Below are 113,908 nucleotides of genomic sequence, written 5' to 3'. Positions count from 1 at the left end.
GCCCTCGTGATCTTCTCCGCGCACGGTGTGTCGCCCGCCGTCGTCCAGTCCGCCGAGGACCGCGGCCTGCGCACTATCGACGCCACCTGCCCCCTGGTGACGAAAGTCCACAAGGAAGCCGTCAGGTTCGCCAAGGACGACTTCGATATCCTCCTGATCGGCCATGATGGTCACGAGGAAGTTGAAGGTACTGCCGGCGAAGCCCCGGAACACATCCAGATCATCAACGGCCCGCACGAAGTGGACAAGGTCACTGTCCGGGATCCCGAAAAGGTCATCTGGCTTTCCCAGACCACCCTGAGCGTCGACGAGACGATGGAGACCGTCCGGCTGCTCAAGGATCGGTTCCCCACCCTGCAGGATCCGCCCAGCGATGACATCTGCTACGCCACCACCAACCGTCAGGTGGCCATTAAGAAGATCTCGCCGCAGGCCGACCTGGTCATTGTGGTGGGCTCAGCCAATTCCTCGAACTCGGTCCGGCTCGTCGAAGTTGCCCTGGAGTATGGTGCCAAGGCTTCCTACCGTGTGGACTTCGCCAATGAAGTTGACGAGGCCTGGTTTGAAGGCGTCGCCACAGTGGGCGTCACTTCGGGTGCGTCCGTTCCCGAAGTTTTGGTCACCGATGTCCTGCGCCTGCTCGCGGACTACGGCTACGGCTCGGTGGAGGAAGTTGTCACCGCAGAAGAGGACCTGCTCTTCTCCCTGCCCAAGGAACTCCGGGCCACCCTGAAGGAAGCCGGCGACGTCAGCCGCGCCCTCGGCGGGCGCCGGTCCCGCAACTGACGGCCGCGGCGGCCTCCCGGGGGAGGCCGCCGCTGTCAGGCTGACTCTGTCGGGCCCGCGGCCATCAGGCTGCCTCGTCATCCTGCTGAAGCTCCGGGGCAGCCAACGAACGCGGCGTGACCTCCAGCGCTGCAGGGGTCAGCAGTCCTGACGCGTCCATGGCGTTGAGTTTCCGGGCGGTGGGCAGGATCCGCGCCTCGAGGGTGCCGACCAAGGAGTTGTAACGGTCCACGGACGATTTCAGGGACGACCCCAGCTTCCCCACGTTCTCGCCCAGGGTTCCCATGCGTTCGTAAAGCTGGCGGGCGAGATCGAACAGTTCGCGCGCATTGTCCGTCAGCACATCCTGGCGCCATGTGAAGGCCACCGATTTGAGCACGGCCAACAGCGTGCTCGGCGAGGCAAGGACCACGTTCCGGGACAACGCATGGTCCAGGAGCGTCGCGTCCGCCATGAGTGCTGCCGCCAGAATGGATTCTGCCGGCAGGAAGCAGATCACCAGCTCGGGGGAGTTACCGGGGATGTCCCAGTATTTCTTGCTGCTGAGCGCGTCGACGTGGGCGCGCAGGGCTTTTGCGTGGGCGGCGAGCAGCGCCTGCTGGGATGCCTGGCCCTTCGCGCCGAGACTGGTGACGGTGGCGGGGTCCGGACCTGGTCCGGAGCCCAGCTCCTGGGCTTCAAGATACGAGGACAGCGGCACCTTCGCATCCACCACGAGCTGCTTCTGACCGGGAAGCTGCACCACCAGGTCCGGCCTGATTGTCGAGTCGCCGCCAGCGCTGTGGACCTGTTCCAGGAAGTCCACGTGCTTCAACATTCCCGACGCTTCCACCACCCGGCGCAGCTGCACCTCGCCCCACTGGCCGCGGGCGCTGTTGGACCGGAGTGCGGATTCGAGGGCATGCGTGGACCGGATCAGCTGGGCATCGGACAGCCGGGCCTCCTGAAGCTGCTGCGCGAGCTGGCCGTACTGCTCGAGGCGGTCCCGCTCAAGCAGTGCTACCTGCTGCTGTACTGCGGTCAGTTTTTCCGCCACCGGGGCGAGGGCGCGGAGGACGTTGCCGTCCTGGCTGCGGGACTCCCCAAGCTCCCGGTTCTGCACGCCCAGGAGCCGGCGCTCGGCGTCGGCCGCTGCGAACTGGGCGTTGACCTCCGAAAGGCGCGCGGAGACGGCGTCGAAATCTTCTTCCAGTGCGTTGGTGCGCCGGCGAAGGAACAGGTAAGTGGCGGCGGCGCCCGCGAGGGCGCCGAGCAACAGCATCAACAGGGCAAGAATCAGGGCTAAAGCATCCATAGCCTCACTGTGGCATGGCCCTCTGACATTTTACGGAAGCGACATATTCCACCGGGTGTTCCGGCAAACCTCGGCACCGGTCCGCGTCGCCGTCGGACCCGCTGGGACCGGCGCGTGCCGCAACCGGTAGAATCAATGCTCGTGGCTCTTACTATTGGCATCGTCGGACTGCCCAACGTCGGCAAATCAACCCTTTTCAACGCACTGACCCGCAACCAGGTGCTGGCGGCGAACTATCCGTTCGCCACCATCGAACCGAATGTGGGCGTCGTTAACCTGCCGGATCCCCGGCTCAAGCAGCTCGCGGAGATCTTCGGCTCCCAGCGCCTGCTGCCCGCGCCGGTGTCCTTTGTGGACATCGCCGGCATCGTCAAGGGCGCGTCCGAAGGCGAAGGCCTGGGCAACAAGTTCCTGGCCAACATCCGCGAAGCCGAAGCCATCGCCCAAGTGGTCCGCGTGTTTGATGATCCCGATGTCATCCACGTTGACGGCAAGGTGGATCCCCGCTCGGACATGGAGACCATCAACACCGAGCTGATCTTGGCCGACCTTCAGACCATCGAAAACGCCATTCCGCGGATCGAAAAAGAAGTCAAGATCAAGAAGCGGGACGCAGCGGAGCTGGCAGCCATCAAGGCAGCCCAGACGGTCCTGGAACGCGGCGACACCATCTTCTCCTCGATCAAGAGCGACAAGCTGGAGATGGAGCACCTTAAGGAGCTCAGCCTCCTGACCGCGAAGCCGTTCATCTACGTCTTCAATGCTGACGAAGGCATCCTGGGCAGCCCGGAGAAGCAGGACGAGCTGCGGGCCATGGTGGCCCCGGCGGACGCCATCTTCCTCGATGCCAAGCTCGAGTCCGACCTCGTTGAGCTGGACGAGGAAGAGGCCCGCGAAATGCTGGAGATGAACGGCCAGGACGAGTCCGGCCTTGACCAGCTGGCCCGCGTCGGCTTCCACACACTGGGCCTCCAGACCTACCTCACGGCCGGTCCCAAGGAAACCCGTGCCTGGACCATCCACCAGGGCGACACCGCACCGCAGGCAGCCGGTGTGATCCACTCGGACTTCCAGCGCGGTTTCATCAAAGCTGAAGTGGTTTCCTTCAACGACCTGGTCGAGGCCGGCTCGATGGCGGAAGCCAAGTCCCGCGGGAAGGTCCGGATCGAAGGCAAAGAGTACGTGATGGCCGACGGCGACGTGGTGGAGTTCCGCTTCAACGTCTAGCTACAGCCCTGGCAGCAGCATCTCGGCCCCCCTCCGGTTCTTCCGCAGCGGGGCTTCGCTGTATTTGCAGGTGCCGGCCTGCCCTAGCTACTGCATCCAGTGCGGTTATCATCGTCATGGCCAGGGATAACTTTAGAACGATGGGGATGACGTGCACTGTGAGCGATGAGAACGATAAGGGCATAGAACCGATTTCCGTGGAGGAACTTCGGGTCATCCTCGAGGTAGACAATGAAGGTCCTAACGTGGACGAAGGAACCAACCCGAGCCTCATGGCCATGATGGATGAACAAGATGGGGAAGCACAGGAATTCGCCATCGCATTCCTGAAAAGGATCATACGTCTGCGTGGGGTGCGCATCGACAGGGCGCAGTTCCTCAACGCAGAACTTCACAAAAGAGGTGTCGGCGCTACAGAGATCGACAGGGCTATCCGAGAGAACCCGGCGGTAGCAGGAATTTCACTGGTCATGCTTGATGAAATCGCCGCAAGCGCTATTGACTTCGAGACTGGAAAATCCACGGCTCTGTCATTTGCCGCTGGCCTACCGGGCGGTTTCGCAATGATCGGAACAGTGCCTGCCGACATCACTCAGTTCTACGTTCACGCCTTCAGGGTTATGCAAAAAGTCGCCTACATCTATGGGTGGCAATCGTTCCTGAACGATATTGAGGACATCGATGATGAAACGTTGGGCATGCTTGCAGCGTTCCTCGGCGTCATGATGGGGGTCGGCGGCGCGTCGACCTCGGTCAGTCTCTTTGCCGTTCAGGTTGCCCGTCCTGCCGTCCAAAAAAAGATTGCGAGCGTGGCTCTGACTAAAACTGCGTGGTATCTGCCAATGAAGCAGACACTACGGATTATCGGAGTGCAGGTAACCAAGCAGAGTTTCGCCAAGACTGTGAGCAAGGTGGTTCCGGTGGTGGGGGGAGTGGTGTCGGGAGGCCTCACGTTCGTCACTCTCAAGGCTCAGTCGAAACGGCTCATGATGCATCTCAGGGAACTTCCGCCTCCGAATGTAGATGCGGAGGCCTATCTCGCGGCAGTGAAACGTGCCGACGAAATGGCGCCTAATAGGACACAAGCTGTTGTGGATACGTTCGTGGACGTTAGCTCAACGATTAAGGGAACCGCTTCTAGAGCGGCGGACAAATTCCGCTCAGCCTCTACCCTGGACGAGAGCCTTCTTGACACGTCACAGGCACTATCGAAGGCCAAAAGCGTGGGTGGCGCAATTGCCGGAACAGCGGGCACCGTCGGGTCTAACGTCACGGCATTGTTTAAGTCAAAAAAGAAAAAACAAGCAGACGGGAACAGCTCGCAAAGCGAAGGCCTCTCCGATGAAAGTCACCCTGAGATCCTTGCTGAGGAGTAGTCGCCAGCACACTTCCTAAGGAGAATGCCGACTCTTGTTTCTGCGGAAACCGCGTCCTGGTACAGCCGGGCGCGGTTCCGTGTTGTCGGAACTACCTAAAGCGGTACTACTCAACCGTTGCCGGACTCCATCCCAGTGCCGGGCCCAATTTGGTGGCGATGTCGGTGAGGATCTGGACATAGTCCTCATGGTCGAAGCTGAAGGGGAGCGCGAACGCCACCTCGTCGACTTCCTGGAACCCCGCGTGGGCATACAGCTGTTCGGCAATCTGATCACTGGTGCCAATGAGATCGGCGGCGAACAGCATGCCTCGTGGCCCCTGCGGCGTCCGGGTCCGGGGTGTGCGTTCGTCGACGTATCGCTGGTACTTTTCCCGCTGTTTCGCCGAAGCCGAGTCGGTCGGGATCACTACCAGCCCTTGCGAGACCCGGCCTGATCCGTGCGGTTGGGCTGATTTTGCGGCAGCTTCACGGTAGGCCCGGATCTGTGATTGCTGGATTTCGGCAAACACTGGTTCCTCATGCGCTTCGGGAAAGATCACACTGCTGGAGAGCAGATTGAATCCGTTTTCCCCGGCCCACACCGCGGACTTCTTGCTTGCCGCCCCATACCAAAGCCGGTCACGCAGCCCGGCAGAGTGCGGCTCAACGCGGTTGGAGAATTCCTCAACGACACCCTGCTTGCCGGAAAACTCCCGGACCGGTTCCCCTGCAATCAAACGGGCGAGCCGGTCCACGCGTCCGTAGCTGAAGTCCTCCAGTTCGCCGGAATCCGGGTACAACTCGTGCTTCACCGTGTCATAGTGCATTGGTTCACCCACGCTCAGGCCCGGATTGATTCGTCCACCGGCGAGAAGATCCACGGTGGCCAGGTCCTCGGCCAGGCGCAGCGGGTTTTCCCAGCCCATCGGGGTCACCGCTGTTCCAAGCTCGATCCGGGAGGTGCGCTGGCTGGCCGCGGCCATGATCGCAATGGGGGAGGAGATGCCGAACTGCAGATGGCGGTGGCGCAGCCAGGCGCTGTCGAACCCAAGCCGCTCACCCAGTTCGATGACCTGCAACGTCGATTCGTGCCCCACAGCCGGATCCGCCGGATCGAACAGGCCGATGGTGAGGAATCCAAGCTTGCGTAACGGCTGTGAAGACTGGGGCATGGGCTTCCTTCAGGGATCGGTTGACGGCTGATCCTCATGATATGCGGGAGGCAGACCTTGCTCCGGGGCCCACTCCTGGAACCGTTAGAATTCAATGAAAACAAAGAGACTCAACGGCGTGTGGGTAGAAAAATCACGTTCCGCGTCAACGTCTGATTCCGGAACTGGCAAAGGAGACGGAATGCCGCTGAGGCGTCTGATTCAGGTCACTACCGGGGCCGTGGCTGTGGCACTGGTCATTTCAGGATGCTCCGGCTCCGGGGGAGCCGCGCCCGTGGTGGTGGGTGAGACAAAACGTGGCGGCAGCGTCACTGTGGCCGAGGTGAACGCCTTTACCTCCTTCAACCCGTTCAGTGCGGCAGGCAACACGGACATCAACACCAAGATCGGCCACATCACCCATTCGGGTTTCTACTACGTGGACAACACCGAAAAGGTGGTCCGCAACGAGAAGTTCGGCCGGTATGAAAAGGTGTCGGACAGGCCGTTGAAGGTAAAATACACCGTCAACGAGGGTGTCAAATGGTCCGACGGCGACGCAGTGGACGCCGGGGACCTCCTCCTGGCGTGGGCGGCGGGTTCAGGCTATTTCAACGACGCTGACGCCAAGGCAAAAACCGGCACTACCTACTTTTCTGCAGCTTCCGATAGGACCGGCCTGGCGGCCACCGCGCCGCCGGAGATCGGGAGTGACGGCCGTTCGATAACCCTCGAGTACCTTTCGCCGTACGCGGACTGGGAAGTGGCGTTCGACGTCGGCCTTCCGGCCCACGTTGTCGCCGCCAAAAGCGGCCTGAACGACGAAGGCGACCTCATCGATTTGCTCAAGGACTCGCCCCGCGGCGACGTAGACCGCCCCGCGGTGAATGCCCCGCTGAAGCGCGTCAGCGATTTCTGGAACACCGGCTTCGACACCAGGACACTGCCGCAGGACCCTGCGATGTATCTGTCCAGCGGCCCGTACATTGTCCGGGACATGGTTCCGGACGCCTCCATCACACTTGTCCGGAACAAGGATTACGTCTGGGGTGCCGAGCCCTATCTGGATGAGATCACCGTGCGCTTCACCGGGGCCGCCGGTGCCGCCGCGGCGGCCCTCCGCACGGGGCAGGCAGACGTCATCGCCCCGCAGCCCTCTGCCGGCACCGAAGGCCTTTTCGATGGGCTGGCTGCGCAGGGGAACACTGTGGAGCGGTACAACCAGTCAGGCTATGACCACCTTGACCTGAAGTTCACCGGCCCCTTCGCCGAAAGGGATGTCCGCGAGGCGTTCCTCAAGACCGTTCCGCGGCAGGAGATCGTCAAGGACGTGGTGGGCGGCCTGGTGGGTGACGCGAAACCGCTGGACTCGCACGTTTTCCTTCCGTCCCATCCCAAGTACGCGGAGACCGTCAAGAACAACGGATCCGCTGTGTATTCAAAAATGGACATCCAAGGCGCTACCTCGCAGCTCCGCGGTACTGCCCCGACAGTCCGGATCCTTTACAACAAAGACAATCCCAACCGCGCACGGGCCTTTTCCCTCATCCGGGAGTCAGCCCGGGCCGCCGGCTTCACCGTTGAAGACGGGGGCCTCGGCAGTTCCGACTGGGTAGCAGCGCTCAGTACCGGTACCTACGACGCTGCCATCCTGGGCTGGATCGGTCCCGGTGTAGGTGTCAGCCGCGTCCCCCAGATCTTCAAGACCGGCGGGGGCAGCAACTTCAACGGGTTCTCCGACTCCGAAGCAGACAAAGCCATGGAAGAACTGGCGGGCACCACGGACCTGGGAAAACAGGACGAACTGATGGCCAACGTCGACAAGCGGGTGTGGCAAAACGACTACGGCTTGCCGCTCTACCAGACCATCGGAACAGTCGCATACAGCAACCGTGTGACCGGTATTGCGCCCAGTTCCGGCCCGCTGGGCGTGTGGTGGAACGTGTGGGAGTGGCGCCTGAAGTAGGCCTGGGAGCGGGCTTTCCGAACGCCGAGTGAGCGCAGCCAGAGCCGATTTCGTCCTCAGTCCTACCAACGAGTAGCATGTGACTTGCGCAACTTTCGGGTACAGGCTAGTTATCGGCGGTTAACTGATTACGGTTTGGCAACGGTGTACCAGTATTTGGACTTTGTGCGGTTAGGCTACTCGTACATGGGCAGCGTCACAGTGTAATTCTGCGACGAGCCTGCCGGGGAGCAAAAGATTCCCTGAACATCTCCCACAACTCATAGGAGGCGGAATGCGTTTCACGCGCACTTCCAAAGCACTCGGCATGGTGGCGATCGCTGCCTTAGCCCTGACCGGCTGCGGCGCTGGAGGCGGCAGCAATGACGGTGCCAGCCAATCTGCCGGTGACCCCAACAAGGTCATCACCGCATACAGCAACGAACCTCAGAACCCCCTGCTGCCGGCCAACACGAACGAAGTTTACGGCGGCCGCGTTGTCGAACTGCTCTTCGAAGGCCTCCGCAGCTACGATGCCGACGGCAAGCCGGTCAACGCGCTGGCAGAGTCCATTGAGTCGAGTGACGCCCAGAACTGGACCATCAAGGTCAAGCAGGGCCACAAGTTCACCAACGGTGAAGCCATCACGGCCAAGACATTCGTGGATTCCTGGAACTTCGCAGCGAACTCCAAGAACCTGCAGAACAACGGATTCTTTTTCGAATCCATCGCAGGCTATGAGGATGTTTCGGCTGTAACCACAGCGAAGGCGGCGGACGGCAAGACCACCACCACGCCGGCTCCTACCGCCGAGACCATGTCCGGCCTGAAGGCCACCGACGACTCCACCATCACGGTGAAGCTGGCCCAGCCTGAAGCTGACTGGTCGCTGCGCCTGGGCTACTCCGCCTTCTACCCGCTGCCTTCAGCAGCTCTTACAGACCCGAAGACCTACGGTGAGAACCCGGTGGGCAACGGTCCCTACAAGCTGGAAAAAGCTGGCGCGTGGGTTCACGACCAGTCCATCTCGCTCGTCAAGAACGCTGACTACGAAGGTCCCCGCGGTTCCAAGAACGGCGGCGTGACCTTCAAGTTCTACACCGATCCGGGCCCCGCGTACACGGACCTGCAGTCGGACAACCTCGACGTCACCGACGTCCTTCCGTCCAACGCGCTGAAGACTTACACCACGGACTTCCCGGACCGTAACTCCACCAAGGCCGTCGCCACCGACTCCACGCTGAACATCCCGGGCTACAACCCGAACTTCCAGGGTGAAGCCGGCAAGCTGCGCCGCCAGGCACTGTCCTACGCCATCAACCGCGAGGAAATCGCCAAGGTGGTCTTCAACGGAACCCGCACCCCGGCCAAGGCCTTCGCGCCCCCGGTCATCGACGGTTTCAAAGCCGACCTCAAGGGCAGCGAAGTACTGAAGTTTGACGCCGCCAAGGCCAAGGACCTGTGGGCCCAGGCTGACAAGATCCAGCCGTACGACGGCTCGAAGCCGCTCCAGATTGCCTCCAACACTGACGGCGGCAACAAGGAATGGATCGATGCTGTAGCCAACGGCTTCAAGAACAACCTTGGCATCCAGGCTGAAATCCAGCCGTTCGCCAAGTTTGCCGAGGTCCTGAACCTTCGCAAGTCCCAGCAGCTCCCCGGCCTGAGCCGCGCGGGCTGGCAGGGCGACTACCCGTCGCTGTACAACTTCCTCGGACCTGTCTGGGCCACGGGCGCATCCTCGAACTACGAGAAGTACTCGAACCCTGAGTTCGACAAGCTGCTCAAGGACGGCCTCGCCGCCAAGACCACCGAAGAGGCGAACGCGAAGTTCAACCAGGCACAGGAAGTCCTGTTCCAGGACCTTCCGGGCCTGCCGCTCTGGGACCAGGCGCGGCCGATCGTGTGGAGCAACAACGTTATGAAGGCCGAGACCGGCTGGAATGGCGGCATTCTCTACTACAACATCACCGCCAAGTAGTCTCTAGGATCTAAACTTGCCGTCAGGCAGATTGGGGGTCCGGCGTCAGCCGGGCCCCCATTGTCCTGTAAGGCAGGAAGGCACTCATGAACCCCCCCTCCTCGTTCCCGGAAGGCTGGTGATCCGGTGGTCCGCTTTATTCTGCGTCGACTCCTCCAGGTGATCCCTGTCTTCATCGGCACCACGCTTTTGGTTTATTACATGGTCTTCGCCCTTCCCGGCGACCCCATTGCCGCCCTCTTCGGTGACCGCCAGCCCCCGCAGGCCGTCATTGACACCCTCCGCAGCCAGTACCACCTCGACCAGCCGTTCTGGGTCCAGTACGGACTGTTCCTGCAGAACCTCTTCACCTTCAACCTGGGTAATGACTTCACCGGCCAGCCCATCGCAGCCAGCCTGGCGCGGGTCTTTCCGGTTACGGCCATGCTCGCGGTTGAAGCACTGGCCATCCAGGCCATCTTCGGCGTCGCCTTTGGCGTTTTCGCCGGTCTCCGCCGCGGCGGCTGGTTTGATTCCACGGTCCTGGTGGCCTCGCTGGTTGTCATCGCCGTCCCGACCTTCGTCCTCGGCTTTGTCTTCCAGTTGGTTTTCGGTGTCCAACTCGGGTGGGCGAAGCCCACGGTCGGCGCCAACGCGGACTGGGGCAGCCTGCTGCTTCCCGCCGTGGTCCTGGGCTTGGTGTCATTTGCCTATGTGCTTCGCCTGACCCGTGCTTCGGTGAGTGAAAACATGAACGCCGACTATGTACGGACCGCCACCGCAAAGGGCTTGTCCCGGCCGCGGGTAGTGATCGCACATATTCTGCGCAACTCCTTGATACCGGTGGTGACTTACCTCGGCGCCAACCTCGGCGGGCTGATGGGTGGTGCCATCGTGACTGAGGGCATCTTCAACGTTCCCGGTGTAGGCAACAAGCTCTATCAAGCGGTCCTCCGCAGCGAAGGGCCAACCATCGTCTCCATCGTCAGCGTCCTGGTGCTGGTCTTTGTGGTGGCGAACCTGCTCGTTGATCTCCTGTATGCCTGGCTAGACCCGAGGATCCGTTATGACCAGTAATAACAGCCACTTCGTGGCGCCCATCGACGAGACGCCGCTGCTTGCAACGGATGCCGTCAAGACTGACCAGGCACCCCTGAGCCTGTGGTCGGACGCATGGCGCAAGCTCCGCCGTCGGCCGCTGTTCATCATTTCCTCGCTCCTGATCGTGGCGCTGGTGGTCGTTGCGCTCTTCCCCGGCCTCTTTTCGTCGGTTGCACCGAATGACGGTTGCGAACTGTCCAACTCCGAAGGCGGTCCCACCGCGGGCCACCCGTTCGGTTTCACGTTCCAGGGCTGTGACATCTACTCCCGCGTCATCCATGGCACGCAGGCCTCCCTTTCGGTGGGCGTGCTTTCCGTCCTGTGCGTGCTCGTTATCGGTGTAACCATCGGCGCCATCGCCGGCTACTACGGCGGCTGGGTTGACGCTGTGCTCGCCCGCCTGGGTGACATCTTCTTCGCGCTGCCCCTGATCCTCGGTGCCTTGGTCATCACCCAGCTTCCGCTGTTCAGGGAAAACAGGAGCGTCTGGACAGTGGTGTTTGTCATCTCCCTGCTGGCCTGGCCTCAAATGGCGCGCATCACCCGCGGAGCCGTGATCGAGGTGCGCAATGCGGACTTCGTGACGGCAGCCCGCTCGTTGGGCGTTTCGAAGTTCGGCGCGCTGGTCCGTCACGTCCTGCCGAACGCGCTGGCACCGATCATTGTCCTGGCCACCTTGGAACTGGGTGTCTTCATCGTGGCGGAAGCCACCTTGTCCTTCCTGGGCATTGGCCTGCCGCAGGGCATCATGTCCTGGGGCAATGACATAGCGGGCGCCCAGGCATCCATCCGCACACATCCACAGATCATGCTCTACCCGGCAGCGGCGCTGTCCATCACCGTGCTGAGCTTCATCATGCTCGGTGATGCTGTCCGGGACGCGCTTGATCCGAAGAGCCGTCAGCGATGAGAGACAAAGAGATGATTACTCCAGAAATCAACATCGAAGAGGCTGGCCGCACAGGCGTGAGGCCTCTGCTTGAAATCCGCGACCTGGCCATTACGTTCAAGACCGGCAGCGGTGAAGTCCGGGCAGTCCGCAACGCGCACCTGACCATCATGCCCGGTGAGACCGTGGCAATTGTGGGCGAATCAGGCTCCGGCAAATCCACCACGGCGCTGGCCGCCATCGGGCTCCTGCCCGCCAACGGTGCGGTGTCCGGCGGGCAGATCCTCCTCGACGGGGAGGATATCGCCCATGCCTCCGAAAAGCGGATGATCGAGCTGCGCGGCAATACCATCGGTATGGTCCCGCAGGACCCCATGTCCAATCTGAACCCGGTCTGGAAGATCGGCTACCAGGTCAAGGAGACCTTGAGGGCCAATGGGCGGCCCAGCGGCCCGGAGGACATCGCCAAGGTGCTATCCCAGGCGGGCCTCCCGGACGCCCACCGTCGCGCCAACCAGTACCCGCACGAGTTTTCCGGCGGCATGCGGCAACGTGCGCTGATTGCCATCGGCCTGTCCTGCCAGCCGCGGCTGCTCATAGCGGATGAGCCGACGTCGGCCCTGGACGTTACGGTCCAGCGGCAGATCCTGGATCACCTGGAGACCATGACCACTGAGCTCGGTACGGCCGTACTGCTCATCACCCATGATCTGGGTCTGGCCGCCGAGCGGGCAGACAAGGTGGTGGTGATGTACCGGGGGCAGGTTGTGGAGGCTGGCCCCTCACTGGAGTTGCTCCGGAACCCGCAGCACCCGTACACCAAGCGCCTGGTTGAGTCCGCACCTTCGCTGGCAAGCCGACGCATTCAGGTCGCCAAGGAACAGGGCGTGGAAGCGTCGGACCTGCTGGCGCCCGCCCCCGAGGCAGTTGCCGCGGACAACGTCCTGCAGATCCAGGACCTGCGCAGGGTCTACAAGCTGCGCAGCGGTTTTGGGAAATCGACTGACTTTGCGGCCGTCGACGGCGTGAGCTTTGACGTCAAGCGGGGGACCACCACCGCGATTGTGGGGGAGTCCGGCTCGGGCAAGTCCACTGTTGCCAGAATGGTCCTGCAACTCGAAAAGCCTACCGACGGCAGGATTCTTTTCGACGGCGTGGACACGTCGCTGCTCAAACCCAAGGAACTCTTCAAGTTCCGCCGCCGGGTGCAGCCGATCTTCCAGGACCCCTACGGTTCGCTGGACCCTATGTACAACATCTTCCGGACCATCGAGGAGCCGTTGCGGGTCCACAAAATTGGTGATGCCGCAAGCCGCGAAAAGAAGGTCCGCGAACTCCTGGACCAGGTCGCTCTGCCCCAGTCGACCATGCAGCGGTACCCGAATGAGCTTTCGGGCGGACAGCGTCAGCGCATTGCCATTGCCCGGGCCCTTGCACTGGACCCGGAAGTGATCATTTGTGATGAGGCCGTCTCCGCCCTGGACGTACTGGTCCAGGCCCAGGTCCTGAATCTGCTGGCCGACCTGCAGGCCAACCTTGGACTGACCTACCTCTTCATTACCCATGACCTTGCAGTGGTCCGGCAGATAGCTGACCACGTGTGTGTGATGGAAAAGGGGAAGTTGGTGGAAACGGGATCCACGGACGACGTTTTCGAATCGCCCCAGCAGGACTACACCAAGGCACTGCTCAACGCCATTCCCGGGGCGAAGCTTATGCTTCCGCCGGAAGTGGCCTAAACGGCAGGACCCGTCAGGGAAAGCAGGAGCCGGTGTCCGGAAGGGCGCCGGCTCCTGCGTTTAACGTCTACAACTGAAGACTAAGTTTCCGAAGGTTGTCTCCGAGCAGCCCGCCCAGTGTCTTGCGGCCCGCGGCGTTCATGTGGACGGCGTCCGCCAGATTCTTCGCGAGGTTGTACTTGGTCAGCCAATCACCCACGGCAACAAACGGTATGCCGTGCCTGGCTGCCAGGGTCCCCAGCAGTGCATCCACCTGCGCCCTCCGCCCGCCCCCATAGTTTGTTCCGCGGGCCAGCGTTCCGATCATCGCGAGCCGGGTGCTCGGGTAGCGGTCCTTGAGGGCTCCGATCAGACGGTCGGCGTTGGCCGCTATCTGCGCGTCCGTTGCGCCGTGGGCTGCATCGTTGCCGCCGCCTTGGATGACAATCAGGGCAGGGGTTCCATAGGGGAGTTTCCAGTCGCCCCGCTCCAGGGCGTCGACGTAGTTGCCTGTTTTTCCGTTGGCCGCCACAAAGCCAGTTCCGCCCAGACCGCAGAAGTGGACCTTGTAGCCAACGGCGGCCAGGCCAAGGCGCGGCCAGCCGTCGGCGGGTTCGGACTGTGAGTCACCGATGAGAAGGGCGGTGTGCCTCATGTCCGGGACCACCACTTCGTCCCGGCCGCTGGCAGGATTACGGACAACCGAACCGGCCGGCTGGCTTTCGGGATCAGCCCCGCGTGCAATGTAGCCGCCGGCAGCACCACCCGCGGCTCCCGGACCGGCCACAGCGGGCGCGCCCGGGGCGGCAGGCACGACGGCGGCTGCCGCGGGCGCCTGTGTGGCGGACGAGGCAGGGGGTTCAGTGGGCTGCCCGCAGCTGCAGAGGAGGACGCCGGCAGCGATTCCCGATGCGACTAAGCGGGACAGAGCCGAGGCTTTTGGCATCAGTGGTTCTCCGGGCTTGAAGTATCACAGCAATAATGGTGCATCAAGTCACGAAAATCCAGTGACTTTGCTCACGGTGCAGCACCGCCTGCAAAAGAGTTGCCGGGCCCGCCGGTCGTAGGCCCTTGGTCGATTTTTAGGCGCCTTAGGCCGCAGCGTTTAGAATAATGGAAGGCGCCCTGTGTTAATGGGCCAATCCGTCGTGGACTCCGGTTGGAAATGCGGCGAAACAACAGCTGACTCACACTGAATCGAGCAATAACGCATGTCTGAAACCACCACCAACACTGCGGTAGCCACTGCATCGCGCAGTGACCTGCGTAACGTCGCGATCGTGGCCCACGTTGACCACGGCAAGACCACACTGGTCGATGCCATGCTCAAGCAGACCAACTCTTTTGCCGAACACAACCACCTCGAAGACCGTGTGATGGACTCCGGTGACCTTGAGCGCGAAAAGGGCATCACCATCCTGGCCAAGAACACCACGGTGGCCTACAACGGACCGTCCTCCAACGGTGAAGCCATCACCATCAACGTGATTGACACCCCCGGCCACGCCGACTTCGGCGGCGAGGTGGAGCGCGGACTTTCCATGGTTGACGGCGTTGTTCTGCTCGTCGACGCTTCCGAGGGCCCGCTGCCCCAGACCCGCTTTGTGCTCCGTAAGGCACTCGCCGCACACCTGCCGGTCATCCTCCTGGTCAACAAGACCGACCGCCCTGACGCGCGCATCGACGAAGTTGTCCACGAATCCATGGACCTGCTCCTGGGCCTGGCCTCGGACCTCGCCGATGAAGTTCCGGACCTGGACCTGGACAAGATCCTCAACGTACCGGTGGTCTACGCCGCCGCCAAGGTCGGGCGCGCCTCACTCGAGCAGCCCGCCAATGGTTCCGCTCCCGACAACGAGGACCTTGAACCGCTGTTCAAGACCATCATCGAGCACATCCCGGCCCCCACCTACAACCCGAACGGTGTCCTGCAGGCACACGTGACCAACCTGGACGCCTCGCCGTTCCTGGGCCGTCTCGCTCTGCTCCGTATCTACAACGGCACCCTCCGCAAGGGCCAGACCGTTGCCTGGGCACGCGCCAACGGCGAGCTCAAGAACGTCAAGATCACCGAGCTGCTGGCCACGAAGGCACTGGACCGTGTTCCCGCGGAATCCGCAGGCCCCGGCGAAATCGTTGCCGTCGCAGGCATCGAGGAGATCACCATTGGTGAGACCCTGACGGACGTCGACAACCCCCAGCCGCTGCCGCTGATCACCGTGGATGACCCCGCGATCTCCATGACGATCGGCATCAACACGTCCCCGCTGGCCGGCAAGGTCAAGGGCGCCAAGGTCACCGCGCGCCAGGTGAAGGACCGCCTGGACAAGGAACTGATCGGTAACGTTTCGCTCAAGGTGCTCCCCACGGAGCGCCCGGATGCCTGGGAAGTCCAGGGACGTGGCGAGCTCGCGCTGGCCATCCTCGTTGAGCAGATGCGCCGCGAAGGATTCGAACTGACCGTCGGCAAGCCGCAGGTAGTTACCAAGACCATCGACGGCAAGATCAACGAGCCGATGGAGCACATGACCATCGACGTGCCCGAAGAGTACCTCGGATCCGTCACGCAGCTGATGGCCGCCCGCAAGGGCCGGATGGTCAACATGGCCAACCACGGCACCGGCTGGTGCCGCATGGAATTCATCGTCCCGGCCCGCGGCCTGATCGGTTTCCGCACCAAGTTCCTCACGGACACCCGGGGCGCCGGCATCGCAGCGTCCATCGCCGAGGGCTACGAGCCCTGGGCCGGCCCGATCGAATACCGAACCAACGGTTCGATGATCGCAGACCGTGCAGGTGTTGTGACGCCGTTCGCCATGATCAACCTGCAGGAGCGTGGCTCCTTCTTCGTCCGGCCCACCTCTGAGGTCTACGAGGGCATGATCGTCGGCGAGAACTCCCGCGCAGACGACATGGACGTCAACATCACCAAGGAAAAGAAGCTCACCAACATGCGTGCAGCTTCCTCCGACACCTTCGAGAACCTGACGCCGCCGCGCGACCTGACCCTCGAAGAGTCGCTCGAATTTGCCCGTGAAGACGAGTGCGTCGAGGTGACCCCGGAGTCCATTCGCATCCGCAAGCTCATCCTGGACACCAACGAGCGTGCCAAGGCCAACCGCGCCCGCGCCAAGGTCTAAGCCTGAATTAGCGCATCACTGAAGCTGCCGGTACGGCAGGCGGGACACCGCCGTCGTACCGGCAGTTTTTGTTTAACCAAGTTCTTGTTCGGCAGAAGTCCCGGGGTTCAGTCGGGGACGCGGCGTGCGCGCCGCTCAGGCGCGGGCGGGACTGCCTTCGCGGCGACCACGAGCTCCAAAGGAATCACGACGTCGGCCTTCCGCGTCCGGACGGTACAGTCGCCGTCGTCCGTGGCCACCAGGCGGCCCAGCGCGTCGGTGAGGCCGCCGTCGATCCGGTACCGGACCACAACCCTGGTTCCGGGCGTGGCAGCGGCCAAAAATTCCTGGGGCGTAGGCTGGGTGGGACTCACCAGTTCATACTAGGTGGCCAGCTAGGTTCGCAGGAAAGGGCTGGGAGATAATAGGCTCGGAAGTCAACAGTCCGGATTATTGCGCCGGATTCAAGTACCGGCGATCGCCGGAAACAAAGTGGAGAGGCAAGGGACGTGACGTACGTAATCGCGCAGCCGTGTGTAGATGTCAAGGACAAGGCATGTATTGAGGAGTGCCCGGTCGACTGCATCTATGAGGGTGAGCGTTCGCTGTACATCCATCCCGATGAGTGCGTCGACTGTGGTGCCTGCGAGCCTGTGTGCCCGGTCGAGGCCATCTACTACGAGGATGACACTCCGGAGGAATGGGCCGACTACTACAAGGCCAACGTCGAGTTCTTCGATGACCTGGGCTCACCCGGCGGTGCCGCGAAGATCGGCAACACGGGCAAGGACCACCCGATGATTGCCGCCCTGCCGCCGCAGAACCAAGACGCCTGAGCCGGCCGCCCCGGTGACCTCAGCAGTGAACACTTTTGGCCTGAGCCTGCCCGATTACCCGTGGGAGGCCATGGCGCCGTATCTTGCCAAGGCGTCGGAGCACCCCGGCGGTGCCGTCAACCTCTCCATCGGCACGCCTGTGGACCCCACGCCGGTCCTGATCCAGGAGGCCCTCAAAGCTGCCGCTGACGCCCCGGGGTACCCCACCGTGCACGGCACGGCAGGGCTGCGCGAAGCGATCGCGGCGTGGTTCGACCGCCGCCGCGGTGTTGCGGGACTGGATCCGAAAAACGTGATGCCCACAGTGGGATCGAAGGAACTGGTGGCGTGGCTGCCCCTTTTGCTCGGGCTGAAACCGGGCGACGTCGTCGTCCGCCCCAAGGTGGCGTACCCCACCTACGACATCGGTGCCACCCTGGCCGGGGTCACCTCGGTTGCGACGGACCACCTGGACGAGCTCGACGACGCCACGCGCGCCCGGGTGCGCCTCATCTGGGTCAACTCGCCGGGAAATCCCACCGGGAGCGTGCGGGACGTCGAGTCGCTGAAGGCGCTGGTGGCGCAGGCACGGGAACTGGGCGCCGTGGTGGCCTCGGATGAGTGCTACGCGGAGCTCGGCTGGGGCTCCTGGGACGCCCAGCGCGGGGGCGAGCAGGTTCCCAGCGTCCTGGATCCCCGTGTTGCCGGCGGGTCCCACGAGGGTCTCCTGGCGGTGTATTCGCTGAGCAAGCAGTCCAACGTGGCCGGTTACCGCGCCGCGTTCGTGGCGGGCGACGCGGATATCATGGCGAGCCTCGTCAACAGCCGCAAACATGCCGGCATGATCGTGCCGTACCCGGTGCAGGAAGCCATGCGGGTGGCGCTGGGCGACGACTCCCACGTCCTCGCCCAAAAGGATCTTTACCGCGGGCGGCGTGAACGCCTGGTGCCCGCACTGCAGCGCTTCGGGCTGGAGATCAAAGATTCCGACGCCGGACTCTACCTCTGGTCAACCGCGGGGGAGGGCACCTGGGAAACCGTGGCGCGCCTTGCTGGCTTGGGCATTGTGGTGGGGCCGGGCGTGTTCTATGGCGACGCCGGCAACGGTTTTGTGCGGGTGGCGCTCACCGGCACCGATGAGCGCATCGACGCAGCAGTGGCCCGGCTGACCGCGAGTCCGTAACAATCATGTGACTCGCGCCACAAAGGTGGCGTTTTGGGGGGATTTCGACGGCCGCCGATTAGTGCCACCAGTCCATCGGGCGGTACTTTTTAAGTGACTATCAATGGTGGCTTTCTACAAGAAGGCAGCCCGGGTGTTGGATTTCCTGGATGAACAGGGACAGTGCCACGGCTCACCGGTTGGATCAAGCTTTCGACAGAGGCCCAAGCGCCTCATGAAGGGGACTCCATGACTGAGACCAACAGCGCAACCCTGCACCATGCAGGAGGCGAGCTCAAGCTCCCGCGCATCAAGGTTGTTGAAGGAAACGAAGGCTACGACGTTTCCAAGCTGCTCAAGCAGACGGGCGCAGTCACCTTTGACCCCGGCTTCATGAACACCGCAGCAACCACGTCCGCCATCACCTACATCGACGGCGATGCGGGCATCCTGCGTTACCGCGGGTACCCCATCGAGCAGCTGGCGCAGCACTCCAGCTTCCTTGAGGTTTCCTACCTGCTGATCTATGGCAACCTGCCCAGCCCCACCGAGCTGGAAACATTTGACCAGAAGATCCGGCGCCACACCCTGCTGCACGAGGAGCTCAAGGGCTTCTTCAGCGGCTTCCCGCGCGACGCCCACCCGATGCCCGTGCTGTCATCTGCCGTCTCCGCGCTGTCCACGTTCTACCAGGACTCCCTGGACCCGTTCAACGCAGAGCAGGTGGAGCTCTCCACCATCCGCCTCATGGCCAAGATGCCGGTCATCGCCGCCTATGCGCACAAGAAGTCCATCGGCCAGCCGATGCTGTACCCGGACAACTCCCACAACCTCGTGGAGAACTTCATGCGCCTGAGCTTCGGCCTGCCGGCCGAACAGTATGAGGTGGACCCGGTCATCGCCAAGGCGCTTGACCTGCTGCTGATCCTGCACGCAGACCACGAACAGAACTGCTCCACCTCCACCGTGCGCCTGGTTGGCTCCTCAAACGCCAACCTCTTCGCGTCCGTGTCGGCCGGCATCAACGCCCTCTTCGGCCCCGCACACGGCGGCGCCAACGAAGCAGTGCTCAAGATGCTCCGGCAGATCCAGGCCGACGGCACCAAGCCCGAGGACTACATGGAGAAGGTCAAGAACAAGGAAGACGGAGTCCGCCTCATGGGCTTCGGACACCGCGTCTACAAGAACTACGATCCGCGGGCCAGGATCGTCAAGGACACGGCACACGAGATCCTGACCAAGCTCGGCGGGAACGACGAACTGCTGGAGATCGCCCTCCGCCTGGAAGAGAAGGCGCTGAGCGATGACTACTTCATCCAGCGCAAGCTCTACCCCAACGTGGACTTCTACACCGGCCTGATCTACAAGGCCATGGGCTTCCCGGAGAAGATGTTCACCGTGCTGTTCGCCATCGGCCGGCTGCCGGGCTGGATCGCCCAGTGGCGTGAAATGATCACGGACCCGAACACCAAGATCGGCCGCCCGCGCCAGCTGTACATCGGCGAGCCGGAGCGTGACTACCCGGTCCGCTAATCCCCACCCCCGGTTTCAAGTACGACGGCGGCCGGTCACCTTCTCCAGGAAGGTGACCGGCCGCCGTCGTTCTTCATCCGGTGGGAGGCTAGTCCGAGTAGCCCTGCGGGTTGTTCTTCTGCCAGCGCCAGTGGTCCTCGCACATCTCGTCCACGGTCTTGGTGGTGGACCAGCTGAGGTCGGCCAGGGCGGAGGTGGCATCCGCCCAGAACGCGGGGAGGTCACCTGCGCGGCGTTCGGTGATCTCGTAGGGAATGGGCTGGCCCACGGCCTTCTCGAAGGACCGCAGGACCTCCAGTACGGAGGAGCCCTTGCCGGAGCCAAGGTTCCAGCGGAACACGCCTTCGCGGGCCGCCACGTGGTTCAGGGCGGCAACGTGGCCTTCGGCGAGGTCCACCACATGGATGTAATCCCGAAGGCACGTGCCGTCAGGGGTGTCGTAGTCGCCGCCGAAGACCATCAGTTTCTCGCGACGGCCCACAGCCACCTGGGCGATGAACGGCACCAGGTTGTTGGGGATGCCCTGGGGATCCTCGCCGATGCGGCCGGACGGGTGGGCGCCCACCGGGTTGAAGTAGCGCAGCAGGGCGATGTGCCAGCGGCTGTCCGCGGCACCGAGGTCCGCCAGGATGTCCTCGATCTGCTCCTTGGTTCGGCCGTAAGGGTTGTTGGCGCCGATCTCCATCTTCTCCACGTAGGGAATGGGATTGTGCTCGCCATAGACGGTGGCCGAGGAGCTGAAGACGATGGAGCGGACGTCATGGCGGTCCATGACCCGGATTAGGTTCAGGGTGCCAACGAGGTTGTTGTAGTAGTACTTGAGCGGTTCGCGGACGGACTCGCCTACGGCCTTCAGGCCGGCGAAGTGGATGACGGCCTCGATCCCGTTGCCCGCGAAGACACGGTCCACCGCTGCCTCGTCCACAAGGTCAACGTTGTGGAAGTCTGCGGCCTTGCCGCTGAGCTCAGCCACACGCCGCAGCGATTCCTCGCTGGAGTTCACCAGGTTATCGATCACCACCACATCGTGGCCGGCTTCCTGCAATGACAAAACAGTGTGCGAGCCGATGTACCCGGTGCCACCTGTGACCAGAATTTTCATGCCCCCACGCTATCCCAATTCTGCCGATGGACGGATTTCAGCACGGGTGTGCTAAATAATAGGGGTGCCCAAAATTGTTGATGCCGAAGCCCGGCGCGCGGAAATTGTCGAAGCGGTCTTCAGGATCATCGCCGTGGACGGCCTGGAGCGGGCGTCCTTGCGCGAGGTGGCCGACGAAGCGGGCCTGGCCGTGGGTTCCGTTCGGCACTACTTCGCCGGCAGCGATGAACTGCTCCGGTTTTCGTTCGCCACCGTCGTGGACCGGATCCTGGCAAGGCTCACGGCAGCCCTGCCGGCCATCGCAGCCAGTGAGCCGGGATCGGACGCGCATCATGAAGCCGTATTAACCCTGCTGGGTGAATTCCTGCCCTTAGACGAGGAGCGGGCAGTGGACGCCTGCGTCTGGATGGCCTTCAAGAACGCCGCCAGGATCCGTCCCCACCTCGCGGCGGAAGGCGACCGCAGCCACCGGGAGGTGGCCGCCGTCGTCGGGCAGGTGATCACTGCGCTGGTCCGTGACGACGGCGGCGGGCACCACTCGCTGACAGTCGAGGCGGAGAGGCTGCTGGCGACCCTCGACGGGCTCTGTATGCATGCCCTCCTCCAGCCCGTCTGGATGACTGCGCAGATGTGCCATGACGTCCTGGACCGGCACGTGAGGAGCTTGGCCGGCTGACATTACCGTCCGCTGGCATCGGGAATAGACTGGGAGCCGGGGGAGCGGAGCGGCCGGAAGTCGGTAACGGCAGGTCAGAGGAGGAATTGGGATGCATCAAACAGGTGGTTCCGGTTGGCAGATCACGACGGATACGTCCGGACCCCTGATGATCGCGCTGTTTGTCCGTGATGCGGCAGGCCTGGACGGCGCGGGCCATCCGGCAGTCTCACACGCCGCGCCGAAAGTCCGCCATGCCGACCATCGACATCTCACCGCCGATGTTGGCGGTGTGAGCGCGCTTAAAACCGAGTGGGAGGCCTGGTGGGAGCAGCTGCTCAAGGCCCATCCGCAGACCGCGCCGGAACTCTCGCCACCGGACTTTGAGGCCTTCGGCAACTCCCCTGCGCTCCAGCGTGTCCTGCAGGCGCATTTCGGGGCAGCCCTCACGTGGGTGCGGGAACGCCGCAGCGAATATGCCCGGTTGGAGGCGGAACGGGTAGCCAGCGGATCCGACCAGCTCCTGGGCGACATGGTGGATGACCGGCTGATGGAGGTGGGCCGGGAGGCGCGGGACTTCACGCTGACCATCATCGAATTGCCGCTGAACGAACAGCGCGCCTGGTACTTGGAGCCGGACAAGATCATTATGAGCCACAACCTCATGTCACAGCCGGAACTCTTCCGCAGCTACGTCCAGCCGGTCGTGGAAATCCTCGCCTGAGGGCGTCAGTGAACAGGGAGGGTGGCCCGACACGGTTCGGCGGAAACGACGCTCGCCGGAAACGGCTCGGCTGAAAGGGCTCGGCTGGACGGCGACCTTAGAGGGTAGCCAGGAGTCCGGCCGTCGCTTCCAAGGCGCCGGGAACCAGTGAGTAGTAGGCCCACGTGCCACGCTTTTCGCGGTGCAGCAGCCCGGCCTCCACCAGGATCTTCAGGTGATGGGAGACGGTGGGCTGGCCCAGGTCCAGCGGCCCGGTCAAGTCGCACACGCAGGACTCACCGGCAGCCTCGGCCTTGACGATGGAGAGCAGGCGAAGCCGGTTCGGATCAGCCAGTGCTTTGAAGACCAGGGCTTTTTGTTTCGCTTCCTCAGCGCCCAGGACAGGCGCTCCTGCCGGGGCGCAGCTCAGGCCATCCGTCGCGGGCTCGAGTACGGGGAGCAGGTTCATGTACCCATTATGCCGCAATATTGATCGTCATCAATGTATGAACGGCGGCCGCGCGGACTTGAAAGTTGTAGCTGAGGAGCGGGCGAGGGCTAGGAGCTGCTTGAGGTGGACGTGTGCGGCACCACCACGTCGTCCGCGGCTCGCGCCGCGGACGGGAAGAGCGCCAGAAGCAGCCCCAGCCCGGCGGCTGCACCTAGCAGTTGCGCAATCACGAAGCCGGGAACGGATGCCGGGGCGATGCCGGCGAAGGTGTCACTGAAGATTCGGCCAACTGTCACCGCGGGGTTCGCGAACGACGTCGAGGATGTGAACCAGTACGCGGCGCCGATGTAGGCGCCCACGGCGGGCGCCGCGAGGGCGCCCCGCTTGGTGGCGGCCAGGGCGAAGATCAGCAGGACGAGCCCTGCGGTGGCGACGACCTCGCCGAGGAGGTGCCCGGTGGTGGCCCGCTCCTTGACCGAGATGGAGGTGCCCACCGCGAACATGGCGTTCGCGATGATACTGCCGCTGATCCCACCGACGGTCTGGGCAATGACATAGATGCCAAGCTCCGGCAGGGTCAGCCCTGTTCCGCTGCGCCGGCCGAGGATCCAGTCCACAAGGGATACTGCAGGATTGAGGTGCGCGCCACTGACGGGCCCCAACACGAGGATCAGCACGGTCAAGCCCAGGACAGTGGCGGTGCTGTTCTGGAGCAACTGCAGGCCCACGTCACCGGGGGAGAGTTGCTGGGCGGCGATCCCGGAGCCGACGACGATCATCACCAGGAGGCTGGTGCCAAGCAGTTCGGCGACCGCGCGGCGCCACAGCGCGGGTTGTTGAGAAGTCATGCAAACAGCTTGACGGAAAGAATTAGCTCAGTCAAAATTGAATCAATGAATACTGACCCAGTTGACGTCTTTCGTGCGCGGGTGGAGAAGCATGCGGCCCTCGCCGATCCCGCGCGGCTGCGCATCGTGGACCTGCTGACCCTGGGAGACCTTTCCCCCACGGAGCTGCAGGCCGAGCTGGGAATGGCGTCAAACCTGCTGTCCCATCATCTGCGCACGCTGGAAGGCGCGGGCCTCGCGACACGTCACCGCTCGGAAGCGGACAAGCGCCGCAGCTACATCCGGCTCGCCGCAGGCGCGCTGGAAGGGCTGGTGCCCGGCCGTGAGCATGCGGCCCGCCGCGTCCTCTTCGTTTGCACACGCAACAGCGCCAGGTCGCAACTGGCCACTGCCCTCTGGCAGCAGGCAAGTGAAATTCCTGCAACGTCGGCGGGAACGCATCCGGCGGACCGTATCGCCCCGGGTGCCATCAGCGTTGCAAGCCGCCATGGTGTCGCTCTCGCCGACCTTCCCCCGCGCAGCCTCGATGACGTGGCCCGTGTTGAGGATTTCGTGGTGACCGTGTGCGATAACGCCCACGAAGAAATCCCCAACGTGGGCGGGATTCACTGGTCCGTTCCCGACCCGCTCCGGCTGAACACTGATGCTGCCTTCGAAAGCACCTACGCCGACATCGCCCGCCGCGTCAGTGACCTCGCACCGCGCCTGCATGCTGCCTAAATCCCCCCATCCACCAATATTGACAAACATCGATCTACCGTTCGATACTTCATGCATCGACAAACATCGATGTACCTACCAGGAGAAATCACGTGAGCACCGAGACCGCCAAGAAGCCCTCCGTTCTGTTCGTCTGCGTCCACAACGCCGGACGTTCCCAGATGGCAGCAGCCTTCCTCACCACCCTGGCCAAGGGCAATATCGAGGTCCGTTCCGCCGGGTCCCAGCCCGCCGATAAGGTGAACCCTGCCGCCGTCGAGGCCATGGCAGAGCTCGGCATTGACATGTCTGCTGAGATCCCCAAGATCCTGACCACCGAAGCCGTGAAGGAATCGGATGTGGTGATCACCATGGGCTGCGGCGATGAATGCCCGTACTTCCCCGGCAAGCGCTACGAGGACTGGGTTCTTGAAGATCCGGCCGGCCAGGGCGTTGACGCTGTCCGCCCCATCCGCGACGAGATCAAGGCCCGCATCGAAGGACTCATCGAGTCCCTCGTGAGCTGACTGCACACCGGATGCCTGCGGCGACGGCTGCTGCGACGACGATCTGGACTGCTGCTAGCCACCCCACGCCTTCACCAACGGATGAAACAGAGGACAGCATGGATTCAGTGAAGACCCTTCCCGTCGCCGTCATCGGCGCCGGACCGATCGGTCTCGCCGCCGCGGCCCACCTCCTGGAGCGCGGCCTCGAGCCCGTGATCTTCGAGGCAGGGACGGCTGCGGGTGCTGCCATTGAACAATGGCGCCACATCCGGCTGTTCTCACCGTGGCGGTTCAACCTCGACGCCGCCGCCGTCCGCCTGCTCGAAGCCACCGGCTGGGTTTCGCCCCGACCCACGTCCCTTCCCTACGGTGGGGAACTCATCGACAACTACCTCGCCCCGCTGGCAGCCCTCCCGGCCATCAGCTCGCGGCTGCAGACGGGCGCCCGGGTTACCGCGGTCACCCGGGCCGGGAGGGATAAAACCTACACCCGCAACCGCGACGCCACTCCCTTCGTCGTCCGGGTCGAGCACGCCGGCGGGGAAGTCCGCGACCACACGGTCGCCGCCGTCATCGATGCATCCGGCACCTGGTCAACCCGCAACCCGCTCGGAACCTCCGGCCTGCCCGCCATCGGCGAGAACACCGCTGCTGACCGGATCTCCACGCCGTTGCCCGACGTCACTGGCCGTGACCGTGCGTCGTTCGCCGGCCGTCGTGTCCTGGTCGTCGGCGCCGGACACTCGGCCGCCAACACCCTGATCAACCTCGCCGACCTGGCCAAGGAAGAACCGGACACCCGGATCCTGTGGGCCGTGCGCGGGCCTTCTGCAGAGAAGGTCTACGGCGGTGGTGATGCTGACGGCCTGCCCGCCCGCGGCCAGCTCGGCTCCCGGCTCCGCCGGCTCGTTGAGGCGGGAAGGATCGAGTCGCATACCGGGTTCGGCATCTCCGCACTGAAGACTTTGGACTCGCACGTGAGCGTCGAAGCGGTCGACGGCCGCACCTTGGACGCTGACGTCATCATCCCCTGCACCGGCTTCCGCCCGGACCTGGACATCCTGCGTGAGTTGCGCCTGAACCTGGACCCAGCCGTCGAAGCACCCACCGGGCTGGGCCCGCTGATCGACCCCGAATTTCATTCCTGCGGCACCGTCCAGCCGCACGGCGCGAAGCTGCTGGCCCATCCGGAGAAGGACTTCTACATCGTGGGCATGAAGTCCTACGGCCGGGCCCCGACGTTCCTGCTGGCCACTGGCTACGAGCAGGTCCGGTCCGTCGCCGCAGCCCTCGCCGGCGACCAGGCGGCAGCTGACACCGTCCACCTGGAACTCCCGGAAACGGGGGTCTGCTCCTCCGACGGCGGTACCAGTTGCGACGTCCCGGCCTCGACAGCCTCGACAGCAGAAGTTTCCGCCCCCGCGGATTCCGGCTGTTGCTCAGCCCCGGAACCGGTGCTGGTCGGCTTCCCCACAGGCCTGTCCCATGGCCGGTCCGGCAGCAACTGAGTATCGTCGGTTAGTAAGCCCACCATTGGAGCGCCGTCATGACCGAACACCGTGAAACCAGACTCGGGCTGCAGGACAACACCGAACTCCTGCACCGCATCAGCGCGCGCCTCGCGGACAAATTCGCCGGGATCTTTGCCGCCGAAACCGTCGAACGCTACGTCTTTGAGTCCTATGCGGCACTGGCCCGGACCGCGAAGGTCACGGCCTACCTGCCGGCCACCACGGAGCACTTCGCCAACGACAGGCTGAACGCACTGGCAAAGTCCAAGGGAGCGGTCGCCGCCGAGGTTCCTGAGGTCTTGTTCGTATGCGTGCAGAACGCCGGACGGTCCCAGATGGCCGCCGCGCTGCTCACCGTCGAGGCCCAAGGCAGGATTCATGTCCGGTCCGCGGGCTCCCTTCCGTCGACAGAGCTGGACCCCGCTGTTGTGGAAGTGATGTCCGAGCTGGGGCTGGACCTTTCCCGGAATTACCCCAAGCCGCTCACCGACGACGTGGTGCGCGCCTCGGACGTGGTGATCACCATGGGATGCGGCGACTCCTGCCCTATCTATCCCGGCAAACGCTACGAAGACTGGGAACTGCCTGACCCGGCCGATCAGCCGCTCGAAGCGGTCCGGGAGATCCGCGACCAGATCCACGACCGGGTCAAAATCCTGGTCGACTCACTCACAAAGGAAACAAAGCTCCCATGACCCTGGAACCAACCGTCCTGCAGAGGACCCCTGCCGTGCTGTTCGTCTGCAGCAAGAACGGCGGAAAAAGCCAGCTCGCTGCCGGACTGATGAAGCAGCTCGCCGGCGGGGCCGTCACTGTCTATTCCGCCGGCACCAAGCCGGGCAAGTCCCTCAACCCACAGGCCGTGGAGTCCCTGACCGAACTGGGGATCGACATCACCGGCGAGCTCCCCAAACCAGTCACCGACGAGGTCCTGGACGCGGTGGACGCCGTGATCATCCTTGGCACCGAAGCAAAGCTCAACCCGCCTGAAGGCACCCGCTTCGAGGTGTGGGAAACGGACGAACCGTCAGAGCGGGGCATCGAAGGCATGGAACGCATGCGTCTGCTCCGGGACGACATCAACGGCCGGGTCCGGAAGCTTTACGAGGAGCTCACCGGGAACTAGCCGGCGCCACGGTGATCCTGACCTGACCGTCCGGCGCATCGGATACCTCCCAGCCGGCCTGGTCCTTGCGGAGCCAGCTGTGGCCGGCAACATCCACCTGTGTCACGGCCAGGCCCTTGGCGTTGGCCACGGCCCACTGCGCCACGGACCACGCCTCGCTGCTGCTGGCTTCAACAACCAGCGACTCACCCTCGACCGCTGTCCCCAGCGCTCCATAGGCCCGGGCCAGCTCCGAGTCCACTGTTTCCGGCTGGCCCGCCTCCTGCGGTGCGCGCAGTGTGCACTGAATCGCTTCGGGCGTCTGGCCGGACAAAGCAGACGCGAAGGACCGGCCCATCACCTCGTGCTGGGCATAGGCAGTGGGAAAGGCCGAGCGCTGGACGCGTTGGGCGGCGTCGGTGATCTCCAGGGACTCGTAGCCGGGTATCTTAACCAAGGCGTCGTAGAAGGCGTTGGCGGCATAGTACGGATCCATGATCTGCTCCTGGGTTCCCCACCCCTGCGACGGGCGCTGCTGGAAGAGCCCGCGGGAGTCAGGGCCGGCCAGGTCGCCATGGTCAATGTTGCGCAACTTCGATTCCTGCATCGCAGTTGCCAGGGCGATGCTGGCTGCGCGTGGCGGAAGTCCGCGCTGAACGGCCACGGCGGTAATCAACGAGGCGTTCGCCGTCTGGTCGATTGCGAGTTCCGCTGACTGTGCTTCGATGTCGGCCGTGCAGCGCTCCGTAACCAGTGTTTCGGAACGCTGCACGAAGGCAACCACGGTATAGATGCCGCCGGCCAGGAGTGCAAGGGCGAGCAGGAGCACTGTGGCGCGCCGGAAGCCACGTCCCCTTGCTACCACCGAGTTAGTTGGCGTGGAGGGCGTCGTTCAGTTCGACCGTCTGCCCCTTGCGCGGCAGGGCTTCGACGGCGCCCGTGGTGGAGTTGCGCCGGAAGAGCAGATTAGGGACGCCGGAAAGCTCTGCCGCCTTGACGATCCTGGTGGTGTCCTCGCCCACGTCATCCTTGGGTCCGGGAACACGCACGCGCGTACCGGCGGTCACGTAGAGGCCGGCTTCCACCACGGAGTCATCGCCAACGCTGATGCCGACGCCGGAGTTGGCACCCAGCAGGACACGGTCACCGATGACGATCCGTTCCTTGCCACCCCCGGAAAGGGTGCCCATGATGGAGGCGCCGCCGCCGACGTCGCTGCCGTCGCCCGTGACGACGCCGGCCGAGATGCGGCCTTCCACCATCGAAGCGCCCAGCGTGCCGGCGTTGAAGTTTACGAAGCCTTCGTGCATCACGGTGGTGCCTTCAGCGAGGTGGGCACCCAGGCGGACGCGGTCGGCGTCGGCGATCCGCACACCGGAGGGCACGACGTAGTCCACCATGCGGGGGAACTTGTCGATTCCGTAGACGGTGACGGCGCCGCGGCGGCGAAGCTTGGCGCGGGTCAGTTCGAAGCCTTCCACCGCAGCGGGGCCGAAGTTGGTCCAGACAACGTTCGGGAGCTTGCCGAAGATGCCGTCCAGGTTGATGGTGTTGGGCTGCACCAGGCGGTGGGAGAGCAGGTGCAGGCGAAGGTAGGCGTCGGCGGTGTCGGCCGGTGCTTCATCGAGGTTGATTTGGACGAAGACCACCTTCTGTTCGGTGCCGCGGTCCGCGTCGGTGCCGTCCTCGGCGAGTTGGACCAGGGTGGCGTCCGCGTTCTCCACGGCACGCAGGCTGCCGGCCGCGATGCCCAGGGCCGGGGCCGGGAACCACACGTCCAGCACAGTGCCCTCGCCAGCGCCGGTGGCGGAGGTGATGGTGGCCAACCCGAAGCCGTACGCGGAGCGGTCGTCGGAGGTTGCGTTCTGGTCTTTGGGCGCGGCGGAGGTAGCGGTCTCAGTCATGCTCCCAGTCTAGCGAGAGGCGGGCATGCGGTTCGAACTAGACTGGCAACGTGACTGCCGAGACCGCTCCTGAACCGACCACCGTACCTTTGGACCTCCGCCAGGACGTCGCGGTCCTGACCGCCGCCCTGATGGACATCAACAGTGTGTCGGGGAACGAGACGCACCTGGCTGACGCCGTCGACGTCGCTCTACGCGCCATTCCGCAGCTTCGCGTGGTCCGCGACGGTGACTCGATCATTGCCCGCACCGAACTGGGACGGCCGGAACGCGTCATTCTTGCCGGGCACCTGGACACGGTGCCGTTGCCCGCCACCGAAGGCGCCCGCGGCACGGTTCCGTCGACGTGGGAATCCGGCGTTCCGGGGGAGGGCGTACTTTACGGGCGCGGAGCCACCGACATGAAGGGCGGAGTTGCGGTGCAGCTGGCGCTGGCGGCCACAATGTTCGACGGCGGGGCGTCCCCGAAGCGGGACGTCACCTTTGTGTTCTACGACCACGAGGAAGTGGAAGCGGTGAAGAGCGGCCTGGGCCGTCTGGTCCGCAACCACGGTGACCTCCTGGACGGCGACTTCGCCATCCTTCTCGAACCGACGCACGGCACGGTGGAAGGTGGCTGCAACGGCACCAGCCGCTTCGAAGCCACCACAGTGGGGGAGGCGGCACATTCCGCCCGGGCCTGGATGGGCAGCAACGCCATCCACGCCGCAGCGCCGATCCTCGCCAGGCTGGCCGCCTACGAACCGCAGACCATCAACGTGGACGGCCTCGACTACCGCGAAAGCCTCAACGCCGTGAAAATCAACGGCGGCACCGCGGGAAACGTCATTCCGGACCGGTGCGTGGTGGAAATCAACTACCGCTTCGCGCCGGACAAGTCCCCTGACCAGGCTGAGGCCGTAGTCCGCGAACTGCTGGCGGGCTTCGACGTGGTGCGCACAGACGCTGCCGCCGGCGCCCGACCGGGCCTGAACCACCCTGCTGCCGCGTCCTTTGTGGCTGCGGTCGGAGCCGAGCCCAAACCGAAATACGGTTGGACCGACGTCGCGCGTTTCAGTGAACTGGGGATCCCGGCGGTGAACTTCGGCCCCGGCGATCCGCTGCTGGCACACAAGGATGAGGAACACGTCGAAGCCGACGCCATCCGCGAATGCCTCCGGGCACTGCGGAGCTGGCTCTCAAACTAAGCATTGGGGCAAGCAAAGGGCGCGGATCCTCAGGATCCGCGCCCTTGGTGTCAGTGCTCCAGCGCCTAGACTTCCGCCGGGACAGCCGCCGCCGGGATGACGGCAGCGCCGGGTTTGCGCGAGAGACGACTCTCGAGCCATTTGGCCAGCGCCGCCAGTATCAGGCACATGCCGACGTACAGTACGGCAGCGACAATTGCGGCCGGGATGATCGGTGAACCGTATTGGATCTGGCTGCCGAAGAACTTGGCCTGGAACAGGATCTCGTTGTAAGTAACGATGAAGCCCAAAGCGGTGTCCTTAAGGATGACCACAAGCTGGGAGATGATGACCGGCAGCATGGCCCGGACGGCCTGGGGGAGCAGGATGCTGGTCATGACCGCACTCTTCGGCAGGCCGATCGCATAACCGGCCTCGCTTTGGCCGCGCGGCAGCGATTCGATGCCGGCACGGAATACCTCCGCCAGGACGGACCCGTTGTAGAGCACCAGACCGGCCACTACTGCAATGAACGGCGTGATCCCTTGGACGCCGACCGTAGGCAGGCCGTAATAGAAGATCATCATCAGGATCAGCAGCGGCACCGCACGGAACAGTTCGGTAAATCCGTAGCACGGCAGGCTGATCCATTTGCGGTCCGACAGCCGACCGAAAGCCAGCAGGATTCCCAGGACAAGGCTCAGGACAGCCGCGGTGGCGAACGCCGAAAGAGTAGCACCCACGGATTGCGCAATTGTCTGCTGCACCAATGGAAAGGTAAACAGCTGCCATTTTTTGGCGTCGAATTGACCGCTTTCAGCGAAGCGCAGGATGACGAAGCCGATTATCAGGAGGATCACCAGTGCCGTGAGGACACCGAGTAGCCGGTAGCGTGTGCGGGCTTTCGGGCCGGGGGCGTCGAAGAGAACGGAGCTCATCGGGTGACCTTCCACTTCTGTTCAAGTTTTCGCTGAAGCGCCGAAAGCATGAATACGAGGATGATAAAGACCAAGGCAACCCACAGGAGCCCGGTGAGCGCGGGCTCTCCGCGTTCGGAAAGATTCGCCCTGATTGCGCCGGCCTCAAAAACGGAAAAACCTGCGGCGACCGTGGTGTTCTTGAGCAGTGCGATGAAGACACTGAACATCGGCGGGATCACTGCCCGGAAAGCCTGCGGCAGGATCACCAGGGTCAGGGTCTGGGTGAAAGGAAGTCCTATGGCGCGGGCCGCCTCGGCCTGTCCTACCGGAACAGTATTGATCCCGGACCGGACGGCTTCCGCCACATAGGTGGCTGTGTAGAGGCTCAAGCCGATGATGGCCGCCGTCGTGAAGTCGATTGGCACAAGTCCGAGCTTCGGGTAGCCCAGGGCAAAGAAGAAGAGGACCAGCGTCAGCGGGGTGTTACGCACAGTGTTGACGTAAGCCGTCGCCACTGCCCGCATGGCTGGAACGGGCGATACGCGAAGGCTCGCCACGATGGTGCCGAGAATCAGGGCAAAGATTGCCGAGAAGAAAAACAGTATGAGCGTATTCCGAAACCCTGTGAGGAAGAGATCGGAATTATTCAGCAGCGTATTCACGGAATCGTCGCTTTCAGCAGGTGCTGTGGGGCGGCACCATGGCCGCCCCACAACGTTGGTTTAGTAGTTATCTACTGCGGGCTGCTGGACTTTGGTGCCCGACTGGCCGAGGGTCTTGTCGTAGATCTTCTGCCATACCGAACCGCCGTCGGTGAGCGTCTTATTGATGAACTGGCGCAGGGCGGTGTCGCCCTTCTTCAGTCCCACGCCGTACTTTTCAGTGGTGAACGGTTCGCCCACGACCTTCAGGCTGTCAGGCTCCTGGGCGGCGTAGCCGATCAAGATGGCCTGATCAGTAGTGACGGCGTCAACCTGGCCGCTCTTCAGGGCTTCGACGCACTGTGAGTAAGTGTCAAACTCAGTGGTCTTGGTGTCGGGGAAGTTCGCTTTGATGTTCTGGATCGGGGTGGACCCCGTCGCAGAGCAGACGTTCTTGCCCGAGAGATCCTTCTCATTCTTGATCGTTGAGTTGTCCTTCTTGACCAGGAGACCCTGCCCTGTCACGAAGTATGGCCCGGCGAAGTCGATCAGCTGCTTGCGCTTGTCCGTAATGGAGTAGGTGCCGACGTAGTAGTCGATGTCTCCGTTGGTGATGGCAGACTCGCGGTTGGCCGAGGGAATCGGCTTGAACTCGATCTTGTCCTTGCTGAGGCCTAGTGAGGCGGCGATCCACTGAGCGATTTCGATGTCGAACCCGGAGTATTCGCCCGTGGCCGCGTCCTTGAAGCCCAGGCCGGGCTGGTCCTGCTTGACGCCGATGCGTACCTTGCCGCCGGCCTTAATCGCGTCAAACGTTGGGCTGCCGGACACTGACACATTTTCGGCGACCTTGTAAGGGGCTTCGTCCGTGCCGGAAGTTGAAGTGCCGCCGCCGGTTCCGCCACAGGCGCTGAGACTCAGCGCCAAAGCCGCCGATGCTGCCAGCAGCATCGGCTTCTTCCGTAGTGAGAATGTCTTCATCAGGTACCTTTCATTGGTGGCCGCCGCTGGGCGGCCGGGTGCGGGGTGTGAAGCTGTCAGTGGGTGAGGAGCTTGGACAGGAAGTCCTTTGCCCGGTTGCTTTGGGGATTGGTGAAGAACTCCTCGGGCTTTGCGTCCTCCACGATTTGGCCGTCCGCCATGAAGACCACGCGGTCTGCTGCTTTCCGCGCGAAGCCCATTTCGTGCGTGACCACAACCATGGTCATGCCTTCCTTGGCCAGCTGAACCATGACGTCCAAGACTTCATTGATCATCTCGGGGTCAAGGGCGGAGGTGGGCTCGTCGAAGAGCATGACCTTAGGCTTCATGGCCAGCGCGCGGGCAATGGCCACACGCTGCTGCTGCCCGCCGGAGAGCTGTGCTGGCAGCTTGGGGGCCTGCGCGCCCACACCGACACGTTCCAGCAGGGCCATGGCTTCTTTATCCGCCTGCGCCTTCGGCGTGCCCCTGACTTTGGTCAGGCCGAGAGTGACGTTCTCGAGGATTGTCTTGTGGGCAAACAGGTTAAAAGACTGAAACACCATGCCGACGTCGGCGCGCAACCGGGCGAGCTCCTTGCCTTCCTCCGGCAGCACCTTGCCATCAATGCTGATGGTGCCGCCTTCAATGGTTTCCAGGCGGTTGATGGCGCGGCACAGCGTGGACTTGCCCGAGCCTGAGGGCCCGATGACAACAACCACTTCGCCCTTCTTGACCTGAAGATTGATGTCCTTCAGAACGTGCAGCTGACCATAATGCTTATTCACACCATTCAGGGAGACGAGCGCGTCGCCGGGCACATGAGTAGTCATAAGAAGAATCTAGCGAACAAAAACTGCTTATGACGGGAATCACGCCATGTTCCCGCGGAATCGTGATTCAAGAGATACCTGCCACTGGCGAGCGGCACCGGGGCATTAGCCTAGGGGGATGAGCATCAACGCAGATCCGGCAAAATCCACTCAGCCGCGCCGTAAGGGTCCCCTCGAACTGCGCCGCAAACAGGCAGCCGTGGAAATGTCCGATCAGCACCTGCTCGATACCAAGGGCGCCGGCCAGTTCGTCCATTCTGATCCGTGGCGGGTCCTGCGCATCCAAAGCGAGTTCGTGGAGGGGTTCGGGGCACTCGCCGACTTGGGGCCGGCCGTCAGTGTGTTCGGTTCTGCGCGCACCAAACCGGGGAGCCCGTTCTACGAAATGGGCATGGCCGTGGGCCGGCACCTGGCGGCCGCTGGCGTGGCGGTCATTACGGGTGGCGGACCGGGGTCCATGGAGGCTGCGAACCGGGGCACGGTGGAAGGCAACGGCGTCTCCGTTGGCCTGGGAATCGAGCTGCCCTTCGAACAGGGCTTGAACCAATGGGTGGACCTCGGCATCAACTTCCGCTACTTCTTCGCGCGGAAGACGATGTTCGTCAAATACGCCCAAGGCTTCATCGTTCTGCCCGGCGGACTGGGAACCTTGGATGAGCTTTTTGAGGCGATGGTCCTGGTCCAAACCCGGAAGGTGACGTCCTTCCCGATCGTGCTCCTGGGCGTGGACTTCTGGGGGCCAATGATCGAATGGATCCGCGGCACGCTGGTGGCCGAAGGCATGGTTTCCGAAAAGGACCTGGACCTTATCCAGGTAGTGGACGATCCCGCAGAAGCGGTGGACCTGGTGCTGCACGGCACGGTTCCCCCGCCCTCGACTAACGGGGAGCAGCGGCCGGAATAGTCCGCCCGTCCAAATCTGGCACGATGGGTGCTGTGAGTTTTTTCCTGGTCTTCCTTGCTGTTGTGCTGATCGGTGCCACCATGTGGGCCGGCGCCGGCGGCTCCCGCGGCATCCTGAGCGGCGTCCGCCGCCTAGGCAGGGGCGCCAACTCCACCGCCGCCCCTGCGGACTACGACCCTCCGGGTGGAGAGCTGCTGTACGCAGGGTTCGCCCAGCCCCCGGCCAACCTGCCGCCGGTGCTGCTGCCGGCGGATGCGGAACCGGCGGACGTTGATCACGTCCGCTTCTCCCTGGGCCTCCGGGGCTACCGGATGGACCAGGTTGATCAGGTGCTTGACGAACTGCGCGACCAGCTCGCTGCCAAGGAAACCGAACTGGCGGAGCTCCGAACCCGGCTGCTCGACGCCGAACGGGCGGCTCCGCCGGAGGCCGGCGCTTGAGCACTGAAACGGGTGACAAGACGGGCCCGACGGCGTCCATCACCGCCCTTGGCGCCCGCGCCACGGGTGCCATCAAGTCTTGGCCGTGGTGGCTGCAGGTAGCCGCCCTTTATGTTGCGGCCCGCCTTGTCAGCGCCTGCATCTTTATCGCCGCTGCCCGGCAACAGGGGCCCAATCCCTGGTTTCCCCCCACGCCCGACTACTGGAATTTCATCAACATCTGGGATGCGCGGTGGTACAGCCGGATCATCACAGACGGATACCCCTCAACGTTGCCCACGGACGCCGCGGGCAACGTGCAGGAAAATGAATGGGCCTTCTACCCGCTCTTCCCCGCGCTGGGCAGGGCGCTGTCGGGCTTGACCGGAGCCAGCCCGGCCGCGGCGCTGACGGTGGTGGCCATGCTGTCCGGGCTGGGCGCCGCCCTTGCCGTGTACTGCCTGTTCAGGCACAAGGCATCGCACGGTACGGCCCTGTGGGGAACGGCGTTCTTCGCTACCTTTCCGGCCTCGGCAATCCTGCAGGTTCCCTATGCGGAACCCCTCACCATCTTCCTTCTGGCCACCACGCTGTTGCTGGTGGTCCGGCAGCATTATCTGTGGGCCATGCCGGCAGTGGTGCTCCTGTGCCTTTCCCGCCCGGTGGGTGTTCCGTTCGCGGCCATGCTGGGACTTCTCCTGATCGCCAGGGTAATGGAACGGTTCCGCACCGGGCAGGCTGGATCCCATAGTGTGCGCGAGCTGGTGTCCCTTACGGGCCTGACAGCACTGTGCGGCGCCGCAGCACTCTTCTGGCCGGCCGCGGCCTGGGCTGCCACCGGTGACATCGCCGCCTATACCAAGACCGAAACGGTATGGCGCGGCCATGACCTGGTGCCCTTCAAGCCGTGGTTTGACACCGGCGTGGACCTTTTCGGCCCTGTCCTGGGGATACTGGCCCCATTCATCTTCGCGGGACTTTTTGCGCTCCTGCTCTTCGCCAGGCCGGTGGTGCGGCTTGGTACAGAGCTCCGCCTGTGGTGCGCGTGCTACATGGGGTACCTCCTGCTGTTCCTGCACCCCCAGACCAGCACCTTCCGCATGCTTCTTCCGCTGTTTCCGCTGGCTCTCGGGGCTGCACTGCTGTCCCGATCAAAGGCCTACCGCGGCACGGTCCTGGCCATGTTTGTCCTGCTCCAGATTGTGTGGATCGTCTGGCTGTGGGCGTGGGCCCAGCTTCCGGGAGGCGGCGATTATCCGCCGTGATGGAACGCGCCACCGCACCGGCGGATCAGGGAATCCGACGCGGCCGTAAATGTCCATCGATTAGCTACGTGCGAGTAATTACAGGATAATAGGGAGTAAGCAAGGACAACAGGATTCAGAATGTTCAGCAATGGCGGCATCAGTACGGGCCGCCATAGCGGCTTGGTTTGATCATGCGGACACAGCCCGCCCGGGCTGCTATGTCCTGGGACTAAATGGAGGGGAAATTCCTCATGGCGGCTATGAAACCACGCACGGGCGACGGCCCTATGGAAGTCACCAAGGAAGGCCGCAGCCTGATCATGCGCGTACCGCTCGAAGGCGGCGGACGGCTTGTGGTGGAACTTAACGCTGCCGAGGCGGCCAACCTTAAGGAATGCCTCGTGGGCGTTACCGAATAATTTTCGGCACCGGGGGGTCCCGTGGGGCGAGGGTCCGCAGCTACACGCTGCGGGCCCTGTTCTATTTCTTGACCGCTACCAGCAGGCCGTCTCCGGTGGGAAGCATCGCGGAGGCGAGCCGGTCGTCGTCGCGGATTGACTTGCCCACCTGGCGCAACACCACGGTGTTGGTATCGCGCGCGGCAGGGTTGGCCACGCGGTCCTTATCCAGGGCATCGTTGATGATCAGCAGTCCGCCGGCCTTGAGGAGCCGGACGGCCTGCTCCACGTAGCCAGGCAGGCCGGGCTTGTCGGCGTCGATGAACACCAGGTCGTAGGCGGCATCGGTCAGGCGTGGCAGGACATCGCCCGCACGGCCGGAGATGGTCCGGGTGCGGTTCGCAGGGCTGCCGGCTTCCGAAAACGCCTCGCGGGCAGCCTTCAGGTGCTCAACATCAACGTCGATGGTGGTGAGCACGGCATGCGGACCCAGGCCACGCAGGATGCAGACACCCGAGACACCTGCACCTGTTCCGATTTCGACGGCGGTCTGGGCCTTGGACCCTGCAGCCAACACCGTCAGGACCGCGCCTACACCCGTCCCGATGGGGGTCACACCCAACTCGAAGGAGCGCTCCCTGGCACGCACCATGACCTCGTCCTCGACGGGCAGATCTTCAGCATAGGACCAGCTCGTGGACTTGTCGGCGCTCATGGGGGATTCGCTTTCTGGGCGGCAGGGGGGTGTCTAGTACAGCCTACTGTGTCCGATGGTGTCAGCCGCGGAAGGAATCCGTTGCGCCGTCGGCTGAAGGGCGCCGCCGGTCAGGAAATTCCCAGCCAAATTTGAAATGATGGAGATCCGCTCATCCGCGAGGTGGTCGGCGCCGAACCAGAGATGTCAACAGTATCCGGGCGATAGCAATCCACGATGGGAGTGGACGATGTCAGCATCAGATGTGACACCTGTCCCTGCAATAGAACTTTCGGCTGCCGCATGGGTCCGGCCCACCTGGGAAGAAGTGGTGGCCAACCACTCCGCCAAGGTGTACCGGCTCGCGTACCGCCTGACCGGAAACAAGTTCGACGCCGAGGACCTCACTCAGGAGGTGTTCGTGCGCGTCTTCCGTTCCCTGGAAAACTTCAAGCCGGGTACCCTCGACGGCTGGCTGCACCGGATCACCACCAACCTGTTCCTGGACCAGGCACGCCGGAAGAGCCGGATCCGCTTCGACGCGCTGGGCGAAGACGCGGAGTCCCGTATTCCCGGGCGCGAGCCCGGTCCGGAACAGAGCTTCGAGCTGAACAATCTCGACCTCGATGTTCAGGCCGCACTGGAGGAACTGCCGCCGGACTTCCGCGCCGCCGTCGTACTGTGCGATTTGGAGGGCCTCTCCTACGATGAAGTGGCCGCCGCGCTGGGAGTAAAACTTGGGACAGTGCGCTCACGGATCCACCGTGGCCGGACCATGCTGCGCGAGAAGTTGGCGCACCGAGACCCCCGCCCGCAGCAGGGCCGGAAGCCAAAGCTCTCGCTGCCGCGCATCGCCAGCATCCTCTGATCGGCGCCATGACGCTCCAGAATCCCTTCGGCCGCAGGCATCACCGCGGCGCCGAACACCTTCAGGGTTGCGGCGAGTGCGCAGCGGCCCTAAACCGCGAACGCCAATACATCGAGCGGCTCCGCGAAGCCGCCGTGCCGCCAGCCAGCGACGACCTGACGGCCCGCCTGCTGTCCAGGACCCAGCTTCTGGCTGCTACGCCGGAGCCGGTACCGGGCCAGCACCCTGGCGTGCGGGCACTTGCACTCACGGCCGGCGGCACAGCTGCCGCAGCCGGAATTCTTGCCGTCAGCGCCTTCGCGCTGGCCGGAGACGCCCTTCCTACGGCAGGCACGGCCATGCACGGGAGCCTCGTGCGGCACAGCGCCCAACTGCCCGCGGACGGTGGAGCGCTCACTGCTCCGCAGTTATCCGCGCTGCGTGCGGAGGGATGGTTGTGCCCGGAGTTCGAGTCCTTGGGCTTTCAGATCCGGAGCGCCAATGCCGTGACACGTAACGGCATGCCGGCTGTGGAGCTGCACCTCTCGGACGGGCAGCACTACGCAACCGTAGTGGAACAGGCTCCGGCCGGGGCGTCCGCAGATGACGGGAAGCTGGTGGTCAGCAGCCTCGCCCCCTGGACCGCTACTTATACAACGGCCGCAGGCACGTTTTCCGTGGAGTCCGACCTCCCGGCTGATCAGGCTGACGACACCGTCCCGGTGCTCCAGCAGCTCAGTTCCGTTGCCGGGGAAGGTATCGACGCAGGCACCAGCACCGCGTCGGGCGCAGACCCGGCAACGTCCGGTGGCGAGTCCCCCTCGGCCCGGCTGGAGCGCGGAATCCGTAAAATCGGGGAGATGTTGGCGGGGTAATGGTGGCAGGTTCTCAGCCCGGCGGGGACGAATCGTCAGAGCGGCTTCGGAGAGGGTAATCTTCCTAAAGTGTTTGGAATCAACGGCCCCGAGTTCTTCCTGCTCCTGATCATCGGCATTCTGGTGATCGGTCCCAAAAGGCTGCCCGAGTACACCCAGAAACTGGCGAACCTGGTCAAGGAAGTCCGCCGCATGGCCTCCGGTGCGCGTGAGCAGATCAAGGAAGAAGTCGGCATCGACATCGACGATGTCGACTGGAAGAAGTACGATCCCCGGCAGTACGATCCGCGCCGCATCATCAAGGAAGCCCTCCTGGATGATGACACCAAGATTGTCAGTCCCGGGGCGCCCGCCGCGGTGGCTGCCGTCTCCGGCGCCGCAGTCGCTGCAGCTGGCAGCGCGACGGGAGTACCGGCGCGGCCCGCACGCGTGGTGCAGACCCTGCCGCCCGGCACACCCGCTCCGTTCGACTCCGAGGCCACTTAGCCCTGCCCTCCAGCAGTTGCTCAGCGCGGCTGCAGCCCCAGCTTCAGTCCGGCAAGGCCCCGCGGTTTGGCAGCAAGTTTGCCGGCAATCCCGTTCAGGGCGATGGCCGCCGGAGTCTCCGGCCGGCTCAGCACAATGGGCGCACCGGAGTCGCCGCCCTCGCGCAACAGGATGTCCAGTGGGATCTGCCCCAGCAGCGGAACATCGGCGCCCACCGTCGCAGTGAGCCTTTCGGCGAGGATTGCTCCGCCACCGCTTCCGAACAGTTCCATCCGCTCGCCGTCGGGCATTTCCAGGTAGGACATGTTCTCGATGACGCCGGCCACGGACTGGCCTGTTTGGGTGGCGATGGCGCCCGCGCGCTCGGCGACGTCGGCGGCCGCGGCCTGGGGGGTGGTCACCACCAGGATCTCTGCCTTGGGCAGCAGTTGGGCCACGGAAATTGCGATGTCGCCGGTGCCCGGCGGCAGATCGAGGAACAGGGCGTCAAGGTCACCGAAATACACGTCGGTGAGGAACTGCTCCAGGGCACGGTGGAGCATCGGGCCGCGCCAGGCAACAGGCTGGTTGCCGGTGACGAACATGCCGATGGAGATCACCTTGACGCCGTACGCCACCGGCGGCAGGATCATGTCGTCCACCCGTGTTGGCGCCTGCGTGATGCCCATCATGGCCGGAACCGAGAAGCCGTAAACGTCGGCGTCCACGATGCCGACGCGGAGCCCCTGGGCGGCGAGGGCACAAGCCAGGTTGACCGTGAGGGAGGACTTGCCGACGCCGCCCTTGCCGCTGGCAACAGCGTAAACCTTGGTCAGCGACCCGGGCTCGTTGAACGGAATGCCGCGCTGGTTCCCGGCCCCGCGCAGCTGCTCTTTTAGGGCGTCCCGTTGGGCCTGGTTCATCACCTTCAGTTCAACGTCGACGGCGGTCACGCCGGGAACCGCGGACAGAGCCCGTTCGGAGTCGGCCGTGATGGTGCCCCGCAGGGGGCAACCTGCGATAGTGAGAAGCACTGCCAGCCTGACTGTTCCATCGCTGGAGATGTCCACTGAATCCACCATGCCCAGTTCCGTAATGGGACGGCGGAGCTCAGGATCTATGACAGTGGCCAGCGCAGCGTGGACTGCCTGCTCCAGGGTGGTGCTCATTCGGGCAGGGCTCAGCTTTCGGGGGTAGGGGTATGCTTCGGGGCGGCGGCGCCGTGATCTGTAGCGGCGCCATGTGCAGCCCCGACGTCTGTGGGCCCGCCGGCGGCGGGTCCCGTGGCGGCGTGGCTCGGTTTGACCTTCGGCACCTGCTGCGTGCGGGGGCTCCGCTGTTTGTCGCGCTTTTCCTTCAACTTTTCCTTGATCTTGTCCCGGGGCGTCTCGTGGCTGCCGGATCCCGCGGGGTCATGGGTGCGCAGTTCCTCCTGCGCTTCGAGCATGTCCTCCAGGAGCGATCGCAGTTCCGCACGGACGTAATCGCGCGTGGCCACTTCGCGGAGGGCGATCCGCAGCGAAGCCAGCTCCCGGGTGAGATATTCGGTGTCCGAAAGGTTGCGCTCTGCCCGCTGCCGGTCCTGCTGGAGTGACACGCGGTCGCGGTCGTCCTGCCGGTTCTGGGCAAGCAGCAACAGCGGGGCGGCGTAGGAAGCCTGCAGCGAGAGCATGAGAGTCAGCAGGGTGTAGCCGAGCAAACGGGAGTCGAACTGCCACGCCTCCGGTGCCCACGTGTTCCAGACCAGCCAGACCACCACAAAGACCGTCATGTACACCAGGAACTGGGGTGTGCCCATAAACCGGGCGAAGCCTTCAGTTGCGTGGCCAAAGGCGTCGGGGTCCGGTGAGAACTTCGGCAGGATGCGCTGCCGGCCGCTCAAAGGCGTGTCCAGGCCACCCTTGGCTGGTACTTTGGCGGAGCCGCGCTGGTTGGGATTCTTGGGGGCGCCGGTATCAGCCAATGCGGCCTCCGAGTTTTCTTATCGGGGCTTCGCCATCATAGGCGCGCCAGTCGTCCGGCAACATATGATCCAAAACGTCATCAACTGTCACCGCCCCCACGAGCCGGCCGTCGTCATTGACCACGGGAAGGGAGTTCAGGTTGTAGGTTGCCAAGGTCCTGGCGACTTCACTGATGTGGGCCTGGTCGGACAGCGGCTCAAGGTTCTTATCCACCAGGTTGCCCAGCGGCTCAAACGGCGGGAACCGCAGGAGCTGCTGGATGTGCACCACGCCCAGGAATCGTCCGGTGGGCGTCTCCAGCGGGGGCCTGGCAATAAAAATGGATGAGGCGAGGGCGGGGGACAGCTCCTCGCGCCGGACGTGGGCAAGGGCTTCGGCCACTGTTGCCTCGGGGGGAAGGATGACCGGGACCGGCGTCATGAGGCCGCCGGCGGTGTCTTCGTCGTACTCAAGCAGCCGCCGCACGTCCTCCGCGCCCTCAGGTTCCATCAGCTGCAGCAGCTGCTCCGCCTGGGCGGAAGGCAGCTCGCCGAGGAGGTCGGCGGCGTCGTCCGGATCCATCTCTTCCAGGACGTCGGCTGCACGCTGCAGATCGAGGGCGGAAAGGATTTCCACCTGGTCATCCTCCGGAAGCTCCTGCAGGACGTCGGCGAGCCGTTCGTCCTGGAGTTCGCTGGCCACCTCGAAGCGCCGCTTGTCGCTCATCTCCTGAAGTGCGTCGGCAAAGTCCGCAGGTTTGAGGTCCTCGTGGTTGGCCACGAACTGGGTGGCCGCCTGCGGCTCTGTGCGGGCACCCTGCAGGGCGTCCGCCCAGTCGATGATCATGGTCTCGTTGCGCCGCAAACGGCTGAGCGGGGACAGCGAGTGGCCCCGGCGGACGAAAAGTTTGCTGACAAACCAGTCGCGGGAGCGGTGCTGGTCCATGGCGATGTCCTCGATGGTGGCGTCGCCACTGCCGTCCCGGAGGGTGACCCGGCGGTCGAACATTTCCGCGACCACCAGGGTCTCGGCGCCGCGCTGCTCAAAGCGGCGCAGGTTCACCAGTCCGGTGCAGATGATCTGTGTCTGGTCGATCGAGGTAATGCGGGTCATCGGCACAAACACACGCTTCTTGCCGGGAACTTCGACGACGATGCCCACCACGTGCGGGGCGCCCCGGCTACCGCGGGAGAGCACCACAACATCGCGCAACCGCCCCAGGCGATCGCCCAGGGGGTCGAAGACATCAAGACCCAGAAGGCGGGCCACAAAGACGCGCGAAAGATTTGTGCTCACTTCTACAGGCTACCGAGTCTGCTCTCTTTTAGCTGAATTTCAGGCGGCACACATGCTGATGGGCAAGAATGGGTGTATGTCAAACATTTTTGGTGCTCCCAAGGCCGGCAGCCCTAACGGGCCGGATGACGCCCGCATGGTTCCGGTCGGTGACACCGTCGGCTCGTACACCTCCTACTTGGATGCCCAGAAGGCGGTGGACTACCTTGCCGACCAGCAGTTCCCGGTCCAGATGGTTTCCATCGTGGGCAACGAACTCAAGATGGTGGAGCGGGTAACCGGCCGCCTCAGCTATCCGCGCGTGGCGCTCTCCGGCGCGCTCAGCGGCATGTGGTTCGGTTTGTTTGTCGGCGTAATGCTGTCCTTCTTTGCCCCTTCGCCTGGCTACTTCTCCATCCTGGCGTCGGTGCTGATGGGCGCTGCCTTCTTTATGCTGTTCGGCATCGTCACCTATGCCATGCAGCGCGGGAAGCGGGACTTCACCTCCACCAGCCAGGTGGTGGCCACCAACTACGACGTCGTAGTGTCCGTGGAAGCCGCCCATGAGGCCCGCCGGCTGCTCCAGCAGCTGCCCATGACCCGCTCTGACGCAGCCGCTGCTCCCTACGGCGCGCAGGGCTACCAGGGCCAGCAGTACGGCCAGCCCCAGCAGCACGGGCAGTCCCAGCAGTACGGCCAGCCGGGCCAGGCACAGGAGCCGGGGCAGGCACCCGCCCGGCCCGCGGGCTGGAATGACCCCTATGGTCAGCAGGGGGCCGACACGCCGGCTCCCGGCCCGCAGGGACAGGCCACGGGCCACGCCGCAGAATCAGGCCAGGGCATGCAGCCGGAGGGTGCACCGCAGCCGGCCAAGGCGCCCGTTGCGGCGGTCCGCTACCCTGACCTTCCGGACGGCCGGCCCCAGTATGGGGTCCGCCTCAGCGATCAGCCCGCTGCAGGCAGTACTGACTCGGGGCAATCCGCGTCCGGGCAGCCCGCCTCGAGCGGGCCCCAGGCTCGGAACGACTCCGCGAACGACTCCGGCGAACCAACGCCGTAGGCAGGGGAGACCCCGACGCGCGGGGTTCGCTCACCCACAGGGTGAGCCCACCGGGTTGTGCGGCCTCAGCACTCACACAAAGAACTCCGTCCGGACCTGGCGATCGCCGGTCCGGACGGAGTTCTTTTTAGTGCGGTGCGTTCCTGCCGGTTATTTGACGCCGCCTGCTGTCAGGCCGCCCACGAGGTACTTCTGGAACATGAAGTAGAGCACTACCACCGGTACGGCACAGACCAGGGACGCTGCCATCATCTGCGAGTACACGGGGATCGCGCCGCCTTCAACGGCGGAGGCAAACACCTGCAGCGCCACTGCGGCGGTATGGGTGTCGGGCCGGGTGAAGACGGACGCAAACAGCACGTCATTCCAGCCCAGCAGGAAGGCGAAGATGGCTGAGACGATGATCCCGGGCCAGCTGAGCGGAATGATGATCTTGAAGAGGATCCCCAGGTTGGAGGCACCGTCGATGCGTGCTGCCTCCTCCAGTTCACGCGGAAGCCCGCGGAGGTATGTGACCATGACCCAGGTTGAGAACGGAAGGGCGAATGTCAGGTACGCGATGAAGAGGCCCCACAGGGTGCCGATGACCGTGACCCCCAGGTAGGTGCCGGCGGAGGAAAAGAGCACAAACACCGGGAGCAGCATCAGGGTTCCGGGAATGGACTGGAGGCCAAGCAGGCCGCGGAGCACCGTCAGCCGTCCCCGGAACTCAAACCGGACCAGGACATAGGCCGTGCCGATCGCCATCAGGGCGGAGACGATGGCGGTGGCACCGGACACAATGAGGCTGTTTCCGATGGCTTTGGCCAAGCCAACCGAATCCCAGATCTTGCTGTAGCTGTCCAGGGAGAAGCTGCTCGGCCAAAACTCGCCGCTTGCCACACCCACGTCCGTGTTCAGGGAGGCCAGGAAGATGTACAGGATGGGGGTCAGGACCAGAGCACAGAGCAGCACCGTGATCACGATCAGCAGCGGGCGCGGCATCAGGCGGGTGACTTCCAAGGCGGCATCACGCCGGATGGGCTGCTTGGCCTGCTTTTCGATCGGGTTTGCTGCGTCGATGCTCATTTCTTTCCTCCGTCGTGCACGTCAAGCTTGACCGCGCGCAGGTAGATGAACAGCGGAATGGCGATCAGGATGAGCGACACCACCGCCATGGCCGCGCTGAGGCCGAACCTGAAGCTCTGGAAGCTGGTGACGTAAACCAGGATCGGGAGCACGTTCACGTCGGACGGGGCGGGCGCGCCGAACAGGACGTAGGGCAACGTGAAGTTGTTGATGTGGTTCAAGGTGGCCAGCAGGAACGCGAGCGAGACCGGACCCTTCAGGTACGGGAAGATCACGTAGCGCAGCTTGTTCCACCACAGTGCGCCGTCCAGAGCAGAGGCCTCATGGACCTCGTGGTCCACGGCCTGCAAACCGGACAAGGCAAGCAAATAGATGAACGGCCAGGCCGCCCAGATTTCCACCCACACCAGGGTCCAGTAGGCGTTGGGGCCGTTTAGCCAGAGCCCGCCGTCCATGCCCATGCTGGTCAGGGTGACATTCACAATGCCGTCCGGCTGCAGCATGGTCCGCCAGACGCTGGCTACCACAAAGGAAGGCAGGACGTACGGGATCAGGAAGATCGAACGTACCAGCGCACGGCCGCGGTAGGCGTTCTGGGTGACGACGGCGGCAGCCACGCCCAGCGGGACGGTCACCAGGGTGGAGATCACCGCGAAGGACACGGAGAGCCAGATCGAGCGGAGCAGGTCACTGCTGGTTGCCGCTTCGATGTAGTTCTGGATGCCGATGAACTCGGCACTGACCCAGCGGCGCAGGCTGTACTGGTCCAGGTCGATCACGGACATCCAGATGCCCATGGCCAAGGGGATGAGGATGACGATCGTCATCAGGAACCCGCCGGGTATCAGCAGCCACAGCGGCCGGTTCCTTTCGCTCAGCCCCTTCCGGCGCTTATCACTCGGGGTGGGCCTGCCGGGTCCGGCGGCCGGCCCGGCCGCCGGACTGCTGTCCGACGGCCGGGGCTCGGTAACGCTGCTAGCCATTGTCTGCAACCTTCCGCAGTTGTTCGGCCGGTCTTACTTCTTTGCCCGGTCCAAGGCAGTCTGCGACTTGGCCTGCTCGTCCTTCAGCCGCTGGGTGAGGTTGGCGTCGCTGACTGAGCCTGCCGAAAGGTCCGGAATCGACTGGACCACCACGTTGGTCAGGGACAGCTGGACGTCACCCCAGGCGCCGCTGAACGGGGTGGCCACGGACTTCGCACCGGAATCAAGCGCCGGCGCAATCATCTCGTTGCTGGCAAGCTCCTTGGCCGCTGCCTGGTTCGCGGGAAGCTGGCCGAACACCTTGAAGTAGTTGAGCTGAACGTCCTTCTCGGTGATCATCTTGATGAACGCGAAGGCAAGGTCTTTCTGCTTCGAGTAGTCGGCTACCACGAGGTTGTCGCCGGACAGGATGCTGGCGGCGGGCTTGCCACCGGAAGGGTTGGAGGACTCGCCCGGCGGGACGGTAGGCATCAGGGCGTACTTGTACTTGCCTTTGACGGCCGAGGCATCCAATGCGGGGATGGACAGCGGAGACGTCATGGGGAAGTAGGCGGCCTTGCCGGCCGCGAAGGCCGCCAGGGCCTGCGGGTTGGCCCAGCCCACCGATGAGGGGTCCACTACTTTGTCCTTGGTCACCCAGCCGAAGTAGGTGTCGTAGGCCTTTTTGGTGATGGGGTCATCGAGGCGGACCTTGCTGCCGTCGATGATGGGGTTGCCGGCCTGGATGGACATTCCCCAGATGTACTTCCAGGGGTCGAAGTTGTCCTTGTAGGCCACCGCAACACCGTACTGGTCGCCCTTGGTGAGCTTCTTGGCCTGTTCGGTGAATTCGTCCCAGGTGGTTGCCGGCTTTTCAATGCCGGCGGCAGCCAGCAGTTCGGTGTTGTAGGCCATGACGAACGGGCGGCTGACGAACGGGATGCCGATCTGGTTTCCTTCGTCCGGGCCGGAAATGCCCAGCGCGGCGGGAACGAACTTGTCCTTACCGCCGAGCTGGTTCCATTCGTTGTCGCCCAGCTTCACGAATGCGCCCGTGGAGTAGGCCGTGGGGGTGAAGGTGGTTCCGAGACCGTAGACGTCGGGGCCTTGGCCGGACACCACGGAGGTCTGGATCCGGGTCATCTCGTCATTGGCGGTAGCGAACGTCTCCCACTGGATGTCTGCTCCGGTTTCCGCCTTGAATTTGGTGCTCATTTCCTTGAACCAGGCCTGCTGCTCCTGGGGATACTGCGCTGTCACGTTCATCAGGACGTTGAGCGTTTTCCCGGCGCCATCCACCTTGCCGCCGGTGGCGCCGGCGCCGGCGCCGGTGCCGCCTGACCCGCCCGAGCCGCCGCAAGCGGCAAGCATCAGGACGGAAATTGTCGCGGCGGCAACAGCACCCAGGCGACGTGGTTTGGACATACCCATGAGACTTCTCCTTTGAAGACATACGATGCGGCAGAGACCCAAGACTTAGATCACAGTCTATGGATTTCTTTCTCCGCGGCTAGCGTATTCATCGGAGTCAAACTTTGGCAAGCGATTGCCAAAAACTGTTACCAGAGCTTCACCATGGATAGGACCGCCTTACGCGGCCGGAGGCAGGGCAGCCGCAACCCGTCAGACGGTGCCCCCTTGTGCGACGGCCTGGTCCACTTCGGCGTAGATGCCTGACATCCAGGATTCGACGTCGGCAGCCTTCCGGGGGAGTTCGGCGCTGAGGTTGACCGGACCGTCGGCCGTCATCAGGATGTCGTCCTCGATCCGCACGCCGATGCCGCGGTACTCGGCAGGGATGGCCAGGTCTTCGTTCTTGAAGTAAAGGCCGGGCTCGATGGTGAAGACCATGCCTGCAGTGAGGATGCCATCGAGGTAAAGCTCGCGCTTGGCCTGGGCGCAGTCATGGACGTCGAGGCCCAGGTGGTGGCTGGTGCCGTGCGGCATCCAGCGGCGGTGCTGCTGGCCTTCAGGGCTGATGGCTTCCTCAACACTGACAGGCAGCAGCCCCCACTCGGCGAGCCGCTCAGCCAGTACCGTGGTGGCGGCGGTGTGGATGTCCCGGAACCTCGTGCCTGGCTGGGCGGCGGCGAATCCGGCGTCGGCGGCATCAAGGACCGCCTCATAGACCTTGCGCTGAATGTCGCTGAACGTGCCATTGGCAGGCAGGGTCCGGGTGACATCGGCGGTGTACAGTGAGTCGGCTTCGACCCCGGCATCCAGGAGCAGCAGCTCGCCCGCATTGATCCTGCCCGTGTTGCGGTTCCAGTGCAGCACGGTGGCGTTGTTGCCGGCGGCGGCGATGGTGTCGTACCCCAGTTCGTTGCCCACTTCGCGGGCCCGCGCAAAGAAGGCACCCTCCACAACGCGTTCGCCACGGGCGTGCGTCAGTGCCCGCGGAAGGGACTTGACCACTTCCACAAAGCCCTCAACGGTGGCTGCCACGGCCGCCTTCATCTGCTCGACTTCCCAGTCATCCTTGAGGAGCCGGAGTTCGGACAGGGCTTCGGAAAGTTTCTCGTCCAAAGCATCCAGTACTGCGAGGTCCAGGTTGTCCGGATCCTTGGCAGTGTTGTAGCGGGCAGTGTCCACGAGCGCGTCGATGTTCTCGTCGACCTTGCGGACCAGGCGGATGGAGATGCCGCCGATCTCCGGAGCACCCACGTTCTTGGTGATCGCCGTTTCGAGGGCATCGAGGTGGGCGGTGGGCAGGCCCAGGCGGGCTTCGAACTCGGCGAGGCTGGGGCGGGTACCGATCCAGAATTCTCCCGACCGGGAGTCGGCGTAGAACTGTTCTGTATCCCGTCCTGCGAGCGGACGGAAGTAAAGGGTGGCGCGGTGGTGCCCGCCGTCGTCGCCCTTTCCTTCCGCTGCCGGCTCCAGGATGAGGACAGCATCCGGCTCGTGGTCCAGGCCGAGGCCGGTGAGGTGGGCGAATCCCGAGTGGGGGCGGAAGCGGTAATCGCAGTCGTTGGACCGGACTTTCAGCGGGCCTGCAGGGATGACCAGGCGTTCGCCTTTGAACTGGTCGGAGATGGCCTTGCGCCTGGCCGCGGCGTAGTCCGCCACGGCGTCGCGGGCCGGCAACTGCTGGCCGGTGGGCGCCCAGTTGCTGGCCATAAACGTCTTGAAGGCATCGGAACTGGGCCGCTGCGAGCGGTTGTTGACGCGCTCATCGAGGGGCTGGGAAGCAGAGTTCTGGGTATTTTCGGCATCGTTCACGGCACCATCGTCTCACCAGCAGCCGGGCACGCGCGAACAAAGGAGCCAGGCCGGGCGGACGCGGTCAACTAGGCTGGGCAGGTGAGGATTGACCTGCATGCCCACTCCAACGTTTCCGACGGCACGGAAACCCCCGCTGACGTGATGGCCTCGGCAGCCCGGGCGGGCCTGGACGTCGTGGCCCTGACCGACCATGACTCCACGGACGGCTGGGCTGAAGCGTCCCAGGCAGCCTTGGCTCACGGGGTGGCCCTGGTCCTGGGAATGGAAGTTTCCTGCCGGACGGAGCAGGGCATCAGCGTGCATCTGCTGAGCTACCTGCACGATCCCGCCCACCCCGGACTACTTGAGGAAATCACCAAGTCCAAGGACGCACGCCTCACCCGTGCCGAACGCATGGTGAGCCTCCTCGCCGAAGACTACCCTCTGACCTGGGACGACGTCATTCATCACGTCGCCCCGGGGGCCACGCTGGGCCGTCCGCACATCGCCGATGCCCTGGTGGCGGCCGGGGTGGTTTCGGACCGTTCGGAAGCCTTCACGTCCATCCTCACCTCGCGGTCTCGCTACTTTGTCCAGCACTATGCACCCGACCCGGCAACCGCCGTCGAACTTGTCCGGGCCGCAGGCGGCGTCCCTGTCTTCGCCCATCCTGTGGCGTCCTCGCGCGGGCGGATTGTGGGGGAGCGCACCTACCGGGACATGATCGACGCCGGTCTGGTGGGCCTGGAGATCGACCACCGCGACAACCCCGAGGAAGGCCGCGAGTTCCTGCGGGGACTTGCAGCCCAGCACGGACTGCTGATCACGGGGTCCTCCGACTACCACGGAACGGGCAAACCGAACCTGCTGGGGGAGAACCTGACGTCGCCCGAGGTGCTGGCCCGGATCGAGGAACTGGCCACAGGGACCGCCGTCGTCCGCCCCTGATGCCTGCCCGCATCCCAACTAGGTAGCAGTAACTGTCGTTTTGGACGCTCAAAACGACACTTACTGCTACCTAGTTGGGCGGGAAGGAAGTAAAGGTGGCTTTGGCACCCAACCGCTTGGCCATGACTTCGATGGCCGGCTGGTTCTGGTCCACGCACACAAACTTCCGGTCCAGCTTGGCCGCGACGGCGCCGAGCGTTCCGGAACCGGCGAAGAAGTCCAGGCACCAGTCACCAGGGCGGCTTGAGGCGGCAACCACACGGCGGATGAGGCCCTCGGGCTTCTGCGTGGGGTAGCCGGTCTTTTCCTTGCCGGTGGGGGAGACGATGGTATGCCACCAGACGTCGGTGGGCAGCTTCCCGAGTTCCCGCTTGGCAGGCGTCACCAGGCCCGGAGCCATGTACGGCTCCCGGTCCACCTCGGCGCTGTCGAAGTGGTACTTGGACGGGTTCTTGACGTACACGAGGATGTTGTCGTGCTTGGTGGGCCAGCGGTATTTGGCGCGAGCACCGTAGTCGTAGGCCCAGATGATCTCGTTCAGGAAGCACTCGCGGCCGAAGATGGCATCGAGCATCACCTTGGCGTAATGGACTTCCCGGTAATCCAGGTGGAGGTAGAGCGTGCCGTCGTCAGCCAACAGCCGCCAAGCCTCCACCAGCCGGGGCTCCAGGAAGGCCCAGTAATCGCTGAACGCGTCATCGTACCGGTGCAGTGCGCCCTTGATGGTGTCGTAGGAGCGGCCCTTGAAGCCCACGCGGTCGCCGTCGCCGCCGGTGTTGAGCACCATCCGGGTTTCCTGGCGGGTCTGGGCCCTGCCGGTGTTGAAGGGCGGGTCCACGTAAATGAGTGTGAAGGCGCCGTCCGGCAGCGAGGGGAGGAACTCCGCGTTATCCGCGTGAACCACCAGGTTGCTGCCGTCCGGCGCCCAGACGGTGTCAGTCATCGAGGCTGTTAGGCCTCTGCGTTGCCGGGCTGCATGCCGTTGTCGGCGCCGGCCACCACTTCGCCGTTGCGGCGGCGGGTGCGGGTGCGGCTGCGGCGGGCCCGGGGGTCCACTTCGCCGGCGGTCGCAGCCGCAGTTGCAGGTTCGGCGGCGGGCCCGGTGCCGGTGGTCGCGGCATCAGGCGTACGACGGCGGCGCTCGCCTGAGCGGCTGCCCTCGCCTGACCGGCCACCTTCGGAGCCGCTGCGGCGGCTGCCCTCGCGCCCGCCTGAACGGCCGGCGTCGCGGTTGCCGTCACGGCCGCCGTCCCGCCCACCGTTTTGTCCGCTGGCGCGGGAGTTCTTCTTGCCGGTCTCGCCCAGGTCCTCCAGGACTTCGGCGTCAACACCGGCGAGGGTGCGCTTGTTGCGGGGCAACCGGCCCTTGGTGCCTTCCGGGATGTCCAGCTCTTCGTACAGGTGCGGGGAGGACGAGTACGTCTCCACCGGTTCCGGGTAGCTCAGGCCCAGGGCCTTGTTGATCAGGCCCCAGCGCGGCATGTCATCCCAGTCAACGAAGGTCACGGCGGTGCCCTTGTTGCCGGCCCGGCCGGTGCGGCCCACGCGGTGCAGATAGATCTTTTCGTCCTCAACGCACTGGTAGTTGATCACGTGCGTGACGTCGTCCACGTCGATGCCGCGGGCGGCGACGTCGGTGGCCACCAGAACATCCACCTTGTTGTTGCGGAAGGCCCGGAGGGCCTGCTCGCGGGCGCCCTGACCGAGGTCGCCGTGGATGGCGGCGGCGGCGAAGCCGCGGTCCACCAGTTCCTCGGCCACCTTTGCGGCAGTGCGCTTGGTCTTGGTGAAGATGATGGTGCGGCCGCGGCCCCGTGCCTGCAGGATGCGGGCAACAACTTCAACCTTGTCCATGCTGTGGGCGCGGTAGATGAGCTGGCGGATGTCCCGCTTGGTGAGGCCCTCGTCTTCGGGATCAGCTGCCCGGATGTGGGTGGGCTGTGTCATGTAGCGGCGGGCCATGGCAATGACCGGGCCGGGCATGGTGGCGGAGAACAGCAGCGTCTGGCGGACGGCAGGGGTGCCTGCGATCAGCGTCTCGACGTCCGGCAGGAAACCAAGGTCCAGCATTTCGTCGGCTTCGTCGAGGATGACAATTTTGACGTTCTTGAGGCTCAGGTGCTTCTGCTTGTACAGATCAATCAGGCGGCCGGGGGTTCCGACCACGATCTCGACGCCCTTCTGCAGGGCCTCCACCTGGGGCTCGTAGGCGCGGCCGCCGTAGATGGTGGTGATACGGGCGTTGCGCTTGAGCGAAGCGGTCTGGAGGTCGTTGGCTACCTGGACGGCCAGCTCGCGGGTGGGCACGATGACCAGGGCCTGCGGTGCGCCGGGAACGGCGAGCTTGTCGAAACCGGCGTCGTCCGGCCCCACAACGCGCTGCAGCGCCGGGATGCCGAAGCCGAGGGTCTTGCCCGTACCGGTCTTGGCCTGGCCGATGATGTCGTGGCCCGAGAGCGCCACCGGCAGGGTCATGGCCTGGATGGGGAACGGGTGGGTGATCCCGGCGTCGGCCAGGGACTCGACAATGTCCGCGCGGACGTTGTAATCGGCGAAGGACTTTTCCGCGATTTCATGCGGCTTCTCGTCGGAGATGATGGTCTCTTCAGGTTCGATCGTTTCGATGCCGGAGTCGTCCGTCAGGAGCTGGTGGGTATGCAATTCACTCACAGGTGAGTTTCCTTATTCATTTGGGCATTGGCGCTGCCTGCTCAACGGGCCGGCCAACATGGCCGCTCCGGAGCACGCTCGGGCGCGCAAGCAAATCCAGTGGAAGCCGATCGCGGGCTATCTAAATGCTGGCACTGGTGACCAGCGGGTCTGTCTCAAGATCGCGTAGGGGCGGGCTTGTTGAATTCAAAATCAAGGAAATCAACGACCGGGCATCCATATCTACTTCTTCAGTCTAGCCGTACGGACCCCGAATCCCGGCTTTTGGCCCTTGACGCACGGGCAGGCAACTCAGGCCAGAAGCTCGAAGTGGACCTCACGGGCGGCGATATCGGAGGAGATCAGGCGCACCCGCACCGTGGTACCGGATTCCAGGTCGCCGGCGCACCGGGCTGTCACGGCCGGCTCGGCGATCTGGACGATACCCGAGGGGCCGTTGCCGTTCTTCCCGTTCCCGTTCTTCCCGCCGTTCCCGTTTTTGGCGCCGTTGCCGTTGTCTTTCTGCGGCTTGGACCCGGAAATGACAATCGCATCAAACTCCTGGCCGATGTGGTTGACCAGGAGGGCAGCTTCCACGGTGTCCAGTGCCATGCGTTCCATCCGGCTTGCCAGCTGGTCGGATGCGGCCATGATTTCCGGCAGGGTGGGCAGGGCTTCCCGCGCCCAGCCGGGGACCGGCTTGCCGTTGCTCAGGGCTTCGCAGATCACCAGCACAAACCTGTCGATGAGCCGCCGGAGGGGCGCCGTGGTGTGGGCATAGGCCGCACCGATGGCCGACTGGATGGCAGCTTCGGGGACGGTGCCGTCAAACGCCGTGTAGCTTGCTCCGCGGAACAGCATGCCTGCGGAATGCAGGATGGCCAGTTGGCGGGGCTCGGTGGGGTCGAGGCTGCGAAGGTACTCGCCGTAGCTGGTTTTCCCGTCCCACGGCTTGCCGAGGGCCACAGTCTGGAGCCGGAAATGACGGAGGGAGCGCTCGTCCGGGGCGGGCATGGTGCGCAGGATGCCGACCTTCCCCGCCAGCATCATGTCCGCGGCCGCCATTCCGGTCATCAGCGAAATCTGGGCGTTCCAGTCCTCCACCGGAAGCTGGGGCGCCGCCGCAATCCGGTAGCCGCCGTCGGGCAGTTGGACGATTTCCTGCTCCGGCATGTTCAGGCTGGCGCCGCCGCGCTGGCGTTCCAGTTCAACGCGTTTGAGGCCCACTTCCTTCAGGAGCTGCAGCACGGGGTTGGCTGTGCCGGCGTCGATCTCGGCCTGGACGCCCTTGTAGTCCAACTTGGACCGGCTGCGGATGGTGGCCCGCCGGACGGACACGCTGCCAACGTGGGCGGCGTCGTCGAGCCCGAATTCCCAGACAAACGCCGCGCACAGCTGATCGGCCAGGAGGCTGCCCGCCTCCTCGCTGATGACCTCGGGGTGCAGCGGGATCCGGCCGTCCGGGGCGTAGAACGTCTGGCCGCGGCGGCGGGTTTCGGCGTCCAGATTGCCGCCGGGGCGGACAAACGAGGGCACGTCGGCGATGGCGTATAGCACCCGGTAGCCCTCGCCGGAACGCTCGATGAACAGTGCCTGGTCAAGGTCCGTGGACGATGCCGGATCGATGGTCAGGAACTCAACGTCCGTGAGGTCAGCGGCCGGCAGCTGATGAGCGGCCACGGCCGCCTCGGCGTCCCGGACCGCCTCGGCCGGGTAAGGCCCGGGCAGTTCCAGTTCAGTCCGCAGGGCACTCAGGGCTGCTGCGAGGGCGTTGTTCTTCTCATGGACGTTGGGGGCCAACCGATGATGGGACACAAAAGTCAGGTTAGCTCGATTTCGCGGGATCGCGCACGCCCCGCCCCGCTGCGCGCGGGATCTCAGGAGTTGCGCGCTCGATTCTCAGGCAGCGCCGGCGTCCAAGGCGGCCAGGAGGGCCGCGGCAGCTGCTGCCGGATCAGAGGCCTCGGTAATGGCGCGAACCACAACGATCCTGCTGGCGCCTGCCGCCACAACCTGCTCAACGTTGTCCAGGCCGATCCCGCCGATTGCAAACCAGGGGAGCGCGGCTTGGGTTCCGGAGGCAGCGACGGCGTCCGCCGCATATCGAACGAGGTCAAGGCCGACGGCGGCCCGGCCGGGTTTGGTGGGGGTGGCCCACACCGGTCCCACACAGAAGTAGTCGAGACCGTCGTCGGCAGTCACCGATGACGACAGCCGGATGGCGCCCTCGATCTGTTCCGTGGTGTGGGTGGAAAGCCCCACCACGGCGCCGGCCCCCAGCAGGGTTCGTGCGGAGGCCACGGGAAGGTCCTTCTGGCCGACGTGGAAGACCGGCGCGCCGGACAGCATGGCGATGTCGGCGCGGTCATTGACTGCCCAGAGCCGTCCGTGGCGGGCTGCGGCCGCCTGAAGGACCGTCAGTAGTTCCAGCTCCTCGGCGGCCTCGATGGCCTTGTCGCGGAGCTGGATGATGTCCACGCCACCGGCAAACGCCGCGTCCACGAACTCAGCAAAGTCCCCGCGGTCGCGGCGTGCATCAGTACACAGGTACAGCCTGGCGCTGTGGGGCAGGCCGCCGCCGGACTCCTGGACAGTGGTGCTGGGGAGGATGCTGGGGCTGGAGGACACGTTCATGGAAACCACCATAGTTCCCCTAAACTGGGCGAGTACTGCGGGAGCCCGTCGCAGCCGTCATAAAGCGGCAGGGCTGAGAGGGCATGAGAGCCGACCGCTTGACCTGATCCGGCTAGTACCGGCGTAGGGAAGGAAACACATGGTCCCCCCATCCGGCGGCGCGCCCGCCAGCACATCTGACACTGCCGCGGGCAGCGGAGTGAACAGTCCCGTCCTGCACGCCGATGTGGCGGTGATCGGTGGCGGAGTCATTGGCCACTGCATCGCCTGGGAGGCACGGCTCTCCGGCCGCTCCGTGGTGGTGATCGATGACGAACCGGGTTCAGGGGCCAGCTGGGCGGCCGCTGGAATGCTCGCGCCCGTCAGCGAGCTGCACTACCAGGAGGAAGGCCTCCTGGAGCTGATGCTCGAGTCCTCGAACCTTTGGCCTGCCTTCGCGGCGACCCTTGCACGGGCGGGGGCAGGGGATTTTGGCTACCTGACGACGCCGACCCTCGCCGTCGGTGCCGACGCAGCGGACCGCCGCGCGCTCATGGACCTCAGGGCCGTCCAGCAGGCCAACGGACTGCTGGTGGAGACGCTGACGGTCCGGGAAGCGAGAGGCAAGGAGCCGCTGCTCAGTCCGGCCATTTCCTGTGCCCTGGAGATCCCGGCGGACCATCAGGTGGACCCGCGGAGGCTGGTCGCATCGTTGCGGGAAGTCCTGGCCGGCCACGATTCGGACGCGGGCACCGCCGTGGTTGGCGCCCGGCAAGGGTTCGCCGTTGGTCACCGCGCCGCCGCGCTTCTCTGGGAGGACGGCCGGGTCAGCGGGGTGAAACTGGCCAGTGGCGGAACAGTCCTGGCGGGGGAGACCATCGTGGCCAACGGCCTTTCGGCGGCTGCCCTGGGGAGCCTGCCGGGCGGGATGCAGCTGCCGCTGAGGCCCGTCTACGGCGACATCCTGCGGCTCGGTGTTCCCCGGCACCTGCGTCCGTTGGTGACGTCCACAGTCCGCGGCCTGGTCCATGGCGTGCCGGTTTATATCGTTCCCCGGCAGGACGGCACGGTGGTGATCGGCGCAACCCAGCGTGAGGACGCATTGCCCCCAGCGGGAGATATGGTCGGCGCGGGACGGGCCGTCTCCGCAGGCGGCGTGTACCAGTTGCTGCGTGACGCGCAGGTCCTGCTGCCCGCCGTCGCCGAGCTGGAGCTCCTCGAATGCACCACCAGGGCGCGTCCCGCGACTCCGGACAACGCGCCCCTGCTGGGCCGGGTCCCCGCTCCTGGCTCAGGAACCGTTCCGGGACTGATCATTGCCACCGGCTTCTACCGTCACGGCGTGCTGCTGGCTCCGGCAGCGGCAGTCATCTGCCGCGACCTGCTGGACGGCAAAGAAGATCCGCGATGGCAGGCCCTCAACCCGGACAGGTTTTCCAGCCAGCCCCCAGCCGCGTTTCAATTCACGAAGGAAACAGCATGAAGATCACCCTCAACGGCTCGCCCCATGCCGTGCCGAGCGACGCCTCCATCACCACCCTGGTCAGCCAGATCACCGGCCGTCCCCTCGCCGCCAACGGCCAGGCCACAGACGGGCAGAAACTTGGCGTCGCCGTTGCCCGCAACTCAGAAGTAGTACCGCGCAGCCAGTGGTTCGTCACGGCGCTCGCCGATGGTGACAGCGTGGAACTGGTCACCGCAGTCCAGGGAGGCTGACACCATGACAGTCATTAACGACTTAAGCACCGGCACCACCTCGGCGGACACCGACCCGCTTGTCATCGACGGCGTCGAGCTGGGCTCCCGCCTCATCATGGGCACCGGCGGCGCCCCCAGTCTGGACGGATTGGGGGCCGCCCTGCTGGCGTCCGGAACGGAGCTCACTACCGTGGCGATGAGGCGGTACTCGCCCGCCGAGTCCGGCTCCCTCTTCCAGCTCCTGGTGGACCATGGAATCCGGGTCCTGCCCAACACCGCCGGCTGCTTCACTGCAAGGGACGCCGTCATGACGGCCGAACTGGCCCGCGAAGCCCTGGAAACGGACTGGGTCAAGCTGGAGGTCATCGCCGACGAACAGACCCTACTGCCGGACGCCGTCGAGCTTGTGGACGCCACTGAACAGCTCGTGAACCGGGGCTTCAAAGTGTTCGCCTACACGAACGATGATCCCGTGCTGGCCTTGCGGCTGGAGAACCTGGGTGCCACCGCGGTCATGCCGCTCGGGGCGCCGATCGGCACAGGCCTGGGGATCCTCAACCCGCACAACATCGAGCTGATCGTCTCGCGCGCTTCCGTTCCCGTGGTGCTGGACGCAGGCATCGGCACGGCGTCGGACGCGGCACTGGCCATGGAATTGGGCTGCGATGCTGTTCTGCTGGCCACGGCCGTGACGCGCGCCCAGAACCCGGCACTCATGGGCGAAGCCTTCAAGCACGCCGTCATCGCCGGTAGGCTGGCGAAAGCGGCCGGCAGGATACCGCGCCGCGAGCACGCCTTGGCGTCTTCGGCGATGGAAAACCGGGCTGAGTTCCTCTAGACCGGCACCCGCCGCCGCCCGCCGGGACGGCTCACGGAACGAACCGAGGAGTCCGCTGTGTCCGGCAACAATGACGTCCTTACCCGCGAACGGCTCGACTCCGTCCTGGCCGTGCTGCCCGACTGGCGGTACCGGCTGGGCGGGCTCGTCACGGTCTATAAAGCGCCGACGGCGGCCGCCGCGCTTGAGCTGATTGCCGCCGTCGGGCGTTTCGCGGAAGAACAGAATCACCATCCCGATCTCGACTGGCGGTATAACAGGGTGTTCATTCGCTACACCTCCCACGAGGCCGGCGGCGAAGTCACTGAGCGGGACGCCGCGGCGGCTGCGGCAGCCACAGAAGCGGCCGCCGCGGCAGGGGCCACTGCCCAGCCGGGACTGTTCAGGACAGTGGAGCTGGGCATCGACACCCCGGACCCGGCGGAAATCGCCGAGGTGTGGCGGGTGGCACTGGGCTATAAGGAGGGCGCGGGCGGTGACCTGGTGGATCCTTACGGCCGCGGACCGAGCATCTGGTTCCAGGAAACAGGGACGCCCAACAGCGGCAGGCTCCACGTTGACGTGCACTGGAGTCTTGCCGAATCGGGGCCCGTCCTGGCGAAGGCCACGGCAACCGGGGCCTTAATGAACCATGAGCACGCACCCGACTGGGTGGTGGTCACGGACGCACAGGGAAACCGGCTGTGCGTGTGCACGGAGGTAGGCCACCGACCCGAGTCATCGTCAGGCGGCTGACAGGGGTTGCTGCCCTGTTGGCTACAACTTCAGGGCTTTGGTGAGCCGCAGGATGTCGTGGCGTTCGCGGATCCGGCCGAGGTAGATGACCGCCCCGACGGCTGCCGCTGCGCCCAGGGCCATTGGCAGGATCCAAGGGATCCAGGTCAGGCCCGGCCTGTAGCCAAAGCCTGCCGTTATGAAGATGATCCAGCTGAGCGCACCCACGGCGACGGCTACCCCGGCGGGCAGCCCCACACCGTACCTGGCATGGCGGCGGTCATTGGCCCAGACAATGAAGCCCGCGGCAGCGGTGACCAGGACAACGATGGTCAGCGAAAGCATGGAATCTCCTTCGGAATGCAGGGACCCACCGCCCCCGGTAGTGGATCCCTGCTTGTGTACTACAGCTCGTGGCTTAGAACTGGCCGAAACCGACCTTGCGGGCTTCTTCGGCGCCGATCTCCACGTAGCCCAGCGCGTTGCCCGGAACAATGATGATGCGACCCTTGTCATCCTTGAGGCGGAGGTCGGTGCCCTTGGTGATGGCTTCTTCAACGACCTTTGCTACGGCGTCAGCGTCCTCTGCCGATTCCAGCACGATTTCGCGGCCAATATTCTGAATGCCAATCTTAATTTCCAAAAGGGGCCTCCCAGCCAATCAAAGTTTTCTTCGGTTCTCTATTTGTAGTCTAGGACTCTTTAGGGAAGCGCGAGATTCCGCGCCAAGCTAAACGGTAAATGAGGTCGCTGGCGACATCGAGGTCCAGGTTCCCGTCCGTTTCAAGCCAGTAGCGCGCGCTGACCTGCGCCATTCCGGCCAGTCCTCGTCCCAGCAGCTGCGCCTCCAGGTGGGGGAGTTTGGTGTCCTCGGCAATAACGCGGGCGACGGCGTCCGCGAATGTCTTGTTGAACGTTTCCAGCCGGGAACTGACATCGGGATCGTTTATGAGGTCCGATTCGAAGACCAGGCGGTGCGCCTGGTCGTCGCTGGCGATGAAGCGGTAATACGCGCGCATGACGGCCTGGACACGTTCATCATTGTCCGAAGTGGAGTTCAGGGCGCCGAGCATCAGGTCAGTCAGGGAGGTGAGATGGGTGTCCAGCAGCGCAAGGTAGAGCTCACGCTTGGACGGGAAGTGCTGGTACAGCACGGGCTTGCTCACGTGGGCTGTTTCAGCGATCTCATCCATGGCGGCGCCGTGGTAGCCGTTGGCGACGAAGACCTCCTGCGCCGCCGCGAGGAGCTGCGCCCGGCGCTCATCCCGGGGAAGCCGGGCGGACCGCTGCCCCGCCGTGCGTTGAGGTGCGGGCGGTTCCCCGCCGGACGCCCGGTCAGCCTGTGCTTCATGCGCCACAGTTTCCCCTACTTTCCCTTGCCGTTACTTACACAATACTGCGCGGTAATATGACCGGGCGCTATCTTGGGGCATACATTGAGGTATGGCTTCGACTTTGACCGCAAATGATTCCACTGTCTCACTTAAGCCGCTGGTGGAGCCCGCCGGCGAGCTGACCCCGGCCGAGGTGGAACGGTACTCGCGGCACCTCATCATTCCGGAAATCGGTGCGGTGGGGCAGCGGCGGCTGAAGAACGCCAAAGTGCTGGTTATCGGCGCCGGTGGACTGGGTTCACCCGCCCTGCTGTACTTGGCAGCCGCCGGGGTGGGGACCTTGGGAATCATCGACGACGATGCCGTTGACCTGAGCAACCTGCAGCGGCAGGTGATCCACGGCGTGGCCGATGTGGGCCGCCCGAAGATTGAATCCGCCCGGGATGCCGTCGCGGCGCTGAACCCGCTGGTGGACGTCCGGTTGCACAACGTCAGGCTCCACGCCTCCAACGCGCTGGAGCTGTTCGCGGACTACGACCTCATCCTGGACGGGGCGGACAACTTCGCCACCCGCTACCTGGTCAATGATGCAGCGGCCATCCTCGGCAAACCGTATGTCTGGGGGTCGATCTTCCGCTTCGACGGCCAGGTGAGCGTCTTCTGGGAAAAGCACGGCCCCACCTACCGGGACCTTTACCCTGAGGCCCCGCCGGCCGGATCCGTTCCCTCCTGCGGTGAGGGCGGCGTCTTTGGAATGCTGTGCGCCGCCGTGGGGTCACTCATGGTGACGGAGGCAGTCAAGCTGATTACCGGCGTCGGGCGTTCACTGCTTGGCCGCGTGGCACTCTTCGATGCGCTCGGTGGCAGCTGGCGCGAGATTCGCGTGTCCAAGGATCCGGCCGCTGAGCCCATTACGGAACTGACCGACTACGAGGCCTTCTGCGGAATCACCCCCGACGTTTCCGCAGACACGGAGCACACCGTAACGGCAACCCAGCTGGCAACGATGCTGGCCTCGCGCAAGGCCGGCCTGAAGGACTTCGAGCTGGTGGACGTCAGGGAGACCGGCGAACACGACATCGTCAGCATCGACGGCTCGGTGCTGATTCCGCAGGGCAGGATCCTGGCCGGGGAGGCCTGGGCGGAACTGCCGCAGGACAAGGACATTGTGTTCCACTGCAAGGCCGGGACGCGGTCGGCAAACGTTCTGGACGCTGCGCGGAAGGCCGGCTACCACCGGGTCAGCCATCTCGACGGCGGGATCCTGGCCTGGGTGCGGGACGTGGAGCCGCAGAAGCCCGTCTACTAGGCGATTGCCCAGCACAACGCTCTCTCACTTAATGCGGCATTTTGGACGACGCTCTCTCACTTTCCTGAAGAAAGTGAGAGAGCGTCGTCCGTTTTAGCCGCATTAAGTGAGAGAGCGTCGTTGGAAAACCCGCGTTAAGTGAGAGAGCGTTGCTGGGGGGTTAGGCGGTTGCGGTTCCGCGGCGCTCCGCTGCGGGGACGGGGCACTCGGCCTGGGACGCGGCGGCGGGCTGCTCCACGGTAATGCCGTAGAGGGTTTCGAGCGCCGAAACGTAGTCGTCCTGCTGGCCGTTCGCCGCCAGCTCGCGGGCACGGACTGTGGGCACGTGCAGCAACTGCTTGACCATGCGGCGGAGCGCGAACTCCACTTCCTCGGCGGCTGCGGTACAGCCGTGGCGGGCACGGACCCGCTCCATCTCGGCGTCAAGGACGTTCATGGTGTGCCGGCGCAGCGCAACAATGGCGGAGTCCACGGAACGGACTTCGCGTTCCTGTTCGAAGGCCTTGGCGGCGCCGGCCACAATGCCACTGGCCTGGGTCAGGGACTCGGCCTGCTCCTGCGGGGCAGCCAAACGCACGGATTCGAGCGTGAGCAGCTCAACGCCTTCGAGCTGGCCCACTTCCGGGTCAAAATCATGAGTCAGGGCGAGGTCGATGGCAATCAGCGGCTGGGGAGACCCGGCGCGGACCTGGGCAAGTTCACCGGCTTCAACGCGGGTGTCCGATCCGCTGCAGCCAATCATCACATCGGCCGCGGCTACCGCGGGCGGGAGGGTCTCAGCGTCCAGCGCCGTTCCGCCGCGGCTGGCGACGAAGGCCTCAGCGCGTCCTGAGGAGGAGAAGACCGAGATGTCCGTGCATCCGCGTTCGCGCAGCAGCGCCATGGTGGCCCCGGCGTAGGCGCCGGTGCCGAACAGGACAACTTTCTTGCCGGACCAGTCGGGGTTCTCGGACAAATCAGTGGCGAGGTCCAGGGCCACCGAGACGATGGACAGGCCACGCGATCCGAGGGCGGTCTGGGCGCCAACATCCTTGGCCGTCTTGGACGCGGCCTGGAACAGCCGGACCAGGCCGGCGCTGGCAGTGCCCTCGTGCTGGGCGTTGATCAGTGCCCGGCGGACCTGCCCGGCGATTTCGCGCTCGCCCACCACGGCGGAATCAAGTCCGGCGCTGACGGCGAAAAGGTGCTGGCTGACTTCGGGGCCGGTGCGTGTGCTGAAGGAGCGGGAGACGAGCTGTTCGTTGAGTCCGCTCAAGCCGCTGATCTCCGACACGAGGGCTGCCCTGGCAGCCTCCACGTCATCGGCGTTGGGCGCTTCACCGTAGATTTCGTACCGGTTGCAGGTGGCAAGGACCACCGCACCCGTCACTGCCGGCGATCCGGAGAGTGCGGATGTTGCTATCCCTGAAGCACCGCTGCTCAGTTGAGCAACGGTCTCAAGATCGATGTCGGCGTGTGTAGCCACCAATGAGAAAAGAACCACAGCAGGTCAATCATAGCTTTTTCGTGGCGCGGTAGAACAACCCGGGGCGCAGTTCCCGGGCAGGAAGCCCGTGATTCGCGCCACGCTGCTTTGGAGCATGCCGCACTTGACAGGCTGTCCGTTATGTTTTAGGTCCGTTTTTGGGCACAATCAGAGGCATGACTTCCAGCTCCGCCGCGTCCAACGCCGTGTCTAACGCCCTGTCTAACGAGGGTGCCCTTGCCGCCAGCCACCCGCTGATGGATGGCCGCACCGCCGATTCCCCGCTGATCACCGCATACCGGGGCGGCAAGCCGTCGCGGCGTCCCGTGTGGTTCATGCGCCAGGCCGGCCGCTCCCTTCCGGAGTACCTGAAGGTTCGCGAAGGCGTGGCCATGCTCGATTCGTGCCTGCGGCCGGAACTCGCCTCCGAGATCACGCTTCAGCCCGTGCGTCGCCATGACGTGGACGCGGCCATCTTCTTCTCCGACATTGTGATCCCGTTGAAGCTCGCAGGCATTGGAGTGGACATTGTTCCCGGTGTGGGCCCGGTGCTGGATAAGCCGGTCCGCACCGCGGCGGACGTAGCGGCCCTGCCACAGCTGACCTGGGAGGCGCTGGAGCCCATCCGCGAAGCAGTCCGCCTGACCGTGGCCGAACTGGGTAAGACTCCGCTGATCGGGTTCGCAGGTGCGCCGTTTACGCTTGCCGCCTACATGGTTGAGGGCAAGCCGTCCCGTGACCACCTGGGCCCGCGCACCATGATGCACGCGGACCCGGAGACTTGGGCTGCGCTGGCCAACTGGGCTGCAGATGCGTCAGGGCTGTTCCTTCGGGCACAGCTCGAAGCCGGCGCGTCCGCCGGCCAGCTCTTTGATTCGTGGGCAGGGTCGCTGGGCCTGGCCGACTACACCAAACACGTTGCACCGGCCTCCACCCGGGCCCTGGACCACGTCCGCCACCTCGGCGCCCCGCTGATCCACTTCGGCACCGGCACCTCCGAACTCCTGGTTGCCATGCGCGACGTCGGAGTGGATGTGGTGGGCGTTGACTACCGCCTGCCGCTGGACGAGGCGAACCGCCGTCTGGGCGGAACCGTGCCGCTGCAGGGAAACATTGACCCGGCGTTGCTGTCCGCCCCGTGGGATGTTCTCGAGGCGCACGTACGCGAGGTCATCGCAGCGGGCTCTTCGGCCCCGGGGCACGTGTTGAACCTTGGCCACGGGGTGCCGCCGGAAACCGACGCCACGGTGCTCACCAGGGTCGTCGAACTCATCCACTCCATCTCCCCGGAGTAGGCGCGTGGGCAGTTCCTTGACGCCGGCCCGGACCGCAATCGTTCTGGGGGGTGGCATCTCCGGCCTGTTGGCAGCACGGGAGTTGGCTGCTGCAGGCCACGCAGTGACGGTACTGGAGGCGACAGCCACCTGGGGCGGTTGCGTGGGCAGCCACGTGGTGGCCGGCCTTACCCTGGACAGCGGCGCGGAGTCGTTCGCGACGCGCTCCACAGCCGTGGCCGACCTCGCCGCTGAGCTCGGGCTCGCCGGCAAGATTGTTGCCCCCCGCCCGGGCGGAGCCTGGGTGCAGCTTCCAGACGGCCCCCGCGAACTGCCCAAGACCGGCGTCCTGGGCATCCCCGCCAACCCGTGGGATCCGGAAGTCCGCCGTTCCCTTGGCTTTGTTGGCTCGCTGCGGGCGTCTTTGGACAAGTACCTGCCGGCCCGCGTTGGCGCTTCAACGGAGGTCACCAGCGTCTCGGCCCTGGTGCGGACACGGATGGGCCGCCGCGTGCTGGAGCGGCTGGTTGCCCCCGTGGTGGGCGGAGTGCACTCCGCAGACCCTGGCCTCCTGGACGTGGACATGGTGGCCCCCGGACTGCGCGCCGGGATCAGGACACACGGTTCGCTGGCGGCCGCAGTGGCTGCCCAGCGCCGCAGCACCGGCGGACCTGCGGCAGCGAAGGCTGGTTCCGCCGTCGCCGGTCTTGAAAACGGCATGCACACCCTGGTCACCGCGCTGCTCAACGATCTGCAGGGGCGCGGCGTTATCCTGCTCAGCGACTCCACTGCGAGTGCCGTGGAGCGCACCGAGGACGGCTGGCGCGTCACCGCCGGTGAGTCAGCGTACGACGGCGGCCTGCTGATAGTGGCGCTTCCGGGCCCGGCCGCCGTCGGGCTGCTTCAACAGGCGGTGCCCGCCCTCGCGGGACGGAGCCCGGAGCACGGACCCGACGTCCGCCTCGTCACACTGGTGGTGGACCTGCCTGAACTGGACCTCAGACCACGCGGCACCGGCGTCCTGGTGGCACCGCAGACACCGGGCATCGAGGCAAAAGCGCTGACCCACGCCACTGCGAAGTGGGACTGGCTGGCTGCCGCAGCCGGGCCCGGCACCCACGTGCTCCGACTCTCGTATGGGCGCCTGGAGAGTGTTCCGGCTGATGGCTCTCCGGCCGCGGATTCCACGCGGGTTGATTCCGCGCCTCTCACAGACCCCGATCTGCTGGCCGCAGCCCTGCGGGACGCTTCCACTCTGTTGGAGGTGCCTGTGCAAGCTAAGGACGTGGTGGGCTGGGACGTGGTCCGATGGCAGGGTGCGCTGCCGTTCGCAGCGGTTGGCCACAAAGCGCGGGTGGCGGAAATACGCCGCATCTGCTCGGCGGAAGACGGACTCAGTGTTGTGGGCGGCTGGGTTGCCGGCAACGGACTCGCTGCTGTTGTGTTCGACACACGGAAAGAGATCCGCGCCCTCGTCCGCTGATCATCGCCCCTGTTCAGCGGAATATCGGCCCATGGGCGCCCCCTTGACCGTATGGATTTCCGGTTTCCAATCCGTCCGATCGTGTGGCTAGGGTCGATGACTATGGTTATTTACAGGTCCCAGGCTTCCCGTTCCAGGACCAGTATCCATGGGGGGCTTCGGCGTGGTGCGGCGGCAGCGGCCCTCGGAGCGATACTGGTGTTTTCTGCAGGGGTCCCTGCCTCCCAGGCGGCCGACGGAAAGAGTGACGCCGGTAAACCTGCACAGGCCAAAGGACCCAAGAACGATTCCGTCATCGGGGGTGTGCTGAAGGACCTGCAGGGCAGTTCGGCCGGCCCTTCCAACGCCCGCACCGCACCAGCCGAACCAACCCCGGTTTCGTCCAGCCCGGCCCCCGCTAGCCCGGCCCCGGCCGGCAGCACACCGACCGGTGCCGCGTCCTCAGGCCCGGCCCGGCCATCGGACCCGGCCACCCAGTCCCCGACCCCCACTCCAGTGGCCCCCTCACCGGCCTCTCCGACCTCGCCGGCAACTGTTCCCACCCAAGGCGCCCCTTCCCGAGGCACTGCCTCCCAGAGTCCCGCTGCCCAAAGCACTGCGGCGCCGTCCTCGTCCGAGAATCCGCGAAACGGTTCAGCTGCTGACGGAACTGGTCCAGGGACCGCCGGCCAACCTGCTGCGCCGGGAACAGAGCCGCCAGTGTCCGGGGGACAAGTCTCCCGTCAGTCCGACGCCGCCCAAGGCGGGGCACCCACAGCGACCCAAACCACAGCCGGAGCCGGCGGTACCGGCTCCACGCAGACCGCCGGACATCCCACTGCTGCGGGGGCGCCGTCCGCCCGCCACGAGATGACCGCCGCCGGACCCGCAGCGGAAACGACCAAAGTTTGGCTCGGCGTCGGCCTGGTGGGTTCGGCCGGGGCCGCGGGCCTCCTGTTTGCCAGGATCCGCAAGTTCTGACCTGGCCGTGCGGGAGAGTCGCCCCAAGGGGTCCCGGCAGATCTTCGGTCTCTGCCCGGCCGGTCTAAGTGTGAAATTGCACACTTCTACGGCCTGTAGAAGTCGCTGGTTTCGACTTGGACGGACGGAACGGGCAAACTGGTAAGCATGAGCCACACTTCTGTCGAATCTGTCACTAAAACCGAAGAATCAGCCGAGCAGTTCTTCACTCTCTGGACGGTTTTCAAACGCTCCGAGGAGCTCGTGCGCAGCGCTGACGCTGCAGCCGACTTCGACGCTCTGCTCTCCCGGCTGGCCGACGCCGGGGTGACCCACCGCGGCAGCTATGACGTCTCTGCCATGCGCGCCGATGCCGACGTGATGGTGTGGCTCCACGGCCCCAAGCCCGAAGACCTCCAGAAGGCCATCCGCGACATCCGCCGCAGCAAACTGTTTGCCGGCACCGAGATCGTCTGGTCGGCCATGGGCGTGCACCGCGAAGCCGAATTCGCCAAGAACCACACCCCGGCCTACTCCCGTGGCGTGGCGCCGGCCGAGTGGCTGTGCGTCTATCCCTTCGTGCGGTCCTACGAGTGGTACATCCTCCCCGAGGCGGAGCGCGGCAAGATGCTCCGCGATCACGGCCTGCTGGGCCGGGACTTCCCGCAGGTCATCTCCAACACGGTTTCCTCCTTCGCCCTGGGCGACTGGGAATGGATCCTGGGCCTCGAGGCCCCCGAGCTGGTTGACCTGGTCGACCTGATGCGGCACCTGCGTTCCACCGAGGCACGCAACCACGTCCGGGAGGAAATTCCGTTCTACACCGGCCGCCGCGTCACCTCTGCCGAGGTCGCAGAGGTCCTCGCATGACCGGTTCTGATCCCCAAAACGGCTCGCCGGTGACCACGATTAATCCGGTCACCGAGGCGGGCCGCATGGCTCCCAAGGAATATGACGCTGTCCTCCTCGCCTCCTTTGGCGGACCCGAGGGCCAGGACGACGTCCTTCCCTTCCTGCGCAACGTCACCCGCGGCCGCGGCATCCCGGACGAGCGGCTTGAAGAGGTATCCCACCACTACCGGGCCAACGGCGGCATCAGCCCCATCAACCAGCAGAACCGCGAGCTCAAGGCCTCCCTCGAAGCCGAGTTCGCGGCGCGCGGCATCAGCCTTCCGGTGCTGTGGGGCAACCGCAACTGGGACCCTTACCTTCCGCAGACCCTGCAGGACGCGTACGACGCCGGCCACCGCAAATTGCTCATGGTCACCACAAGTGCCTACTCCTGTTACTCCAGCTGCCGCCAGTACCGCGAGGACATCGGCGTAGCACTGACGGAGACCGGGCTCGACGGCCGGCTGGAGGTGGACAAGGTACGCCAGTACTTCGACCACCCGGGCTTCGTGGAACCCTTCATTGAAGGCACCGCTGCCGGGCTTGCGGATGTCCGCGCCCAGCTCGCCGCGGCCGGCACGCCGGACGCCCCCGTGCACATCGTCTTTGCCACGCACTCCATCCCCACCCGCGATGCTGAAGCAGCCGGAAGGTCCGAGGCTGAACCCCGGGAGTTCGAGGAAGGCTCGGCCTACGTGGCCCAGCACCTGGCAACGGCCGCGGCCGTCATCGACAGGGTCAAGGCCGAGTCCGGCCTGACCGCGCCGTGGTCGCTGGTCTACCAGTCGCGCTCCGGAGCCCCCCATGTGCCGTGGCTCGAGCCCGACATCAACGACGCCATCGAGGAACTGTCGGGCCAGGGCATCAAGGGCATCGTCATCGTCCCGCTGGGCTTCGTCAGCGACCACATGGAGGTGGTGTGGGACCTGGACACTGAAGCCATGGAGACCTGCCGCAACCTGGGGCTTGCCGCGACGCGCGTTCCGACGCCCGGCACCCACCGGAAGTTCGTGAACGGCCTGGTGGACCTCATTTCTGAACGTACGCGGGCCAATAACATCAGTAACAGGCCCGCACTGACAGCTTTGGGCCCGTGGTACGACGTCTGCCGGCCCGGCTGCTGTGCCAATTTCCGCGGCGAAAAGCCGACCATCGCCGGAGCCGACACCACCGTGGGCACCGGGCATGACGAGTACCCGGCAGGCGCAGGCGCTGCCGGGGGAGAAGGCAAACTGTGACCGTAAGGATCGGAACACGGGCCAGCAAACTCGCCCTGACCCAGACCCAGCAGACGGCTGACCAGCTGGCCGCCGTTGGAGGCTTCCCGGTGGAACTCGTCCGCATCACCACCGAGGGCGACGTCAAAACCGGATCACTGTCCCAGATGGGCGGCACCGGGGTCTTTGTCGCGGCCCTGCGCGATGCGCTGTTGCAGGAGACCTGCGATGTTGCCGTGCACTCGCTCAAGGACCTTCCCACGGGCGCCGCACTTGGCCTGACCATCGCGGCGACGCCCAAGCGGGTGGATGTGCGCGATGTGCTGTGTGCGCGCGACGGACTCAAACTGGCCGACCTGCCGCAGGGAGCCAAGGTGGGCACCGGCTCACCGCGCCGTGCCGCCCAGTTGCGTGCCGCCCGTCCGGACCTTGATGTGCAGGACATCCGCGGCAATGTAGATACGCGCCTTGGCCGCGTGCCCGGCCTGCCCGGCAACGCGACGGACGCCATTGTGCCCGGGAAGTCCTGTGACCTGGACGCCGTGGTACTGGCAGCCGCCGGCCTGGAACGCATCGGCCGGCTGGACACCGTCAGCGAATTCTTCGAGATGGACGTTATGCTCCCCGCGCCCGGACAGGGATCGCTGGCCATTGAATGCAGGACGGCTGACGCCCCGCGCCAAGCCGGTTCCACCGAAGGATCCCAGGGTGTCCTGGCCCAGGCCTTGGCTGCGCTCAATGATGAGGACACCCGCCTCGCTGTGACCGCCGAACGAGCCGTGCTGGCCCGCCTCGAAGCGGGCTGCGCCGCCCCGGTAGGCGCCTTCGCCTCCCGCAAAGGCAGCATGCTGTACCTTGAGGCGGCGGTGTGTGCCGTGGACGGGACCAGGATCGTGCGCGAAAAGAAGGCGACGGACGGGCTCACCGAGGTTGGCGCCACGCTGCTCGGCATCGAGGTGGCCGAGCTCCTGCTCGCCGCCGGCGCCGCGGAGATCGCGGACCTTGCCGCATCCTGACGCCCTGGCCGGAAACCTGGCGGCTCTGGGTGGCAGGCGCGTCCTGATCACCCGGAGCGCCGACCGTGCCCGGCCGCTGGCCTCGCTGCTCAGCAGCCTGGGCGCCGAACCCCTGATCCTGCCGCTCATCGACTTCGAACGGGCCACAGACCAGCCGGCGCTTGACGCCGCCCTGGATGACCTGGCGGCCGGAGCCTTCGACTGGCTTGTCATCAGCAGCATCACCACGGTGCGCGTGCTCGTGGAAAAGGCGGCCCAGCGGGGCACCACGCCGGCCGCCCTGTTGCCGGCCGGAACGCGGGTGGCTACGATCGGACCGTCCTCAAAGCAGGTGCTGGAAGCCGTGGGCATTCCTGTGGCGCTTGCCCCGGAGGACAACCAGTCTGCCGAGGGGCTGGTGGGTCTCTGGACCGCAGCCCGGCAACGCGTGCTGCTGCCGCAAGCTGACATCGCTGCACCCGGGTTGCGCGAAGGGCTTGCCGCCGCGGGCGCCGACGTGACCTCCGTCGTGGCCTACCACACCGTGGATTTACCGGCCCGGCCGGAACGCCGTCTGGCAGCGGAACTGCCGCCCGCCGTCGGTAGACCCACCCAGGCGGCGCCGCTGGAGCTGAGCCCGCCGCAGGCCAGGAGGGAGCTCGACGACGGGATGATCGACGCCGTCGTGGCTGCCTCGCCCAGTGCCGCCCGCCGCATTGCCGCGGCCCTGCTCCCGCTGGGCGGGTGCCGTTTCATCGCCATTGGGCGTCCGACGGCGGCAGAAGCTGCCGTGCTGGGCATCCCGGTGGCCGCCACCGCCAAAGTACCCACCCCGGACGGTATTGTGGCCGCCCTGGGCACCGTATTCGCCAACGAAGGGAACACCCAGTGAGCTTTCCGAACCACCGCCCCCGCCGCCTACGCACCACCCCGGCCATGCGCCGGCTCACCGCCGAGTACCGTCTGGCGCCGGCGGACCTGATCCTGCCCGCGTTCATCCGCGAAGGCCTCAGCGAACCGGCACCCATCACGTCCATGCCGGGCGTGGTTCAGCACACCACCGAGTCCCTCCGTCGCGCCGCGGCTGAGGCCGTGGAACTGGGCGTCGGCGGCATCATGCTGTTCGGCGTTCCTGCCGTGCGCGATGCCCGCGGCACCGCCTCCCTGGACCCGGACGGCGTCCTCAACAAGGCCATCCGTGACGTCAGGGCCGAGGTGGGCGATGACCTGGTGGTCATGGGCGACGTCTGCCTGGACGAATTCACCGACCACGGCCACTGCGGTGTCCTGGACGCCGAAGGCTACGTGGACAACGACGCCACGCTGGAAATTTACGGCCAGATGGCTGTGGCCCAGGCCGATGCAGGTGCCCACGTCCTTGGCCCCTCCGGCATGATGGACGGCCAGATCGCCGTGATCCGCCAGGCCCTCGAGGAGTCCGGCCACAAGAACACGGTCATTATGGCCTACGCCGCCAAGTACGCGTCCGCGTTCTACGGCCCTTTCCGGGAAGCTGTGGACTCCCAGCTCAAGGGCGACCGCCGCACCTACCAGATGGATGCCGCCAACCGCCGCGAAGCCATCCTTGAGATGGAACTGGACCTTGAAGAAGGCGCCGATATGGTCATGGTTAAGCCGGCCATGAGCTACCTGGACATTCTGGCGGACGTCGCCGCGATGAGCCCTGTGCCGGTCTCGGCCTACCAGATCTCGGGCGAGTACTCGATGATCGAGGCTGCGGCCGCGAACGGCTGGATCGACCGGCGCGCTGCCATCACCGAATCCGTCCTCGGCATCAAACGGGCGGGTGCCAATACTGTGCTGACGTACTGGGCCTCTGAACTCGCAGGCTGGCTCAAGGAGTCCTGACGCTCAAGGACTCCTGACGCCGCGGGGAATGTTTCCGGACGTCCGGTCGTTTGTATGCGTATGCATGAAAATAGTGAGCTTCCCGCAACCACTCCTTCAACCATGGGCAACCCCACCGCCCCTGTCCCGGCGGACACCATCCTGCTTGGTGTCAGTACATTCGGTGACGTCGATCTGGCAGCCGACGGGGCACCCAAGCACCACGCGCAAGTGCTGCGACAGGTGGTGCAGCAGGCCAAGGTGGCGGACGCCGTCGGCCTTCACTCCTTTGGCGTGGGGGAGCACCACCGCAAGGACTTCGCTGTCAGCGCTCCGGATGTGGTCCTGGCAGCCATCGCCACCGCCACCGAAAACATCCGGCTCGGCAGTGCCGTCACGGTGCTGAGTTCGGATGATCCCATCCGAGTTTTCCAGCGCTTCGCCACGCTCGACGCCATCTCCAACGGCCGGGCCGAAGTGATCCTGGGACGGGGTTCCTTCACGGAATCCTTCCCGCTGTTCGGCCAGGACCTTGCCGATTACGACATCCTGTTTGAGGAAAAACTGGACCTCTACGACCGCGTTCGCTCCCAGAACCCGGTGAACTGGGACGGCCGCACCCGAGCCAGCCTCCGGGGCCAGATGGTCTACCCGCACGTGGAGGGCCGCCTGCTTCCCACCTGGATTGGCGTGGGCGGCTCGCCCCAGTCCGTGGTCCGCACCGCTTCCTACGGCTACCCGATGGTCCTGGCGATCATCGGGGGTGAGCCGGAGCGCTTCCGTCCCTATGCGGACATGTACAGGCGCACCCTTGCCGAGGCTGGAAAGGAACCGCAGGCGCTGTCCGTACACTCGCCGGGATATGTGGCCGACACCGACGAGCAAGCCCTCGAGGAGTACTACCCGCATTGGCTCGCAGTGCGGAACAAGCTTGGAGCGGAGCGTGGCTGGGGCCCGGCCGGGCGCGGCGAGTTTGAAGCCGCGGCCGACGACGACGGCGCCCTGTTCATCGGTTCACCGGAAACGGTGGCCGCGAAGGTGGTCAGGCTCAAGGGCACCCTCGGCGCTGACCGCTTCGAGATGAAGTACAGCAGCGGCACTCTGCCCCACGCTCAGATGATGCGCTCGATCGAACTGTTCGGTGCCAAAGTGGCGCCTCTCGTCGCAGACAGGCTTGCCGATAGCTGAGGCCTGTTTTCGGCTCCGGCGCCCGCGCATGGCGCGGGCTCCGGGCACCGTGGCGGGGATGGGAGAATAGGGGCATGACTCGTTCCGATGCCCTCTTCGCCCGTGCCCAGACCCTGATGCCCGGTGGCGTCAACTCGCCCGTCCGCGCCTTTGGCTCGGTGGGCGGGACGCCGAGATTCATGGTTTCCGCCAAGGGTCCGTACCTGACGGATGCGGACGGCACCGAGTACGTGGACCTGGTCTGCTCCTGGGGCCCGGCCCTCCTCGGCCACGCCCACCCGGCAGTGCTGGAGGCTGTCCACGCGGCCGTTGACCGGGGCCTGTCCTTCGGCGCTTCGACGCCCGACGAAGCAAACCTGGCAGCCCTCGTGCAGGAGCGCGTGCCGGCCGCCGAGCGGGTCCGCATGGTCTCCACCGGGACCGAGGCGACTATGACGGCCGTCCGGCTGGCCCGCGGTTTCACCGGCCGCAACCTCATCATCAAGTTCGCCGGTTGCTACCACGGCCACCTTGACGGGCTGCTGGCTGCGGCCGGATCCGGTGTGGCCACCCTGGCGCTGCCGGGCTCGGCAGGCGTTACCGAAGCCACCGCCGCCGAAACGCTGGTGCTGCCCTACAACGACCTCGCCGCCGTGGAGGCCGCGTTCGCCGCGCACGGGCCCAACATCGCTGCCGTCATCACCGAGGCCGCCCCTGCCAACATGGGCGTTGTCACCCCGGGGGAGGGCTTCAACCTGGGGCTGTCCCGGATCACCCGCGAGCACGGCGCCCTGCTGATCCTGGACGAGGTTCTGACGGGCTTCCGCACCGGCTACTCCGGATACTGGGGCCTGACCGGCGGCGCGCCGGACGCCGCCGACCCGTGGACCCCGGACCTGCTCACCTTCGGCAAGGTCATCGGCGGCGGCATGCCGACGGCGGCCCTCGCCGGGCGTGCCGACGTCATGGACTACCTGGCACCCCTCGGCCCGGTGTACCAGGCCGGGACACTCTCCGGTAACCCCGTGGCCATGGCAGCCGGGGTGGCCACCCTGACGCACGCCACTCGCGATGTCTACTCTTTTGTGGACGTCCGCTCACTGGAGCTGTCGTCAGCGTTGTCCTCGGCCCTCGACAATGCCGGGGTGGACCACTCCATCCAGTTCGCCGGGAACCTTTTCTCGGTGGCCTTCGGGACGTCGGCCCACGGCGTCCACAACTACGCGGATGCCCAGGCCCAGGAAACCTTCCGGTACGCACCGTTCTTCCACTCCATGCTGGACTCCGGCGTTTACCTGCCGCCGTCCGTCTTCGAAGCCTGGTTCCTCTCGGCGGCCCACGACGACACCGCCATGAACCGGATCTTCGATGCCCTGCCAGCCGCCGCCAAAGCTGCCGCAGCCGCGAAGGCGTAGCGCCGCCGTCGGGCGCTGTTTCCGCGGTTAAACCGGAAATCCCCGCTCCCCGGACAAAACCCCGCCTCATGCGAGGGGGGAAATGTCCGGGAGACGGGGATTTTCTGTCGGTACGCCTGGAGGCCGGTGCGCCTAGAGCACGTCCGAGAGGAAGCCCTTCAGGCGGTCCGTCGCAGGCGCCGTGAAGATCTGCTCGGGCGGACCCGATTCGACCACCACGCCTGCATCCATGAATGTCACGGTGTCTGAAACGTTGCGGGAGAAGCCCATCTCATGGGTCACCACCACCATGGTCATGCCGCCCTTGGCGAGGTCTGTCATGAGCGCCAGGACGCCCTTGACCAGCTCAGGGTCCAGGGCGGAAGTGGCCTCATCAAAAAACATCACCTCGGGCTTCATGGCCAACGCGCGGGCGATTGCTACGCGCTGCATCTGGCCGCCGGAAAGGTTTGCCGGCCGAGCATCAGCCTTGTGCTTCAGGCCCACCAGGTCCAGCTGCTCCAAGGCTTCGGCGCGGGCCTGATCCTTGGACATCCCGCGCAGCTTCCGCAGCGCCAGGGAGACGTTCTCCACCACGGTTTTGTGCGGAAACAAATTGAACTGCTGGAAGACCATGCCGATCCGCCGCCGCAGTTCATCCGGATTGTCCTTGAGCACCGAACGGCCGTCCAGCAAAATGTCACCCTGCTCGGGCTCAATGAGGCGGTTCATGACGCGCAGGAGCGTGGATTTGCCCGAGCCGGAGGGCCCAATCACGGAAGCCGTGGTGCCCTTCTCGACGTGCAGATCTATGCCGCGCAGGACCCGGTTTGACCCGAAAGCCAGGTGGATGTTCTGGGCTGTCAGCGTTCCGGAAACGAATTCGCTCATGCCTGGGCTCCCTTTCCGACGACGGCGGCTGCCTCGTCCGGTTCCTTCTTCTCCGGCCGGCCCGAGCGCAGGCGGCGGTCGATCCAGTTCACGAAGTGCGTCAATGGGACGGTGAGCGCCAGATAGAAAACCGCGGCCGCCACGTACGGTGAAAGATTTCCGCTGTTGGACGCCGCGTCCTTGCCGATCTGGAAGATTTCGCGTTCCGTGGCCAGGAGGCCGAGCATAAAGACCAAGGACGACTCCTTGATCAGGGCAATGAACTGGTTGACCAGCGCCGGTAGGACACGCCGGACACCTTGGGGCACGACGACCAAGCGCATGGCAGGGCCGTATCCAAAGCCTAAGGCGCGGGTGGCCTCGAGTTGCCCCTTATCGACACTCTGAATCCCGGAGCGGAAGATCTCGCCGATGTAAGCGGCCGACATCAGGGACAGTGCAGCGATAGCCATCGGATAAGGGCTGCTGGATCCGGTGATTTGACGGAAAATCGGTCCGAAGCCAAGCCCGATCACCAGGATGGTCAGGATGGGTGGCAGCCCGCGCAGGACATCGGTGTAGATGCGTGCAATCCAGCGGGCGGCGGCATTCCGGGAGATCCCCATGAGGGCAAGCACCATGCCGAGTACCGTCCCGATGACGCCCGACGTGACGGCCAAAACGAGCGTGTTTGGCAGCCCGACGGCAAACATCTTGGGCAGAACTTCGCCTATCGCCTTCCAGTCCAGGAAGGTATCAGAGAGCAGTGTGAGGAAATCCACGAAACGCGCCGGTTACTTCGCGGTAACCTGGACGGCCTTGCTGCCCGGCTTCCAGCCCTGCGGAGTCTGCTCTGCAGCGGTCGGGCGGTCGGTGTACCACTGGGCAGTGAGCTTGGTCCACGTGCCATCAGCGATCACAGCGTCTAGGCCGGAATTGAGGGCATCGATCAGCGGCTGGTTGTCCTTGTTCACTGCCCAGGCGGTGAAGTTCTGGGTGTTGACGACCTTTTCGGCGATCTTGGTGTTGTCGCCCTCCTTGACCTGGCCGGTGGCCTGCTGGGACGGAGCCACCCAAGCGTCCACCTGGCCGCTCTTCACGTTGGCGTACACGGTGTTGTAATCAGGGAAACGGACCGGCTCGAGCTTGAGGGTGTTGGTCACGTAGTCGTCCTGGACGGTGCCCTGGACGACGCCGATGCGGACGCCGTCTTTGAGGTCGGCGAAGCCCTTGACCTTGGCGTCGCTCTTGGTCACGACGGCCATGTAGCCGAAGTCGTAGCCGTTGGTGAAGCCAACGGTCTCGCGTCGCTTATCCGTGGTGGAGATCGAGGAGGAGCCCACATCGAACTGCTTGTTCTTAACCTGGGAGAGCAACGCGGAGAAATCAGTGGAGGCGAACTCGACCTTGAGGCCCAGTTTGTCGCCCACGGCCCGCAGGAGTTCATTGTCATAGCCGGTGAACTTGCCGGCGGGATCAATGAAAATGTTCGGGGGAGCATCTGAGAGGGTACCGACACGCAGGGTGCCGTCGGTGATGAGGCCGAGCTTGGTCTTGTCGATCTTGTCGACCGGAGTGACCTCGGCGGTGGTGTACTTGTCCAGCGTCTGCTGGTCGCTGCCGGCCAGGGCGTCTGTGGGAGTACCGCTGGGCTGGGCTGTGCCGGAACCGCACGCGGCCAGCGAGACAGCCAGAGCCACTGCTACAGGAGCCGTGGTCAGCCACTTCATGGCTTTAGTCTTCATGAGGTAGTCACTTTCATCTGAGTCATTCGTTCAACCGGGCCGAAAAGGCTGCGCGTGTGGCGCCTGGAGCCTTGCTCCCAGATTGCCGACCGGCCGGGACGGGATTACCGCGGAACTTAATCATCTCATTCCCCGGTTTCCATCCATTCAGGCGAATTAGTGCACCTCCTAAGTGGAGCTTGCCGAATTTATGGCTGCCCGCATCTGCTCATGAACTTTAGGTGAACGGGTGTATCCCGTGACGCCGAATTGCAGCGTTCTGTCAGCGGCTGGCAGGCGGCCCTCGCGCATTAGTGAGTTAGCTCTCAGCTAGAAGTCGCCGCGGCTGGCGTCTTCCGGTGGCAGGACCGGCCATTCGCCTTCGATGACGGCGGCGGGTTTGGTCTTGCGCAGGTAACTCTGGAAGTCGGCCGCCTGGCTCACGGCCCAGTCCTTCTGAAGTGCGTGCAGCTGGCTGGCCGGCATCTTAAGCTTGGGGAATTTGATGGTCATGGCATCAAGCATCCGGAGCGTGGCCAGGGCGTCCGCCGCCGACGTGTGGGCGTTGTCCAGGTTGATGCCATACTCCTCGCAGAGCGCTGTCAGCGTGCGTTTGCCCTTGCGGTAGCGGTCAACCTGTTTGTTCATGATGTACGGGTCAAGGACGGGGAACCGGGTGAGCTGCCGGACACCGTAGCGGGCGGATTCCGCGGCCAGGACCGTGAAGTCGTAACTGGCGTTGAAGGCGATGACCGGGACGCCGGCGTCGAAGAGTTCCTGCAAAACGGTGGCGAGCTCGCCGGCCACTTCGTGAGCCGGACGCCCCTCGCGGCGTGCCTGCTCGGTGGTGATGCCGTGAACGTCGCTGGCCTCGGCGGGGATCTCAATACCCGGATCGGCAAGCCATTCGTGTTCCTTGATCACGTCCCCCTGGTGGTCCACCACAGTCACCGAAGCAGTGACAATGCGCGCTGCACGCGAATTCCGTCCAGTGGTTTCGAGGTCGAAGGCTGCGCGGGGAAGGGTGTTCCAGGTGGTCATGCTTCAACGCTACCGGCCGGCACCGACAGGATCCGGCACCGCCACTGCGGCTAGTCTGGATCCATGCGGATTGAGTACGTCGAGGCGGTGCTGGCGGTGGTCGAGCTGGTTCCGTCCGGGACCGCACTGGCCTACGGCGATGTGGCCGAGTTGCTGGGATCCGGCGGTCCCCGCCAGATTGGCCGCGTGATGAGCCACTACGGCAGTTCCGTCCCGTGGTGGCGGATCCTCAAGTCCAGCGGGCATGGTCCGGACGGGCATGAAGCAGAAGCCCTCCGCCATTACCTGCTGGAGGGCACGCCCCTCCTGGGCCGCCCTGAAGACTATCTCCGCACCGGCGAAGGCCGCTGGCGGGTTGACCTGATGGCGGCGCGCTGGGCACCGGTCGAGGACGATTTCGACAGGATCGATGCGATTGCCGAGGGCCTGGAGCTGCTGCTGCACAGATTGTCAGTGGCTGATGATGGAATGTCTGTGTGACCCTAACAATTCCCGATCTTGATCCCGCAGAGTACTCCGGTGCCGCGGACAGCCCGGCTTCGGCGACAGGACAAACCGGCGGCACGGGCCTGAGGCTTCTCCCGCCGCGGCAGGTCCACGCAGAGGTTCCAGTGCTGTCATTGGACCAGCGGGAAGCTGTCGAGGTGCCGCATGGTTCGGGACCCGTGCTGGTCCCCGGCGCACCCGGCACCGGTAAGTCCACCGTCCTCATCGAAGCTGCCGTCCGCCGTGCGCTGCAGGACGGCGTGGATCCGGAACGGATCCTCATTCTGGCACCGGGACGGCTGGCGGCCGACTCGCTCCGGGACCGATTTACGGCACGGCTGGACAGGAGCCTGAGCACCACGCCCGCCCGGACCTGGGCCTCCTATGCCTTTGACCTGATCCGCCGGGCGAAAGCCGAGGGGATCCTTCCGCTCCCGCGGGCGCCGCGACTCCTCTCCGGCCCGGAACAGGACCTGATCATCCGGGAGCTGCTGGAAGGTCACCGCCTGCCCGGCCTGGACCTGCCGTGGCCGCAGGACCTGGAGGCGGCCTTGGAGACCCGGGGCTTCCGGCACGAAGTGCGCCTCCTTTTTGACCGCATCATCGAATCCGGCCGGACCGCAGCCGACCTTAAAGAGCTGGGGCGCCAATGCGCCAGGCCCGACTGGATCGCCGCAGCAGCCCTGTACTCGGAGTACCGGGACGTCCTGGACCTGCGGATGCCCGAAGCCTTCGACCCCGCAGGCATCATCACCACTGCCCGCCAGATCTTCCAGGACGAGCCCGGCTTCCTGGCCGCAGAGCGCGAACGGCTGCAGCTGGTGCTGGTGGATGACGTCCAGGAGGCGAACCCCGCGGTTTACGAACTGCTTGCGGACATCGCCGCGGGCAAGGACTGCTACGTCGCGTTCTCCCCGGACACAGTGGTGCAGGGTTTCCGCGGGGCCAGGCCGGATCTCGTCGCCGACCTTCCACGGCTGCTGGCCGCCGGGTCCGGCGTCCTCGAACGGCCGCTCTGGCACACGCACCGGCACACCCCTGCAATTGCCCAGGCCTGGCTCGGCGTGGCCGCCCGGATCTCGCAACGCGCCGGAGGGCAGTTGGCACGGCGCCTCGAGCAGCCCGCACACGGAGGAGGGGCTGCGGATGCCGGGATCGCCGTCGTCGACGCCCACTCAACGCTCACCGGAACGGTGGAAGCGCACCTGGTCCCGTCCCCGGTGCACGAGCTGCGGTATGTCGCCCAGCGAATCCTGGACCAGCATGTCAACCACCGCCGGGATCTCGCCGAGATTGCGGTGATTGTCCGCAATGGCGGCCAGCTCAGCGAGCTGCAGCGCTACCTGTCGGGGCAGGGGATCCCGGTCCGCGTGCCGGTGGCCGAGTCTGCGGTGCGCGACGAAGTGGCCGTGCGCCCGCTGCTGGACGCTTATGCCCTTGCACTGGACCCTTCGCTTCTGACTCCGGAAGCCGCCGTCGCGTTACTGACGTCCCGGATCGGGGGCGCTACGTCGATTGAACTGCGGCGGCTCCGGCAATCCCTCCGGCGCGAGGAGTTACAGGGCGGCGGTGGGCGGACCAGCGACGCCCTGCTGGTCGAGGCACTCCTGGAACCGGGAGCGCTGCTGACCCTGGGCGTGGAGGGCAGGTCCGCGCGCCGGACGGCCCGCATGATCCAGGCCGGGCAGCACGCTGCATCCCAGCCCGGGGCCAACGCAGAGACGGTTCTCTGGGCACTCTGGCACTCCACCGGGCTGGCCAACGCCTGGACGGAATCCGCTCTGTCCGGCGGCTCCCACGGCGCGCGGGCCGACCGCGACCTCGACGCCATGATGGCCCTCTTCCACACCGCGGAGCGGTACGTGGATCAGATGCCCGGCGCAGGTCCCGAGCAGTTCCTCGAATACCTCCTGAACCAGGAGCTGCCCATGGACACGCTCGCCGCGCGGGCGCAGGTGGACGACGCCGTCGAGCTGATGACCCCGGCCAGTGCTGCGGGACGCCAGTGGCCCGTGGTCATCGTGGCGGGGCTGCAGGAGGGCGTCTGGCCCAACACCCGGCTTCGCGGCGAGTTGCTGGGCAGCAGCCTGTTCGCTGACGCGGTGGAGCACGGGGTCAGCTACGCCCTGCAGCTCGACCCGCTGAGCCGGCTGCGGGAAATCCGCTACGACGAACTCCGGAGCTTCTCCACGGCGGTTTCCCGGGCCGAGCAGCTCCTGATCTGCACGGCGGTCTCCTCGGAGGACGACCAGCCGTCGTCCTTCCTTGACTACGTGGCGCCCCTCGAACCGGGCCGGGAGGGCAGGGGGTTCACGCAGGTGGAACGGCCCATGACGCTCCGTGCACTGGTCGCCGAGTTGCGCCAGTATGCGCAGCTGGAAGGCGGGTTCGAGCCCGAGGCCGCCGAAGCCGCCAGGGTTCTTGCCGCACTGGCAACAGCGGAACCGCCCGTGCCCGGGGCCCACCCGGACAGCTGGTGGGGATTGTTGCCCCTGAGCACGTCGGAGCCGGTGGTCCCGCCGGGCGGGACCGTCTATGTTTCGCCCTCGAAGGTGGAGTCCGTGCAGAAGTCCCCGCTCGACTGGTTTGTGCAAGCTGCCGGAGGCGAGGCCGCCACCGATTTCGCCCGCAGCCTGGGGACCCTGGTGCACGCCATCGCGCAGGACATGCCGGACGCGTCCGGGGGGCAGTACGTCGAAGAGCTTGTGCGCCGTTGGCCCACCCTGGGCATGAAGGACAACTGGGAAGGCAAGCTCGACTTCCAGCGGGCCGAAACCATGGTGCGCAAGCTCGCCCAGTACGTCCTGGTGATGCGGAGCGAGGGGCGGAGCCTCCTGGGCGTCGAGCAGGACTTCGAGGTGCGCCTGCCTGACCTGCCGCCGATGCAGTCGGACAGCCGGGATGGCCTGAACGCCTTGGGCCTGAACGCCGCCGGCCTCGACGCCGGCGGTATGGACTCAGGGAGCCTGGATCCGGCGTCCGGTGACAGCGAGCGGAGGGCAGCCGTCCTCCGCGGCCAGGTTGACAGGCTGGAGATCGACAGTGAGGGAAGGCTGGTGGTTGTGGACCTCAAAACGGGCAAACGGCAGCCCGGCAAGACAGAGTTGTCTCGCCATCCGCAGTTGGGGGCCTACCAGGCAGCCGTTCTTGCGGGCGGCTTCCGGGACCTGCCCGGCATGACCGGGCCCGCCGTGCCGGGCGGCGCTGTGCCTGGAGGTGCTGTGCTGGCCCAGCTGGGAACCACCACCAAGAGCCCCGGTGTTCAGCAGCAGGAACCGCTGGATCCACAGGAAAACTGGGCGCTGGAGATGGTCACTGACGCGGCACTGCTGATGTCAGGCAACAGCTTCGAGGCCAGGCACGATCCGGCTAAGGGCAGCCACGGCGGCCACGGCTGCCGGCTCCCCGAGGTCTGTCCGCTCTGTGTCCGCGGAAAACAGGTCACAGAATGAACCGGCACCGGCCTCCCGAGCCCCTCTTCAGCCCCGAGCAGCTGTCCGCGCTCCTGGGTGAAAAAAACACACCGACGCCTGAACAGTCCGCCATTATTTGTTCCCCCTTGGCCCCACGGCTGGTAATCGCCGGGGCAGGATCCGGTAAAACCGCCACCATGGCCGACCGAGTGGTCTGGCTTGTCGCCAATGGCTGGGTCAGGCCCGAGGAAGTCCTGGGCGTTACGTTCACCAGGAAGGCGGCCGGTGAGCTGGCCACACGGATCCGGGCCAAGCTGGCAGCACTGCAGCGGATTGCGGCCCAGGACACCGGGCATGCGGTGTTCCCGGAGGGCCTGCTCAGCAGTGACGCGCTTGAACCCAAAGTCTCCACTTACCATTCCTTCGCCAGCGGTATCGTGTCCGACTACGGGCTGCGGCTCGGGGTGGAGCGGGACGTTGTGCTGCTCGGCGGCGCCCAGGCCTGGCAATTGGCCAGCGAAGTGGTGGAAGCGTTCGACGGCGACTATCGCCACTTCCGGGCGGCAAAGTCCACTCTGGTCAAGGCTGTCATCCAGCTGGCAGGGGAGTGCGCCGAACACCTGCAGGAACCGGCCGACGTCGAAGCCTGGCTGATGGCCCGCCTCGGCGAATTCGAAGTGCTCCCTTACCTCGCCGGTGCCGCGAAAAACGCGCCGCTGGCCGCGGCTGAACTCGCCGCGATGCTGCGCACACGGGCAAGCGTTGCCGACATGGTGGGCCGTTACACTGCTGCGAAGCGGGCACGGGGAGCACTGGACTTTGGCGACCTCGTGGCGCTCGCTGCCAGGGTGTCCAGGGAGGTTCCGCTGGCTGCGGAGCTGGAACGCCAGCGCTACAAAGTGGTGCTCCTGGACGAGTTCCAGGACACCTCGTACGCCCAGCTGGTGCTGTTTTCGCGGCTCTTCGGGGAGGGGCACGCGGTCACGGCCGTCGGTGATCCCAACCAGTCCATCTATGGCTTCCGCGGGGCCTCCGCCGGCCAGCTTTTCCATTTTGTCCGCGAATTTCCCGTCCGTTTGGACCGCGAAGGCGAGGGCGGCGACGACGACGGCGGAGCGTACCAGCTGGCGCCAACGTCCTATCTCACTACTGCGTGGCGCAACGGCCGGGCCATTCTCGGCGCCGCAAACATCATGTCCAAGGCCCTGGGCAGGGCCGAGGCACACCTGGCCCCCGCCGGTACCACGCCGGAGGCCGTGGCGGTACCTCCACTGCAGCCGAGTCCCTTCGCCGTGGAAGGGCAGGTGGTGCTGGGCCGCTTCGGCACTGACGTCGAGGAAGCCTCGGCCTTGGCCGCCGACGTCCAGAAGTACCGGGTCACGGACTTCGAGCGTGAAGCCGACGGCACTCCGGTGCCACCGGCCCTGGCCGTTCTCTGCCGGCGCCGGGCCCAAATGGAGACCATCCGCCGCGAATTCGAGTCGCGCGGGATCCCTTACGAAATCGTGGGGCTCGGCGGACTGCTGGACACCCCCGAAATCGTCGACCTCGTGGCCACCCTTCGGGTGTTGGCCGATCCGGGACGCTCGGACTCCTTGATGCGCCTCCTCGCGGGGGCGCGGTGGCGGATCGGCCCGGCGGACCTGATGGCCTTCCGCGACTGGTCGAGCCAGCTCGCACGCCGCCGAGGACACCGGGCCGGGGCACCTGCTGTGGATGCCGACGCCGGGGAAGCACCGGATGACGCCGTCATTGAAAGCGACCTGACAGACGGCGCCAGCCTCGTCGAGGCGCTGGACTGGCTGCCGCGCGAGGACTGGGTCTCCTCCCATGGCCGTTCGCTGACCGGTCCGGCCCGCGAACGGCTCAGCAGGCTCTCGGCTGAGCTCAGGCAGCTGCGCGGATATCTCGGCGATGACCTCACAACCCTGCTGGGGGAGGTGGAACGCGCCATGCTGCTCGATATCGAAGTAGCGGCCCGCCCGGGAATCAGCATCCATCAGGCCCGCCGGAACCTGGACGCGTTCCAGGACGCGGCAGCGGGATTCCTGCGGACTTCCCACCGGGTGGACATCCTTGCCTTTCTAGCCTGGCTGGAGGCAGCCTCGGCCGAAGAGAACGGACTGGAAGCACCGCCGCCGGATATCAACCGCGAGGCCGTGCAGCTGCTGACCGTCCATGCGTCAAAGGGCCTGGAATGGGACGTTGTTTTTGTACCGGGCCTGAATGCGGGCGCCTTCCCGAGCAACAAGGACTCCCGGTGGAGCAGCGGCGCTGCCGCATTGCCTTGGCCATTGCGGGGTGACCGGGCGGATCTCCCGCAATGGGACACCGACCAGCCCGACCAAAAAGGCTGGCTGGACGCAGAGAAGGACTTCAAGTCTGCAGTCCAGGTCCACGGTGAAGGTGAAGAGCGCCGGCTGGCGTATGTGGCCTACACCAGGGCCAAACACGTCCTCTGGGTTTCCAGCGCAGCCTGGGTCGGCTCCCGGGCGGGCCGCGCTGAGATGTCGCCCTTCCTGGCTGAGCTGGAGCAACTCGCCACCGGCGCCAGGGAAAAGCCGCCAACTGGCGGCGCGGTAGTGCACCCGTCATCGGTGGAGGAAGCGTCCCTGCCGGAGAAGAGCCCGTTAACCACCGAAACCGAGCTGGCCACATGGCCGTATGACCCTCTCGAAGGTCCGGTGGATCCCCGTACAGGCGAACGACGGCGCGTGGTTGCCGGCAGGCGGCGGGCCATGGACAGTGCCGCGGCTCGGGTCCGGGCCGCACTTGACGCGTCCAATGCCCGGTATCCGTCCAACGCACGGAACGCAGCCAGTGCGGAGCGCGCGCTTCTCGGTGAGGGCGCGGCTGTTGACGGTTCCGGGCCTGCCGTAGAGCACGGCCGGAGGCTCCGGGGCAGTGCTGCCGAGTGGGCGCGGGAAGCTGCGTTGTTGCTGGAACGCCGGTCCAGGCGGGCGGGCGGCCAAGACGTGCACCTGCCCGGCCACATCTCCGCGTCCACGTTGGTGGACCTGGGCGAGGACCCCGCGGGGGTAGTCGGCCGGCTTCGGCGCCCGGTTCCGCGCGAGCCGGGCATGTCGGCGCGGAAAGGCACCGCCTTCCACGCTTGGGTGGAGGAATACTTCGGAACCGCCGGCATGCTGGATCTCGGCGAGGCCCCAGGTTCGGACGATCATATTGACGCCGCATATGATCTCGACGCCATGGTGGCCACATTCAAGGCCTCCGAGTGGAGTGACCGGTCGCCCGCGTTTGTTGAAGTCCCGGTCGAAACCCGGGTAGGGGAAGTGGTGGTCCGAGGCCGCATCGACGCAGTCTTCCTGGATGCCGACGGCCGCTGGGACCTGGTGGACTGGAAGACCGGCCGCCGTCCCTCCGCATCCCAGCTCCGGGCAAAGTCCGTCCAGCTCGCAGCCTACCGGCTCGCGTGGGCACGGCTGAAAGGCGTCCCGGTGGATGAAGTCCGGGCTGCGTTCTTCTATGTGGCGGACAACCAGGTGGTTCGTCCGCACGATCTGGGCTCCGCTGAGGAACTCGAGCAGATTGTGGCAGCCGCGCTGGGAGCTAGGGCTTCCTGACGTCCACGATGCTGATCGCCGCAGTTGAGGTGTCCTCGGCAGACCGGGCCGCCGGTGCCTCTGCTTCAGGCACCTCGGGAACCGGGACAACCGTCACGGCCGGAACGGGAATGACCGTCACTGCAGGGACCGGAACAACACTGACGGACGGGACCGGGGCGACGGTAACGGCGGGGGCGGCCGACCCGTTCACTGCTGGTGACGGCACGCCGTCGTCTGTTACTCCGGTCCCTACCGGGGCACCGGCTCCGGCCGGCACAGCGCCCCCGGCAGGGTCCTGGCCGGGCAGGGGCTCGACGCTGATGGCCTGGCCGCCGTGTTCCTCGACGTCGGCCGCCAGGGTTTCCAGCATGCCCTCAGCTTCAGCAACCATGCCGGAGTCCTCGGCCGCGATGCCCTTGACGAGGTATTGCGCCAGGGCGAACTCCGCGGACAGCGCGGCCCGCCGCAGCAGGTGCTGGTCCGGGGCGTCCCGGCGGCTCGCCGTGTAGCTGGCCAGCACTGCCTCGACAAAGTCCTGCTCGTTAGAGGCAACCAGCCAGGCGAAGTCATCGGCGGGATCGCCGATCCGGAGGTCGGTCCAACCCGTCACCGCGGTGACGCGACTGCCCTCCACCAGAAGGTTGTCCTCATGGAGGTCGCCGTGGACAACGCTGGGATTAAACCGCCACAGCGAGACGTCTTCCAAGGCGTGTTCCCAGCGGCGCAGGAGTGACGCGGGGATCTTTCCGGTGGTGGCAGCCTGGTCCAGCTCGTTGAGCCTGCGCTGGCGGAATTCGTTGGGGGTGTAGCTGGGCAGGTCAGCGTTGCTGACCAGGGTGTGCGGAAGATCGTGGATTGCGGCCAAGGCCGTTCCGATCTCCTTGGCCAGTGCTTCGGGGCCGGCGGTCAGTTCCTCCACGCTACGGTTACTGCCGCCGAGGTGCGAGTAGACAAACGTGCTCAGGCTGCCGAGGCGGACGCTGCCGGCGACAGTAGGCATGAGGAAGGGCAGCTCGGCACGGATAGCCGGTGCGAACGCCCGGAGTACAAGGAATTCCGTTTCGAGCCTGGCGCTGGCTTCCGCATGCCGCGGCGACCTGACCCGCCAGCGCTTGCCTTCGGAATCAAGGAGCAGGGCGGAATCGAAATCGGCGGGATCGTCCGCGTCGGAGCTGACGGCGGTGGGGGTCAGCCCGGGGACTGCCGCGGTTGCAACGGCTGCCAGTTCGATCGGTTTTCTTCTCACCGTTCCACGGTAGATTGGCTGGCGTCTAACACAACGATGTGCAGCGGCGAGTCTCCAGATACCGTGCAAATGTCGACCCTTTCGCCACGGCCTGAGGTCCCCGCCACATGTGCTGCCGATTCTCGCTGCCAAATGTAAATTGTCGGGCCGAGTCAGTACGGTGGACACATGAGTTATGCGGAGTCCGCTACACCGGCCTACCAGGCGCAGGCAGTCCAGCTGCCGGCCAACCACCTGTTCGATACCGTGTTGCCGGTCCGGCCGGCCGCGGTGGACCGCGGCTCCGTGGAACGCGCCCGGCCCGGCATGGTTGAGGACCTGTTGGCCGGAGAGAGAACACTCGCACTTGTTTTGGCTGGCCGGCAGGCCCTTATCCAGGCCAACCAGCTGTTCCTGCCGGGGGCACGTGAGCTACTGGCGCGGCTCCAGGACCTTGGTACCGTCCCGGTGCAGGCTATCTATCTCGGCGCTGCGCTGCCGGACTCTGACCTGCCTGCGGGCACGGAAATTGTCCTGCTCATCCTGCCCGAAACTGTAGCGCCGGGAGCAGCAGGAATTCCGTCCGACGCCGAGTGGGCCGGATTCCGGGACATCGCCGCCGTCCTGAACCCCACAGATACGGCGTTGTTTGTTGAGGCCAGCGCCATTGCCAACTGGCACGCCACTCATACGCACTGCCCCCGCTGCGGTGTGCCCACGGTAGTGGAGTCCGGCGGCTGGGTGCGCCGCTGCCCCCAGGACAATTCTGAGCACTACCCCCGGACAGACCCTGCAATTATCGTGACGGTGGTAGGACCGGACGGCCGGCTCCTGCTGGGCGGTGGGGGACCGCTGGACGCGAAGAACTACTCCACACTTGCGGGATTCGTCGAGCCCGGCGAATCCCTCGAGCAGGCCGTGATCAGGGAAATCCACGAGGAAGTGGGCGTCAGGATCACCCGCAGCCAGTACCTGGGCTCGCAGTCCTGGCCGTTCCCGGCCTCCCTGATGCTTGGGTTCTCCGCTATCACGGAAGATACCGAGGCAACACCCGACGGCGTGGAGGTCACCCGGGCGCGCTGGTTCAGCCGGGATGAACTGCAGGAGGCCGTGCTCGCCGGTGAGATCACCATATCCAGCCGGCTGTCCATCGCACGCTCCCTGATTGAGCATTGGTATGGCGGCCGGATCATGGACCGCCCCGACACGTGACCACTTGGCCACGCAGCATGCCTGGCCAGGCGCCGGCAAGTGAGTCGTCCCACTGGGAAGTCCCAATGGCGGCAGTTTCAACAGCAGCAGTTCCAACAACAGAGCAGCAGAAGTGACCACAGAGAATTTTGACAGTGCACAGTCCCTCGAGGAGCGCATCCTCGGGGGACTTGATGCCGAGCAGCGGGAGGTTGCCAGCACCCTGAACGGCCCGTTGTGCGTCCTGGCTGGCGCCGGCACCGGAAAGACCCGTGCCATTACGCACCGGATTGCCTATGGGGTGCACTCCGGTGTCTACAGTCCACAGCGGCTCCTCGCCGTCACCTTCACAGCCCGGGCTGCGGCAGAAATGCGCAGCCGGCTGCGGGACCTCGGCGTGGGCAACGTGCAGGCCCGCACGTTCCACGCTGCCGCATTAAGGCAGCTGCAGTTTTTCTGGCCGCAAGCAGTGGGCGGCACACTGCCCAATCTGCTGGACCATAAAGCGCAGATGATCGCCGAGGCGTCCCGCCGCCTCAGGCTCAGCACGGACCGAGCCTCCATCCGCGACCTCGCATCGGAGATTGAGTGGGCCAAGGTTTCCATGCTGACCCCGGCCAACTACCTGGAGAACGCGCAGGATCGGGGAACTCCCGGCGGGTTTGACCTGACTGCCGTCGCCCGGGTTTTCCAGTCCTACGAGGACGTCAAGACGGACCGCAACGTCATCGACTTCGAGGACGTCCTGCTGATTACGGTCGGCATCCTGCAGGAGGACCAGAAGGTCGCTGCCACGGTCCGCGAGCAGTACCGGCACTTCGTCGTGGATGAATACCAGGACGTTTCCCCGCTGCAGCAGCGCCTCCTTGAGCTCTGGCTCGGCGGCCGGGATGAGCTGTGCGTGGTGGGCGATGCCAGCCAGACCATCTACTCGTTCACCGGGGCGTCCCCCAAGCACCTGCTGAATTTCAAGGCGCAGTACCCTGAGGCCAACGTGGTGAAGCTGATCCGCGATTACCGCTCCACGCCGCAGGTGGTCAAGCTGGCCAACGACCTCCTGGCCGCGCGGCGCAACGGCGGCCCTGTTGCCGATTCCGCCTGGGCTACACCGCTGCAGCTCGTGGCCCAGCGCCCTGCCGGGCCGGTCCCGCAGTTCACCGAATGCTCGGACGATGAAGCCGAAGCCGCCACAGTGGCCGTCAAGATCCGGGAACTGCTCGACGCCGGCACTCCCGCCAGCCAGGTAGCCGTCCTGTTCCGCACGAACGGGCAGTCCGAGGCCTACGAACAGGCCCTTGCGGCGGCCGGGATCGGCTACCAACTCCGCGGCGGTGAGCGTTTCTTCGCCCGCAAGGAAGTGCGCGATGCCATCCTTCAGCTCCGGGCCGCAACCAGGGCTGTGGCCGAATCAGCCACGCCTGAACCGCTGGGCCAGCTGGTCCGCGATATCGTGGCATCCCTCGGCTACACCGATGCCCCGCCCCATAACGGCGGTGCCCTCCGCGAACGCTGGGAATCACTGGCGGCACTGGTAGCCCTCGCCGACGAACTGGTCCAGGTCCGGGGTGAGCAGTTCGGCCTGGCCGACTTCGTCAATGAACTCCAGGAACGGTCGCTGGCCCAGCATGCTCCCACGGTCCAGGGCGTGACGCTGGCTTCGTTGCACGCCGCGAAGGGCCTGGAATGGGATGCCGTTTTCCTCGTGGGCCTCAGCGAAGGCCTGATGCCTATCTCCTTCGCGGACTCTCCCGAGGCCGTGGATGAGGAGCGACGCCTCCTGTATGTGGGAATCACCCGGGCCCGCGAGCACCTCGCCTTGTCCTGGTCCACGGCGCGCACGCCCGGCGGCCGGGCCAACCGGAAACCTTCGCGGTTCCTTGACGGGCTACGTCCCAACTCGGTGGCCAGCTCCAGCGTGCGCGGCAAAGGGCCAGCCCCGCGCCGCAAGGCTGCAGCCCCCGCGACCTGCAGGGTCTGCGGAAGCATGCTGGCCAGTGGAGCCGAACGCAAGGTGGGGCGCTGCAACGACTGTCCGCCCAGCTACGAGGAACAGACCTTTGACGCCCTCAGGCAGTGGCGGAAGGAGATCGCGCTGGCCGCCGAAGTCCCGGCCTTCGTGGTCTTTACAGACGCGACACTGACGGCCATTGCCGAGGCCAAGCCGTCCTCATTGGAGGAACTCGCCGCGCTGGCCGGCGTTGGCCCGGCCAAACTGGAACGCTACGGCGAAGACGTGCTGCGCGTACTCGTCGAAAGCACCGTCCTGTGAGGCCTGGCAAGGGCAACCGGCCGCAAGGTCTGACGACTGCCGACGGGGCGCCGGTGGAGGTGCGGCGATCGGCCCGGCGCACCCGGACCGTGGCCGCCTTCTGGGAAAACGGGACGGCGGTTGTGGCCATTCCTGCCCGTTTTACGGCCGCCCAGGAGTCCGAGTGGGTGCGCCGCATGCTGGAGAAACTGCACCGGCAGGGGGAGCGGCGCGCGGACAAAGGACGCAAGCAACCCGCCACGGATGCCGCGCTGGCGTCCCATGCGGCAGCCCTTTCGGCCCAGTACTTCGGCGGCAGGGCGGTCCCGACGTCGGTCCGCTGGGTCAGTAACCAGAACTCACGGTGGGGTTCCGCGACGCCGTCCGAAGGGACCATCCGGCTGTCCGACAAGCTCCGCCCTATGCCGCAGTGGGTCATCGACTACGTGCTGTTGCACGAGCTCGCCCATCTGCTTGTGGCCGGGCACAACGCTGCCTTCTGGAAACTGTTGGAAGCCTATCCGGACACCATGCGCGCCAAGGCATTCCTGGAGGGCGTCTCGTACGCCACCTCCCGGGGCCTGGGCGCGGACGGTCCTGGGTCAGACGGCAACTTCAGGCCAGCCGACGGCACTGAGCCGGCCGGCGGCGCCGACTAGGCACACCCGTTAGCCCTTGGGCTGATCCGCATCGCCGTCGTCGGCATCCTTGCCGGACCCCTTGGCGCCAGAGTCCTCAGCCCCGGACTCGGTGGCCCCGGGATCAGCGGAGTCCTGCGGGGCATCATCGAAGCCGCCACTGAGGAGCTTCTGCAGGGCGTCGTCCACTTCGCTGTCGCTGGCCTCCGCCAGCTTGCGCCGCCCGCCGAAGCCCTGCGGGTCATCGAGGTCCTCGGCGGTGGGCAGCAGGTCAGGGTGCTGCCAGATGGCGTCGCGTCCGGCAATGCCGCGCTCCTCTCTAAGGACTGCCCACAGGGTGGCAGCCTCCCGCAGCCGGCGGGGACGCAGCTCAAGGCCCACCAGGGAGGCAAAGGCGTGTTCAGCGGGGCCGCCCGTGGCGCGCCGCCGCCGGACCGTCTCCCGGAGGGCCGCCGCAGAGGGCAGCATCCTTTCCGTGGCCGAAGCCGTGAGCTCATCCACCCAGCCTTCAACGAGGGCCAGGGCTGTCTCCAGTTTTTCCAGTGCCTGCTCCTGGGCCGGAGTCCGCTGCGGCATGAAGACACCCTTGGACAGTGCTTCCTGGATGCCTTCGGGGTTGCCGGGATCAAGGTCCCGGGCCAGTTCCTCGATCCGGGAGGTGTCAATGTGGATGCCGCGGGCGTAGGCCTCGATAGCGCCCAGGAGATGGCCGCGCAGCCAAGGAACCTGGACGAACAGGCGTGCGTGGGCCGCCTCGCGGACAGCGAGGAACAGGCGGATGTCGTTCTCCGGCAGGCTCAGCCCTTCGCCGAAGGACGCGACGTTGGACGGCAGCAGGGCCATTTCGAGGTCGGCCAGCGGCACACCGATGTCCGTTGAGCTGACGACATCAGCGGAGAGCGCACCGATCGCCTGGCCCAGCTGCATGCCGAAGATCGCTCCGCCCATGTTCTGCAGCATGGACGATGCCCCGCCCATCATGGACTTCATCTCCTCAGGCATCTGTTCGGTCATGGCGCTGGAGAGAGCGTTGGCGATGCTGTTGGCGACGGGTTCGGTCAGCCGCTTCCACGTTCCGAGGGTGGCTTCCACCCACTCGGCGCGGGACCAGGCCCGGCCGATCAGGCCGGTTGCCGGGAGGTCGGTCACGGGGTCGAGCCAGAGTTCGGCAAGCCGCAGGGCTTCGTCCACTTCCCGGCTTTGCTGGGCCGTGACGGACGGGTCCGCGCTGCTGGCCGCGACGCGCCTGGCGTTCTCGTGGGCGAGCTGCCAGTTGACAGGGCCCTCCGACGGGGCGCTCATCATGGCCTGGACCTGGGAGAACATCTGCGCGAGCAGGTTGGGGTCATCCGGCAGGCCGGCCGCCTTCGCCAGTTCGGCGGGGTCGAAGTTTTCCATACCCTTGCCGCCCATCAGGTTCTGCAGCATCTCGGTCAACGGATCCTTTGGCGTGTCATCGCCGTCGGACGGATTGAGTGGGTTGGAGGTCATGGTCCCGCCGATCGTCAGTTTGAGCGTTCACTTCACGGTACCCCGGGCGGGGGCGGCTGTCTGCCGGACAGGGTGGACGTTCGCTCTAGGCAAAGAGCTGGCAGACAGCGCCACCGCGTAGTGTTGGTTCAGTGACTACAACCCGTGGCGAACACCCACACGAGGACCACGCTCCCAAGCTCGACGACGGTGCAACCGTGGCTGCCGGACCGCCCGAAGGGCCTGCGGCAGGCGTCGCCCCTGCCGGGCACCTTGCCCCGCGGAACCCCCGGCACGGGGACAGGCGAGTGTCCGTCATGATGCTCTCGGGAATGCTGGCTGTGGGGCTGGGGATAGCGGCTGCCACCATTCCCGTGCCTTATGTCGTGGAACGGGCCGGGCCCACGTTCAACACTCTCGACAGGTCCGGTGACGCCCCGGTCATCAGTGTTACGGGGCACGAGTCCTATCCGGCGAAGGGCAACCTGGACCTCACCACGGTGTATGTCGAGGGCGGCCCCACCGGTCCGGTCAGCATTTTGGGGGTCTTCGGCGCATGGCTGGACGGGTCCAAGTCCGTGTACCCGCAGGAGCTGATCTACCCGACGGGCACCACCAAAGAGCAGGCCGAAGAACAGAGCTCCGTGGCCATGACCACATCACAGGAGAATGCTGTTGCGTCCGCACTCAGGGAGCTCGACATTCCCTTCGGCCAGCAACTGCAGGCCGCCGGGCTGTCCGACGGATCGCCGTCGGCCGGCAAAGTCGAAGACGGCGACATCTTCCAGAGCATTAACGGGAAGCCCATCACGTCCCTCGTCGTGGTGCAGGAGGAACTGGCCGCCGGCAAGGGCGCTCCTGTCACCCTCGTGGTGCAGCGGGCGGGGGCGTCCGTCACGCAAACCATCACCCCCAAGGACAACGGGGCCGGCCGTTACATCCTGGGAATCATGCTGAAGTATCTGTTTACTTTTCCTTTCGACGTGAAGATTTCCCTGGACAAGGTGGGCGGCCCTAGCGCCGGCCTGATGTTCTCGCTGGGGATCGTAGACACGGTCACGCCGGGCGACCTGACCGGGGGCAAGCACATTGCCGGCACAGGAACCATTACGCCCGACGGCACGGTGGGCCCCATCGGCGGGATCCGGCAGAAGATGCTGGGCGCGCGCGCCGGGGGAGCCACGCTGTTCCTCGCCCCGGCAGATAACTGCGATGAGGTGGTGGGCAACGTGCCGGACGGAATGCAGGTGGTGAAGGTGGAGAACCTTGACCAGGCACGATCCGCCGTCGAACTCGCCGGATCCGGTCAGGACACGGCCGGTTTGCCGTCCTGCACCAGCAACTAGACTGAGGCCAGGAACTAAGCTTTACCGCCACTCGTGGCAGATATGACGGACGTTGCCACACGCTTGACCGGTGCCGGACGTCAACCGCACGCTCACTCTTAATGTAAATCTGACGATCAGCTATGAGGTACCGAGTTTGTCCCGTCCCACCAGCCCAATTCATCCCGGAAGACCCCCATCACGACGCGGGGCCCTGACACCCACCCTGATAGTCGTTGCCCTGGTAGTCGTGGGCTTCATCTTCTTCGCCAATGTGTGGACTGATGTCCTGTGGTATCAGCAGCTCGGTTACTTCGAAGTGTTCCTCACCGAAAACCTCTCCCGGATCCTGATCTTCCTCGCCGGCTTCGCGCTGATGTTCGTGGCAGTCTTTTTCGCCATCAGGATCGCCTACCGCGCCAGGCCCGTGTACGCGCCTGACTCCGAAATGCGCGACAACCTCAACCGCTACCAGGCCCAGCTTGAACCGGTCCGCCGCGTCGTTATGGTGGGGCTGCCTATCCTGTTCGGTCTGTTCGCCGGCAGCGCGGCCGCGAGCCAGTGGCAGAAGGTACTGCTGTTCTTAAACCAGGAGCCGTTCGGCCAGCAAGACCCTCTCTTCAACCTGGACATCAGCTTCTACGTGATGACCTTGCCGTTCCTGGGCTTCATCACCGGGTTCCTCATCAGCGTTGTCGTGGTGGCAGGCATCGCCGGCATCCTCACCCACTACCTCTATGGCAGCATCCGCCTGATGGAACGAGGCGTGTTCACCAGCCGGGCCGCGCAGATCCACCTCGCCGTCACCGGCGCAACTTTCCTTATCCTCCTAGGCGTCAACTTCTGGCTGGACCGCTATTCCGCGCTTCAGAGCAACGGCGGACGCTGGGCGGGCGCTCTGTACACCGACGTCAACGCCGTGATTCCCACCAAGGCGATCCTCGCCGTCGCTGCCGTACTCGTAGCCATCCTCTTCATCGTTGCGGCCATCATCGGCCGCTGGCGCCTTCCGGTCATCGGCACGGCCATGCTGATCATCACCTCGATCCTCGCCGGCGGCGTGTACCCGTGGGTCATTCAGCAATTCCAGGTGCGGCCTTCCGAGCAGACGCTGGAGAAGGACTACATCGAACGGAACATCAAGATGACCCGGGCGGCTTACGGCCTGGACCAGATCCAGGTGGACCGCTATAACGCGACCAACACGGCCAATACCGGGGCGCTTGCCCCGGACGCCCAGACCACAGCCAACATCAGGCTCCTGGACCCCAACCTGATCTCTGACGCGTTTGCCCAGCTGGAACAATACCGGCCGTACTATCAGTTCCCCGAGGCGCTGAATGTTGACCGCTACGAGGTGGACGGTAAGATCCAGGACACCGTCATCGCCGTGCGTGAGCTGAACCCGGTCAACGTCGCCACGAACCAGCAGGGTTGGCTGAACCAGCACGTTGTCTACACCCACGGTTACGGCGTGGTCGCGGCCAAGGGAAACAAGTTCACAGTTGACGGCAAGCCGGAGTTTCTCCAGTCCGGAATTCCTTCCACCGGTGTCCTTGGCGACGATTCAACGTACCAGCCAAGGATCTACTTCGGTGAGAATTCACCGGAGTACTCCATTGTTGGTGCGCCCGACGGCGCAACCCCCCGCGAGCAGGACAGGCCCTCGGGTAAAGAGGGTGAGGCCGACAACCAGTACACCTTCGAAGGCAACGGCGGCCCGAATGTGGGCAGCTTCTTCAACAAAATCCTCTACTCCATCAAGTTCCAGTCCTCGGACCTGCTGTTGTCCGATGGCGTTAATGCAGATTCCCAGATCCTGTACGACCGCAGCCCGCGGGAACGCGTCGAAAAGGTCGCGCCTTACCTGACGGTGGACGGCAACGCCTACCCGGCCGTTGTGGACGGCCGCGTCAAATGGATCGTGGACGGTTACACCACCAGCCAGTACTACCCGTACTCGCAGCAGGAACAGCTCTCGGCGGCCACTGCAGACTCGCAGACCTCCGCGGGTCGGTCGGTGGCACTGCCCAACAGTTCGGTGAACTACATCAGGAACTCCGTGAAAGCTACCGTCGATGCCTACGACGGTGCGGTGACCCTGTACGCATGGGATGACCAGGACCCCATCCTGAAGGCATGGCAGAAGGTTTATCCCACCTCCCTGAAGCCCTACTCGGAGATGTCCGGGGATGTCATGAGTCACGTCCGTTACCCTGAGGACCTCTTCAAGGTTCAGCGTGAACTCCTGGGCCGCTACCACGTGACGGACCCGGGGAGCTTCTACCAGGCGAAGGACGTCTGGAGCGTCCCTAACGATCCCACCGTGTCCACCGATGTCAAGCAGCCGCCGTTCTACATGTCACTGCAGATGCCTGACCAGAAGGAGCCCGCATTCCAGCTGACGTCCTCCTACATTCCGCAGATCGTGAACGGCACCGCCCGCAACGTCCTCTACGGCTTCCTGGCCGCTGACTCGGATGCCGGGAACGAGAAGGGCGTGAAGGCCGACACCTACGGCAAGCTCAGGCTGCTGCAGATTCCGCCGGAGATCCAGGTTCCCGGACCGGGCCAGGCCCAGAACAAGTTCAACTCGGACCCCACTGTGTCCCAGGCCCTGAACCTTCTGCGCCAGGGCGCTTCGGAGGTGCTTAACGGCAACCTGCTGACACTGCCCGTGGGTGGCGGCATCCTCTACGTCCAGCCTGTCTACCTCAAGTCCACCGGCGAGACGTCATACCCGACGCTGCAGCGCGTGCTGGTTGCCTTTGGTGACAAGGTGGGCTTCGCGCCGACGCTCGACGGCGCGCTGAAGCAACTCTTCGGCGGTGACTCCGGTGCAGCTGCCGGTGACTCTGCCAACACCGGCCAGACGCCTGCCACGCCTGGCGAAACCCCGCCTGCCAGTGCGGGCGCCCAGGCTGACCTCAAGGCAGCCCTGGAGGCAGCGAACGCGGCCATCAAGGCAGGCCAGACGGCCTTGGCCGCCGGCGACTTCGCCGCTTATGGGGAAGAGCAGAAGAAGCTGGCTGCTGCCCTGCAGAAGGCTCTCGACGCCGAGGTGAAGATTCCGGTCCCGGCCCCGGCGACCCCGCCGTCGCCGGAAGCCACACCGTCAGCGACACCCTCGCCCTCAGCAACCAACTGACGGCGGCCCAGCGAGACACACATCACGCCACCAGGATTTGGCCTCCCGTTCACTGGACGGTAGAGTTGATCTTGCGACGCGGGGTGGAGCAGTTCGGTAGCTCGCTGGGCTCATAACCCAGAGGTCACAGGTTCAAATCCTGTCCCCGCAACTGGCGGAAAGTCCGGATTCTGGAAACAGGATTCGGACTTTCTTGTTTAAGCCGCCGGGTCCCGTGGCGGAGAAAACGCTGAATGATGACCACCACGGGCGAGTGGTAATTGCCTCCGCCAAACTAGGGTAATGTTGGTCAAGCGACGCGGGGTGGAGCAGTTCGGTAGCTCGCTGGGCTCATAACCCAGAGGTCACAGGTTCAAATCCTGTCCCCGCAACCATATGAAAGACCCCGACCGGGAGTTACGCCGGCCGGGGTCTTTTTTTGCCCGAATACTGGTGGTTCCTAGTATTCTCGTTCGCAGAGTCGTTTGAGCACTGGTCAGTCATTCTCGAGAGGAATGTTTTTCGATGTCCACACCCACGAAGAAGCCCGCCTCTGCGACGCGCAAGCGGTCCAGGCTCTACTGGGGTGTTCCGGCCGCTCTTGTGGTCCTGGTGCTGGTGGTGCTGCTGGCCAAGTGGATGACAGGGCTGCCGGCGGTGGCCTCATTCCTCGCTGACTACCCGGGTCACTCGGAACTTCCCGACCGTGCGCCCGTGGGCTTCCCGGCCTGGCTGGGCTGGCAGCACTTCCTCAACGGTTTCTTTCTGCTGCTGATCATCAGGACCGGCTGGCAGGTGCGGACCACCACCCGGCCCAGCGGACACTGGACGCGCAACAACAAGGGCCTGATCAAGACCAGGAACGCGCCCACCAAGATCACCTTGGAGCTGTGGCTGCACCTGACCCTGGACGCACTCTGGATCCTCAACGGCCTGGTGTTTGTGGTTCTGCTGTTCGCCACCGGCCAGTGGATGCGAATCGTCCCCACCAGCTGGGATGTCTTCCCCAACGCGCTCTCGGCGGCCCTGCAGTACGCCTCGCTGAACTGGCCCACCGAGAACGGCTGGGTCAACTACAACGCGCTGCAGCTGCTGACCTACTTCGCCACGGTGTTCATTGCCGCGCCGCTCGCGTTCATTTCCGGTATCCGGACATCTTCCGCGTGGCCCAAGAAGGCGGCGGCCCTGAACAAGGCCTACCCCATGGAACTGGCACGCTCCATCCACTTCCCGGTGATGATCTACTTCGTGGCCTTCATCGTGGTGCACGTCTTCCTGGTGTTGGCCACCGGAGCCCTGCGCAACCTGAACCACATGTACGGCGGCAGTGATGACGCGGGCTGGTTTGGCTTCTGGGTATTCGTGGCGTCTGTGGCCGTGATGGTGGCAGCCTGGATCCTGGCGCGGCCCCTCTTCCTCCGGCCCATTGCGTCCCTCATGGGCAAAGTCAGCCGCTAAGGCCGGCCCGCCCGGACCGGGCCTTAGTCCTGGTTGTCCTTGAGCCTCTGGTAGGTGGCCAGCGCACGCTCGCGGGATTCGGGGAGCCCCACCACGGGTGCGGGGTAGCCCTCGAGGCCGGTCGCTTTCCACGGTTCGTGGATGGCCTTGCGGTCCAGCGGGGCAAGTTCGGGAATGAACTCGCGAAGGTACCGGCCCTCGGCGTCGAATTTCTTGCTCTGCGTCACCGGGTTGAAGATCCGGAAATAGGGCGATGCATCGGCGCCTGAGCCCGCTACCCACTGCCAGTTCGCCGGATTGCTGGCGGCATCGGCGTCCACCAGGGTGTCCCAGAACCACGCCTCGCCCAGCCGCCAGTCGGCAAGCAGGTTCTTGACCAGGAACGATGCTGCCGCCATCCGGACCCGGTTGTGCATCCAGCCTGTCTGCCACAGCTGCCTCATCCCTGCGTCCACCAGTGGATACCCGGTCCGGCCCTGTTGCCAGGCGTGGAGTTCGGCGGCGGTGGGTTCCTGCCAGTCGAAGTAGTCAAACTCTGGGCGGTAGTTGCGGGTGGCCAGCTGCGGGTTGACGTAGAGCAGCTGCCAGCAGAATTCCCGCCAGCCAAGCTCGGACCGGAAGATCCCGACGTCGGGAGTTGCCTCGAGCGGAAAGCGGAGGCGGATCTCGTGCCAGACCCGGAACGGACTGATTTCGCCGAAGCGCAGGTGCGGAGACAGCCTGCTGGTGCCTTCCACTCCGGGCACGTCCCGTCCGGTGCCGTAGTCCTCCACCGGTCCGTCCAGGAAATCGTCCAGGCGGCTGTGGGCCCCGGCCTCACCGGGTTGCCAGGTCCGCGCCAGGCCGGCGCTCCAGTCCGGGGACACGGGCAGCAAGGACCAGTCTGCCAGGGCGTCACTTCGGACCTGCCCCGAGCCGGTGCCCGAGCCGGTATCGGCGAGGCTGGCCGGGGAGGGCAGGCGCGACGGCGCGGCCAGGGGAGGGCGGGGTTCGCCTGACGCCGTACAGGCCCGCCAGAACGGTGTGAAGACCTTGTAGGGGCCTCCGCTGCCCGTAGTGATGGTCCACGGCTCGAAGAGCAGGTTGGCCTGGAAGCTTGCGGCTTCGATACCGTTCTCTGCAGACCAGGCCTTGATTTCTGCGTCCACTGCCCGCTCAGGCCCGCCGTAGCGGCGATTCCACAGCAGGTGCTTGGCGCCGGTTTCCTCGGCAAGCCCGCGGATCACCGGTCCGGACTGTCCCCGCCGCAGGATCAGCGTGGAGCCGGCATCCGTCAGGGCCGCTCCAAGGGACGCCAGGGAGTGATGCAGCCACCATTTGACCGCCCCGCCCAGCGGCCGGACTCCAGCGGATTCCTCGTCGAGAACGTACACCACGGTCAGTGGCAGTCCGATTTCGACGGCGTGCGCCAGGGCGGGATTGTCGTCCAGCCGGAGGTCATCACGGAGCCAGACAATGGTGGATGCGACGGGGGAGGCCATGGCCTCCACGCTACACACCCTGCGCGGCTGCCGTGCAGAGTGCCCTGGGCGGGTAAAAGGCTGGGGCCGGAGTTCGTCATGAACTCCGGCCCCTGCTGGACCCGCCCGATCGGCGGGCCGCCACTGGTTACAGCTTGTCGAAGTCAGCCTCGTCCACGGTGGATCCGGAGGGGACGGACGCGCCCGAGGCGCCGATAGCCGGCTTGGCGCCGCCGGACTTGAGGGCGGCGAGGCGGGCCTCGATCTCGGTCTGCTCGCCGAGGTCCTCGAGCTGGTTGAACTGGGCATCCAGGCTCGACGCAGCAAGTTCCTGCTGGCCGCGGACTTTGGCCTCTTCGCGGCGGATCTTCTCTTCGAAACGCCCAACCTCGCTGGTGGGGTCCATGAAGTCGATGCTCTTGATGGCATCGTGCACCTGGGACTGCGCGGCGGCGGTCTTGGAGCGGGCCACCAGTTCGTTGCGCTTGCTGGTCAGCTCGTTGAGCTTGCCCTTCATCTGGTCCAAGCCGGTCTTGAGCTTGTCCACCACTTCGCGCTGCGAGGCGATGCTGGGCTCTGCACCCTTGGCCTCATTCTCGGCGGACATCTGGCGCTGCAGGGCCACCTTGGCCAGGTTGTCGAACTTCTCGGCGTCGACGGCGTCGCCGCCGGACCGGTATTCGTCCGCCTTGCGCGAGGCCGCCAGGGCCTTATTGCCCCAGTCCTGCGCGTTCTTGACGTCCTCGCGGTAGTCGTCCTCCAGCATCCGGAGGTTTCCGATGGTCTGGGCAACAGCGGACTCAGCCTCGGCAATGTTGTTTGTGTAGTCCCGGACCATCTGGTCCAGCATCTTCTGCGGATCCTCAGCGTTGTCCAGCAAGGAGTTGATGTTTGCCTTTGCAAGCTGCGCGATGCGGCCGAAAATGGACTGCTTAACCATGGTGTTACCTTTCGTCCTGCTCAATGGTGGCCACTGGAATCAGTGAACAGTTGTTGTACCGCTTATTTTCGTCGCGGGATGCCCCCACGACGCCTAGCCTTTCGATGCTAGAAGTCTCCGCCGCCGCCGGAGTCGCCGCCCCAGCCGCCCATGTCGCCGCCGCCGAAACCGCCGCCGTCTCCCCAGCCTCCGCCGTCACTGTGGCCGCCGCCCCAGCCGCCGCCTCCACCGCCATTGAGGATGGAGTTGATGAGGATTCCGCCAAGGATGGCGCCGCCGAGCCCGCCGCCGCCTCCGCCGCGGCCGCCGAACATCCCGCCGCCGCCAAAGCCCTGGTTGGCATAGCCACCGAAGTTGTCGACATCGGCCTGCGCCAGTTGCGCTGCCTGGGCTGCGAGGGCGTGCGCCTGCTGGGCGTACGTGAGTGCCGTGACAGGGTCGTTGCGGGAGATGGAGAGCGCGTAGTCGAGGTTGCGCTGCGACTCGGCAAGCCGGGTACGGGCTTCCGTTCCGACGCCACCGCGCCGGGCGGTGATGTAATCGGACGTCGCGCTGATCTGTGCCTGCGCCGACATGATGGTCTGCTGGAGTGAGGCCTGGGCGCGGCGCGCCTGGTCCTGCTGGTTCCGGATGCCGGTAAGGGACTGGTCCAGGGCCTGATGCGCGGTTTCAACGCGCTGCAGGGTAGCGATGGGATCGATCTTCCCACCCTGGATTTCCGCCTTCACCTGGCCCAGGGCAGCTTCAACGCCCGCTACGGGGCCGGCCAGTTCAGGATGTTCACCGGACTGGATCATGGCTTTCGCCTGGGCAAGGTCCTGGGAGGTTTCGACGACGGCCGCCTCCAGTCCGTTGCGGGCCTCATCCAGGCTGGTGGACACCTTGGCGATGGCGTCCAGCAGGACGTTGGTCTGGTGCAGGCTCTCTTCAGATGCCCGCACAGCCACAGCGGCGAGGCTGCCTTCACCGGCGGTGAGTTTCTCCTGGGCAGTGGCCGTGGCATTCTGTACGAAGGCGAGGCGTTCCTTGGCTTGCGTGATGTTGTCGGCCACCTGGACCAGGGCGCTGTCCGCATACTTGGCACGCAAGGCTGTGAGGGACTGCTCAGCGCTGGAGATCTTCGCATCGGCCTCATGTGCTCCGGCGCTTACGGCTGCCAGTGCCTGCGGGGCGTTCTTCTCGAGTTCACGGAGCGAATCGAAGTCGGCCTTTTGCTCTTGGAGCGACCCGAGCGCCGCTTCTGAACGGCGGATAATCTCGCCGTACCAGCTGCGCTGCTGTTCTTCAGTGTCAGGGATGTGATCGTCCAGTTGTTGCTGGAGCTTGAATGACTCGGACATATGAGCTTTGGCTTCGGCCAGGGCCTTCGTGAAGTTGCCAACCGCGGCGTCGCCGTACTGCGCCTGGGCAAACCCGAGCTCCTGCTCGCTGGACTTGATGGCGTCATCGGCTTCGATGATCAGGGAACCGCTCTTGCGCCGGAGGTCCTCGATGCTCAGCGAAGCAAGCGGATCGAGTTCGGCGCCCTGCGGTCCGTAGCTGGCACTGGACGCCTGAGCTGCCTTCTTGCGCCTGTTGCGGAAGTAGAGGTACGCGCCGGCACCACCGGCAACAACGACGCCCGTCCCTACAAGAACGCCCGCGCCGGCTCCATCACCAGGGACGTTGCCGCTTCCGCCGCCGGCGGCGTCACCAATGGCCGCCGCGGTGTCAATGGCTGCCTGAGCCCACTCGCCAGCGCGCAACTGGGGGTCAACGGCACTCTTGATGATGTTGTCTCGCTTGGCATCGCTGATGGCGCTGTTGCTAGGCTTGCTGAGCTGGTATTTACGAGTATCGGTGGCGACGGCCAGGAGCATGGAGTTCTTGCTCAGCTTCGCGTTAGTGGCCACCTCGGCAGCCCATTCAGCGGGCACATCGGGGTTGGTAAATGTTTTGACGTAGACGACGTACAGGTTCATCTGGTGGTCCGTGCCGAGCTTCTTTATGGCGTCTTGGACCGCGGCCTGCTTGCCACCGAGAACTCCCGCCTTGTCTACTACCTTTGATATCGGGTCCAGAGTCACCGGGTCTTCGGCCCACGCCGCGCCGGCGGGAACCGCGAGCAGCCCTGTCAGGCCGATCACGGCGAGGATACGTTTGAACTTTGACCGCATGTGCAACCCTTCAGCACGCCTGACACCGATTCGGGACGAATCAACGTCTCAGAATGCAGCAGCGCCCCCACGCGTGGTGTAAAGCCGCAGGTCGCTGTGGCAATTCCTTTTGATTCTATGGTGCACCTTTGGGTGCGTCCACCGCGGCGAATATGCCACCAGCGAAAACCCGCGGGCACCCAGGGGCAGCAGCTTGCACGCTTTCAGGAACCTCCCAGCCAACGTTCGTCCCAGTTCCAGTCAGACGGTACATAGTTAATGCAGACGAGGATGAAAGGAAGTCCAATGACTGAGAACCCAACCCCGGGTGCAGCGCCTGATAACCGGCAACCGGACGAGAACCGGAATCCGGCCCAGACCCCTGCGGAGGCCCGCAGCGACGCTGGCGGTCTCTCCAATCCGACCGAGCAGCTGGACCGCTCCGGGGCACCTGAGAACCCCACGCAGCAGCTGCCTGGTGCACCCCGTCCGGTTTATCCTCCCCGCGATCCGTTCTACGGCCAGCCGGCCCACAACCAGCAGACCCAGAACCAGCAGCCGTACAACCAGCAGGCCCAGCAGCAGGCCCAGCCGGGAGTGCATTCAGCGCTGCCCGGTGGCTACACGGGTCAGTACAACCCGGGTCAGTACAACTCGACCCCCAATCCCGCCGACGCTCCCCGCCGGAAGGCCTCATTCGGCGTCGGGACCCTGGTGGCGAGCATCCTCGCCGCCGGTCTTGTGGGTGGCGGCGTGGCCACTGTCGGTTCGGGTGCCCTTGGCAACGGTTCACCCTCGGCTGTCAGCAGCAGCACCGGCAGCCAGCCAGGGACGGTCATCGTCAATAACAAGGACGACGTCAACGCCATCACGGCGGCCGCACTCAAGGCGACCCCCAGCGTGGTGACCATCAGCGCCTCCAGCGGCAACTCCGGCGGAACCGGCTCGGGCATCGTCCTGGACGGCGACGGGCACATCCTCACCAACACCCACGTGGTGACCCTCGACGGCCAGACAGCCAACGCGGCCCTGGAGGTGCGCACCAGCACGGGCAAGGTCCTCAAGGCCACCGTGGTGGGGACCGATCCTCTGTCCGACCTTGCAGTGATCAAGGTGGACGACACTTCCGGGCTCACCCCGGCAAGCCTCGGCGACTCCGGCCAGCTCAACGTCGGCGACACCGCAATTGCGATCGGCTCCCCGCTGGGCCTCACCGGTACGGTCACGGACGGCATCGTTTCTACCCTGAACCGGACCATCAGCGTGGCCTCCTCGGCCGCACCCAAGAACGGCGACAGCTCGCAGGGCGGCGATCAGGGCTTCCAGTTCGCACCTCCGGGCGGCGGACAGGGCCAGAGCACAACGGCTCAGGGTTCCATTGCCATTAATGTGATCCAGACTGATGCAGCCATCAACCCCGGCAACTCCGGTGGTGCCCTGGTGAACACCAAGGGTGAAATCATCGGCGTCAACGTGGCCATCGCCTCCGCCGGCTCCGATTCCTCCTCCTCGTCCTCCAGCGGAAACATCGGCGTGGGCTTCAGCATCCCCATCAACCACGCAAAGCGGGTGGCGCAGGAGATCATCGATACCGGCAAGGCATCCCACGGCCAGTTGGGCGTCAGTGTCCGGGACAAGTCCTCAGGCAGTTCGTCCAGCTTCTCGGTGGGAGCCGACGTGGCCACGGTTGAAGCGAATTCAGCAGCCGCCAAGGCCGGCATCAAGGTGGGCGATGTGATCACCAAGTTTAACGACCTGACAGTCAGCGAGCCCAACCAGCTGACGGCAGCCGTCCGCGAACAGGCCGGCGGGTCCACGGTCAAGATCACCGTCCTGCGCAACGGCCAGGAGCAGACATTTGACGTGACGCTGGGCACCGCAGCGGACCAGTAGGAAGTACGGCAGGAAACAAACGACGGCGGCGGTCACCACGGTGATCGCCGCCGTCGTGCGTCTCCGAAAAACGCCCCGCCGGACTCTGACACAGGCGTTAACGGGACGGCAACGGAACACGACTATATGGTTAGCTAGGATCTACCCGTACCCCGGGCGTTCCGAGGCCATGACCCCACCCGGCTGGCTGTCCACAAGCATGGAAGGCTGCTGTAAACACAGTGGAAGAGACATTGAAGATCATCGTCCTGGTCAAGCATGTACCGGACGCCCAGTTCGACCGTCACCTCAACGGGGAGGGCTACACCACGGACCGCGACGAAAGCATCCTTTCGGAGCTCGACGAATATGCGCTCGAGGCTGCCCTGCAGCTGGCCGAGGCCCGCGGCGGCGCGAAGGCAGGGAACCAGGTCATTGCATTGAGCATGGGTCCCGCCGGCGCGGTCAACGCCGTCAAGAAGTCGCTCCAGATGGGTGCCACCGAGGGCGTGCACCTGACGGACAGCGCCCTGGCGGGTTCCGACGCCGCCGCGACCTCGCTCGCGCTGGCAGCCGCCATCCGCCATGTCGGCGGGGTGGACCTCGTCCTCACCGGCATGGCTTCCACCGACGGTGAAACATCCCTGGTGCCGGCCCAGCTGGCCGAACGCCTCGGCCTTCCGCAGGTCACCTTCGCGTCCTCGCTAACGGTCGACGGCGGCCGGCTCACCGCCCGCCGCGACGCCGACACGTACTCGGAGACCGTTGAGGCCCCGCTGCCTGCAGTGGTTTCCGTGACGGACCAGATCAACGAGCCGCGCTACCCCAACTTCAAGGGCATCATTGCCGCCAAGCGCAAGAGCATCACCACCCTCTCGCTGGCCGACATCGGCGTCGATCCGGCACAGGTGGGCCGCTCCGGATCCTGGACCACGGTGACCACCGCCGCGGAACGTCCGCCACGCACCGCAGGCACCATCATCACCGACGAGGGCGACGCCGGCATCAAGCTCGTCGACTTCCTGGCCGCCCAGAAGCTGCTCTAAGAGGGATCACAGACATGGCTAACGTACTTGTATTCATTGACAACCCCGGAGACGCTTTGAAGAAGAGCAGCCTGGAACTGCTGACCGTGGGCCGTGCCCTGGGTGGAATGGCCGTCGCCGTCAACGGTGAGGTGCACCCGGCAGTGTCGGCGGCATTCGCCGAGTATGGCGTCACTGCGGTCTTCCAGCCTTCTGTCGCAGACCTGGATGACTACCTTGTGGGGCCGAAGGCGGCCTACCTCGCGGCCGCCGCCACAGCAGCCGGCGTCAGCACAGTACTTCTGGACAACTCACCAGAAGGCAAGGAAATCGCGGCCCGGCTTGGCATCAGGCTCAACGCCGGCGTGATCACCGATGTTGTTGCGGTGGACGCCGACGGCACGGCGCACAAGTCGGTCCTCGCAGGGTCCTACACCACCGCTGCCAGAGCCAAGACGCCCGTTTCCGTGCTGACCCTGAAGGCCAACAGCGTCACTCCTGAGCCCGCGCCCGCGCCGAGCGCCCCTGAAACATCCACCGTGGAGGTTCCCGACGACGGCACTGCAGCGGCTGCCCGCATCACCTCGCGCGAGCAAAAAGTGGCCAGCGGCCGTCCGGACCTCACCGACGCACGCATTGTGGTTGCCGGCGGTCGTGGCCTCGACGGCGACTTCGGCCCCGTGGAGGAACTTGCCGATGCGCTGGGTGCGGCGGTGGGTGCCTCCCGTGCGGCCACCGATGCCGGCTGGATCAGCCACGACGCGCAGGTAGGCCAGACCGGGAAGACCGTGTCCCCGCAGCTCTACATCTCGGCCGGCATCTCGGGTGCCATCCAGCAGAAAGCCGGGATGCAGACGGCCAAGGTCATCGTGGCCATCAATAAGGACGCCGAGTCGCCGGTTTTCGAGATCGCCGACTTCGGCATCATCGGGGACCTTTTCGACGTCCTGCCCCAGGCCACGGAAGAAATCAAGAAACGTAAAGGCTGATGGTGGCTGAACCCGCTGTCCCAGCACAGAGCCCGTTCGACCCGGCCACACACCGGGTTGGGCGGGTGCTCTGTTTCGCCGCCCACCCGGACGACATCGACTTCGCCGCCGCGGGCACCATTTCCGCGTGGACAGCCGCCGGCGTCCACGTCAGTTACTGCATCATGACCGACGGCGACGCCGGCGGGTTCGATCCGGCGCACCGGGCAGAGATCGTCGCCCTCAGGGCCGCGGAGCAAAGCCGGGCGGCCGGACTTGTGGGCGTCACCGATATTTTTTACCTGCACGAGCGCGACGGCTACCTGGAGCCCACGCACGAGGTGATCAAGGCCGTGGTGAAGCTGATCCGCGAGGTCCGCCCCGACGTCGTGCTTGCGATGCATCCCGAACGGAACTGGAAACGCATCCAGAAGAGCCACCCGGACCACCTCGCAGTGGGGGAGGCCGTGACCCGGGCCGTCTATCCCGCGGTGGAAAACCCCTTCGCCTACCCGGAGCTCGCCGAGGCCAGGCTGGCCGCCTACAAACTGCCGTGGCTGTGGCTCTATGCCGGGCCGGACGAGCGCGAGAACCATTTCGTGGACGTCACGGACCACGTGGCCACCAAGCTTGACGCCATCCATGTCCATGTCAGCCAGCACCCCGACGTTGCCGCCATGGAGGCGGTGGTCCGGGCCGGACTGCGCGCAAACGCCCGGCGAGGCGGCCTCCCGGAGGGCCGCAGCGCCGAAGCGTTCCACGTGGTGGCCGTCAACGGTCCAGGGACCATCGCCGGATTCTAGGCAGTAAACCTGCCAGCTCGGTCAGCCGCCAGCCGTCAGGCCCCCAGCGGTGCGGCTGCCACGGTGGGGGTCGTGGGGGCAGTGGAGCCGCCCACCGGCTCCACGGTGATGCCCAAGGAAACGGCCTTGGCGATACCCTTCACCACGGCAGGTTTGGACAGCGCTTCTTCGTCCATCAGGCCCTGTGACACTGGTGCGGAGCCGTCCTTGGGGATCAGCCACATCTGGTACACCTTGCCGGCCGGCGGTGCGGGCACGCCGTTCATCTTGACTACCAGGGCATCCTCCGAGGACGAGATCAGGACCGTTGCCGTTCCCCCTGCTGCCACGGGAACTGACGCCTCGCGGACGTCCCCGGCCCGGACCACCTGGTTCAGCGGATCGTTCTGATCTGCGACGTACGATCCTACGGCCACGCCACCAAGGGCGATCACCGCGGCAGCTGCCGCAGCGGCGAGCCAGCGGCGCGCACCGGCAGGCCCGCGCCGCGCTTGCCGCCTTGCCCTGGCAGCGGAAAGCTCATCCGTGGACTCTGCCTGCGATTGATCGGCAGGCGAAATGGCAGCAGGTGCAGCAGGTCCGGCATCAGGCAGTTGCGCGAGCGCGGGCAGCTGCGCCACGATGCGGTCGAACAGATCTGCCGGGGGTTCTTCCTGTGCGGTGAACGACACGGCCAGGGTTTCCCGCGCCTGGCGGACACGCTCCAGGAAGGAATTGCGCTCGTCCGCCGGGGCGGCGGAGACGTAACGGTCGATGGCTGCGCGTTCGCTATCAGTGACCGCGTCCAAGGCATAGAGCTCGGCCAGGTCCACGGCCCGCCCGGCATCCAGGTCGGCGGCGATCTCCAGGCCGAACGACCCCGGCCGGCGGGCGCCACCCTGACTATTCATTTCTGTCATCTCAACTCACCCCCAGACATGTCTTCAAACGGATCAGTCCGTCGCGGATGCGGGACTTGATGGTGGGAACTGCCGCATTGAGCTTCTCCGCGACTTCCCGGTACGTGAGGCCGCCGTAATAGGCGAGCCGCACGGATTCCTGCTGTGTATCGGTCAGCGTTGCCAGGCACCGGACCACCGCCTCTGCCTCCAGTTTGCTGTCCACTTCGGCCGATACGGAGTCGTGGTCCACCTCCTGGCTGCTGGCGCCATACTTTGCTTCACGGTCGGTGGCCGACTGCGAGGAACGCACCTTGTCCACTGCCCGGCGATGGGAAATGGTCATCAGCCAGGACAGCGGACTGCCCGCTTCGGGGTTGAATTTCCCGGCATTCTGCCAGACCTGGAGGAAAACTTCCTGCGTGGTGTCTTCGCTGAGCTCAGGATCGATGAGGACCCGGCGGGCCATCCCAAAAACCCTGCGCGAGGTCAGCCGATAGAACTCGGCAAACGCTGCCTGGTCTCCGCCGGCAACCCGGGCGAGCAGACCGCCCAGGCGCTGGCTGAGATCCGCCGGGGAGTCTGTGACTGCGGCCGGGGACTCGAAGTTTGGAGCGTTGGGAGTTTCCATCACTACCAAGCATAGGTCTCCGGGGAGTGGATCCGGGGCATCGACGCCGGGGCTGCGCAAGGCAGCGGACGAGGCAGACGGCTCAAGGGCCGGCCGGGCCTGTAACAGTCTCACCCGCCGCTCCTTCGTCATCCCGGAATTGCTGTCAGGAGTGATTCGGTGCAGGCAGCGTCATGGATGGGCCTGGATGGGCTCCAATGCGGCAGTCAGATTTGGGCGCCGGCGAATCCTTGCTGGCGCCAGGCCTCGTACACGGCAATGGAGGCGGCATTGGCGAGGTTCAGCGAACGGAGGGAGGGCAGCATGGGAAGCCGCACCGTGGCGGTGACGTGCGGGTCGCGCTTAACGTCGTCGGGCAGGCCCACGGATTCCTGGCCGAACATCAGCACATCTCCGGGCTTGTAGGCAATGTCAGCGTAGCTGGCCGCGCCGTCGGAGGTAAAAGCGTAGACGCGTTCCGGCTGCAGCTCCCGCCAGGCATCCGCGAGGGTTTTGTGGACAGTTACGACGGCGAGATCGTGGTAGTCGAGGCCGGCCCGCCTGAGCTTCGCGTCAGAGAAATCAAAGCCCAGGGGTTCCACCAGGTGCAGTTCGGCACCGGTGATCGCGGCCAGCCTGATGGCGTTGCCGGTATTGCCTGGGATTTCGGGGGAGTGGAAGAGGATTCGGAACACGGTCCAATCCTAGCCAGTGTGCATGCCGCGCAGCAGCCGGGCCAGGATGGGCACGTTGACCGTGTTTGGCGCTGGCCCGGCGGAGAGGAAGTGTTTGAGGCCGCGGACCAGGCCTGCCCCGTTGACCACCTGCACCGTTTCGCCGGCGCCGGCCGTGCGCCGGTGGCGGTCGATGACCGGCTCGTGGAGGTTGCCGTCGGGGCTGTGGATGACGGTCCAGCCGGTGACGTTCAATTCAGGGAAGATATCCTGCATGGCCCGCACCACGTGGGCCAGCTGCGGCGGGGCAATGGAGCGGCCGCCATGCCTGAGGGCCTGTCCATCCCAGGCGTAAGCCCCCTTGGGCAGAAGCATGGAACCGATAAGCGCCAGCCTGTAGCCGGACAGCAGTGCGTGGTCTATGTGGCTGTTGTCCGCAGGGGACTGCAGCCCGTTGACCAGCCGGGCTGCCGGAATCGCCGGCAGCACCTGCCGGGCGATGAGCTGCACGGTCCGCATCTCACGCTGGATCCGGGCCTCAGCAACAAAAATTCCGCGTTTGCGCGGCATCCCGTGAACCTGCTGAGTGGCCTGGCTGAAGGGGATGAGGGGAACCGTCCCGGCTGCTTGGAACGCCGCGGCATCGTAGGGAGGCAGGTAGAGTGCGGGGTCGCCGGCGGTGTTGCGGGGCGTGCTGGGCCGGTGCACGGTGGCCGAGGCGTGACTCCCCGCCGCCGGCGCATCAAAGTGCGCTTCCGAGGCGGCCCTACCCGTTGTGCCGGACGTTCCCGCGGCATAGGAGCGGTCGTAGGCCTTCCGCCGAGTGGGGTCCATCAGGGTTTCGTAGGCTGCCGTGACCCGGCGGAACGCGGCGGCGTCGCCGCCGTGGTCCGGGTGGGCCGTCCGCGCCGCGCGGCGGTAGGCCACCTTGATTTCCTTGTCGGTGGCTGTCACCGCGACGCGGAGCACCTCGTAGTAGGAGCTGCTGCTCTCGGTCAAGCACTCATCCTTCTGTTCGTCTGGCCAGTCCACGGCAGGCAGCCCGGCTGGCCCAGTTTAGCCGCCTGTCCACACAACGTCTTTGTGGGTGGCAGTGGTTCCCGGCACGGCTTACGAAACGGAACCGGCCGCCGTCTAGACTCTTGGATGATGACGGCCGGTTGGCTGTCCGGCGAGCATATTGGGGTGGATGTGAAGGCACAGGCTGCAGCTGGACTCGTGGCAGGGGCACTGCTGGGAGTGATTGCGCTCGCAGGATGCAGCGTGGGCGTCCCGGACCCCGAAGCCCCGAAGATCCCGCAGACAGCCACGGCGCTTGCCACGCCCACCATCACGCCTGGCCATGATGCCGCGGCGGTGGCAGCCAAGGACATGCCGTTTTCGGCCGGCGCCTCGCTGGCCGAGGGCGCTCCGGTGGGGATCTCCGACGGCCTCAAGAGCGCGCCAGGCTGGACGCAGGTTAGGGAAGGCGTGGCAGGGGAGAGCCAGTACGTGAAATCCGACGGCTGCCTGGTGGCGGCCAAGGTGCGCGCCAACCAGTCCCCCCTGGTCCTGGCGGATGACAAGGAATCAACCGTTGGCCTGTTCACCTACCTGGACCCCACCATCCTGCCCGCCTATCTGAAGGCGGCAACGCTGCGGTGGGGCGGCGAGCCTGACAAACCGGGTCCGCAGGTTGAGGTTTTGGTCCTGGAGGAACCCGGTCAGGCAGGCGCCAAATCAACGGCCGTTATGGCCAGGGTCTTCGGCGCGGCCGCATCGTCTGTGTATGTCTCGGTTTCCTGCCCCGATGCTGCCACCCTGGCTGCGGCCCGGGCCGAGGTGGCAGTGCGCCTGGTGATCGTTCCGCCGTCGAACTAGCAGTGAAGCCTGAACTAGCTGTGGCGGCGCCAGGACGCGGCGGGTGAGAGCCGGTTCAGAGCGAGCGCGCCGACCAGCAGGCCGAAGTCCCGCAGGGCCACGTCGTAGTATTCGCCCAGGACCAGCAGATTGATGATGATTCCGAGCAGCCAGACGGCCACCAGCAGCGAACCGAACCGGGGACGGACCGCCACCATGATGCCGGCAATAATCTCCACCACGCCGACGATGTACATAAACGTCTGCGGCGTGACGGGGACAACTGATGTGGCAACGGGAGCCAGGTAGTTGGTCCAGTCGGTGAGGATGTTGGTGAATTTGTCCAAGCCGAAGAGGATCGGTGCCACGGTGAACACGGTCCGGAGCAGGAAGAACGCCTGCCGGTCCGGTGCCATCGATTGCAGGCGACCAGTTGACGTGTTTTCTGTGGTGGTTTTCATGGTGCACTCCTTCTAAAAGTAGGTATCATAATTTTAGAAAGAACGGACAGATTAAGCAATGGATGTTGTTTTTAGAATGAAGGGTTCCTAGTGCGCAGACTTCCGTGGGGCCGCCGCGTGGCGGCCGTTGCCTCGCTCGGCGACGAAAAACGCCGGCAGCTTTTCCAGCTGGTTGCCTCCTCCGACGGTGCCGTCGGGCGTGACGACGCCGCCGATGCCCTGGGGTTGCCGCGAAGTACTGCGTCTTTCCACCTCGACAAGCTGGTCCAGGATGGCCTGCTGGCAGTGGAATTCCGCAAGGCCGCCGGCAAGGCCGGCCCGGGCTCCGGCCGCCCCGCCAAGTTGTATCGGCCGGCAGCTAGTGAGGTAAGCGCCTCGGTGCCTGACCGGAACTACGATCTGGCCGGAGAGCTCCTCGCCTCTGCCATCGAGCACTCCGCGGCAACCGGCGATGCGGTGGGCGACTCGCTGCGCATGACGTCCTACAGTAAGGGCCGGGAGCTCGCCGCCGGAGCGGAGGGCTTAGCGGAGTTCATGGCAGGGGAGGGCTACGAGCCCCGGCCCGACGGGGAGGGCGGCCTGGTGCTGGCCAACTGCCCGTTCCACCGGCTTTCTGACGGGCATCCGGACGTTGTCTGTGCCATGAACGGTTCCTTCCTCCGGGGCGCCGCTGCGGCATGCGGGGAGCCCGAGGACCGCATCGCGCCGAACAGTGCGCAGGGCCAGTGCTGCGCCAGGATCACCGCACGGATCAGTGCGGCCTGAATCCAGGACCGCCGACGCGGCTAGAATTGTTCCGTGCCCGTCTACCTCGATCATGCAGCCACCACACCACTTTCTGCGGAGGCGCTGGCAGCCCTGACCCGGGAACTCTCCCGCACCGGCAACCCATCGTCCCTGCACGGCTCAGGCCGCCGCGCCCGCCGCTCCGTGGAGGACGCCAGGGAAGCCATCGCGACGGCGGCCGGCGCCCATCCCTCGGAGGTCATCTTTACGTCCGGCGGCACTGAGTCGGACAATCTGGCGGTCAAGGGCCTGTTCTGGTCCCGCTCGGGCGAAGACCCTTCCCGGCGGCGCATCCTATGCTCCGCCGTCGAGCATCACGCGGTGCTGGACACGGTTGAATGGCTCGAGCGGCACGAAGGCGCCGAGGTCACCTGGTTGCCTGTGGACAGCGACGGGGTGGTGGACCTGGAGGCACTGGCGGCCGAGCTGTCACGCGACCCCGGCTCCATCGCCCTGGTGACGGTGATGTGGGCCAACAACGAGGTGGGGACCATTCAGCCGGTGCACCGGATTGTGGAGCTGGCGCACGCGGCCGGCGTTCCGGTTCATTCGGACGCCGTTCAGGCGTTCGGATCCCTACCCGTAAACTTCAAGGCTTCAGGCCTGGACGCCATGTCCGTCTCGGGACACAAGATCGGCGGTCCGGTGGGTGTGGGGGCCCTGCTGCTGGGGCGTGCGGTCAAGCTTACTCCGGTGCAGCATGGCGGCGGCCAGGAGCGCGATGTGCGCTCCGGGACGTTGGACACAGCATCCATTGCCGCGTTCGCTGCGGCTGCCGAGGCTGCCACTGCGCACCTTGAATTGGAGAGTGCCCGCATCGGGGCCCTCCGCGACCGGTTGATCAGTGGTGTCCTCGAACGCGTACCTGAGGCCGTGCTGCGCGGAGCTCCGGGGGAGGAGCGCCTGCCCGGCAACGCCCACTTCACGTTCCCGGGTTGCGAAGGGGATTCCCTGCTGTTCCTGCTGGACCTTGCCGGCGTGGAGTCATCCACCGGTTCAGCCTGCACTGCCGGCGTGCCGCGGCCGTCCCATGTGCTGCTGGCCATGGGCCTGGACGAGGAAACCGCCAGGGGCGCCCAGCGCTTTACGCTCGGCCACGCCTCAACCGACGCGGACGTGGATGCCTTGCTGGCGGCCCTCCCCGGCGCCTATGAGCGGGCGCGCCAGGCGGGAATGGCAGGACACGAATCGACCATCCAGACTGCGGGCACTGTGGCGCGTCAGGCCGGTTCCGGCAGGAGCTGACCGAGCCCGGCGGCATGGTCGGCCAGGCGCTCAGCCGTTACCGGCGTCCGGGCCGAAATGAGGGCCTTGATGGCCTTCTGGGCACCCGGCTGCACTTTCCGCGGCCAGTTGACGCTCATGCCAGCCACCACCCGGGAGTCGTGCAGCCAGAAAGCGATGAACTCCTTGTCCGCCAGCGACCCCCTGATGACCGGTTCGGCGCCGGCGGCCAGAGTTGGGAAGCCCGAGT

The 113,908-nt window shown here is 65.2% G+C and carries 104 protein-coding genes, 2 tRNA genes and 1 riboswitch (2 of these 107 running past the window's edge); of the genes, 62 read left to right on the top strand and 44 right to left on the bottom strand.

Going from position 1 to position 113,908, the window contains the following annotated elements:
• Positions 1–786, top strand: the 3' portion of a protein-coding gene (locus tag AC1MCD_RS13600) for a 4-hydroxy-3-methylbut-2-enyl diphosphate reductase (RefSeq protein ID WP_190989288.1). It extends 291 nt beyond the left edge of the window; the window shows 786 of its 1,077 coding nt (coding positions 292–1,077); the start codon falls outside the window, past its left edge; it ends in the stop codon at positions 784–786.
• Between the two features lie 64 nt (positions 787–850).
• On the opposite strand, the gene AC1MCD_RS13595 is transcribed toward AC1MCD_RS13600, so the two are convergent.
• Positions 851–2,080, bottom strand: a complete 1,230-nt coding sequence (locus tag AC1MCD_RS13595) for a DNA recombination protein RmuC (RefSeq protein WP_498672717.1) — start codon at positions 2,078–2,080, stop codon at positions 851–853.
• Positions 2,081–2,221: 141 nt separating this feature from the next.
• Here AC1MCD_RS13595 and ychF point away from each other — a divergent pair, with 141 nt between their 5' ends.
• Positions 2,222–3,307, top strand: coding sequence for a redox-regulated ATPase YchF (gene ychF / locus AC1MCD_RS13590; protein ID WP_498672716.1), 1,086 nt, complete (start codon positions 2,222–2,224; stop codon positions 3,305–3,307).
• A 158-nt stretch (positions 3,308–3,465) separates the two neighbouring features.
• Positions 3,466–4,683 (top strand): hypothetical protein, encoded by a 1,218-nt coding sequence (locus tag AC1MCD_RS13585; protein ID WP_498672715.1) that lies wholly within the window; start codon positions 3,466–3,468, stop codon positions 4,681–4,683.
• 106 nt (positions 4,684–4,789) lie between these two features.
• Here the strand turns inward: AC1MCD_RS13585 and AC1MCD_RS13580 are convergent, their stop codons facing one another.
• Positions 4,790–5,836 (bottom strand): LLM class flavin-dependent oxidoreductase, encoded by a 1,047-nt coding sequence (locus AC1MCD_RS13580; protein ID WP_498672714.1) that lies wholly within the window; start codon positions 5,834–5,836, stop codon positions 4,790–4,792.
• A 181-nt stretch (positions 5,837–6,017) separates the two neighbouring features.
• Between AC1MCD_RS13580 and AC1MCD_RS13575 the strand changes: the two genes are divergently transcribed.
• The 5 genes from AC1MCD_RS13575 to AC1MCD_RS13555 all read left to right on the top strand — a co-directional run bounded on the left by AC1MCD_RS13575 (position 6,018) and on the right by AC1MCD_RS13555 (position 13,449).
• Positions 6,018–7,781, top strand: coding sequence for an ABC transporter family substrate-binding protein (locus tag AC1MCD_RS13575; protein WP_498672713.1), 1,764 nt, complete (start codon positions 6,018–6,020; stop codon positions 7,779–7,781).
• Between the two features lie 274 nt (positions 7,782–8,055).
• Complete coding sequence (locus tag AC1MCD_RS13570; protein ID WP_498672712.1) at positions 8,056–9,741, top strand: peptide ABC transporter substrate-binding protein; 1,686 nt, start codon at positions 8,056–8,058, stop codon at positions 9,739–9,741.
• Positions 9,742–9,867: 126 nt separating this feature from the next.
• Positions 9,868–10,797: an ABC transporter permease gene (locus tag AC1MCD_RS13565; RefSeq protein WP_255770154.1), complete on the top strand. Its 930-nt coding sequence runs from the start codon at positions 9,868–9,870 to the stop codon at positions 10,795–10,797.
• On the top strand, positions 10,787–11,731 hold the full coding sequence (locus AC1MCD_RS13560) for an ABC transporter permease (protein ID WP_498672711.1): 945 nt from the start codon (positions 10,787–10,789) through the stop codon (positions 11,729–11,731). Before AC1MCD_RS13565 ends, AC1MCD_RS13560 begins: the two co-directional genes overlap by 11 nt.
• An 11-nt stretch (positions 11,732–11,742) precedes the next feature.
• Positions 11,743–13,449, top strand: a complete 1,707-nt coding sequence (locus AC1MCD_RS13555) for an ABC transporter ATP-binding protein (protein WP_498672710.1) — start codon at positions 11,743–11,745, stop codon at positions 13,447–13,449.
• Positions 13,450–13,516: 67 nt separating this feature from the next.
• Here AC1MCD_RS13555 and AC1MCD_RS13550 read toward each other — a convergent pair whose 3' ends face one another.
• Positions 13,517–14,374 carry an SGNH/GDSL hydrolase family protein gene (locus AC1MCD_RS13550; RefSeq protein ID WP_498672709.1) on the bottom strand — a complete coding sequence of 286 codons (858 nt, stop codon included), beginning with the start codon at positions 14,372–14,374 and terminating at the stop codon, positions 13,517–13,519.
• Positions 14,375–14,639: 265 nt separating this feature from the next.
• Here AC1MCD_RS13550 and typA point away from each other — a divergent pair, with 265 nt between their 5' ends.
• Entirely contained in the window at positions 14,640–16,568 is a 1,929-nt protein-coding gene (typA, locus tag AC1MCD_RS13545; protein ID WP_498672708.1) for a translational GTPase TypA, read from the top strand.
• Between the two features lie 107 nt (positions 16,569–16,675).
• Here typA and AC1MCD_RS13540 read toward each other — a convergent pair whose 3' ends face one another.
• Entirely contained in the window at positions 16,676–16,921 is a 246-nt protein-coding gene (locus AC1MCD_RS13540; RefSeq protein ID WP_498672707.1) for a putative acetyltransferase, read from the bottom strand.
• A 135-nt stretch (positions 16,922–17,056) separates the two neighbouring features.
• Between AC1MCD_RS13540 and fdxA the strand changes: the two genes are divergently transcribed.
• The 3 genes from fdxA (at position 17,057) to AC1MCD_RS13525 (ending at position 20,057) form a co-directional block, all read left to right on the top strand.
• Positions 17,057–17,383 (top strand): ferredoxin, encoded by a 327-nt coding sequence (gene fdxA / locus AC1MCD_RS13535; RefSeq protein WP_190989300.1) that lies wholly within the window; start codon positions 17,057–17,059, stop codon positions 17,381–17,383.
• 13 nt (positions 17,384–17,396) lie between these two features.
• On the top strand, positions 17,397–18,545 hold the full coding sequence (dapC, locus tag AC1MCD_RS13530; protein ID WP_498672705.1) for a succinyldiaminopimelate transaminase: 1,149 nt from the start codon (positions 17,397–17,399) through the stop codon (positions 18,543–18,545).
• 228 nt (positions 18,546–18,773) lie between these two features.
• Positions 18,774–20,057, top strand: a complete 1,284-nt coding sequence (locus tag AC1MCD_RS13525; protein WP_498672704.1) for a citrate synthase — start codon at positions 18,774–18,776, stop codon at positions 20,055–20,057.
• An 88-nt stretch (positions 20,058–20,145) separates the two neighbouring features.
• Here AC1MCD_RS13525 and galE read toward each other — a convergent pair whose 3' ends face one another.
• Positions 20,146–21,159 carry a UDP-glucose 4-epimerase GalE gene (gene galE, locus AC1MCD_RS13520; protein WP_498672703.1) on the bottom strand — a complete coding sequence of 338 codons (1,014 nt, stop codon included), beginning with the start codon at positions 21,157–21,159 and terminating at the stop codon, positions 20,146–20,148.
• A gap of 64 nt (positions 21,160–21,223) precedes the next feature.
• Between galE and AC1MCD_RS13515 the strand changes: the two genes are divergently transcribed.
• Together AC1MCD_RS13515 and AC1MCD_RS13510 are read left to right on the top strand one after the other, a co-directional pair.
• A complete protein-coding gene (locus AC1MCD_RS13515; RefSeq protein WP_498672702.1) occupies positions 21,224–21,835 on the top strand; it encodes a TetR/AcrR family transcriptional regulator in 612 nt (203 codons plus the stop codon).
• Between the two features lie 91 nt (positions 21,836–21,926).
• Positions 21,927–22,538, top strand: coding sequence for a hypothetical protein (locus AC1MCD_RS13510; protein ID WP_498672701.1), 612 nt, complete (start codon positions 21,927–21,929; stop codon positions 22,536–22,538).
• Between the two features lie 97 nt (positions 22,539–22,635).
• Here the strand turns inward: AC1MCD_RS13510 and AC1MCD_RS13505 are convergent, their stop codons facing one another.
• The gene (locus tag AC1MCD_RS13505; RefSeq protein ID WP_498672700.1) at positions 22,636–22,986 is read right to left on the bottom strand and encodes an ArsR/SmtB family transcription factor; all 351 of its coding nucleotides are present in this window, start codon (positions 22,984–22,986) and stop codon (positions 22,636–22,638) included.
• Between the two features lie 89 nt (positions 22,987–23,075).
• Complete coding sequence (locus tag AC1MCD_RS13500) at positions 23,076–23,816, bottom strand: aquaporin (RefSeq protein WP_498672699.1); 741 nt, start codon at positions 23,814–23,816, stop codon at positions 23,076–23,078.
• 45 nt (positions 23,817–23,861) lie between these two features.
• Between AC1MCD_RS13500 and AC1MCD_RS13495 the strand changes: the two genes are divergently transcribed.
• From AC1MCD_RS13495 to AC1MCD_RS13475, 5 genes are all read left to right on the top strand, one after another.
• Positions 23,862–24,536, top strand: a complete 675-nt coding sequence (locus AC1MCD_RS13495; protein WP_498672698.1) for an arsenate reductase/protein-tyrosine-phosphatase family protein — start codon at positions 23,862–23,864, stop codon at positions 24,534–24,536.
• Positions 24,537–24,628: 92 nt separating this feature from the next.
• Positions 24,629–25,042, top strand: coding sequence for an arsenate reductase ArsC (locus AC1MCD_RS13490; protein WP_498672697.1), 414 nt, complete (start codon positions 24,629–24,631; stop codon positions 25,040–25,042).
• Positions 25,043–25,140: 98 nt separating this feature from the next.
• Positions 25,141–26,532: an FAD-dependent oxidoreductase gene (locus AC1MCD_RS13485; protein WP_498672696.1), complete on the top strand. Its 1,392-nt coding sequence runs from the start codon at positions 25,141–25,143 to the stop codon at positions 26,530–26,532.
• 38 nt (positions 26,533–26,570) lie between these two features.
• Entirely contained in the window at positions 26,571–27,230 is a 660-nt protein-coding gene (locus tag AC1MCD_RS13480) for an arsenate reductase ArsC (protein WP_498672695.1), read from the top strand.
• Positions 27,227–27,661: an arsenate-mycothiol transferase ArsC gene (locus AC1MCD_RS13475; protein WP_498672694.1), complete on the top strand. Its 435-nt coding sequence runs from the start codon at positions 27,227–27,229 to the stop codon at positions 27,659–27,661. The genes AC1MCD_RS13480 and AC1MCD_RS13475 overlap by 4 nt, the downstream gene beginning before the upstream one ends.
• On the opposite strand, the gene AC1MCD_RS13470 is transcribed toward AC1MCD_RS13475, so the two are convergent.
• Together AC1MCD_RS13470 and dapD are read right to left on the bottom strand one after the other, a co-directional pair.
• Positions 27,648–28,505: a transglycosylase SLT domain-containing protein gene (locus AC1MCD_RS13470; protein ID WP_498672693.1), complete on the bottom strand. Its 858-nt coding sequence runs from the start codon at positions 28,503–28,505 to the stop codon at positions 27,648–27,650. The genes AC1MCD_RS13475 and AC1MCD_RS13470 overlap by 14 nt on opposite strands.
• A gap of 4 nt (positions 28,506–28,509) precedes the next feature.
• The gene (dapD, locus tag AC1MCD_RS13465; RefSeq protein WP_498672692.1) at positions 28,510–29,544 is read right to left on the bottom strand and encodes a 2,3,4,5-tetrahydropyridine-2,6-dicarboxylate N-succinyltransferase; all 1,035 of its coding nucleotides are present in this window, start codon (positions 29,542–29,544) and stop codon (positions 28,510–28,512) included.
• A gap of 50 nt (positions 29,545–29,594) precedes the next feature.
• On the opposite strand from dapD, the gene dapE reads away from it, so the two are divergent.
• Positions 29,595–30,731 (top strand): succinyl-diaminopimelate desuccinylase, encoded by a 1,137-nt coding sequence (gene dapE / locus AC1MCD_RS13460; protein WP_498672691.1) that lies wholly within the window; start codon positions 29,595–29,597, stop codon positions 30,729–30,731.
• A gap of 65 nt (positions 30,732–30,796) precedes the next feature.
• Here the strand turns inward: dapE and AC1MCD_RS13455 are convergent, their stop codons facing one another.
• From AC1MCD_RS13455 to AC1MCD_RS13440, 4 genes are read right to left on the bottom strand one after another with little or no spacing between them, the layout of a single operon-like run.
• Positions 30,797–31,648, bottom strand: coding sequence for an amino acid ABC transporter permease (locus tag AC1MCD_RS13455; protein WP_498672690.1), 852 nt, complete (start codon positions 31,646–31,648; stop codon positions 30,797–30,799).
• The gene (locus AC1MCD_RS13450) at positions 31,645–32,292 is read right to left on the bottom strand and encodes an amino acid ABC transporter permease (RefSeq protein WP_498672689.1); all 648 of its coding nucleotides are present in this window, start codon (positions 32,290–32,292) and stop codon (positions 31,645–31,647) included. Before AC1MCD_RS13450 ends, AC1MCD_RS13455 begins: the two co-directional genes overlap by 4 nt.
• 60 nt (positions 32,293–32,352) lie before the next feature.
• On the bottom strand, positions 32,353–33,252 hold the full coding sequence (locus AC1MCD_RS13445) for a glutamate ABC transporter substrate-binding protein (RefSeq protein WP_498672688.1): 900 nt from the start codon (positions 33,250–33,252) through the stop codon (positions 32,353–32,355).
• 56 nt (positions 33,253–33,308) lie between these two features.
• Positions 33,309–34,064: an amino acid ABC transporter ATP-binding protein gene (locus AC1MCD_RS13440; protein WP_498672687.1), complete on the bottom strand. Its 756-nt coding sequence runs from the start codon at positions 34,062–34,064 to the stop codon at positions 33,309–33,311.
• Between the two features lie 118 nt (positions 34,065–34,182).
• Between AC1MCD_RS13440 and AC1MCD_RS13435 the strand changes: the two genes are divergently transcribed.
• The 4 genes from AC1MCD_RS13435 to AC1MCD_RS13420 all read left to right on the top strand — a co-directional run bounded on the left by AC1MCD_RS13435 (position 34,183) and on the right by AC1MCD_RS13420 (position 37,053).
• Positions 34,183–34,968, top strand: coding sequence for an LOG family protein (locus AC1MCD_RS13435; protein ID WP_498672686.1), 786 nt, complete (start codon positions 34,183–34,185; stop codon positions 34,966–34,968).
• Positions 34,969–34,991: 23 nt separating this feature from the next.
• Positions 34,992–35,408 carry a DivIVA domain-containing protein gene (locus AC1MCD_RS13430; protein WP_498672685.1) on the top strand — a complete coding sequence of 139 codons (417 nt, stop codon included), beginning with the start codon at positions 34,992–34,994 and terminating at the stop codon, positions 35,406–35,408.
• 38 nt (positions 35,409–35,446) lie between these two features.
• Positions 35,447–36,652 carry a putative hexosyltransferase gene (locus tag AC1MCD_RS13425; RefSeq protein WP_498678341.1) on the top strand — a complete coding sequence of 402 codons (1,206 nt, stop codon included), beginning with the start codon at positions 35,447–35,449 and terminating at the stop codon, positions 36,650–36,652.
• A 233-nt stretch (positions 36,653–36,885) separates the two neighbouring features.
• Positions 36,886–37,053 (top strand): DUF3117 domain-containing protein, encoded by a 168-nt coding sequence (locus AC1MCD_RS13420; RefSeq protein ID WP_009357720.1) that lies wholly within the window; start codon positions 36,886–36,888, stop codon positions 37,051–37,053.
• A gap of 61 nt (positions 37,054–37,114) precedes the next feature.
• Here AC1MCD_RS13420 and AC1MCD_RS13415 read toward each other — a convergent pair whose 3' ends face one another.
• The gene (locus tag AC1MCD_RS13415) at positions 37,115–37,747 is read right to left on the bottom strand and encodes an O-methyltransferase (RefSeq protein WP_498672684.1); all 633 of its coding nucleotides are present in this window, start codon (positions 37,745–37,747) and stop codon (positions 37,115–37,117) included.
• A gap of 229 nt (positions 37,748–37,976) precedes the next feature.
• Between AC1MCD_RS13415 and sigE the strand changes: the two genes are divergently transcribed.
• From sigE to AC1MCD_RS13400, 3 genes are all read left to right on the top strand, one after another.
• The gene (gene sigE, locus AC1MCD_RS13410; protein ID WP_498672683.1) at positions 37,977–38,594 is read left to right on the top strand and encodes an RNA polymerase sigma factor SigE; all 618 of its coding nucleotides are present in this window, start codon (positions 37,977–37,979) and stop codon (positions 38,592–38,594) included.
• 8 nt (positions 38,595–38,602) lie between these two features.
• Entirely contained in the window at positions 38,603–39,448 is an 846-nt protein-coding gene (locus tag AC1MCD_RS13405) for an anti-sigma factor (RefSeq protein ID WP_498672682.1), read from the top strand.
• A gap of 69 nt (positions 39,449–39,517) precedes the next feature.
• Positions 39,518–39,934 (top strand): twin-arginine translocase TatA/TatE family subunit, encoded by a 417-nt coding sequence (locus AC1MCD_RS13400; protein ID WP_498672681.1) that lies wholly within the window; start codon positions 39,518–39,520, stop codon positions 39,932–39,934.
• 20 nt (positions 39,935–39,954) lie between these two features.
• Here AC1MCD_RS13400 and AC1MCD_RS13395 read toward each other — a convergent pair whose 3' ends face one another.
• From AC1MCD_RS13395 to AC1MCD_RS13385, 3 genes are read right to left on the bottom strand one after another with little or no spacing between them, the layout of a single operon-like run.
• Positions 39,955–41,082, bottom strand: coding sequence for an Mrp/NBP35 family ATP-binding protein (locus tag AC1MCD_RS13395; protein WP_498672680.1), 1,128 nt, complete (start codon positions 41,080–41,082; stop codon positions 39,955–39,957).
• Positions 41,083–41,093: 11 nt separating this feature from the next.
• Positions 41,094–41,876 carry a DUF1003 domain-containing protein gene (locus tag AC1MCD_RS13390; RefSeq protein ID WP_498672679.1) on the bottom strand — a complete coding sequence of 261 codons (783 nt, stop codon included), beginning with the start codon at positions 41,874–41,876 and terminating at the stop codon, positions 41,094–41,096.
• The gene (locus AC1MCD_RS13385; protein ID WP_190989324.1) at positions 41,869–43,152 is read right to left on the bottom strand and encodes a magnesium transporter MgtE N-terminal domain-containing protein; all 1,284 of its coding nucleotides are present in this window, start codon (positions 43,150–43,152) and stop codon (positions 41,869–41,871) included. Before AC1MCD_RS13385 ends, AC1MCD_RS13390 begins: the two co-directional genes overlap by 8 nt.
• A gap of 76 nt (positions 43,153–43,228) precedes the next feature.
• Here AC1MCD_RS13385 and AC1MCD_RS13380 point away from each other — a divergent pair, with 76 nt between their 5' ends.
• Positions 43,229–44,191 carry a YflT domain-containing protein gene (locus tag AC1MCD_RS13380; RefSeq protein WP_498672678.1) on the top strand — a complete coding sequence of 321 codons (963 nt, stop codon included), beginning with the start codon at positions 43,229–43,231 and terminating at the stop codon, positions 44,189–44,191.
• A 150-nt stretch (positions 44,192–44,341) separates the two neighbouring features.
• Here AC1MCD_RS13380 and AC1MCD_RS13375 read toward each other — a convergent pair whose 3' ends face one another.
• The 4 genes from AC1MCD_RS13375 to AC1MCD_RS13360 all read right to left on the bottom strand — a co-directional run bounded on the left by AC1MCD_RS13375 (position 44,342) and on the right by AC1MCD_RS13360 (position 49,443).
• The gene (locus tag AC1MCD_RS13375) at positions 44,342–45,175 is read right to left on the bottom strand and encodes a carbohydrate ABC transporter permease (RefSeq protein WP_498678338.1); all 834 of its coding nucleotides are present in this window, start codon (positions 45,173–45,175) and stop codon (positions 44,342–44,344) included.
• Positions 45,176–45,255: 80 nt separating this feature from the next.
• A complete protein-coding gene (locus tag AC1MCD_RS13370; RefSeq protein WP_498672676.1) occupies positions 45,256–46,242 on the bottom strand; it encodes a carbohydrate ABC transporter permease in 987 nt (328 codons plus the stop codon).
• Between the two features lie 33 nt (positions 46,243–46,275).
• Positions 46,276–47,652, bottom strand: coding sequence for an ABC transporter substrate-binding protein (locus AC1MCD_RS13365; RefSeq protein WP_498672674.1), 1,377 nt, complete (start codon positions 47,650–47,652; stop codon positions 46,276–46,278).
• Positions 47,653–47,844: 192 nt separating this feature from the next.
• Positions 47,845–49,443, bottom strand: coding sequence for an aminopeptidase P family protein (locus AC1MCD_RS13360; protein ID WP_498672672.1), 1,599 nt, complete (start codon positions 49,441–49,443; stop codon positions 47,845–47,847).
• An 81-nt stretch (positions 49,444–49,524) separates the two neighbouring features.
• Between AC1MCD_RS13360 and AC1MCD_RS13355 the strand changes: the two genes are divergently transcribed.
• Positions 49,525–50,373 carry a PHP domain-containing protein gene (locus tag AC1MCD_RS13355; RefSeq protein WP_498672670.1) on the top strand — a complete coding sequence of 283 codons (849 nt, stop codon included), beginning with the start codon at positions 49,525–49,527 and terminating at the stop codon, positions 50,371–50,373.
• Positions 50,374–50,443: 70 nt separating this feature from the next.
• Here the strand turns inward: AC1MCD_RS13355 and AC1MCD_RS13350 are convergent, their stop codons facing one another.
• From AC1MCD_RS13350 to thiE, 4 genes are all read right to left on the bottom strand, one after another.
• Positions 50,444–51,316 carry a DNA-methyltransferase gene (locus AC1MCD_RS13350; RefSeq protein WP_498672668.1) on the bottom strand — a complete coding sequence of 291 codons (873 nt, stop codon included), beginning with the start codon at positions 51,314–51,316 and terminating at the stop codon, positions 50,444–50,446.
• A gap of 8 nt (positions 51,317–51,324) precedes the next feature.
• Positions 51,325–53,043: a DEAD/DEAH box helicase gene (locus AC1MCD_RS13345; RefSeq protein ID WP_498672666.1), complete on the bottom strand. Its 1,719-nt coding sequence runs from the start codon at positions 53,041–53,043 to the stop codon at positions 51,325–51,327.
• A 291-nt stretch (positions 53,044–53,334) separates the two neighbouring features.
• Positions 53,335–54,837: an RNB domain-containing ribonuclease gene (locus AC1MCD_RS13340; RefSeq protein ID WP_498672664.1), complete on the bottom strand. Its 1,503-nt coding sequence runs from the start codon at positions 54,835–54,837 to the stop codon at positions 53,335–53,337.
• An 84-nt stretch (positions 54,838–54,921) separates the two neighbouring features.
• Positions 54,922–55,656 carry a thiamine phosphate synthase gene (gene thiE, locus AC1MCD_RS13335; protein WP_498672662.1) on the bottom strand — a complete coding sequence of 245 codons (735 nt, stop codon included), beginning with the start codon at positions 55,654–55,656 and terminating at the stop codon, positions 54,922–54,924.
• Positions 55,657–55,683: 27 nt separating this feature from the next.
• Positions 55,684–55,803, top strand: a riboswitch (TPP riboswitch).
• On the opposite strand from thiE, the gene thiO reads away from it, so the two are divergent.
• From thiO to AC1MCD_RS13315, 4 genes are all read left to right on the top strand, one after another.
• Positions 55,796–57,118 (top strand): glycine oxidase ThiO, encoded by a 1,323-nt coding sequence (gene thiO / locus AC1MCD_RS13330; RefSeq protein ID WP_498672661.1) that lies wholly within the window; start codon positions 55,796–55,798, stop codon positions 57,116–57,118. Its footprint overlaps the riboswitch before it by 8 nt.
• A complete protein-coding gene (thiS, locus tag AC1MCD_RS13325) occupies positions 57,115–57,351 on the top strand; it encodes a sulfur carrier protein ThiS (RefSeq protein ID WP_498672659.1) in 237 nt (78 codons plus the stop codon). Before thiO ends, thiS begins: the two co-directional genes overlap by 4 nt.
• Before the next feature lie 4 nt (positions 57,352–57,355).
• Positions 57,356–58,171 (top strand): thiazole synthase, encoded by an 816-nt coding sequence (locus AC1MCD_RS13320; protein ID WP_498672658.1) that lies wholly within the window; start codon positions 57,356–57,358, stop codon positions 58,169–58,171.
• A 57-nt stretch (positions 58,172–58,228) separates the two neighbouring features.
• Positions 58,229–58,906: a 4a-hydroxytetrahydrobiopterin dehydratase gene (locus AC1MCD_RS13315; RefSeq protein ID WP_498672656.1), complete on the top strand. Its 678-nt coding sequence runs from the start codon at positions 58,229–58,231 to the stop codon at positions 58,904–58,906.
• Positions 58,907–58,927: 21 nt separating this feature from the next.
• Here the strand turns inward: AC1MCD_RS13315 and AC1MCD_RS13310 are convergent, their stop codons facing one another.
• The 3 genes from AC1MCD_RS13310 to AC1MCD_RS13300 form a co-directional block, all read right to left on the bottom strand.
• Positions 58,928–59,230 carry a hypothetical protein gene (locus AC1MCD_RS13310; RefSeq protein ID WP_498672654.1) on the bottom strand — a complete coding sequence of 101 codons (303 nt, stop codon included), beginning with the start codon at positions 59,228–59,230 and terminating at the stop codon, positions 58,928–58,930.
• A gap of 73 nt (positions 59,231–59,303) precedes the next feature.
• Positions 59,304–59,528: a DUF3107 domain-containing protein gene (locus AC1MCD_RS13305; RefSeq protein WP_498672651.1), complete on the bottom strand. Its 225-nt coding sequence runs from the start codon at positions 59,526–59,528 to the stop codon at positions 59,304–59,306.
• Positions 59,529–59,577: 49 nt separating this feature from the next.
• A complete protein-coding gene (locus tag AC1MCD_RS13300) occupies positions 59,578–60,243 on the bottom strand; it encodes a TetR/AcrR family transcriptional regulator (protein WP_498672648.1) in 666 nt (221 codons plus the stop codon).
• An 85-nt stretch (positions 60,244–60,328) separates the two neighbouring features.
• On the opposite strand from AC1MCD_RS13300, the gene moeB reads away from it, so the two are divergent.
• Positions 60,329–61,528, top strand: a complete 1,200-nt coding sequence (gene moeB, locus AC1MCD_RS13295) for a molybdopterin-synthase adenylyltransferase MoeB (RefSeq protein WP_498672644.1) — start codon at positions 60,329–60,331, stop codon at positions 61,526–61,528.
• 160 nt (positions 61,529–61,688) lie between these two features.
• Here the strand turns inward: moeB and AC1MCD_RS13290 are convergent, their stop codons facing one another.
• Positions 61,689–63,011 carry a glutamyl-tRNA reductase gene (locus AC1MCD_RS13290; RefSeq protein WP_498672641.1) on the bottom strand — a complete coding sequence of 441 codons (1,323 nt, stop codon included), beginning with the start codon at positions 63,009–63,011 and terminating at the stop codon, positions 61,689–61,691.
• Positions 63,012–63,169: 158 nt separating this feature from the next.
• Here AC1MCD_RS13290 and hemE point away from each other — a divergent pair, with 158 nt between their 5' ends.
• From hemE to hemL, 10 genes are all read left to right on the top strand, one after another.
• Positions 63,170–64,288 carry a uroporphyrinogen decarboxylase gene (gene hemE / locus AC1MCD_RS13285; protein ID WP_498672639.1) on the top strand — a complete coding sequence of 373 codons (1,119 nt, stop codon included), beginning with the start codon at positions 63,170–63,172 and terminating at the stop codon, positions 64,286–64,288.
• A 4-nt stretch (positions 64,289–64,292) separates the two neighbouring features.
• The gene (gene hemG, locus AC1MCD_RS13280; protein ID WP_498672638.1) at positions 64,293–65,750 is read left to right on the top strand and encodes a protoporphyrinogen oxidase; all 1,458 of its coding nucleotides are present in this window, start codon (positions 64,293–64,295) and stop codon (positions 65,748–65,750) included.
• A gap of 699 nt (positions 65,751–66,449) precedes the next feature.
• A complete protein-coding gene (locus AC1MCD_RS13275) occupies positions 66,450–66,710 on the top strand; it encodes a hypothetical protein (RefSeq protein WP_498672636.1) in 261 nt (86 codons plus the stop codon).
• A gap of 147 nt (positions 66,711–66,857) precedes the next feature.
• Complete coding sequence (hemQ, locus tag AC1MCD_RS13270) at positions 66,858–67,559, top strand: hydrogen peroxide-dependent heme synthase (protein ID WP_498672634.1); 702 nt, start codon at positions 66,858–66,860, stop codon at positions 67,557–67,559.
• On the top strand, positions 67,556–68,818 hold the full coding sequence (locus AC1MCD_RS13265) for a ferrochelatase (protein WP_498672632.1): 1,263 nt from the start codon (positions 67,556–67,558) through the stop codon (positions 68,816–68,818). Before hemQ ends, AC1MCD_RS13265 begins: the two co-directional genes overlap by 4 nt.
• Entirely contained in the window at positions 68,815–69,813 is a 999-nt protein-coding gene (gene hemC, locus AC1MCD_RS13260; protein WP_498672629.1) for a hydroxymethylbilane synthase, read from the top strand. The genes AC1MCD_RS13265 and hemC overlap by 4 nt, the downstream gene beginning before the upstream one ends.
• Complete coding sequence (locus AC1MCD_RS13255) at positions 69,800–70,684, top strand: uroporphyrinogen-III synthase (protein ID WP_498672627.1); 885 nt, start codon at positions 69,800–69,802, stop codon at positions 70,682–70,684. Before hemC ends, AC1MCD_RS13255 begins: the two co-directional genes overlap by 14 nt.
• Positions 70,681–71,661 (top strand): porphobilinogen synthase, encoded by a 981-nt coding sequence (gene hemB / locus AC1MCD_RS13250; RefSeq protein WP_498672625.1) that lies wholly within the window; start codon positions 70,681–70,683, stop codon positions 71,659–71,661. Before AC1MCD_RS13255 ends, hemB begins: the two co-directional genes overlap by 4 nt.
• A gap of 102 nt (positions 71,662–71,763) precedes the next feature.
• On the top strand, positions 71,764–72,828 hold the full coding sequence (locus tag AC1MCD_RS13245) for an LLM class flavin-dependent oxidoreductase (RefSeq protein ID WP_498672623.1): 1,065 nt from the start codon (positions 71,764–71,766) through the stop codon (positions 72,826–72,828).
• Between the two features lie 74 nt (positions 72,829–72,902).
• Positions 72,903–74,222: a glutamate-1-semialdehyde 2,1-aminomutase gene (gene hemL / locus AC1MCD_RS13240; RefSeq protein ID WP_498672621.1), complete on the top strand. Its 1,320-nt coding sequence runs from the start codon at positions 72,903–72,905 to the stop codon at positions 74,220–74,222.
• Between the two features lie 132 nt (positions 74,223–74,354).
• Here the strand turns inward: hemL and AC1MCD_RS13235 are convergent, their stop codons facing one another.
• The 4 genes from AC1MCD_RS13235 to AC1MCD_RS13220 form a co-directional block, all read right to left on the bottom strand.
• On the bottom strand, positions 74,355–75,092 hold the full coding sequence (locus tag AC1MCD_RS13235) for an amino acid ABC transporter ATP-binding protein (protein ID WP_498672619.1): 738 nt from the start codon (positions 75,090–75,092) through the stop codon (positions 74,355–74,357).
• Positions 75,089–75,853: an amino acid ABC transporter permease gene (locus tag AC1MCD_RS13230; RefSeq protein ID WP_498672617.1), complete on the bottom strand. Its 765-nt coding sequence runs from the start codon at positions 75,851–75,853 to the stop codon at positions 75,089–75,091. The genes AC1MCD_RS13235 and AC1MCD_RS13230 overlap by 4 nt, the downstream gene beginning before the upstream one ends.
• Positions 75,854–75,865: 12 nt before the next feature.
• A complete protein-coding gene (locus AC1MCD_RS13225; protein ID WP_498672615.1) occupies positions 75,866–76,816 on the bottom strand; it encodes an ABC transporter substrate-binding protein in 951 nt (316 codons plus the stop codon).
• A gap of 309 nt (positions 76,817–77,125) precedes the next feature.
• Positions 77,126–77,836, bottom strand: coding sequence for a 3'-5' exonuclease (locus tag AC1MCD_RS13220; RefSeq protein WP_498672614.1), 711 nt, complete (start codon positions 77,834–77,836; stop codon positions 77,126–77,128).
• A 63-nt stretch (positions 77,837–77,899) separates the two neighbouring features.
• Between AC1MCD_RS13220 and AC1MCD_RS13215 the strand changes: the two genes are divergently transcribed.
• The 3 genes from AC1MCD_RS13215 (at position 77,900) to AC1MCD_RS13205 (ending at position 85,319) form a co-directional block, all read left to right on the top strand.
• Positions 77,900–78,316 (top strand): MGMT family protein, encoded by a 417-nt coding sequence (locus AC1MCD_RS13215; protein WP_498672612.1) that lies wholly within the window; start codon positions 77,900–77,902, stop codon positions 78,314–78,316.
• 89 nt (positions 78,317–78,405) lie between these two features.
• A complete protein-coding gene (locus AC1MCD_RS13210) occupies positions 78,406–81,774 on the top strand; it encodes an ATP-dependent helicase (RefSeq protein WP_498678336.1) in 3,369 nt (1,122 codons plus the stop codon).
• Entirely contained in the window at positions 81,771–85,319 is a 3,549-nt protein-coding gene (locus AC1MCD_RS13205; protein WP_498672610.1) for an ATP-dependent helicase, read from the top strand. Before AC1MCD_RS13210 ends, AC1MCD_RS13205 begins: the two co-directional genes overlap by 4 nt.
• On the opposite strand, the gene AC1MCD_RS13200 is transcribed toward AC1MCD_RS13205, so the two are convergent.
• Positions 85,306–86,547: a macrolide 2'-phosphotransferase gene (locus AC1MCD_RS13200; protein WP_498672608.1), complete on the bottom strand. Its 1,242-nt coding sequence runs from the start codon at positions 86,545–86,547 to the stop codon at positions 85,306–85,308. The genes AC1MCD_RS13205 and AC1MCD_RS13200 overlap by 14 nt on opposite strands.
• Before the next feature lie 168 nt (positions 86,548–86,715).
• Here AC1MCD_RS13200 and nudC point away from each other — a divergent pair, with 168 nt between their 5' ends.
• The 3 genes from nudC (at position 86,716) to AC1MCD_RS13185 (ending at position 90,624) form a co-directional block, all read left to right on the top strand.
• Complete coding sequence (gene nudC / locus AC1MCD_RS13195) at positions 86,716–87,738, top strand: NAD(+) diphosphatase (RefSeq protein WP_498672607.1); 1,023 nt, start codon at positions 86,716–86,718, stop codon at positions 87,736–87,738.
• Between the two features lie 112 nt (positions 87,739–87,850).
• Entirely contained in the window at positions 87,851–89,986 is a 2,136-nt protein-coding gene (locus tag AC1MCD_RS13190; RefSeq protein ID WP_498672605.1) for an ATP-dependent DNA helicase UvrD2, read from the top strand.
• The gene (locus AC1MCD_RS13185; protein ID WP_498672603.1) at positions 89,983–90,624 is read left to right on the top strand and encodes a M48 metallopeptidase family protein; all 642 of its coding nucleotides are present in this window, start codon (positions 89,983–89,985) and stop codon (positions 90,622–90,624) included. Before AC1MCD_RS13190 ends, AC1MCD_RS13185 begins: the two co-directional genes overlap by 4 nt.
• Positions 90,625–90,633: 9 nt before the next feature.
• On the opposite strand, the gene AC1MCD_RS13180 is transcribed toward AC1MCD_RS13185, so the two are convergent.
• On the bottom strand, positions 90,634–92,094 hold the full coding sequence (locus AC1MCD_RS13180) for a zinc-dependent metalloprotease (RefSeq protein WP_498672602.1): 1,461 nt from the start codon (positions 92,092–92,094) through the stop codon (positions 90,634–90,636).
• A 131-nt stretch (positions 92,095–92,225) separates the two neighbouring features.
• Between AC1MCD_RS13180 and AC1MCD_RS13175 the strand changes: the two genes are divergently transcribed.
• The 5 genes from AC1MCD_RS13175 to AC1MCD_RS13155 all read left to right on the top strand — a co-directional run bounded on the left by AC1MCD_RS13175 (position 92,226) and on the right by AC1MCD_RS13155 (position 97,983).
• Positions 92,226–93,419 carry a YlbL family protein gene (locus AC1MCD_RS13175; protein ID WP_498672600.1) on the top strand — a complete coding sequence of 398 codons (1,194 nt, stop codon included), beginning with the start codon at positions 92,226–92,228 and terminating at the stop codon, positions 93,417–93,419.
• Between the two features lie 136 nt (positions 93,420–93,555).
• Positions 93,556–96,546 carry a UPF0182 family membrane protein gene (locus AC1MCD_RS13170; RefSeq protein WP_498672598.1) on the top strand — a complete coding sequence of 997 codons (2,991 nt, stop codon included), beginning with the start codon at positions 93,556–93,558 and terminating at the stop codon, positions 96,544–96,546.
• A gap of 77 nt (positions 96,547–96,623) precedes the next feature.
• Positions 96,624–96,697 (top strand) — tRNA-Met (locus tag AC1MCD_RS13165).
• Positions 96,698–96,843: 146 nt separating this feature from the next.
• Positions 96,844–96,920 (top strand) — tRNA-Met (locus AC1MCD_RS13160).
• Between the two features lie 130 nt (positions 96,921–97,050).
• Positions 97,051–97,983 carry a cytochrome b/b6 domain-containing protein gene (locus AC1MCD_RS13155; protein WP_498672596.1) on the top strand — a complete coding sequence of 311 codons (933 nt, stop codon included), beginning with the start codon at positions 97,051–97,053 and terminating at the stop codon, positions 97,981–97,983.
• 23 nt (positions 97,984–98,006) lie between these two features.
• Here AC1MCD_RS13155 and AC1MCD_RS13150 read toward each other — a convergent pair whose 3' ends face one another.
• From AC1MCD_RS13150 to AC1MCD_RS13140, 3 genes are all read right to left on the bottom strand, one after another.
• Positions 98,007–99,464, bottom strand: coding sequence for a cryptochrome/photolyase family protein (locus AC1MCD_RS13150; RefSeq protein WP_498672594.1), 1,458 nt, complete (start codon positions 99,462–99,464; stop codon positions 98,007–98,009).
• 127 nt (positions 99,465–99,591) lie between these two features.
• A complete protein-coding gene (locus AC1MCD_RS13145) occupies positions 99,592–100,383 on the bottom strand; it encodes a PspA/IM30 family protein (protein ID WP_498672593.1) in 792 nt (263 codons plus the stop codon).
• 107 nt (positions 100,384–100,490) lie between these two features.
• On the bottom strand, positions 100,491–102,539 hold the full coding sequence (locus tag AC1MCD_RS13140) for a TPM domain-containing protein (protein WP_498672591.1): 2,049 nt from the start codon (positions 102,537–102,539) through the stop codon (positions 100,491–100,493).
• A 285-nt stretch (positions 102,540–102,824) separates the two neighbouring features.
• Between AC1MCD_RS13140 and AC1MCD_RS13135 the strand changes: the two genes are divergently transcribed.
• The 4 genes from AC1MCD_RS13135 (at position 102,825) to AC1MCD_RS13120 (ending at position 107,186) form a co-directional block, all read left to right on the top strand.
• On the top strand, positions 102,825–104,411 hold the full coding sequence (locus tag AC1MCD_RS13135; RefSeq protein ID WP_498672590.1) for a S1C family serine protease: 1,587 nt from the start codon (positions 102,825–102,827) through the stop codon (positions 104,409–104,411).
• A gap of 233 nt (positions 104,412–104,644) precedes the next feature.
• The gene (locus AC1MCD_RS13130) at positions 104,645–105,436 is read left to right on the top strand and encodes an electron transfer flavoprotein subunit beta/FixA family protein (protein ID WP_190989427.1); all 792 of its coding nucleotides are present in this window, start codon (positions 104,645–104,647) and stop codon (positions 105,434–105,436) included.
• A 14-nt stretch (positions 105,437–105,450) separates the two neighbouring features.
• Positions 105,451–106,404 carry an electron transfer flavoprotein subunit alpha/FixB family protein gene (locus AC1MCD_RS13125; protein ID WP_498672589.1) on the top strand — a complete coding sequence of 318 codons (954 nt, stop codon included), beginning with the start codon at positions 105,451–105,453 and terminating at the stop codon, positions 106,402–106,404.
• Positions 106,404–107,186: a PIG-L deacetylase family protein gene (locus tag AC1MCD_RS13120; RefSeq protein ID WP_498672588.1), complete on the top strand. Its 783-nt coding sequence runs from the start codon at positions 106,404–106,406 to the stop codon at positions 107,184–107,186. The genes AC1MCD_RS13125 and AC1MCD_RS13120 overlap by 1 nt, the downstream gene beginning before the upstream one ends.
• Positions 107,187–107,221: 35 nt before the next feature.
• On the opposite strand, the gene AC1MCD_RS13115 is transcribed toward AC1MCD_RS13120, so the two are convergent.
• From AC1MCD_RS13115 to AC1MCD_RS13100, 4 genes are all read right to left on the bottom strand, one after another.
• A complete protein-coding gene (locus AC1MCD_RS13115; protein WP_498672586.1) occupies positions 107,222–108,085 on the bottom strand; it encodes an anti-sigma factor in 864 nt (287 codons plus the stop codon).
• Between the two features lies 1 nt (position 108,086).
• Positions 108,087–108,695 (bottom strand): ECF RNA polymerase sigma factor SigK, encoded by a 609-nt coding sequence (sigK, locus tag AC1MCD_RS13110; RefSeq protein ID WP_498672584.1) that lies wholly within the window; start codon positions 108,693–108,695, stop codon positions 108,087–108,089.
• Positions 108,696–108,901: 206 nt separating this feature from the next.
• Positions 108,902–109,369, bottom strand: coding sequence for a tRNA (cytidine(34)-2'-O)-methyltransferase (locus tag AC1MCD_RS13105; RefSeq protein WP_498672582.1), 468 nt, complete (start codon positions 109,367–109,369; stop codon positions 108,902–108,904).
• A 9-nt stretch (positions 109,370–109,378) separates the two neighbouring features.
• Positions 109,379–110,347 carry a J domain-containing protein gene (locus AC1MCD_RS13100; protein ID WP_498672580.1) on the bottom strand — a complete coding sequence of 323 codons (969 nt, stop codon included), beginning with the start codon at positions 110,345–110,347 and terminating at the stop codon, positions 109,379–109,381.
• 147 nt (positions 110,348–110,494) lie between these two features.
• Here AC1MCD_RS13100 and AC1MCD_RS13095 point away from each other — a divergent pair, with 147 nt between their 5' ends.
• On the top strand, positions 110,495–111,208 hold the full coding sequence (locus AC1MCD_RS13095) for a hypothetical protein (protein WP_498672578.1): 714 nt from the start codon (positions 110,495–110,497) through the stop codon (positions 111,206–111,208).
• Between the two features lie 14 nt (positions 111,209–111,222).
• Here the strand turns inward: AC1MCD_RS13095 and AC1MCD_RS13090 are convergent, their stop codons facing one another.
• Positions 111,223–111,648, bottom strand: coding sequence for a hypothetical protein (locus AC1MCD_RS13090; protein WP_498672576.1), 426 nt, complete (start codon positions 111,646–111,648; stop codon positions 111,223–111,225).
• A gap of 90 nt (positions 111,649–111,738) precedes the next feature.
• Here AC1MCD_RS13090 and AC1MCD_RS13085 point away from each other — a divergent pair, with 90 nt between their 5' ends.
• Together AC1MCD_RS13085 and AC1MCD_RS13080 are read left to right on the top strand one after the other, a co-directional pair.
• Positions 111,739–112,413 carry a helix-turn-helix transcriptional regulator gene (locus AC1MCD_RS13085; protein WP_498672574.1) on the top strand — a complete coding sequence of 225 codons (675 nt, stop codon included), beginning with the start codon at positions 111,739–111,741 and terminating at the stop codon, positions 112,411–112,413.
• A 33-nt stretch (positions 112,414–112,446) separates the two neighbouring features.
• On the top strand, positions 112,447–113,679 hold the full coding sequence (locus AC1MCD_RS13080; protein ID WP_498672572.1) for a cysteine desulfurase family protein: 1,233 nt from the start codon (positions 112,447–112,449) through the stop codon (positions 113,677–113,679).
• Here the strand turns inward: AC1MCD_RS13080 and AC1MCD_RS13075 are convergent.
• Positions 113,655–113,908, bottom strand: the end of a protein-coding gene (locus AC1MCD_RS13075) for an NAD(P)/FAD-dependent oxidoreductase (protein ID WP_498672571.1). 1,003 nt of this gene lie beyond the right edge of the window; 254 of the gene's 1,257 nt are visible here — the last part of the coding sequence; its start codon lies beyond the right edge, outside the window; its stop codon occupies positions 113,655–113,657. The two genes, AC1MCD_RS13080 and AC1MCD_RS13075, sit on opposite strands and share 25 nt — an antisense overlap.

The organism is Arthrobacter sp. BF1 (assembly GCF_056680215.1).
The sequence above is the reverse complement of the archived record's forward strand: the minus strand, read 5'-3'. Positions and strand labels throughout refer to the sequence as shown.

Excerpts from the sequence above, each read along its gene's own strand:
- moeB (WP_498672644.1), top strand. The coding sequence starts at position 60,329 with ATGGCTTCGACTTTGACCGCAAATGATTCCACTGTCTCACTTAAGCCG.
- nudC (WP_498672607.1), top strand. The coding sequence starts at position 86,716 with ATGAGTTATGCGGAGTCCGCTACACCGGCCTACCAGGCGCAGGCAGTC.
- AC1MCD_RS13560 (WP_498672711.1), top strand. The coding sequence starts at position 10,787 with ATGACCAGTAATAACAGCCACTTCGTGGCGCCCATCGACGAGACGCCG.
- AC1MCD_RS13090 (WP_498672576.1), bottom strand. The coding sequence starts at position 111,648 with ATGAAAACCACCACAGAAAACACGTCAACTGGTCGCCTGCAATCGATG.
- hemE (WP_498672639.1), top strand. The coding sequence starts at position 63,170 with ATGACTTCCAGCTCCGCCGCGTCCAACGCCGTGTCTAACGCCCTGTCT.
- AC1MCD_RS13120 (WP_498672588.1), top strand. The coding sequence starts at position 106,404 with ATGGTGGCTGAACCCGCTGTCCCAGCACAGAGCCCGTTCGACCCGGCC.
- AC1MCD_RS13405 (WP_498672682.1), top strand. The coding sequence starts at position 38,603 with ATGACGCTCCAGAATCCCTTCGGCCGCAGGCATCACCGCGGCGCCGAA.
- thiO (WP_498672661.1), top strand. The coding sequence starts at position 55,796 with ATGGTCCCCCCATCCGGCGGCGCGCCCGCCAGCACATCTGACACTGCC.
- AC1MCD_RS13440 (WP_498672687.1), bottom strand. The coding sequence starts at position 34,064 with ATGACTACTCATGTGCCCGGCGACGCGCTCGTCTCCCTGAATGGTGTG.
- AC1MCD_RS13380 (WP_498672678.1), top strand. The coding sequence starts at position 43,229 with ATGTCAAACATTTTTGGTGCTCCCAAGGCCGGCAGCCCTAACGGGCCG.
- sigK (WP_498672584.1), bottom strand. The coding sequence starts at position 108,695 with ATGGAAACTCCCAACGCTCCAAACTTCGAGTCCCCGGCCGCAGTCACA.
- AC1MCD_RS13125 (WP_498672589.1), top strand. The coding sequence starts at position 105,451 with ATGGCTAACGTACTTGTATTCATTGACAACCCCGGAGACGCTTTGAAG.
- AC1MCD_RS13570 (WP_498672712.1), top strand. The coding sequence starts at position 8,056 with ATGCGTTTCACGCGCACTTCCAAAGCACTCGGCATGGTGGCGATCGCT.
- AC1MCD_RS13375 (WP_498678338.1), bottom strand. The coding sequence starts at position 45,175 with ATGCCGCGCCCGCTGCTGATCGTGATCACGGTGCTGCTCTGTGCTCTG.
- sigE (WP_498672683.1), top strand. The coding sequence starts at position 37,977 with ATGTCAGCATCAGATGTGACACCTGTCCCTGCAATAGAACTTTCGGCT.
- AC1MCD_RS13095 (WP_498672578.1), top strand. The coding sequence starts at position 110,495 with ATGATGACGGCCGGTTGGCTGTCCGGCGAGCATATTGGGGTGGATGTG.
- AC1MCD_RS13215 (WP_498672612.1), top strand. The coding sequence starts at position 77,900 with ATGCGGATTGAGTACGTCGAGGCGGTGCTGGCGGTGGTCGAGCTGGTT.
- AC1MCD_RS13265 (WP_498672632.1), top strand. The coding sequence starts at position 67,556 with ATGACCGGTTCTGATCCCCAAAACGGCTCGCCGGTGACCACGATTAAT.
- AC1MCD_RS13595 (WP_498672717.1), bottom strand. The coding sequence starts at position 2,080 with ATGGATGCTTTAGCCCTGATTCTTGCCCTGTTGATGCTGTTGCTCGGC.
- AC1MCD_RS13320 (WP_498672658.1), top strand. The coding sequence starts at position 57,356 with ATGACAGTCATTAACGACTTAAGCACCGGCACCACCTCGGCGGACACC.
- AC1MCD_RS13245 (WP_498672623.1), top strand. The coding sequence starts at position 71,764 with ATGGGCAACCCCACCGCCCCTGTCCCGGCGGACACCATCCTGCTTGGT.
- AC1MCD_RS13550 (WP_498672709.1), bottom strand. The coding sequence starts at position 14,374 with ATGCCAAAAGCCTCGGCTCTGTCCCGCTTAGTCGCATCGGGAATCGCT.
- AC1MCD_RS13580 (WP_498672714.1), bottom strand. The coding sequence starts at position 5,836 with ATGCCCCAGTCTTCACAGCCGTTACGCAAGCTTGGATTCCTCACCATC.
- AC1MCD_RS13420 (WP_009357720.1), top strand. The coding sequence starts at position 36,886 with ATGGCGGCTATGAAACCACGCACGGGCGACGGCCCTATGGAAGTCACC.
- AC1MCD_RS13225 (WP_498672615.1), bottom strand. The coding sequence starts at position 76,816 with ATGAAGACTAAAGCCATGAAGTGGCTGACCACGGCTCCTGTAGCAGTG.
- AC1MCD_RS13310 (WP_498672654.1), bottom strand. The coding sequence starts at position 59,230 with ATGCTTTCGCTGACCATCGTTGTCCTGGTCACCGCTGCCGCGGGCTTC.
- thiE (WP_498672662.1), bottom strand. The coding sequence starts at position 55,656 with ATGAACGTGTCCTCCAGCCCCAGCATCCTCCCCAGCACCACTGTCCAG.
- AC1MCD_RS13135 (WP_498672590.1), top strand. The coding sequence starts at position 102,825 with ATGACTGAGAACCCAACCCCGGGTGCAGCGCCTGATAACCGGCAACCG.
- AC1MCD_RS13235 (WP_498672619.1), bottom strand. The coding sequence starts at position 75,092 with ATGAGCGAATTCGTTTCCGGAACGCTGACAGCCCAGAACATCCACCTG.
- AC1MCD_RS13370 (WP_498672676.1), bottom strand. The coding sequence starts at position 46,242 with ATGGCTAGCAGCGTTACCGAGCCCCGGCCGTCGGACAGCAGTCCGGCG.
- AC1MCD_RS13455 (WP_498672690.1), bottom strand. The coding sequence starts at position 31,648 with ATGAGCTCCGTTCTCTTCGACGCCCCCGGCCCGAAAGCCCGCACACGC.
- typA (WP_498672708.1), top strand. The coding sequence starts at position 14,640 with ATGTCTGAAACCACCACCAACACTGCGGTAGCCACTGCATCGCGCAGT.
- AC1MCD_RS13155 (WP_498672596.1), top strand. The coding sequence starts at position 97,051 with ATGTCCACACCCACGAAGAAGCCCGCCTCTGCGACGCGCAAGCGGTCC.
- AC1MCD_RS13415 (WP_498672684.1), bottom strand. The coding sequence starts at position 37,747 with ATGAGCGCCGACAAGTCCACGAGCTGGTCCTATGCTGAAGATCTGCCC.
- AC1MCD_RS13220 (WP_498672614.1), bottom strand. The coding sequence starts at position 77,836 with ATGACCACCTGGAACACCCTTCCCCGCGCAGCCTTCGACCTCGAAACC.
- AC1MCD_RS13445 (WP_498672688.1), bottom strand. The coding sequence starts at position 33,252 with ATGAAGACATTCTCACTACGGAAGAAGCCGATGCTGCTGGCAGCATCG.
- AC1MCD_RS13205 (WP_498672610.1), top strand. The coding sequence starts at position 81,771 with ATGAACCGGCACCGGCCTCCCGAGCCCCTCTTCAGCCCCGAGCAGCTG.
- hemL (WP_498672621.1), top strand. The coding sequence starts at position 72,903 with ATGACTCGTTCCGATGCCCTCTTCGCCCGTGCCCAGACCCTGATGCCC.
- AC1MCD_RS13555 (WP_498672710.1), top strand. The coding sequence starts at position 11,743 with ATGATTACTCCAGAAATCAACATCGAAGAGGCTGGCCGCACAGGCGTG.
- AC1MCD_RS13350 (WP_498672668.1), bottom strand. The coding sequence starts at position 51,316 with ATGACTGACACCGTCTGGGCGCCGGACGGCAGCAACCTGGTGGTTCAC.
- dapD (WP_498672692.1), bottom strand. The coding sequence starts at position 29,544 with ATGACTGAGACCGCTACCTCCGCCGCGCCCAAAGACCAGAACGCAACC.
- AC1MCD_RS13140 (WP_498672591.1), bottom strand. The coding sequence starts at position 102,539 with ATGCGGTCAAAGTTCAAACGTATCCTCGCCGTGATCGGCCTGACAGGG.
- AC1MCD_RS13475 (WP_498672694.1), top strand. The coding sequence starts at position 27,227 with ATGACCCTGGAACCAACCGTCCTGCAGAGGACCCCTGCCGTGCTGTTC.
- AC1MCD_RS13435 (WP_498672686.1), top strand. The coding sequence starts at position 34,183 with ATGAGCATCAACGCAGATCCGGCAAAATCCACTCAGCCGCGCCGTAAG.
- galE (WP_498672703.1), bottom strand. The coding sequence starts at position 21,159 with ATGAAAATTCTGGTCACAGGTGGCACCGGGTACATCGGCTCGCACACT.
- AC1MCD_RS13510 (WP_498672701.1), top strand. The coding sequence starts at position 21,927 with ATGCATCAAACAGGTGGTTCCGGTTGGCAGATCACGACGGATACGTCC.
- thiS (WP_498672659.1), top strand. The coding sequence starts at position 57,115 with ATGAAGATCACCCTCAACGGCTCGCCCCATGCCGTGCCGAGCGACGCC.
- AC1MCD_RS13495 (WP_498672698.1), top strand. The coding sequence starts at position 23,862 with ATGAATACTGACCCAGTTGACGTCTTTCGTGCGCGGGTGGAGAAGCAT.
- AC1MCD_RS13365 (WP_498672674.1), bottom strand. The coding sequence starts at position 47,652 with ATGGGTATGTCCAAACCACGTCGCCTGGGTGCTGTTGCCGCCGCGACA.
- AC1MCD_RS13115 (WP_498672586.1), bottom strand. The coding sequence starts at position 108,085 with ATGACAGAAATGAATAGTCAGGGTGGCGCCCGCCGGCCGGGGTCGTTC.
- AC1MCD_RS13180 (WP_498672602.1), bottom strand. The coding sequence starts at position 92,094 with ATGACCTCCAACCCACTCAATCCGTCCGACGGCGATGACACGCCAAAG.
- AC1MCD_RS13485 (WP_498672696.1), top strand. The coding sequence starts at position 25,141 with ATGGATTCAGTGAAGACCCTTCCCGTCGCCGTCATCGGCGCCGGACCG.
- AC1MCD_RS13525 (WP_498672704.1), top strand. The coding sequence starts at position 18,774 with ATGACTGAGACCAACAGCGCAACCCTGCACCATGCAGGAGGCGAGCTC.
- AC1MCD_RS13150 (WP_498672594.1), bottom strand. The coding sequence starts at position 99,464 with ATGGCCTCCCCCGTCGCATCCACCATTGTCTGGCTCCGTGATGACCTC.
- AC1MCD_RS13430 (WP_498672685.1), top strand. The coding sequence starts at position 34,992 with ATGGGTGCTGTGAGTTTTTTCCTGGTCTTCCTTGCTGTTGTGCTGATC.
- AC1MCD_RS13395 (WP_498672680.1), bottom strand. The coding sequence starts at position 41,082 with ATGAGCACCACCCTGGAGCAGGCAGTCCACGCTGCGCTGGCCACTGTC.
- AC1MCD_RS13505 (WP_498672700.1), bottom strand. The coding sequence starts at position 22,986 with ATGAACCTGCTCCCCGTACTCGAGCCCGCGACGGATGGCCTGAGCTGC.
- AC1MCD_RS13575 (WP_498672713.1), top strand. The coding sequence starts at position 6,018 with ATGCCGCTGAGGCGTCTGATTCAGGTCACTACCGGGGCCGTGGCTGTG.
- AC1MCD_RS13500 (WP_498672699.1), bottom strand. The coding sequence starts at position 23,816 with ATGACTTCTCAACAACCCGCGCTGTGGCGCCGCGCGGTCGCCGAACTG.
- hemQ (WP_498672634.1), top strand. The coding sequence starts at position 66,858 with ATGAGCCACACTTCTGTCGAATCTGTCACTAAAACCGAAGAATCAGCC.
- AC1MCD_RS13145 (WP_498672593.1), bottom strand. The coding sequence starts at position 100,383 with ATGGTTAAGCAGTCCATTTTCGGCCGCATCGCGCAGCTTGCAAAGGCA.
- AC1MCD_RS13480 (WP_498672695.1), top strand. The coding sequence starts at position 26,571 with ATGACCGAACACCGTGAAACCAGACTCGGGCTGCAGGACAACACCGAA.